Annotated in this window: 97 protein-coding genes, 1 other RNA gene, 1 pseudogene and 3 CRISPR repeat arrays (1 of these 102 running past the window's edge); of the genes and pseudogenes, 71 read left to right on the top strand and 28 right to left on the bottom strand. The window is 62.9% G+C overall.

Annotation, left to right across the window (positions count from 1 at the left end; translation table 11 throughout):
• Positions 1 to 20 precede the first annotated feature (20 nt).
• The 3 genes from LB310_RS10405 to LB310_RS10395 all read left to right on the top strand — a co-directional run bounded on the left by LB310_RS10405 (position 21) and on the right by LB310_RS10395 (position 5,497).
• A complete protein-coding gene (locus tag LB310_RS10405; protein WP_301155050.1) occupies positions 21 to 3,338 on the top strand; it encodes a GBS Bsp-like repeat-containing protein in 3,318 nt (1,105 codons plus the stop codon).
• Between the two features lie 123 nt (positions 3,339 to 3,461).
• On the top strand, positions 3,462 to 4,622 hold the full coding sequence (locus LB310_RS10400) for a glycosyltransferase (RefSeq protein WP_301155049.1): 1,161 nt from the start codon (positions 3,462 to 3,464) through the stop codon (positions 4,620 to 4,622).
• On the top strand, positions 4,622 to 5,497 hold the full coding sequence (locus tag LB310_RS10395) for an NAD(P)-dependent oxidoreductase (protein ID WP_301155048.1): 876 nt from the start codon (positions 4,622 to 4,624) through the stop codon (positions 5,495 to 5,497). Before LB310_RS10400 ends, LB310_RS10395 begins: the two co-directional genes overlap by 1 nt.
• Before the next feature lie 47 nt (positions 5,498 to 5,544).
• Here LB310_RS10395 and LB310_RS10390 read toward each other — a convergent pair whose 3' ends face one another.
• From LB310_RS10390 to LB310_RS10380, 3 genes are all read right to left on the bottom strand, one after another.
• The gene (locus tag LB310_RS10390; RefSeq protein ID WP_301155047.1) at positions 5,545 to 6,789 is read right to left on the bottom strand and encodes a lipopolysaccharide biosynthesis protein; all 1,245 of its coding nucleotides are present in this window, start codon (positions 6,787 to 6,789) and stop codon (positions 5,545 to 5,547) included.
• 7 nt (positions 6,790 to 6,796) lie between these two features.
• Positions 6,797 to 8,968 carry a hypothetical protein gene (locus LB310_RS10385; RefSeq protein ID WP_301155046.1) on the bottom strand — a complete coding sequence of 724 codons (2,172 nt, stop codon included), beginning with the start codon at positions 8,966 to 8,968 and terminating at the stop codon, positions 6,797 to 6,799.
• A gap of 69 nt (positions 8,969 to 9,037) precedes the next feature.
• Complete coding sequence (locus LB310_RS10380) at positions 9,038 to 11,458, bottom strand: glycosyltransferase (protein ID WP_096226864.1); 2,421 nt, start codon at positions 11,456 to 11,458, stop codon at positions 9,038 to 9,040.
• Between the two features lie 165 nt (positions 11,459 to 11,623).
• Here LB310_RS10380 and rfbA point away from each other — a divergent pair, with 165 nt between their 5' ends.
• A complete protein-coding gene (gene rfbA / locus LB310_RS10375; RefSeq protein WP_301155045.1) occupies positions 11,624 to 12,526 on the top strand; it encodes a glucose-1-phosphate thymidylyltransferase RfbA in 903 nt (300 codons plus the stop codon).
• Positions 12,527 to 12,528: 2 nt separating this feature from the next.
• Positions 12,529 to 13,434, top strand: coding sequence for a dTDP-4-dehydrorhamnose reductase (gene rfbD, locus LB310_RS10370; protein WP_096226862.1), 906 nt, complete (start codon positions 12,529 to 12,531; stop codon positions 13,432 to 13,434).
• On the opposite strand, the gene LB310_RS10365 is transcribed toward rfbD, so the two are convergent.
• Positions 13,431 to 15,272, bottom strand: a complete 1,842-nt coding sequence (locus tag LB310_RS10365; RefSeq protein WP_096226861.1) for an ABC transporter ATP-binding protein — start codon at positions 15,270 to 15,272, stop codon at positions 13,431 to 13,433. The genes rfbD and LB310_RS10365 overlap by 4 nt on opposite strands.
• A gap of 15 nt (positions 15,273 to 15,287) precedes the next feature.
• Positions 15,288 to 16,064: an ABC transporter permease gene (locus tag LB310_RS10360; RefSeq protein ID WP_301155044.1), complete on the bottom strand. Its 777-nt coding sequence runs from the start codon at positions 16,062 to 16,064 to the stop codon at positions 15,288 to 15,290.
• A gap of 293 nt (positions 16,065 to 16,357) precedes the next feature.
• On the opposite strand from LB310_RS10360, the gene rfbB reads away from it, so the two are divergent.
• The 11 genes from rfbB to LB310_RS10305 all read left to right on the top strand — a co-directional run bounded on the left by rfbB (position 16,358) and on the right by LB310_RS10305 (position 29,738).
• Positions 16,358 to 17,359 carry a dTDP-glucose 4,6-dehydratase gene (rfbB, locus tag LB310_RS10355; RefSeq protein ID WP_096226860.1) on the top strand — a complete coding sequence of 334 codons (1,002 nt, stop codon included), beginning with the start codon at positions 16,358 to 16,360 and terminating at the stop codon, positions 17,357 to 17,359.
• A gap of 10 nt (positions 17,360 to 17,369) precedes the next feature.
• Positions 17,370 to 17,963 (top strand): dTDP-4-dehydrorhamnose 3,5-epimerase, encoded by a 594-nt coding sequence (gene rfbC, locus LB310_RS10350; protein WP_096228554.1) that lies wholly within the window; start codon positions 17,370 to 17,372, stop codon positions 17,961 to 17,963.
• Between the two features lie 9 nt (positions 17,964 to 17,972).
• Complete coding sequence (locus LB310_RS10345; RefSeq protein ID WP_096226859.1) at positions 17,973 to 19,757, top strand: glycosyltransferase; 1,785 nt, start codon at positions 17,973 to 17,975, stop codon at positions 19,755 to 19,757.
• A gap of 59 nt (positions 19,758 to 19,816) precedes the next feature.
• A complete protein-coding gene (locus LB310_RS10340; RefSeq protein WP_301155043.1) occupies positions 19,817 to 21,652 on the top strand; it encodes a glycosyltransferase in 1,836 nt (611 codons plus the stop codon).
• Positions 21,653 to 21,828: 176 nt separating this feature from the next.
• On the top strand, positions 21,829 to 24,741 hold the full coding sequence (locus tag LB310_RS10335; RefSeq protein WP_096226857.1) for a YfhO family protein: 2,913 nt from the start codon (positions 21,829 to 21,831) through the stop codon (positions 24,739 to 24,741).
• Complete coding sequence (gene rffA, locus LB310_RS10330; RefSeq protein WP_096226856.1) at positions 24,738 to 25,892, top strand: dTDP-4-amino-4,6-dideoxygalactose transaminase; 1,155 nt, start codon at positions 24,738 to 24,740, stop codon at positions 25,890 to 25,892. The genes LB310_RS10335 and rffA overlap by 4 nt, the downstream gene beginning before the upstream one ends.
• Positions 25,893 to 25,900: 8 nt before the next feature.
• A complete protein-coding gene (locus LB310_RS10325) occupies positions 25,901 to 26,833 on the top strand; it encodes a glycosyltransferase family 2 protein (RefSeq protein WP_096226855.1) in 933 nt (310 codons plus the stop codon).
• Complete coding sequence (locus LB310_RS10320) at positions 26,830 to 27,846, top strand: NAD(P)-dependent oxidoreductase (protein WP_096226854.1); 1,017 nt, start codon at positions 26,830 to 26,832, stop codon at positions 27,844 to 27,846. Before LB310_RS10325 ends, LB310_RS10320 begins: the two co-directional genes overlap by 4 nt.
• 11 nt (positions 27,847 to 27,857) lie before the next feature.
• Entirely contained in the window at positions 27,858 to 29,003 is a 1,146-nt protein-coding gene (locus tag LB310_RS10315) for an acetyl-CoA carboxylase biotin carboxylase subunit family protein (protein ID WP_096228553.1), read from the top strand.
• 5 nt (positions 29,004 to 29,008) lie between these two features.
• Positions 29,009 to 29,392, top strand: coding sequence for an EamA family transporter (locus tag LB310_RS10310; RefSeq protein ID WP_231897330.1), 384 nt, complete (start codon positions 29,009 to 29,011; stop codon positions 29,390 to 29,392).
• Positions 29,385 to 29,738: a multidrug ABC transporter gene (locus tag LB310_RS10305; protein ID WP_096226852.1), complete on the top strand. Its 354-nt coding sequence runs from the start codon at positions 29,385 to 29,387 to the stop codon at positions 29,736 to 29,738. Before LB310_RS10310 ends, LB310_RS10305 begins: the two co-directional genes overlap by 8 nt.
• Before the next feature lie 43 nt (positions 29,739 to 29,781).
• On the opposite strand, the gene LB310_RS10300 is transcribed toward LB310_RS10305, so the two are convergent.
• The 5 genes from LB310_RS10300 to LB310_RS10280 form a co-directional block, all read right to left on the bottom strand.
• Positions 29,782 to 30,378, bottom strand: coding sequence for a sugar transferase (locus LB310_RS10300; RefSeq protein ID WP_096226851.1), 597 nt, complete (start codon positions 30,376 to 30,378; stop codon positions 29,782 to 29,784).
• Entirely contained in the window at positions 30,378 to 31,604 is a 1,227-nt protein-coding gene (locus tag LB310_RS10295; RefSeq protein WP_301155042.1) for a DegT/DnrJ/EryC1/StrS aminotransferase family protein, read from the bottom strand. Before LB310_RS10295 ends, LB310_RS10300 begins: the two co-directional genes overlap by 1 nt.
• Before the next feature lie 107 nt (positions 31,605 to 31,711).
• The gene (locus LB310_RS10290) at positions 31,712 to 33,022 is read right to left on the bottom strand and encodes a glycosyltransferase family 4 protein (protein WP_301155041.1); all 1,311 of its coding nucleotides are present in this window, start codon (positions 33,020 to 33,022) and stop codon (positions 31,712 to 31,714) included.
• A gap of 96 nt (positions 33,023 to 33,118) precedes the next feature.
• Positions 33,119 to 33,613 (bottom strand): universal stress protein, encoded by a 495-nt coding sequence (locus LB310_RS10285; protein WP_015538604.1) that lies wholly within the window; start codon positions 33,611 to 33,613, stop codon positions 33,119 to 33,121.
• A 27-nt stretch (positions 33,614 to 33,640) separates the two neighbouring features.
• Positions 33,641 to 34,006, bottom strand: coding sequence for an Hpt domain-containing protein (locus LB310_RS10280; protein WP_114568587.1), 366 nt, complete (start codon positions 34,004 to 34,006; stop codon positions 33,641 to 33,643).
• 255 nt (positions 34,007 to 34,261) lie between these two features.
• On the opposite strand from LB310_RS10280, the gene LB310_RS10275 reads away from it, so the two are divergent.
• From LB310_RS10275 to rsfS, 11 genes are all read left to right on the top strand, one after another.
• Positions 34,262 to 35,605: a glutamine synthetase family protein gene (locus tag LB310_RS10275; RefSeq protein ID WP_301155040.1), complete on the top strand. Its 1,344-nt coding sequence runs from the start codon at positions 34,262 to 34,264 to the stop codon at positions 35,603 to 35,605.
• Between the two features lie 33 nt (positions 35,606 to 35,638).
• Entirely contained in the window at positions 35,639 to 36,310 is a 672-nt protein-coding gene (locus LB310_RS10270) for a winged helix family transcriptional regulator (protein WP_154248803.1), read from the top strand.
• Between the two features lie 350 nt (positions 36,311 to 36,660).
• Positions 36,661 to 39,288 (top strand): DNA polymerase I, encoded by a 2,628-nt coding sequence (polA, locus tag LB310_RS10265; protein WP_301155039.1) that lies wholly within the window; start codon positions 36,661 to 36,663, stop codon positions 39,286 to 39,288.
• Between the two features lie 249 nt (positions 39,289 to 39,537).
• A complete protein-coding gene (gene rplU, locus LB310_RS10260) occupies positions 39,538 to 39,930 on the top strand; it encodes a 50S ribosomal protein L21 (protein WP_087190802.1) in 393 nt (130 codons plus the stop codon).
• Between the two features lie 18 nt (positions 39,931 to 39,948).
• Complete coding sequence (rpmA, locus tag LB310_RS10255) at positions 39,949 to 40,200, top strand: 50S ribosomal protein L27 (protein ID WP_015538608.1); 252 nt, start codon at positions 39,949 to 39,951, stop codon at positions 40,198 to 40,200.
• Positions 40,201 to 40,361: 161 nt separating this feature from the next.
• Positions 40,362 to 41,756 carry a GTPase ObgE gene (obgE, locus tag LB310_RS10250; RefSeq protein ID WP_087190803.1) on the top strand — a complete coding sequence of 465 codons (1,395 nt, stop codon included), beginning with the start codon at positions 40,362 to 40,364 and terminating at the stop codon, positions 41,754 to 41,756.
• Entirely contained in the window at positions 41,756 to 42,892 is a 1,137-nt protein-coding gene (proB, locus tag LB310_RS10245; RefSeq protein ID WP_301155038.1) for a glutamate 5-kinase, read from the top strand. The genes obgE and proB overlap by 1 nt, the downstream gene beginning before the upstream one ends.
• 221 nt (positions 42,893 to 43,113) lie before the next feature.
• A complete protein-coding gene (locus tag LB310_RS10240; RefSeq protein ID WP_301155037.1) occupies positions 43,114 to 44,406 on the top strand; it encodes a glutamate-5-semialdehyde dehydrogenase in 1,293 nt (430 codons plus the stop codon).
• Positions 44,406 to 45,080 (top strand): nicotinate-nucleotide adenylyltransferase, encoded by a 675-nt coding sequence (gene nadD / locus LB310_RS10235; protein WP_301155036.1) that lies wholly within the window; start codon positions 44,406 to 44,408, stop codon positions 45,078 to 45,080. Before LB310_RS10240 ends, nadD begins: the two co-directional genes overlap by 1 nt.
• Positions 45,077 to 45,736, top strand: coding sequence for a bis(5'-nucleosyl)-tetraphosphatase (symmetrical) YqeK (gene yqeK / locus LB310_RS10230; protein WP_096226842.1), 660 nt, complete (start codon positions 45,077 to 45,079; stop codon positions 45,734 to 45,736). Before nadD ends, yqeK begins: the two co-directional genes overlap by 4 nt.
• A gap of 14 nt (positions 45,737 to 45,750) precedes the next feature.
• Positions 45,751 to 46,167: a ribosome silencing factor gene (gene rsfS / locus LB310_RS10225; RefSeq protein ID WP_087190872.1), complete on the top strand. Its 417-nt coding sequence runs from the start codon at positions 45,751 to 45,753 to the stop codon at positions 46,165 to 46,167.
• Positions 46,168 to 46,251: 84 nt separating this feature from the next.
• On the opposite strand, the gene LB310_RS10220 is transcribed toward rsfS, so the two are convergent.
• The 3 genes from LB310_RS10220 to LB310_RS10210 all read right to left on the bottom strand — a co-directional run bounded on the left by LB310_RS10220 (position 46,252) and on the right by LB310_RS10210 (position 49,479).
• A complete protein-coding gene (locus tag LB310_RS10220; protein WP_087190808.1) occupies positions 46,252 to 46,506 on the bottom strand; it encodes a CopG family transcriptional regulator in 255 nt (84 codons plus the stop codon).
• Positions 46,507 to 46,585: 79 nt separating this feature from the next.
• Positions 46,586 to 46,756: a BrnT family toxin gene (locus tag LB310_RS10215; protein ID WP_301155035.1), complete on the bottom strand. Its 171-nt coding sequence runs from the start codon at positions 46,754 to 46,756 to the stop codon at positions 46,586 to 46,588.
• A 92-nt stretch (positions 46,757 to 46,848) separates the two neighbouring features.
• Positions 46,849 to 49,479 carry a BTAD domain-containing putative transcriptional regulator gene (locus LB310_RS10210; protein ID WP_278805067.1) on the bottom strand — a complete coding sequence of 877 codons (2,631 nt, stop codon included), beginning with the start codon at positions 49,477 to 49,479 and terminating at the stop codon, positions 46,849 to 46,851.
• 222 nt (positions 49,480 to 49,701) lie between these two features.
• Between LB310_RS10210 and LB310_RS10205 the strand changes: the two genes are divergently transcribed.
• The 19 genes from LB310_RS10205 (at position 49,702) to LB310_RS10115 (ending at position 72,860) form a co-directional block, all read left to right on the top strand.
• Positions 49,702 to 50,697 (top strand): P1 family peptidase, encoded by a 996-nt coding sequence (locus LB310_RS10205; protein ID WP_301155034.1) that lies wholly within the window; start codon positions 49,702 to 49,704, stop codon positions 50,695 to 50,697.
• 9 nt (positions 50,698 to 50,706) lie between these two features.
• On the top strand, positions 50,707 to 52,032 hold the full coding sequence (locus LB310_RS10200; RefSeq protein ID WP_278805065.1) for a chloride channel protein: 1,326 nt from the start codon (positions 50,707 to 50,709) through the stop codon (positions 52,030 to 52,032).
• Between the two features lie 199 nt (positions 52,033 to 52,231).
• Positions 52,232 to 55,045, top strand: a complete 2,814-nt coding sequence (gene secA / locus LB310_RS10195; RefSeq protein ID WP_278805064.1) for a preprotein translocase subunit SecA — start codon at positions 52,232 to 52,234, stop codon at positions 55,043 to 55,045.
• A gap of 7 nt (positions 55,046 to 55,052) precedes the next feature.
• The gene (gene prfB, locus LB310_RS10190) at positions 55,053 to 56,144 is read left to right on the top strand and encodes a peptide chain release factor 2 (RefSeq protein ID WP_301155033.1); all 1,092 of its coding nucleotides are present in this window, start codon (positions 55,053 to 55,055) and stop codon (positions 56,142 to 56,144) included.
• 14 nt (positions 56,145 to 56,158) lie between these two features.
• Positions 56,159 to 56,998 carry a transketolase gene (locus LB310_RS10185; RefSeq protein WP_087190815.1) on the top strand — a complete coding sequence of 280 codons (840 nt, stop codon included), beginning with the start codon at positions 56,159 to 56,161 and terminating at the stop codon, positions 56,996 to 56,998.
• Entirely contained in the window at positions 56,991 to 57,965 is a 975-nt protein-coding gene (locus LB310_RS10180; RefSeq protein WP_301155032.1) for a transketolase C-terminal domain-containing protein, read from the top strand. Before LB310_RS10185 ends, LB310_RS10180 begins: the two co-directional genes overlap by 8 nt.
• A 178-nt stretch (positions 57,966 to 58,143) precedes the next feature.
• Positions 58,144 to 58,860 carry a cell division ATP-binding protein FtsE gene (gene ftsE, locus LB310_RS10175; protein WP_367316814.1) on the top strand — a complete coding sequence of 239 codons (717 nt, stop codon included), beginning with the start codon at positions 58,144 to 58,146 and terminating at the stop codon, positions 58,858 to 58,860.
• Positions 58,853 to 59,758, top strand: coding sequence for a permease-like cell division protein FtsX (gene ftsX / locus LB310_RS10170; RefSeq protein WP_157005010.1), 906 nt, complete (start codon positions 58,853 to 58,855; stop codon positions 59,756 to 59,758). The genes ftsE and ftsX overlap by 8 nt, the downstream gene beginning before the upstream one ends.
• Positions 59,759 to 59,780: 22 nt before the next feature.
• Positions 59,781 to 61,070, top strand: coding sequence for a S41 family peptidase (locus tag LB310_RS10165; RefSeq protein ID WP_301155031.1), 1,290 nt, complete (start codon positions 59,781 to 59,783; stop codon positions 61,068 to 61,070).
• A gap of 4 nt (positions 61,071 to 61,074) precedes the next feature.
• Positions 61,075 to 63,147, top strand: a complete 2,073-nt coding sequence (locus LB310_RS10160) for a ribonuclease R family protein (protein WP_301155030.1) — start codon at positions 61,075 to 61,077, stop codon at positions 63,145 to 63,147.
• Positions 63,148 to 63,175: 28 nt separating this feature from the next.
• On the top strand, positions 63,176 to 64,063 hold the full coding sequence (locus LB310_RS10155; protein WP_301155029.1) for a hypothetical protein: 888 nt from the start codon (positions 63,176 to 63,178) through the stop codon (positions 64,061 to 64,063).
• Between the two features lie 130 nt (positions 64,064 to 64,193).
• Positions 64,194 to 64,664, top strand: coding sequence for a MarR family winged helix-turn-helix transcriptional regulator (locus tag LB310_RS10150; RefSeq protein ID WP_278807161.1), 471 nt, complete (start codon positions 64,194 to 64,196; stop codon positions 64,662 to 64,664).
• Positions 64,665 to 65,102: 438 nt separating this feature from the next.
• Positions 65,103 to 65,321 carry an acyl carrier protein gene (locus LB310_RS10145; RefSeq protein ID WP_278807162.1) on the top strand — a complete coding sequence of 73 codons (219 nt, stop codon included), beginning with the start codon at positions 65,103 to 65,105 and terminating at the stop codon, positions 65,319 to 65,321.
• A gap of 115 nt (positions 65,322 to 65,436) precedes the next feature.
• Positions 65,437 to 66,414 carry a nitronate monooxygenase gene (locus LB310_RS10140; RefSeq protein ID WP_301155028.1) on the top strand — a complete coding sequence of 326 codons (978 nt, stop codon included), beginning with the start codon at positions 65,437 to 65,439 and terminating at the stop codon, positions 66,412 to 66,414.
• 213 nt (positions 66,415 to 66,627) lie between these two features.
• Positions 66,628 to 67,548, top strand: a complete 921-nt coding sequence (gene fabD / locus LB310_RS10135; RefSeq protein WP_301155052.1) for an ACP S-malonyltransferase — start codon at positions 66,628 to 66,630, stop codon at positions 67,546 to 67,548.
• Between the two features lie 14 nt (positions 67,549 to 67,562).
• The gene (fabG, locus tag LB310_RS10130; RefSeq protein ID WP_096226829.1) at positions 67,563 to 68,327 is read left to right on the top strand and encodes a 3-oxoacyl-[acyl-carrier-protein] reductase; all 765 of its coding nucleotides are present in this window, start codon (positions 67,563 to 67,565) and stop codon (positions 68,325 to 68,327) included.
• A complete protein-coding gene (fabF, locus tag LB310_RS10125) occupies positions 68,324 to 69,613 on the top strand; it encodes a beta-ketoacyl-ACP synthase II (protein ID WP_301155027.1) in 1,290 nt (429 codons plus the stop codon). The genes fabG and fabF overlap by 4 nt, the downstream gene beginning before the upstream one ends.
• A 188-nt stretch (positions 69,614 to 69,801) precedes the next feature.
• A complete protein-coding gene (gene fabZ, locus LB310_RS10120) occupies positions 69,802 to 70,257 on the top strand; it encodes a 3-hydroxyacyl-ACP dehydratase FabZ (protein ID WP_301155026.1) in 456 nt (151 codons plus the stop codon).
• A 38-nt stretch (positions 70,258 to 70,295) separates the two neighbouring features.
• Complete coding sequence (locus LB310_RS10115; RefSeq protein ID WP_301155025.1) at positions 70,296 to 72,860, top strand: acetyl-CoA carboxylase carboxyltransferase subunit alpha; 2,565 nt, start codon at positions 70,296 to 70,298, stop codon at positions 72,858 to 72,860.
• Between the two features lie 182 nt (positions 72,861 to 73,042).
• Here LB310_RS10115 and LB310_RS10110 read toward each other — a convergent pair whose 3' ends face one another.
• Both LB310_RS10110 and LB310_RS10105 read right to left on the bottom strand, forming a co-directional pair.
• Complete coding sequence (locus LB310_RS10110) at positions 73,043 to 74,140, bottom strand: DEAD/DEAH box helicase (RefSeq protein WP_301155024.1); 1,098 nt, start codon at positions 74,138 to 74,140, stop codon at positions 73,043 to 73,045.
• Between the two features lie 100 nt (positions 74,141 to 74,240).
• Positions 74,241 to 76,343: pseudogene (locus tag LB310_RS10105) on the bottom strand (SNF2 helicase associated domain-containing protein); the annotation flags it as partial.
• A gap of 320 nt (positions 76,344 to 76,663) precedes the next feature.
• Here LB310_RS10105 and LB310_RS10100 point away from each other — a divergent pair.
• On the top strand, positions 76,664 to 77,404 hold the full coding sequence (locus LB310_RS10100) for an SH3 domain-containing protein (RefSeq protein WP_301155023.1): 741 nt from the start codon (positions 76,664 to 76,666) through the stop codon (positions 77,402 to 77,404).
• An 88-nt stretch (positions 77,405 to 77,492) separates the two neighbouring features.
• Here LB310_RS10100 and LB310_RS10095 read toward each other — a convergent pair whose 3' ends face one another.
• The gene (locus LB310_RS10095; RefSeq protein ID WP_301155022.1) at positions 77,493 to 78,065 is read right to left on the bottom strand and encodes an NUDIX hydrolase; all 573 of its coding nucleotides are present in this window, start codon (positions 78,063 to 78,065) and stop codon (positions 77,493 to 77,495) included.
• A gap of 66 nt (positions 78,066 to 78,131) precedes the next feature.
• Complete coding sequence (locus tag LB310_RS10090; protein WP_278805563.1) at positions 78,132 to 78,350, bottom strand: helix-turn-helix transcriptional regulator; 219 nt, start codon at positions 78,348 to 78,350, stop codon at positions 78,132 to 78,134.
• A 112-nt stretch (positions 78,351 to 78,462) separates the two neighbouring features.
• Here LB310_RS10090 and LB310_RS10085 point away from each other — a divergent pair, with 112 nt between their 5' ends.
• Positions 78,463 to 78,684 (top strand): helix-turn-helix domain-containing protein, encoded by a 222-nt coding sequence (locus LB310_RS10085; RefSeq protein ID WP_301155021.1) that lies wholly within the window; start codon positions 78,463 to 78,465, stop codon positions 78,682 to 78,684.
• 301 nt (positions 78,685 to 78,985) lie between these two features.
• Entirely contained in the window at positions 78,986 to 79,213 is a 228-nt protein-coding gene (locus LB310_RS10080; RefSeq protein WP_087190831.1) for a helix-turn-helix domain-containing protein, read from the top strand.
• A gap of 122 nt (positions 79,214 to 79,335) precedes the next feature.
• Here the strand turns inward: LB310_RS10080 and LB310_RS10075 are convergent, their stop codons facing one another.
• Positions 79,336 to 79,566 (bottom strand): hypothetical protein, encoded by a 231-nt coding sequence (locus LB310_RS10075; RefSeq protein WP_301155020.1) that lies wholly within the window; start codon positions 79,564 to 79,566, stop codon positions 79,336 to 79,338.
• Between the two features lie 173 nt (positions 79,567 to 79,739).
• Between LB310_RS10075 and LB310_RS10070 the strand changes: the two genes are divergently transcribed.
• Positions 79,740 to 80,900: a GNAT family N-acetyltransferase gene (locus tag LB310_RS10070; RefSeq protein WP_301155019.1), complete on the top strand. Its 1,161-nt coding sequence runs from the start codon at positions 79,740 to 79,742 to the stop codon at positions 80,898 to 80,900.
• A gap of 98 nt (positions 80,901 to 80,998) precedes the next feature.
• A CRISPR array of direct repeats spans positions 80,999 to 82,493; the repeat unit is 32 nt; unit sequence GTCGCGCCCCATAGGGGCGCGTGGGTTGAAAC.
• 198 nt (positions 82,494 to 82,691) lie between these two features.
• Here the strand turns inward: LB310_RS10070 and LB310_RS10065 are convergent.
• The 5 genes from LB310_RS10065 to LB310_RS10045 form a co-directional block, all read right to left on the bottom strand.
• Positions 82,692 to 82,922, bottom strand: coding sequence for a zinc-ribbon domain-containing protein (locus LB310_RS10065; protein WP_301155018.1), 231 nt, complete (start codon positions 82,920 to 82,922; stop codon positions 82,692 to 82,694).
• A complete protein-coding gene (locus LB310_RS10060) occupies positions 82,904 to 83,683 on the bottom strand; it encodes a TetR family transcriptional regulator (RefSeq protein ID WP_301155017.1) in 780 nt (259 codons plus the stop codon). Before LB310_RS10060 ends, LB310_RS10065 begins: the two co-directional genes overlap by 19 nt.
• Before the next feature lie 140 nt (positions 83,684 to 83,823).
• Positions 83,824 to 84,045: a hypothetical protein gene (locus tag LB310_RS10055; RefSeq protein WP_301155016.1), complete on the bottom strand. Its 222-nt coding sequence runs from the start codon at positions 84,043 to 84,045 to the stop codon at positions 83,824 to 83,826.
• A 13-nt stretch (positions 84,046 to 84,058) separates the two neighbouring features.
• Complete coding sequence (locus LB310_RS10050) at positions 84,059 to 84,286, bottom strand: DUF4332 domain-containing protein (protein ID WP_301155015.1); 228 nt, start codon at positions 84,284 to 84,286, stop codon at positions 84,059 to 84,061.
• A gap of 150 nt (positions 84,287 to 84,436) precedes the next feature.
• Positions 84,437 to 86,665, bottom strand: coding sequence for a molybdopterin-dependent oxidoreductase (locus LB310_RS10045; protein ID WP_301155014.1), 2,229 nt, complete (start codon positions 86,663 to 86,665; stop codon positions 84,437 to 84,439).
• 525 nt (positions 86,666 to 87,190) lie between these two features.
• A CRISPR array of direct repeats spans positions 87,191 to 88,234; the repeat unit is 33 nt; unit sequence GTCGCGCCCCTCGCGGGGCGCGTGGGTTGAAAC.
• A gap of 174 nt (positions 88,235 to 88,408) precedes the next feature.
• Here LB310_RS10045 and LB310_RS10040 point away from each other — a divergent pair.
• Both LB310_RS10040 and LB310_RS10035 read left to right on the top strand, forming a co-directional pair.
• A complete protein-coding gene (locus LB310_RS10040) occupies positions 88,409 to 89,659 on the top strand; it encodes a HipA domain-containing protein (RefSeq protein WP_301155013.1) in 1,251 nt (416 codons plus the stop codon).
• 387 nt (positions 89,660 to 90,046) lie between these two features.
• Positions 90,047 to 90,541 (top strand): aminoglycoside nucleotidyltransferase, encoded by a 495-nt coding sequence (locus LB310_RS10035; protein ID WP_039689008.1) that lies wholly within the window; start codon positions 90,047 to 90,049, stop codon positions 90,539 to 90,541.
• A 71-nt stretch (positions 90,542 to 90,612) separates the two neighbouring features.
• On the opposite strand, the gene LB310_RS10030 is transcribed toward LB310_RS10035, so the two are convergent.
• Positions 90,613 to 91,695 (bottom strand): IS1595 family transposase, encoded by a 1,083-nt coding sequence (locus tag LB310_RS10030; protein ID WP_052241584.1) that lies wholly within the window; start codon positions 91,693 to 91,695, stop codon positions 90,613 to 90,615.
• A 179-nt stretch (positions 91,696 to 91,874) separates the two neighbouring features.
• Between LB310_RS10030 and cas3 the strand changes: the two genes are divergently transcribed.
• From cas3 to LB310_RS09975, 11 genes are all read left to right on the top strand, one after another.
• A complete protein-coding gene (gene cas3, locus LB310_RS10025) occupies positions 91,875 to 94,172 on the top strand; it encodes a CRISPR-associated helicase Cas3' (RefSeq protein WP_301155012.1) in 2,298 nt (765 codons plus the stop codon).
• A gap of 54 nt (positions 94,173 to 94,226) precedes the next feature.
• Positions 94,227 to 94,892, top strand: a complete 666-nt coding sequence (gene cas5c / locus LB310_RS10020) for a type I-C CRISPR-associated protein Cas5c (protein ID WP_087190836.1) — start codon at positions 94,227 to 94,229, stop codon at positions 94,890 to 94,892.
• A complete protein-coding gene (gene cas8c / locus LB310_RS10015) occupies positions 94,889 to 96,715 on the top strand; it encodes a type I-C CRISPR-associated protein Cas8c/Csd1 (RefSeq protein ID WP_301155011.1) in 1,827 nt (608 codons plus the stop codon). Before cas5c ends, cas8c begins: the two co-directional genes overlap by 4 nt.
• A 9-nt stretch (positions 96,716 to 96,724) precedes the next feature.
• A complete protein-coding gene (cas7c, locus tag LB310_RS10010) occupies positions 96,725 to 97,630 on the top strand; it encodes a type I-C CRISPR-associated protein Cas7/Csd2 (protein ID WP_278806977.1) in 906 nt (301 codons plus the stop codon).
• Between the two features lie 3 nt (positions 97,631 to 97,633).
• The gene (gene cas4, locus LB310_RS10005) at positions 97,634 to 98,293 is read left to right on the top strand and encodes a CRISPR-associated protein Cas4 (RefSeq protein ID WP_278806978.1); all 660 of its coding nucleotides are present in this window, start codon (positions 97,634 to 97,636) and stop codon (positions 98,291 to 98,293) included.
• Between the two features lie 7 nt (positions 98,294 to 98,300).
• The gene (gene cas1c, locus LB310_RS10000; RefSeq protein ID WP_301155010.1) at positions 98,301 to 99,278 is read left to right on the top strand and encodes a type I-C CRISPR-associated endonuclease Cas1c; all 978 of its coding nucleotides are present in this window, start codon (positions 98,301 to 98,303) and stop codon (positions 99,276 to 99,278) included.
• A gap of 2 nt (positions 99,279 to 99,280) precedes the next feature.
• Positions 99,281 to 99,571, top strand: coding sequence for a CRISPR-associated endonuclease Cas2 (gene cas2 / locus LB310_RS09995; protein WP_301155009.1), 291 nt, complete (start codon positions 99,281 to 99,283; stop codon positions 99,569 to 99,571).
• 191 nt (positions 99,572 to 99,762) lie between these two features.
• Positions 99,763 to 100,911: direct repeats of the CRISPR family, unit length 31 nt; unit sequence GTCGAGCCCTCACGGGCTCGCGGGTTGAAAC.
• Between the two features lie 310 nt (positions 100,912 to 101,221).
• Positions 101,222 to 101,866, top strand: a complete 645-nt coding sequence (locus LB310_RS09990; RefSeq protein WP_278806983.1) for a thermonuclease family protein — start codon at positions 101,222 to 101,224, stop codon at positions 101,864 to 101,866.
• Positions 101,857 to 102,255 carry a GIY-YIG nuclease family protein gene (locus LB310_RS09985; RefSeq protein ID WP_278806984.1) on the top strand — a complete coding sequence of 133 codons (399 nt, stop codon included), beginning with the start codon at positions 101,857 to 101,859 and terminating at the stop codon, positions 102,253 to 102,255. The genes LB310_RS09990 and LB310_RS09985 overlap by 10 nt, the downstream gene beginning before the upstream one ends.
• Before the next feature lie 117 nt (positions 102,256 to 102,372).
• On the top strand, positions 102,373 to 102,828 hold the full coding sequence (locus LB310_RS09980; protein WP_278806985.1) for a YhcH/YjgK/YiaL family protein: 456 nt from the start codon (positions 102,373 to 102,375) through the stop codon (positions 102,826 to 102,828).
• A complete protein-coding gene (locus tag LB310_RS09975; protein WP_278806986.1) occupies positions 102,825 to 103,370 on the top strand; it encodes a hypothetical protein in 546 nt (181 codons plus the stop codon). The genes LB310_RS09980 and LB310_RS09975 overlap by 4 nt, the downstream gene beginning before the upstream one ends.
• A gap of 112 nt (positions 103,371 to 103,482) precedes the next feature.
• On the opposite strand, the gene LB310_RS09970 is transcribed toward LB310_RS09975, so the two are convergent.
• The gene (locus LB310_RS09970; RefSeq protein WP_278806987.1) at positions 103,483 to 105,795 is read right to left on the bottom strand and encodes a bifunctional alpha,alpha-trehalose-phosphate synthase (UDP-forming)/trehalose-phosphatase; all 2,313 of its coding nucleotides are present in this window, start codon (positions 105,793 to 105,795) and stop codon (positions 103,483 to 103,485) included.
• Positions 105,796 to 106,008: 213 nt separating this feature from the next.
• On the opposite strand from LB310_RS09970, the gene LB310_RS09965 reads away from it, so the two are divergent.
• From LB310_RS09965 to LB310_RS09950, 4 genes are all read left to right on the top strand, one after another.
• Entirely contained in the window at positions 106,009 to 106,290 is a 282-nt protein-coding gene (locus LB310_RS09965; protein WP_087190846.1) for a hypothetical protein, read from the top strand.
• A 201-nt stretch (positions 106,291 to 106,491) separates the two neighbouring features.
• Complete coding sequence (locus LB310_RS09960; RefSeq protein WP_278806989.1) at positions 106,492 to 107,691, top strand: M42 family metallopeptidase; 1,200 nt, start codon at positions 106,492 to 106,494, stop codon at positions 107,689 to 107,691.
• Between the two features lie 5 nt (positions 107,692 to 107,696).
• Positions 107,697 to 108,161 (top strand): SsrA-binding protein SmpB, encoded by a 465-nt coding sequence (gene smpB, locus LB310_RS09955; RefSeq protein WP_087190848.1) that lies wholly within the window; start codon positions 107,697 to 107,699, stop codon positions 108,159 to 108,161.
• 54 nt (positions 108,162 to 108,215) lie between these two features.
• Positions 108,216 to 108,959, top strand: coding sequence for a hypothetical protein (locus LB310_RS09950; RefSeq protein ID WP_278806991.1), 744 nt, complete (start codon positions 108,216 to 108,218; stop codon positions 108,957 to 108,959).
• Between the two features lie 133 nt (positions 108,960 to 109,092).
• Here the strand turns inward: LB310_RS09950 and ssrA are convergent.
• Positions 109,093 to 109,461: a transfer-messenger RNA gene (gene ssrA / locus LB310_RS09945) on the bottom strand.
• A 365-nt stretch (positions 109,462 to 109,826) separates the two neighbouring features.
• On the opposite strand from ssrA, the gene LB310_RS09940 reads away from it, so the two are divergent.
• The gene (locus LB310_RS09940) at positions 109,827 to 111,584 is read left to right on the top strand and encodes a L,D-transpeptidase family protein (protein ID WP_301155008.1); all 1,758 of its coding nucleotides are present in this window, start codon (positions 109,827 to 109,829) and stop codon (positions 111,582 to 111,584) included.
• 98 nt (positions 111,585 to 111,682) lie between these two features.
• Here LB310_RS09940 and ybaK read toward each other — a convergent pair whose 3' ends face one another.
• Entirely contained in the window at positions 111,683 to 112,168 is a 486-nt protein-coding gene (gene ybaK, locus LB310_RS09935; protein ID WP_087190859.1) for a Cys-tRNA(Pro) deacylase, read from the bottom strand.
• A 229-nt stretch (positions 112,169 to 112,397) separates the two neighbouring features.
• Positions 112,398 to 112,604, bottom strand: a complete 207-nt coding sequence (locus LB310_RS09930; protein WP_231897325.1) for a helix-turn-helix domain-containing protein — start codon at positions 112,602 to 112,604, stop codon at positions 112,398 to 112,400.
• Positions 112,605 to 112,941: 337 nt separating this feature from the next.
• Between LB310_RS09930 and loaP the strand changes: the two genes are divergently transcribed.
• The 3 genes in view from loaP to LB310_RS09920 are tightly spaced (at most 27 nt apart) and all read left to right on the top strand, a layout consistent with a single transcriptional unit that may run on beyond the window.
• Positions 112,942 to 113,454, top strand: a complete 513-nt coding sequence (gene loaP, locus LB310_RS09925; RefSeq protein ID WP_087190861.1) for an antiterminator LoaP — start codon at positions 112,942 to 112,944, stop codon at positions 113,452 to 113,454.
• A 27-nt stretch (positions 113,455 to 113,481) separates the two neighbouring features.
• Complete coding sequence (locus LB310_RS15345; protein ID WP_367316813.1) at positions 113,482 to 113,529, top strand: Vmc-like lipoprotein signal peptide domain-containing protein; 48 nt, start codon at positions 113,482 to 113,484, stop codon at positions 113,527 to 113,529.
• A 5-nt stretch (positions 113,530 to 113,534) separates the two neighbouring features.
• Positions 113,535 to 114,060 carry the 5' portion of a sugar transferase gene (locus LB310_RS09920; protein ID WP_238991220.1) on the top strand. 185 nt of this gene lie beyond the right edge of the window, so only the first 526 of its 711 coding nucleotides appear in the window; its start codon is at positions 113,535 to 113,537; its stop codon lies beyond the right edge, outside the window.

Here is a 114,060-nt window from a genome sequence, read left to right as displayed (position 1 = left end):
TCAGCGTCGCGGAGCCGACCGTGGCCTTCGAGGCCGCCGTGTCCGACGGCACGCTGCGGCTCAAGGCGTCCGGCTTCACCCTGACCCCCTCCAACGTCTGCTTCCCGGTCACCGCCCCCGGCGGCGGCCCCACCAAGTGGTACCAGGGCTACCGCCAGGCCGACGGCAGCTGGACGGGGTCGGTGGACCTGGGCGCCGAGTTCGGCGCCTACGGCGAGTACTCGGCCCAGGCCTACGCCACCTACGCCGGCGAGTGCCTCCCGAGGGCCTCGGCGACGTTCAGCGTCGCGGAGCCGACCGTGGCCTTCGAGGCCGCCGTGTCCGACGGCACGCTGCGGCTCAAGGCGTCCGGCTTCACCCTGACCCCCTCCAACGTCTGCTTCCCGGTCACCGCCCCCGGCGGCGGCCCCACCAAGTGGTACCAGGGCTACCGCCAGGCCGACGGCAGCTGGACGGGGTCGGTGGACCTGGGCGCCGAGTTCGGCGCCTACGGCGAGTACTCGGCCCAGGCCTACGCCACCTACGCCGGCGAGTGCCTCCCGAGGGCCTCGGCGACGTTCAGCATTTCTAAAGAACTCGGTGATGACGAGCGGCGGCTCACTTTGAAGGCAACGGTTTCTGCCGACCAGAAAACGGCGACTGTCGAGGCATCGGGAGGACGATTGGGTGCTTCTTCGGCTGTCAGATTCCCGGTGTGGAGCGATGTCGGTGGGCAGGACGACATGATATGGTACTCGGCTTCGTATAGCTTGGTTGATGGCATCTGGAGAGCTACCATCCCTATCTCGTCTCACAAATCTCCAGGATCGTACAATGTGCATATGTACGGAACAGTGTTCGGGGAACCCGTATGGTCCTCAACGACTTTTACCATAAATGAGCCGTCGGCCTCGGTTTCGATTGAGAGCCAAAATGAAGAACTCGGAACGTTTGCTGTTGCTGTGAGAAACGTGTCATCTGCATCCGGCGTATCGAAAGTTCAAGTGCCGCTTTGGTCTGCAGCCGATCAAAGCGATATAAGGTGGTATGACGCAACAAGACAATCTGACGGAAGCTGGAGGGCCCTCGTAAATATCCGGGATCACAAGTACAGTATATCAACGCAGCGAACATATTCCGCCCATGTTTATCTGACGGCGGGCAACGAAGTGACAGCTCTAGTCGGAGCAACGTCGGTGGGCATGCAGTATAAAGGATCATCTGGTTATGGCATCATGGGTGTTTCGAACGTGGACGCATCCCAGATGTCCGCCTTCTTCAGTAGCAAAAGCAAGAAGTATCCAGCTGATGCGTATTCTGGAAAGGGCGCTGGAACGATCGAGCAGTTTTGCACTATCCTCTGCGAAGAGGCTGCTGTTGAGGGCGTGAGGGCAGAGGTGGTGTTCGCACAGGCGATGAAGGAAACAGGTTACCTGCAGTTCGGGGGTGACGTTAAGGCGGAGCAGTGTAATTTTGCTGGGATTGGAGCAACCGGAAACGGAGTTCCTGGAAACTCGTTTGCAGATGTGCGCACTGGGCTCCGCGCCCAAGTGCAGCACTTGAAAGCATATGCCTCCACGGAGGAATTGGTGCAAGCTTGCGTGGATCCCCGTTTCGGGTATGTCAAACGAGGGTGTGCGTCAACTGTTGAATTACTGGGCGGTAAATGGGCTGCGTCTCAGTCTTACGGTGTTGAATTGGTTGCACTTATCGGTGAGATGATGAAGGTTTCCCCAACCGCATCGCTTAGTTTAACCTATACGGCTTTGGCTGAAAGCGGTCTTACAAATAGCGCCGTCTCGCCAAAAGTAATTGACGGAATTGATTATCTTTTCCTACCAGCAGGCGTTGACTTGAACAATCTAATACTTTGCTATGAGGTGACTTCGGGCGCTACAGTTTCCATTTCGGGTACATCCGGCGAAGATGTTGTGATAGAAAGCGGTGTTCCATTCGATTTTGCCTCACTTTTTGACTTCGAGGAAAAAACATCGTACTCCTGTGATTTGACAGTTGGCCTATCTGAGGAAATGAGCATTAAGCTGCCATTGAAGATAGTGCAATCGAGGGGAGTCGGCTCAGTTTTTATGAATAGCGACAACCCCGATGGTTTTGGAAGAGATTATATTGAAAGCAGTATTGACCATAGTGCCAAGACAACAGGATACATGAGCTATTTCAATAAGGATTTTTCGCTTGTGCACAGCGCTTCGTTAAAGCAAATAAAAGGTCGAGGCAATTCAACTTGGCTTTCGACAAACAAGAAGTCTTATCAAGTAAAATTCGATAAGAAAGTTAGCCTCATTCGTCCTGAAGATAAAAGCGAAAATAGCAAAACTTGGCTGCTCTTGGCGAATTCGTTTGACCCAACATTAAGTCATAATTTGATTGCCTACAAGTTTGCGGCCGCAGTAGGCTTAAACGAATCTCCGGAGTGCGAGTATGTTGATCTTTACTACGACGGAGACTACAGAGGTTCGTACCTACTCTGCGAGAAAGTTGAGGTTGCTTCGGGAAGAGTAGATATTGAAGACATGGAGGCGGCAATTGAGCTAGCTAATCCCTCGGTAAGCGATTATGACAAACTCCCAGCCAATCAGGGTACAACAAGGCGGGGTGGGAAAATGCAGTGGGTCGAGGGCTTGGCTGATCCAGGGATTAATGCAGGTGGATATTTATTGGAGCTGGATACTGTATGGGGAGTAAAGGAAAAAAGCTGGTTTGTTACTAGTACTTCAGATGTTATCGTGTTGAAGAACCCGGAATATGCCCCTCGTGCTCAGGTGGAATCTATAAGCAGTTTTGTTGAAGAGATTATCCAATGTATCAATGAAGGGGGAGTTAATTCTTCTACTGGGAAAAGCCTATTCGAATACATCGATCGGGATTCCTTCATAAAGTTTTACTTCATTCAAAATTGGACTGGAAATGCGGATTTCGGGCGTTCGTCGGTTTATTTTTTTAAGCCGCAGTACGAGGATAAGCTCTATGCTGGACCTGTATGGGATTTTGATACTTCGCTTGGCGTTGTAACAAACGGCAGCGAGGTTGGTTGGGCTGGTGGAGGATGGTTCTCGTCAGCCTTGTTCAACGTCCCTGTTTTCAGGGCTGAGTTCAAAAAAACCTCTCTGAGCACATTGCTGCCAATGGTGACGCAAGATAGTATCATCCCCTGGATGAACAATATTCAAACGACACTCGAGCGCAGTCAAGAAATGAATTATCTTATCTGGGATTTTGATGATCGAGATGGCTCGTGCAATCCGGATGATACTTTTCACGAAAATATTAATACTATGTATCTCTATGCCATGAATCGATATTTGTGGCTATTGGAAACAGTATCCTCTTTTGACTAGACTAGCTCTGCGAACCATGGTTTTGCTGATGGAATGAGTTGGGCTATAGGGTCATAGTATATCGAGGTGGTAATGAAGATAAGTATTGTTAACAGTGTTTATCAGATGGGAAGCACTGGAAACATGGCCAAGACCTTAACGGACTTTTTTGAAGGGCAAGGTCATGACGTATGTGCTTTTTACGGACGCAAGGGTAATTCGTCTGATCGACGCACCATTAAGGTTGACTCAGCGTTTGAGGTTGGCTTTCATATGGCGGCGTCGTTATTGACAGGGCTGCAGGGGCATTACTCGAAAAAGGCAACGGCGAAGCTGATTGGTAAACTAGGTGAATTCTCGCCCGACATAGTCATACTTCTCAATGTTCATGGCTACTATCTTAACGAAAATTCTCTTTTCGAATACTTGGGGGACGCAGATATACCTGTGTTGAATATCATGCCAGACGAATATCCCTTCCTTGGAAAGTGCTGCTTTTCGTTTGACTGTACAAAATATGAGACAAAGTGTTTCTCATGCCCTCAAACCAGGATGTATCCACTGAGTTTATTTTTAGATCGCTCAACAAAAATATTCGAAGAAAAAAGGGTTAGGTACAGTAGATGTAAACGTTTAGCATTTGCAGGACCACAGTACAGTCTTGAAAAAGCGCGTCGATCAGCTTTGCTATCGGATCAAAAGCTATATTGTCTAGACTGGGGCATTGACGTAGAAGATCAATACAAGCCCATCTCGATGAAACAGGCTCGGCAAGCATTGGGATTGCCATTGGACAAACGAATATTCCTGACAATCGGTTCTTTCTCTGACAGGAGAAAAGGGATTAAAGAATATTACTATCCGTGCGCGCAAGCGCTTAATGATATGGATGCTTTATTCGTGCATGTTGGATACACTGAAAAGAAGACGGGCTTGCCTGAAAACTACTTAGCCCTGCCATACATCTCTAATCAAGATGAACTTGTGAAATACTATTGCGCGGCTGATTGTGTCGTTTTGCCAAGCTTGCAAGATACGATGCCATACGCCGCATTGATTGCGTTGGCATGCGGTGTTCCTATATGCTGCTTTAATACATCGGGCATGGCATATCTTGCAGATCAGACATGCTGCTATTATGTTGAAGAAATATCGGTAGCTGCTTTACAAGAACAGCTTGCATTAATTCCTGCAAGAGATACCGAAAAGTCAAAAGTTTGCAGGAATTACGCAGAAAGACGCTATTCGAGTTACCGTTTTTGTTCAACCGTGGAAGATATTTGCCGTGACATCTTGGAGCGTTAATGAAAATTGCTATCGTTGGAGCGAACAGCTATCTGGGAAGAAATTTTCGTCAATATCTTCTTGACAATCACCCCGAATGCTGTATAGATTTATATGGATCCCATAACGAGCATGCTGATGGTGATTTGCGCTACCGAAAAGTGAATATTTTGGATAAGGAAAGTTTGAAGGACCTCGATTTTGCAGTCGATAGTATCTTCGTTTTTTCCGGCATGACGGGAACCATTGAAGGCTTCGATGCGTACCCCGATTTCATCAGTCTTAACGAAACGGGCTTGGTGAATGTTCTCGATATGCATAGAAAAACGGGATCTCAGGCTCGAGTAGTTTATCCTTCTTCGAGGCTCGTTTATGCCGAAAAAAAAAGAAGTTCAATTACGGAAACCGATAGAAAAGACCCTAAATCGGTTTATGCGATTACAAAGCTGGCTGCAGAGCATTATATTAAATTATATGCGAATTGCTTTGGAACGAAATACTGTATTTTAAGAATGTGCACCCCTTTTGGAACTCTTATTGACGGAGCGCAAAGCTACGGGACGTATTCTTTATTTCGAAATCAGGCTCTTGAAAGAGGAACCATTACAGTTTTCGGAAACGGGGAAGGAAAGAAAACCTATACTCATATCTCTGATATTTGCCATGTTTTGTACGAAGCAGCCGGCAATGCTGCGATGGAGAATGAAATTTTCAATATAGGGGGAGTAAATCACAGCCTGAATGAGTTTGCCAGTGCAATAGCCGATGAACTAGACTGTTCGGTTGAATACGTGAAGTGGCCGGATCTTTATCACGAAATTGATGGAGGGGAAACGGTTTTGAATTCTGATAAAATTGCTTCTATCCTCGATATCAAGTACCAAGAGATAATATAAGCGTTTATGGAGTTCATTGATTGGCTCATAGAATGAAGCTTATGAGCCTACCCTTTTCTTCTGATTTGGCAAAAGAGAAAAGCCCCCCCTACTACAATGCCGATTATATAGGAAAATATAATAACAACATTGATCCCATTCATATAATAATGGTCGATAAGATATCCCATGAGGAGTAAAGTTGAGGCGAATGCAGTCGCGTTCGCGATCAGAACACCCTTGAAGTCCCGAAAAATTACCAAGACGTCTCCTAAGAACCACATTATTGCAATAAGGGCCGTAGAAATCATGACGTATGGCAGTAAATACGTGTACTCGGAAATGCTCGCGCCATAGATGAGCACAATGAGAGGTTGCCCTGCGAAACCAAACGCCAACGTGGCTACGATTATGGCCAACAGGATACCGCAGCCAACTCTTTTGAAATAGGCAAGAAAATCATCATGATTCTGAGTGTGCCACTTCTCGGCGATAGGAGTCAAAAAGGGACTGTAAAGGTATTGGGCGAAAAGTTGTATTACAACAGAGGGTGTAGCGACTGCCGCATAAATGCCAAGTGCTTCGTTGCCGTATTGGATTCCGAAACATTGCCTCGCGATTGCTACGACGGATCCGCATAATAAGGCGGCAATTACAGCCGGGAAGCAGGTTTTGAGGAGAAGAAAGCAGCGGTTCAATTCAATTTTCGGTGCAATTTTGCCGAACAGCCTTGCATGGGGCAGATCATATAGCAGAGTGATCGGAAGACATGCAATAGTCATAGCGCCAATTGCTATGAAGAGATTGCCTGTGAGATACAATGCCAAGCAAAATGACACCAGAAGCGCAATTCCTCTGAGACTCTGAGAAATACCTATGTAGTCCATACGTGAAGCCTTTTGCTCGGCGCCGTAGCATACAGAGGCAAAGGACTCGTCGGCTTTGAAAACCAAAAAGACTAGTACAGCCAGCAGTGTATTCTCGGTCGGCGTTATAAGCGCGGAATAAGGGATGCAGAGTGCAAAGCCGACGGAGATAGTGATAAGTCGAAAGGCGATATAATTTTGCAACGAGTGAGTGTTTTCAATATCTGACACCTGGTATGTTCTTATGCTGTATATTGCTACAGGGGAAAAGATATTACCTACGGTCATTGCAAAGGCAAGGATCCCAGAATTTTCATAACTGTTGGAAAGAAGTACTACAAAAACCGTGGTTAACCATAAGCAGCCTTGGTATATCGTGCTGCCAAGGGAGTTCCATAGGATATTCTTCTTAGTCGATAAAGGTTTAATGGTTGTAATGTCGATCATCCTTTTGTTAAATGTCGTCGACTGAGTAAATGTTGTATCCATTGTTTTGAGCGAGAAGCGTGAGCTCGATGCCCTCTGAAGGAGAGGCCGGATATTCCTTTTGGGTCAATATGTAGCTGACATCTAATTTGTCCACGTCTTCCCAATTGAGGATGACTTGGAATGCATCATCTTGCTGAAGGGAAAATTCGGTGTCGGTATCGTTTTGTAAAGATATAATTATGTGGGCATATCTATTGTATATTTCGGCGTAGTCTCCCTTTTGGTCAAGCGCTTCCCATCTTTCCAAATCTGGGTAAGCGTTCGTTGAGTTTATGGTTGGCGCACCTGCTGCGACGCAAAAATTCGCCATAGCGATTGTGTCTTCGGCTATCCATAATCCCGTCGGGTTGGACTCTGCAATCTGCTTGACTTCGGAATACAAGGCGGAATCTGTGAGAGGATCGAGTCCTTTTTGAATTGGATTAACACAAAGACCGGTTGAGAGGAGGACGCAGGCGATAGAGGCGGCAAACATATTCACAGAGAATCTTGTGACAAGGGCGAGTATGCATGGTGTGCAGATGAGCATAATCGCAATCAACATCGTGATCTTCTCAGCAAACAACATATCGAACAATGCGTTTGAAAGGCATGCAATGAATATTGAAAGTGAGACAAGTCCTGTTGCGATGAGGGTCGCCGGACGAGTTTTCACTAAGGGGCGGTCACATTGCGAAAGGGCGCGAATGAGAAGAAAGATGTCGATGCAGCCCAGCGGAAATAGGAGTCGTTGAGTGGGAATGTAACTAAAAAGAGTTATTCGCGAAAGCCATTCTGGAAAGCCGAAAATACCGTAAATGAGGAAGATGATCTCTAGGGTCACGAGAAGTCGAGAAAGCATATCCTTGCGCTTGTAGGAATTGACGCATCCGGCAATGAGCCCCAAGGGAAAGAGCGTGAACATCACTGATAACTCGCTTGCGTTGATCTGCCCTGAGGATAGAGGCAAGAAAATGCTTGAGCCGTAGCCGAATAAATAGGGAATTAAGCCACCGCCAGTCGATACGCGCCCTGAAGGATAGGCTGTAGAGGTGGTAGCAAGGAGTGCATCACGTGCCCCGACAAACACAAGGACAATCATGACGACAACTGCAATACAGCAAAGAAGCAAGAGGAGGATGCTTTTTCGAGGTGCGAACGTGCGTAGTTCGGGGGAACCTCCTTTTGTATTCTTTCGGTAACTCAAAATCACCCAGATGCCGAAGACTGCAAAAATAAAGAAGAACGGAACCTGCCAAGCTGGATACATCATCATGAGGTAACACCCTGCAAGCCATGCAAGGGCGATCGAAGCAATAAGTTTGACTTTGAAGCTGTCTCGGTTGACGAGGTGGTACAATGCAATGACAAGTCCTTGCCCGAAGACAAGGGCCGCTCCTGTGTTCCACCAGAGTATCAAAGGAGAAAAGGACAGCATTATTGCGGCGGCAGCACTGAGGGCCTTATTCTTCCGGGTATAGAGCATTGCGCATTCGAAAGATACCATAATTAGTGCCAACTTCGCTGACGTCCACTCGAACGCCACCCCTTTCGCTGACCCGAAAACAAGATACCCCCATTGAAAAGGGTGGAACAGCGTTGCCAATGACCACGAAGGCGCGCTGATGGGCATTGTTGTGTCGGTGATTGTTCCGCGCAGGATCGAAGACGAAGTGCCGTAGTCGTTAAACGATTGCGAAAGGAAGGTGGGAAGGTTGACGAGCCATTCATCAGATCTTATTGCACGTGGGATTCCAAAAAGTGTAGTCGAGCTTGCGGGTTCATTCAAATAGGGGCTCCAACAGCCAACAGAAGAGCCACTAATTTCAAATATCGTACAAATTGCGAGAATGACACCCGCAATGAGGTAGCGAAATCGGTAGATGTATCCTGATAGATGCTTCCACAGCTTGAAAAAGGCAAAAGAAACGGCAATCGAAATGAGAAAAAGCAAGCAGGTTCGTGCGGCTACTCCATATGTCATGGTAGAGGTAATAAGCCCAAGATACTCTCCCGAGTAATATCCTCTGCATATTTCATAGAACGACTCACCGTAAAGCGCGACAAAAGCTGAAGCGAATACAATGAAAACGTACGGGCTGCAGCGCTGAACCATGTCTTTTCCTGCACCCTGCTTACCTGTCGCTATCGATGACAAGGTTGTCTCCTCTTATGTCGGTAGCTCGAACGTTTCTGCTGCTTTGCGCGTTCGAACCAATCAATCATATCAAAGGTTTCGGTCGTTGAGCCGATAGTACATATTGCCAGGATAAAGATTCGGGTTCAAATACGGATCTCCTTTAACATAAAATTCAGGCCAACGGAGATTGAGCAGGGATGCCTCTCGATGAAACCTGATCTGCTTGCTCTCCGTCGTCTCATACCCTCTCGATAGCGATTCGTAATGGTACAGCTCAACTTCTGCGCAAAATACCACGAGTTTGCCACTACGTCTTACTTTGAGGCAATAATCTACATCGTTGAAAGCAACGACAAGATCTTCTTCAAACCCTCCTACCTCGAAGAACACCGAACGCTTGGTCATCATGCACGCAGCGGTGACGGCGCTGAGCTCGTGAGTTGTGATGGTTGTATTGAAATATCCCGACGCGCTTTTATCCAGATTAACGTTCAAGTGACCCGCGCCTTCGCCGCCAATGCCAACCCCGGCATGCTGAATGGTTCCATCTCGGAAGTAAAGCTTTGCACCCACGATACCAACCTGCGATTGTTGGCAAATTCCGAGCATGTCATCAATCCAGCGGGGGCTAATAACCTCGGTGTCGTTGTTCAGGAGGATAAGGTACTCACCCATTGCCTTCGATGCGCCGAAGTTTATGATTTTGGAGAAATTGAATTCGTGCTCCCATGTTATTATCGATACTCGGGAGTCTTGTTCGGCAATACTGGTGTAATAGTCAAACGTTTTGGGCTGGGTACTGTTGTTCTCGACAATTATAATCTCAAAATTTTCATAAGTGCTTTTCTCGAGGATAGAGTCAATGCAGACGGCGAGAACTTCGGCGTTGTCTTTATTGGGTATCACGATTGAGACGAGGGGTTGTTGCGCTGGCTCGTATGTTACGCGATAGCGGCACGGGGCTTCCGTGTTCCCAACGCGGGCTTTGATCCTCTGCTTCTCAAGATGATGCTCGATTGCGAGTTTTCCGGCAACGTCTGCGTACGGCTTGCTCGCTGTCCCAGCCGCCGTCGAGCCTTCACATATTCTCCAGTGATAAAGAACCGTGGGAACGTGATGGATGTGCGCTTCCTGATCAACCGCCTGCAAGACCATGTGATGATCTTGGGCGCCATCGTATTTCGGATCCGGGGGCTCCATTTTCGACACGACCGTTTTGCGGATCATTAGAAAGTGGCAGATGTAGTTGATTTCTCGCAAAAGGAAGAGACTGAAGTCCGGCTTAAAGTAAGCGTCGCCGTATGATCCGTCAGGGAAAAGTTTATCCTCGTCGCAGTAGAGAAGATCGATGCTGGGATCTTTGTTTATCGCGGAAACATATAGGAAAAGCGTATCTGGCTCCAGCAGGTCATCGTGATCAAGGAAGGCAAGATAGTCCCCCTGCGCGACTTTGATACCCTCCGCAGTATTCAGAGAGATTCCCCTGTTCTCAGGGCACTCTACTTCCCGGATTCTCCGATCGCGAGAGAGGGCCTCGTTGACTTCTGCGGATAGCTCGCTATTGCTCCTGTCGGCATTGACCAAGATGAGCTCAAATTTGCTGTATGTTTGGGCTAGCACGCTTTCCACCATATCGCGAAAAAAGGCAGGGGGGGTATGAAAGAGCGGAACGATGATGCTTATTAACGGTGCATGTTCGAATCTCGTTCGCTTCTGCTGTTTAGTAAAGGCGTCCGTGGGCTTTCTCTTTGAGGCCCAGGCTTGATACTTGGGATCATGGGCTGCATCGAGGGTGAGGTCGTGAAACCGCCTGAGGAGGTAAGCATAAAGACTTGTCTCCAAGCATGCGAAGTTTTGCCGGATGGTATCCGACGTATCGGTGAACTCAATAATGTACGTCTTTATATCATGGGGGATGCGCAACGAGATATCTATGAATCTCAGCTCGGATACTTCGTCGTATTCGAGCGACACAAGCGAGTCGTTCATTATGGTTGAGTTGAGGGGAAGTTGATTAAACTTTTCGTCGAGGAGCCTGAGCTTGTATGGAATATCGTTTCGGGTGGGAAGCGTCAAGGTGATCCGCAGGATCGTGTCGGTGGCGGTCGGTATACACTCTTTGAAATCTATGGTTGCATGTTTGAAGTAGTCCACTTCTTCAATATCTCGAATGGAGTGACATTGCTGCTTCTTGAATCGATAGTTGTAGCGCGATGCCCACTTCAAGATAAAAGGTCGAATGCTCTTTTTGCAGGAAGATAGCGTGTTGCCCTCCCTGTCGATTTCTGAGAGTGTGTAGTCAATCTTGCATGGAACGAGGGGAAACGCGATCACTACGGTCTTTTCTCGCGCCGACTCGGCTGTTACGTAGAGTTGCATAGGCACCTGTTTGCCTGCCGGAGCCACACCCGAAAGATTCATTCTGCTGTTTTGGTTTAATTGCGTAACTTTGAAGCTAATGTATCCTCTGCCGTCGCCGCGGCATGCGCAAAGGGTGCTGATTTTCATGCGATTTCCTCAAATGTCGATTGTGCTCATGCTTTCCTAGTATAAAAGAAAAAGCGCCGATTGGTTTTCTTGGTGGCTTTTGATCAAGCTGTTCCACATAACTTCTGGTGTACGCTAACATTTAAATCGAAATTGTAATGGTTGTGAGTCTATCTGAGGAGCGAAATGAAGGGCATTATTTTGGCTGGAGGCTCTGGCACTCGGCTTTACCCATTGACTTCGGTCACTAGCAAGCAGTTGCTTCCAGTGTACGATAAACCCATGATTTATTACCCCTTGTCGATACTCATGATGGCTGGGATTCGCGAGATCCTTATTATTTCGACACCCCAAGATCTCTCGAATTTCGAACGGTTGCTCAGGGATGGCTCGGATTACGGCGTGAGTCTTTCCTATGCGGAGCAGCCTAGTCCAGATGGCCTTGCTCAGGCTTTCATTATTGGCGAAGATTTTATTGCCGGTGATAGTTGCGCGCTCGTACTGGGCGACAACATCTTCTACGGCAACGGTTTGGGACGTCATTTACGGAATGCGGTTGCAAGCGCTGAACGAGAGGGCGGGGCTACGGTGTTTGGCTACCATGTAGATGACCCTGAGCGTTTTGGGGTAGTGGAATTCGACGAGGACTTCAATGCGGTGTCTATCGAGGAGAAGCCGGAGCATCCAAAGTCTAATTATGCAGTCACGGGCTTGTATTTTTATGATAACCGTGTTTGCGAACTGGCGAAGCGGGTCAAGCCCTCTGCGAGAGGGGAGCTCGAGATAACTACCCTCAACCAAATGTATTTAGAGGGCGGGTCTCTCAATGTCGTTACGTTGGGCCGCGGATATGCTTGGCTTGATACGGGAACCATGGAGTCGCTCTACGAGGCTTCCGAATTTGTGAGAGCAGTTGAGCGCAGCCAAGGACTTTCGGTGTCTGTAGTGGAAGAGATAGCGTTCCAGAATGGCTGGATTGACAAGGATCGCCTTCTTGATGCGGCTGCAAAATATGGAAAGTCGGTTTACGGTCAACACTTGAGGAAGGTTGCCGAAGGCAAGATCATTTCCCATAAGGAGCGTGATTAGGCTTGAATATTCTCGTTACGGGCGGGAAAGGGCAGTTAGGTAACGAGCTTCGAAGTTGTTTGGAATCCATGGCTGCAGAAATCGGTCCCATAGATCGGTTGTATGCCGATGCGCGGGTAGATTATGCAGATTACGACAATCTGGACATCTCCGATAGAGCAGCTGTGGCAGCTTGGTTCTCCGAAAAGGGTCCTTATGACCTTGTGATCAACTGCGCGGCCGTGACGAACGTTGACGGCTGTGAACGCGACGAGGCAGCAGCATTCCGAGTCAATGCATATGGAGCTGAGAATTTGGCGATTGCGTGCGAAACGTGCGGAGGTAAGTTCGTGCACGTTTCCACTGATTATGTATTTCCGGGAACTGACCCGGAACCGCGTAGCGAAAGCGATCCTGTTCGTCCTCTTTCCGCTTACGGGCGAACGAAGTGGGCGGGAGAGATTTTGGCACGTGCTGCTTGCGAACGGGCTTTCGTTGTGCGCACCGCTTGGCTTTATGGTTACGTTGGCAAGAATTTTGTAAAGACTATGATGCGCCTCGCTCATGAGAAGGGGAGGATAAGCGTCGTTTCCGATCAGTTCGGCAACCCCACGTCTGCCAATGATCTGGCGTATGAGATCCTCAAGATTGCAGCTACCGACGATTATGGTGTTTACCACTGCACCAACAAAGGTACATGCTCGTGGTTCGATTTCGCCTGCGCGGTGGTCGACGGCGCGGCGATCCCCTGTGAAAAGATACCGCTGACCAGCGTTGAATACAAAGAGCGTTTTCCTTTAAGTGCCGAGAGGCCTGCGTACTCGTCTTTATCTAACGATCATTTGGCGAAGACGATTGGCGATGAGATGCGTACGTGGCAAGATGCCTTGCGTTCGTATCTTGAGAATTTGAAAGAAGAAGAGGGTTAGTATTCAAGTTCGTAACAGAGCATCTGGAGTTCGGTTTCTCCAAGTGCCAGCTGGTTGCCTATCGAGACTATGGCCTGCAGATCGTCTTTGCGATCCCGTACGAATTGTAGGCATTGGGCTATGCTGTCCAAATTCGTATTGTCTTCAAGTAGTAATACGCTCGGTCGTTGTGAGGTGTAGCATCCGCAAGCAAGCAGCTCTGGCCATTGGGCAAGGGACAGAGTGGCGACGCAAAGTTCATCAACCCTGCCGCGTGCCCTTTTCATGCGGTCATAGACCCAAGCAGTAATGGCGAAGCATGATGCTGCTTGATTGCCGGCAGCGATACGTTCGATAGCTATTCCCTGCGAGACTATCTTGCTGTCCAACGTATCAAATGGCTCTGCACCGAATGCCACAAGGTGCGTTATCGATCCTCGAGCGAGCGTTTCTTTAAAGTCCTTGACATCGATATCCATGTTGTTCGATGCGACAAAAAGCGGACATTTAGAATCATAGAGAAACGGTGAGGCGACAAGCGATTCGGGATTGTTGTCGAGTCGAATCAAAGAGGCCTCATTGGACCAAAGCCCTCGCTTCAGGCCATACTCATACAGCTTCATTGACATATCCCAAGTGTTGCCGTCGTTGTTTTCGATCGCAGTGATGGCTGGATGCCATGGCAAGCGATGTAACACCTCGAAGGCTTTCGAAGCGCAGCGCCCGCAGTCGATTGTGATAATCTGTTCTGGCTTGTAGTCGTACAGTAGGCGTTCAGCTGCTTCTGAGAGTTCATCGGGCTTTGTTGTGATGATTGGAGCTCCAAGAGCTCCTCCCAGAGGGTTCGCCATAACTGCGTTAACATGCGTGGTTCCGCAAGCGATGATGACCGTATGGGTATCGGTATCTTTTCTTCCGCGAAGCGCCATCTTTACATTTGTTCCGTCGGCACTTTCCCCATGTATTTTGATAAGCGTATTGTCGGGTATTTCGAAATGATCAGACTCTCTAAGAGCGTCAAATACCATCTTTTCGGCTTTTGAGCTGCCGGACCTACCTCCAAGGCCGCCGTAGACGCGACAGATTGATTCTGAATCTCCCAGCATGCGTGTATGGCCCTTTTCGATCCAGATTGCTTTGTTGCATAATCGGGCTATTTGCTCGTTGCTGTGCGAGACGATGAGAACTGTAACGCCGTGCTTTTCGATAAGCTCGCTGATGCGGTCCTCGCATTTTTTCTGGAACATGAAATCGCCTACAGAGAGCACTTCGTCTACCACAAGGATTTCGGGAACGATCACGGTGGCAATGGCGAATGCAATGCGCGCCACCATTCCCGACGAATAGTTTTTAAGTGGCATGTCAAGAAACTTTTCCACTTCTGCAAAAGAGACGATTTCTTCGAAGTGCTCATCGATGAAATCTTTTGAATAGCCGAGTAACGCACCGTTAAGATAGATATTCTCTCTCGCGGATAATTCCGTATCGAATCCGGCGCCAAGCTCGATAAGGGGCGCAATGTTGCCGTTGATCTCGCAATGCCCTTTCGTAGGCTCCAAAACACCCGCGATTATTTTTAGCATTGTGGACTTACCAGATCCATTGGTGCCAATTATGCCGAAAACATCCCCCTTTTTCACAACGAACGATATGTCATCGAGCGCTGTGAACCCCTCAAAGAACAATTCCCGTCGCGCAATTTTGATGAGGTATTCCTTCAAGCTGTTCAATTGCTCGGACGCCATGTTGAAAACCATGGAAACATGGTCTACCCTGACCATGTCTGGGCGGTTATCAACGGGTTTGGAGGTCTCAGAGCTGTCGAGCGAAAGAGCCGATGTGTTAACGTTTTCAGGCATAATGATCTCTCGTCTCTAAACGTACAATATGAATTTCTTTTGCTGCTTGCGAAATACAAGTAGCCCTAAAGCGAGCGCAACGGCTCCACATCCGAAGCAGATGAGGTTTTCTGTAAGACCCGGTGTTGTTCCCCACATGGCAATCTCGCGGAAGTAAGTGACGTAATAATACATAGGGTTGAACTGTATCACGGAGACCATCCAATCGGGAAGGATCTCGATAGAGTAGAAAAGAGGTGTCGCATAGGTCCATGCCGTGAGAATGACACCCCACAAATGCATGATGTCGCGAAAAAAAACCGACAGTGCTGCGAGTAGTAAACCGAGCCCCAAGCTAAACATAAAAAGGTATGCCAAAAGCACGGGCAATAGCAAGATATTGAAAGTTGGGACAACTTGAAAGAAAACCATGACTATGGCTACCGCAATAAGAGAGATGGCGAAGTTAAGAAGGGCAAACATCACCTTCTCCAGCGGGAAGAGCATCTTGTTGATTCGTATCTTTTTTATGAGCGGAGCGGACTCGATGATGGAACCCATGGCGCCTGACGTGGCATCTGACATGAAGGTAAACAGCGTTTGTCCGAGAATCAGATAGACGGGAAACGGTTCGATGGTTCCTCGGAAAACGACCGAGAAGACTGCGGCAAGCACAATCATCATGAGCAGTGGGTTTAAAACCGACCAGGCAACGCCCAAGACGCTGCGACGATACTTGAGCTTGAAGTCCTTTGAGACAAGGGACGTGAGAATGAACCAATTGCGCTTCAACGACGTTTTCGAAAAGCTCATGTAGCTCGAAGCCCTCCCTCTTCTCCTTTTCTTATTGCGCTTGAAAAGCCGCAATTGCAGTATGATAGCATGCAATATTCGCTTTGCAGGCGTTTACATTACTTTCGCGTATCGCAACGAGAAGGGGTCGGGTTGGGGTTGGGGCGGCGGTCGGGCTGACCCCGGTAGTCGGGCTAGCAGGAGGTCCGCTCACTCATATGCCCGTTGGAGCACTTTGCGTGGAAAGTGCCATGGGTTTTGCATATTGAGTTAAAATCAGGCAAGCGTAAAACTACTATGTGCTAAGGACAGATATGAAAACATACCTTGTCACCGGCGGAGCCGGTTTCATTGGCAGCAATTTCGTACATTGGGTGATAGACAACAAGCCCGAGGTTCATGTGGTTGTGCTAGATGCATTAACCTATGCCGGTAACTTGGCGAATCTGTCCGGAATTTCCGAAGATCGCATGGCGTTCGTCCATGGGGATATTTGCGATGAGACATTAGTGGATCGCCTTGTTGGTGAAGCCGATGCGATAGTGCATTTTGCCGCGGAATCCCATAATGATAATTCCATAGCTGATCCTGCTCCGTTCGTCCGTACCAACGTCCAAGGCACGTTTACCCTCTTGGAGGCCGCTCGCAGGCATGACGTGAGGTTTCACCATATTTCAACCGATGAGGTGTACGGGGATCTTGCGCTCGACGATCCGCTGCGCTTTACCGAGGATACGCCGTATCGCCCTTCGTCTCCTTATAGCTCGACGAAGGCGGCTTCTGATATGCTCGTGCGAGCGTGGCATCGCACCTATGGGGTACGGGCAACCATATCGAATTGCTCGAATAACTATGGGCCGCGTCAGCATGTTGAAAAGTTCATTCCTCGCCAGATAACGAATGTCCTCACGGGAGTGCGTCCTAAACTTTACGGTGACGGCTTGAATGTCCGCGATTGGATTCATACGGAGGATCATTCAAGCGCCGTATGGGCCATCTTGGAGCAAGGTCGTTTGGGCGAGACGTACCTTATCGGTGCCGATGGGGAAAAAAGCAACATTGATGTTCTTCGTGCTATTCTTGAAAACATGGGAAAAGATGCGGATGATTTCGATTGGGTTAAAGACCGGCCCGGCCATGATCGTCGCTATGCCATCGACTCGACGAAGTTGCGCGAGGAATTGGGCTGGACGCCTATACATACTGATTTTGCCGAAGGCCTGAAGGCTACGATTGGGTGGTATCGCGATAACGAGGCATGGTGGCGTGACGCGAAGGATGCTGTCGAGGCCAAGTATGCCGAGCGAGGACAATAGGGAGGATAGAATGGCAGCGGGCGATACGGTTCGATCCGGCAATTTCACGTTTACCGAGACCTCTATCGAAGGTGTCATTGTTGTTGATGTCGAGTCTTTTGGCGACTCGCGCGGTTACTTTATGGAAACCTACAAGCATGCAGATTTCGTTGCCGGCGGTATCGATGCTGTGTTTGTGCAAGACAACCAATCGTCATCAGTCAAGGGCGTGCTGCGAGGCCTTCATTTCCAGAAAGAGCATCCTCAGTCCAAGTTGGTGCGTGTCGTATCGGGCGAGGTCTTCGACGTCGCTGTCGATCTTAGGCCTAATAGTCCCACTTACGGTAGATGGGAAGGGGTCTTGATCTCGGCTGAGAACCGGCGGCAGTTCTTTATCCCGCGTGGATTCGCGCATGGTTTTCTCGTGCTGTCCGACATAGCCGAGTTCTGCTATAAATGCGACGATGTCTATCATCCTAATGACGAAGGCGGTCTAATTTGGAACGATCCGGATATTGGTATCACATGGCCCGCCTTGCAAGGAGATTCCGTTTTTGATCCCACCAAGGTTGTGCTAAGCGATAAAGATAAGGTCAACGAGGGCTTCGCATCGTTGAAGCGCTAACGAGAGTGCATGAAGCGCTATCTGGGAGACAAAATGGGGATGCTGTCAAAATTGAAAGAGCGATGTTACGCCTTTGTCCATGCGGATGTGCATCCGGAGTTCTTTCCTATTGACGCATGGACCGATGCTCGCTATGCCGACTGGTTTGAGCGCCATCGAGCAAAAGGCGTGGATCTTGCGAACCAGAGAGGCTCACGCTTTTCTTGGGAGCCTACGTTTAGCTTCATAGTTCCCTTGTACAAAACTCCTCTGCCATATCTTCGTGATATGGCAGATTCGGTGTTGGGGCAGACTTACGGCAATCTCGAGCTGGTGCTGATTAACGCCTCACCGGAGGATCCCGAATTGAAAGCGGCTTTGCAGGCATATGCTAAGCTCGATGATCGAGTGAAGCTCGTTGAGCTTGAGGGCAACCGCGGCATTACCGAAAATACCAACTGTGGGTTAGCGGCCGCAGAAGGCGACTTCGTTTGTTTTTTGGATCATGACGACTTTATCGAGTCCGACACCCTGTTCGAGTATGCTTCCGCGCTAAATCGTGATAGTAGCATAGACGTTTTGTACTGCGACGAAGACATGGTTATGGAAGACAGAGGGGGTTTTCGCCATCTGAGCCCTTTGTTCAAACCATCGTTTTCTCCGGAATTGCTGCTTTCGAAAAACTATATTATGCATCTCATGACCATTCGCAGGAGCATTGTAAACGGCATGCCCGCTCCTGATGCTCGTTATGACGGATCGCAAGACTACAATATGCTGTTATATGCAACCAGTCAGGCGCGCAAGGTTTACGGTGTGCAGAAAGTGCTCTACCATTGGCGCATCAGCGACGCCTCAACGGCAACGAACCCCGATTCGAAACCTTACAGCAGAAGGTCGGCTCGACTGGCCATACAAAACCAGCTGAAGAGAGGTTCGCTCGATGCGGACATCATTGCATCTGGGGTTGCGAGCCTTTACAATCTCTGGTTTGGCGTTTCAGGCGATCAAAAGATATCGGTCGTGGTAAGGTGCGGCTGCGAAAGACTTGCTGTCGCTCGCTTCGTCGAGTGGTTTGAGCAGACGAACAGCTTCGACCGATGCGAGCTGATTATGGTTGTTCCGAATAGAGGCGTTTTGCCAGAGGAGTTCGTTGCTCAAGGGAGCTATGTTATCGCAAGCGAAGATCAAAGATTGTTTGAGTGCTTTAACAGAGGAGCGCGTTCGGCGACAGGCGATTACCTCTTGTTCATGGACGATAGTTGCTCTTTTTTAACTCCTGAGCCACTCGAGCAGCTTATCGGCATGTGCTCGCTGCGGGGCATTGGCGCAGTTGCGCCGAAAACCCTCTATGCGGACGGTATGACTAAGTGTTTTGGTATTGCGATCACTTCAAAGCGGATTATGCCGCTCTATCGTGGCTATCCTGATGACTTCCCCGGATACCAGTGTAACATGCGCGCTTTCCAGAATTGCAGCGCAGTCGGTTACCAAGGCTTGGTCACCCCTGCCAAGGCATTCTTCGAGGCAGGAGGATTCGACGAGCGGTTCGAAGGAGATGTCGGGACGGCCGACTACTGCTTGCGCCTTCGTAATTTGGGCTACCGTATCGTCCAAACGCCCACTGTCAAGGTGGAATGCGAGGAGAAGAGCCCACGAGAGCGTTATGACAACAGCCTGAACGCTCTCGATTTTTCAGAGGCAGATATTGCTTACTTCGACGAGAAATGGCCGGGTCTTCGCAGCAAGGGCGACCCGTATTTCAACAAGAACCTCGACCAGGGGTCAGGCTACTTCCAAGTTGCGTCTTTTTAGGGCTCGGGGCAAAACAAGAGCTGGGAAAAGCGTTGAGATCGTGCGAGAGTGAGATTGCTATGCAGAAGGTTCCTTTGGCTAATGTATTGGTTCGTACCGATGATTTTGCGAGCGGATATCCCGAGTTGTATTACCGCGCCGAAAGCGCTGATTACGATAAGGATACAGGTGCTCTTTCTTTTTCGGGAACGGTGGATTTTTCCACGTACTTCAATGCGCTCTCCATGGAAAAGTGGAAACGCTATACCAATGTCGGCGTGATTAAGCTTGAGCTCGAAGTTGCGGGAGATGCATGCGATATTTTTTTTGCAGAGCTTCGCGAGGGTGTCGATATCGCTTCGGTAGATTCGATGCCGCTTTTAGCGTGCGGGCAGAGTGAGGATTTTTGCTCCTATGTGTTAGAACTGCCAGAAAGCGACGCTCCGCTTGTCTCGTTCGTCATCAAATCAGGTGGAACCTCATTCGTTCGCAGTGCGAGGTTCTTCACTGAGGTTGAAGAATCTGCCGTTCGCGCGGTGCGGCTGGCGCTCTGCACCACGACTTTTCGAAAAGAAGAATTCGTCATTCCCAACATTAAGGCTATTAAGCGGGAAGTGCTCGGGAGCGATGAGCCGATTTCGAAATCTTTTCACATGTATGTTGTCGACAACGGGCGCACTCTTGATGCGGAAGATCTGAGCGATGAGGGGGTGACGGTTATCCCCAACGCCAATACCGGCGGCGCGGGCGGTTTTGCCCGTGGCATGCTGGCCGCTCTTGGAAGCAATGCTACGCATGTGTTGCTTATGGACGATGATGTTTGTGTTTCTCCTGAAAGCTTTAAACGCGCTTTTAACTTGCTATCGCTCGCTAATGAAAAGTACAGAGACGCTTTTCTGAATGGCGCCATGCTTTCGATCGATCAGCCCGCCTTGCAATACGAAGATGTCGCTTTTGTGCGAAAAGACGGTATCTATGACAAGATCAAACCTGATCTCCATGTTGATCGAATTCATGATTTGGTTAAAAACGAAACTATCGACGTAGAGGTTGCAAATGCCTATGGAGCTTGGTGGTTTTGCTGCATTCCTGTGACAGCTATTCGCAGACACGGTTTACCGCTGCCCCTGTTTATTCGCTGCGATGATGTTGAGTATGGAATGCGTTGCCAACCGACCATGATGTGCATGAGCGGGATTAGTGTTTGGCACGATAGCTTTGAAGGGCGTTTTCGCGCTTCGGTCGATTGCTATCAGTACGTACGGAACTTCTTGATCATGATTGCCGTAGATGACAAGAGCTCAGAACATATGTTTATGCTGAGGCTTTCGCGTACTTTCAACATCTACTTGCGATCCATGAATTATGAAAGCGCCGAGCTCTTGCTTGACGGATTGGAAGACTATCTTAAAGGTCCCGACTACTTGGCAAAGATCAATGGTGAAGCGCTTATGAAGCGAAACGGTGCCAAAAACGAATGCCTTGTGTCGATTACGGAGCTTGATAAGAACATAATGAGCCAAGTCGATATCGATCATGCCTATCTGGGAACCCCTGATAGACGCAACATGTTCTTGAAGTTGCTTGAAGCGATCCCCCATGACCGGCATATGCTGCCCGATGTACTTCTGTCCAGCAAGCCGGCCTCGGTTTATTACAGCCGCGGTGCTTATCCCGGCTGGAAAACCATGCGTCGAAACACACTCGTCGCCTTTGACGCTGAAGGGAAAAAGGGGCATATTCGTACCATGGATCGTGAACGGTATCTTGGCTTGAGGAAACGCTATCGCTCTTTAAAACGCGAGTATGCAGTGCGCAAAAAAGAGGTGGCATTGGAGTATCGCAACGCCTTGCCTTATCTTACTTCCGAAGAATTCTGGCATTCTTACCTCGGCCTTGAGGATGAAAGCCGATGATGGTCTCTCCCGGTCATCCGGGCTTTCAGCGCATTCTCCTGCTTTGGGCGGGACAAGATTAGCATTATAGAATAGAATACCAGAGTTGGAGAGCTGGCAAGGAGGCATGGGGTGGTTATCCTTTCTATCGCTAAGGCGATGTGGTTCGGTGCGTACTTTAGCGGGCGCAGTTTCGTATGAGAGCGCACTTCAAGGCTTGGCTGGAGGCATTTGAAGGAACGACCAGCAAGCGATCGTACTTCGCTGCATATACCATCGTATTTTTGATTTTGTTCTTCGCTATGTCTTTCAGCTTCCTTTTTGCAGGCAAGGGTTTCATCTGGAATGTTGACGGGCTTGAGCAGCAGTATGTCTTCTTCGCCTACGAAGGTGAGTGGTTGCGTGAGCTTTTATACAATATCTTCGTGGCAAGGACCGGTGTCGTTCCTGTTTGGTCTTTGGAGATAGGCTACGGCGCAGATGTCATCATGACGCTTCTTCCAAGCCTGGGCGACCCATTGAACCTGCTGTCGGTGCTCGTTCCCATGGAATACGCAGATCTTGCCTTGAATGCCTCCGTTCCGCTGCACTTGTATCTTGCTGGTCTTGCCTTTTCGGGTTTCTGCTTTTACCGTGCCAAGGATCGCTTTTCGGTACTCGTATCTTCGATGGTGTATGTTTTTAGCGGGTATACGCTGCTGGCGTTTTCGCAGATATTCATGCTCTATCCACTTCTCTTGGGCCCTTTGGTGGTGTGGGGCATCGAGAAGGTGCTTGCTCGGGAGAGTCCTCTGCTATTTATAGGGGCAATGGCCCTCTGCTTCTTGAAATCAGTTACTACAGCCTATGCCGTTTGCCTTCTGCTTGTAGTGTACTGCCTTGTCCGCTACGCTTTCTTGCCCGAAAGGAAGCATGTGGGAGGGTTTTTGAAATGGCTCATGAAAATTTGCGGATTGATTCTCGTTGCAGCGATGATTGGTGCCGTCCTATTTGTACCCGGTGTTTTGACGATCCTGGGGGAGGGTCGCCTTGGGCTAGATCGTCCGGAGGCCCTGCTATACCCCATTGGCTACTATGTCAAGCTGGTGCTCGGGTTTGGGAGCCTGTCAGATGTCGGCGCCGATTGCTCGTACGGATTCGCCGCAGTTGCGCTTTTGGCGGTGTTTCTTTTGTTCGGAAAGGGCGCGGCAAAGACCCGTGGGAGTTCTGTCGCTGAGCGCAGGTTTTTGCGGGTGATCTTCATCGTGCTCACCGTGTTTCTCTGCTTGCCGCTGATTGGCAAGGTCTTCAACGGCTTTGCCTATCCAAACAACCGGTGGGTGTGGGCATACGTTCTGTGCGTTGCCTACATCGTTGCTGCGATGCTTCCTGATTGTTTGAACATGGAAAAGGGGAGAAGTGCGGCCGCCGTAAAGGGCTCCGTTGCTTATGCCTTCGTGGTAGCCTTCGTGCTCTTTCCCTTCACGACGAAAGAGGCTTTGTTCGGCGTTGCGATGTTGCTCGTATTGCTCGTTGCTCTTGCGGGAACTTTCTGCACCCTGACTGGCAAAAAGGCGGCAGTGCTTCTGTCGCTGCTGGCTTGCGTCTGTTTCTTCTACAACGGCTATGGGTCGCAGTTTGTCGCTTCCGGCGGCAATCGGGTTGCAGGTCAGGTTGGACTTGGTCGTTCTCACGATGTTCTTGTCGAGAATAATCCTACGACACTTGTTTCTCGTACAGGGGACGATTCTTTCTGGCGGTATGACTCTGCCGAAGTCGTGCAGTACCTCAACAGCAACATGGTTCAGCGACTGAAATCGCCCCTGTTTTACGACAGCTATTACAACGATCTTGTCGATGAATACCATACAGGTTTGGGTCTAGCAGCAAGTTCCATTAACTTTATGTACGCCGGACTTGATTCGCGTACGCCGCTTGAGGCTCTCGCCGGCGTAAAATACTTTGTGACTCCCGATGAATCTGATGATCTTATTCCTCCGTTGTTCGACACTACGGTATTTGAAGGGGAAGCCGAGGGATCGATATTTCGAGTTTCCCAGACGGACTCCTATCTGCCTCTGGTATTTACGTACGATAAAGTTATCGATCGGACGGTCTATGACGAATTGGATCCGTCCCGAAAACAGCAAGCTTTGCTCCAGGGGGCGGTGGTGGAATCTTCTTCTTCGCCGCTCGAAGATGCGAACTTGGTTTTCACTGAAGAACGGTTGGGTTTCAAACTGGAGAGCCTTGACGGAACTCCAATTGTCGCGGGTGGGGGGAAAGAAGATGAAACCGGCTTCTCTTATGATGGGGAAAGATTCACCGTTTACCGTGCGGATACGCGTATAGTGCTTGATGTGCAGGTGCCACCTGACGTTGATGCGTATGTCGCTATAGCGGGCCTTTCGTATCGCGACTTGCTTCCGTCCGAACGATTGACAGGGAGCGAGCGTGCTGAGACTCCCCTATATCGCAAGCAGCAGCTCGCCTTCCAAGATATAGTCTATGGCGTGGGTACGGTGGATGCAAAAGTGAGGTTGAGTTTGGCTGGCGTCGAAAAAACAATCTGGAATCCTACGAACGCGAGCCATTTATACGGAGGTAAAGACGAGTGGCTCGTCAACATGGGCTATTCCAATGAGCCGCGCCAGCGGATCGAGCTTATTTTCCAAGATCCCGGTGTTTACTCATTCGACGATCTTCAAGTACTTGCCCAGCCAGTTGATTGCTACGAATCCCAGATCCAGCAGCTTAAAGACGCTGGCGCAGACAAGGTGGCCGATGTGCGGTTCGACGGCTCGACGCTCTCGTGCAGGGTATCGATTGAGAACGATCCACGGCTGGTATATTTTATGGTCCCCTTCTCAAAAGGGTGGACCGCACAGGTTGATGGACGGCCCGCTGAATTGTTACAAGCTAACGTAGCTTTCATGGGTATCGAACTTGGCGAAGGAGTCCATGAGGTTGTTTTGCACTATGAAACGCCTGGTTTGAAGGCAGGTGTCGTACTCACTGCATTGGGTATAGTGGTTTGTGCTGTCGCTATGCTTGCTCGGAGAAGGCTGTTTTCAAGTCATACCAAAAGGCATATGGACTTATCCGCGACCGATAAGGGAGCGCAACAGTGATCAACTTCAACGAGCCCCCGTTCGTGGGGACTGAGTTTGTCTATCTCGAGCAGGCGATCAGGAACAAGAAGATATGCGGTGACGGAGTTTTTACGAAGCGATGCAACGCGTGGCTGGAAGACTGCACCGGAGCCCAAAAGGCCCTTTTGACCACCAGCGGGACGGCTGCGCTTGAAATGGCTGCTCTATTGTGCGATATCGAGCCGGGAGACGAGGTTATTCTTCCCAGCTACACGTTCTCGTCTACGGCGACAGCGTTCGTTTTGGCTGGCGCACGCCTCGTATTCGTTGACATACGTCCCGACACGATGAATATTGATGAACGCATGATCGAGGCGGCTGTCTCCGACAAGACAAAGGCAATCGTCGTGGTGCATTACGCCGGCGTTTCTTGCGAAATGGATGCGATCATGGATTTGGCATCTGAGTATAACCTTCGGATTGTCGAAGATGCTGCGCAGGGTATCATGAGTTTATACAAAGGAAGACCTCTCGGCAGCATTGGTGATTTCGGATGTTACTCTTTCCACGAGACGAAAAACTACTCGATGGGCGAAGGCGGAGCTCTGCTGATTGCTGACGAGAAGCACAATGAGCCCGCAGAGGTGCTGCGCGAAAAAGGCACCAACCGTTCCCGTTTTTTCCGTGGGCAGGTAGACAAGTATACTTGGGTTGGCTACGGCAGCAGTTATCTGCCGAGCGATTTAAATGCGGCATACCTATGGGCTCAGCTGGAACGCGCCGATGATATCAATGAGAATAGGCTCGCAATATGGAATCGTTATTATCATGCGTTTGTCGACTTGGCCGACCAAGAAATAATTTCTCTACCCGTCGTACCTAAGGAATGTGTTCACAATGCCCATATGTTTTACATGAAATGTAGGGGATTGAGCGAACGTACTGCGCTTATCGCCTATCTGAGAGATAGGGATGTCCAGTCTACGTTCCACTACATCCCGCTGCATTCGGCACCGGCTGGGCGAAAGTTCGGACGTTTTGCGGGAGACGATGTCTATACGACGGCCGAGAGCGAACGAATTGTCAGATTGCCGATGTATTACGGGCTGGCGGAAGAAGATCAGGACCGGGTGATAGAGGCGGTTCGAGCATTCTTCGCTTCTTCTTTGACTAGCAAAAGAAAGGAATAGGGGAGATCGTGCTCATTTCTGTTGTAGTGCCGGTATACGGATGTCGAGCCGCTTTGCCTGAGCTCTGCCGGCGTCTTGCCGTCACATTCGTAGGCATGGGCGCTCGTTACGAGATCATCTTGGTCGACGATCGTTGCCCGCAGAACTCATGGGAGGAGATCGAGGGGCTGTGCGCCGAAGATGAGCATGTGGTAGGCGTAAGGCTTTCTCGCAACTTCGGTCAAATCAGAGCTATCACGGCTGGACTCGATCTGTGCAAGGGCGACTGGGTCGTTGTGATGGACTGCGATTTGCAGGACAGACCGGAGGCGATACCTCAGCTTTTTGAAAAAGCTCAAGAAGGATACGATGTGGTCTTTGCGCGCCGCGTGGAACGTAAAGACACAGGACTGACGAAGTTGTTATCCAAGGCGTTCTACAAGGCGTACGAGTATTTCACCGACGGCGCATACGATAGCTCATTGTGCAATTTCAGCGTATCGCGCCGTATCGTCATCGACAACTATCTTCGTATGCGGGAGCACAACCGCGGATACACCATGTTCATCAAGTGGCTAGGTTTCAGGCAGGCCGCTATTGAGATTGAAGGGGATGAGCGCTTCGAAGGTAAGTCTTCCTATAATTTCTCAAAGAAAATGCGTATGGCTTTCGAGTTGATTACCGCTCAATCGAACAAGCCCCTTCGGTTTGCGGTTAACGTTGGCTTCGCCATAGCCCTGCTTTCATTCGCCTATCTGCTCTACAATGTAATCAGGTATTTTATAGATGGATCGGCTCCTGTCGGCTGGACGAGCACTATCGCCTCCATATACCTTATGGGCGGACTCACGCTCTCCGCTATTGGCGTAGTCGGCATTTACATAGGCAATATCTTCACCGAAGTGAAGAATCGGCCCCTGTACGTCGTAGCGGAAATATTGAATGGAAAGGAGCGACCATGATCGTGGTAATCGGAGCAACGGGCTTCATCGGCATGTACACCGTCGACGAGTTGATTAAGGCAGGAAAAGATGTCGTTGCGACGGGACGGAACGAGCGACTGGGCGCGAAGCTGGAAGATATGGGAGCTCGGTTCGTTCGCTTGGATATGACCAAGCCTGAAGATTTCGACCTGCTTCCGACCGAAGGTGTCGAGGGAGTTCTGCTGCCGGCGGGATTGCTGCCAGCCAATGCGACGGCTGACTTGGAGGACGAGGAGAACGCTGCCGATTATTTTGAGGTCAATGTTATCGGCACGATCAATGTTCTTGAATACTGTCGTAAAAATGGCATCAAGAAGATCATATCGACGTGCAGTTATTCTGACGTATCCGGCGCTTGGGGCAAGGGCTATGCTATCACCGAAGACGAGCCACGTGATTTCAAGTTCACTGGCGACCATTCTGTGTACGTCATCAGCAAGAATGCTGCCAACGACGTGATCGAATACTACAACCAGCAGCACGGTCTGCAGGGGTCGGTGTTCCGTTTGCCGCCCGTGTACGGCGTCGGGCCCCATGGGACTATCCTTGTCAACGGTAAGCCGTACAAATCGGGCATCGCCACGTTCATCGACAATGCGGAGGCGGGGCTCGACATCGAGCTCTGGGGCGATCCCCACATAACGCGCGATATCGTTTACGTGAAAGACGTGGCCCGGGCTTTTCGGTTGGCACTCGAAAGCGATGCTGCCCGAGGGTTGTACAACATGACGAGTGGAACCAGTCTCGATCTTGAGGATCAAGCTAAAGCCGTGATAGAGGTGTTCGGCAAAGGCAAGGGGTCGCGAATAGTATACCGGCCCGACAAACCCAACAACACACCCTCGTTTCTCTACGACATGTCGAAGGCGAAGCGCGATTTCGGCTTCGAGCCCCGCTTCACGAACTATGTCGAGATGATGAGGGATTACAAAGCTGAATTGGAGAGCGGGCGCTGGGAGCTGCTCGAGGAATCCGGCAAAGCGAAGGGTTAGGTGTGGATACCATGGGCAAGCAGCTTGCCATCATAGGAGCGTCCCATTTTCAGAATCCTTTGATCGAGAAGGCGAAGGAAATGGGCTGCGAGACTCACGTATTCGCATGGCGGGCAGGCGATGTCGGTGAACGTACGGCGGACCACTTCTATCCAGTGAGCATTACGGAAAGAGATGCCATTTTGGAACAGTGTCGACAGATTGGCATCGATGGCATTTGCAGTATTGGCTCAGATTTGGCGAATATCACGGTGGGTTATGTCGCTGAGGCTCTAGGTCTTACGGGCAACCCGACCGCTGTCGTCGCGCGATCGACCGACAAGCACCTCATGCGGAAAACGTTCGCTTCCTGCGGAGACCCTTCGCCGAAGAGCGTGTTGGTTGAGGGTGACTCGCGCGACGGACTGTCCGAGCTTGCGTATCCCCTTATTGTCAAGCCTGTTGATCGCTCGGGAAGCCGGGGCATTACCAAGCTTGAGTCTGCGGAAGGTCTCGAAGCCGCTTTAGAGGCGGCGTTTTCCGAGGGATTCTCGAAACGCGCTGTTGTCGAGGAGTTCGTTGCAGGGGAGGAGTTCAGTGTCGAGTTCGTGTCATGGGAGGGCGAGCATAGCTTCTTGGCGTTGACCAAGAAATTTACAACGGGCGCCCCCCATTTTATCGAGACTGGCCATTTGGAGCCCGCTTCCATCGACGAGGCGCTTCTCGTTCGTGTCGTTCAAGTTGTGAAGCGTGCGCTCGATCATCTCGGTGTGCGTTGTGGGGCCTCGCACGCCGAGGTCATGGTGGACGCCGATGGCGACGTGTGGCTCATCGAGATCGGTAGCCGCATGGGTGGCGACTGCATCGGAAGCGATCTTGTCCGCTTGTCGACGGGTATCGATTACACCGGCGCCGTCGTCGATATCGCTTTGGGCAACAAGCCCGACCTGGAGCCAAAAGATCCTTCCGGATGCGCCTTGGTTCGTTTCGTTGTCGGTCAGGAGGATATCGATGTGCTCCATCGTCTTCAGGTTAAAGCCCCTGAGCTGATCGAGTATGTCAGCCCAATCGAGGAGCCGTCATGTAAAGTGCGTGACAGTTCGACCCGGTTCGGCTACTACATCATGAGAGCTGCGACGATCGAGCGATTGCGGCCTTACCTGCCTCGCGCGATGTGATGCTTGTGAAACATTCGAAACTCAAGACGCTCCTCGTGCTGCACGTCCTGCTCATGGTGTACTCGGTGAGCGGCATCTTCAGCAAGCTCGCTTCGCAGCAAAATGTTTTCAGCTGGCAGTTCGTGGCATGCTATGCGGCCATCTTGGGTTTGCTCGGCTTGTATGCCATTGGGTGGCAACAAATCATCAAGAGGCTCCCTTTGACCACAGCGTTCGCCAATCGGGCGGTTGCGGTTGTCTGGGGCATCATCTGGGGCGTGGTGTTTTTTGGAGAGACCGTTACGGTTAGCAAGATAGCGGGAGCCGCCCTTGTCATTTGCGGAGTGGCCTTGTTCGCTAAAGCCGACGGCGAGGACGCTGGAGGGAAAGGCGAGCTTGTCGATGGATAGCACGGTCCTGCTGTATTCTTGCGTTCTGCTTCTAGGTGTTTTCATCAGCTCGATATCGCAAGTTATGCTGAAAAAGGCTGCTTTAAAAGAATACGACAGCCCAATTAAAGAGTACCTGAACCCTTTGGTCGTATTCGCCTACGTGCTCTTCATAGGCACGACGTTCCTCTCGATACTGGCGTACCGAGGTATTCCTTTGTCTATGGGACCCATACTCGAGGCAACAAGCTACGTTTACGTTACCGTTTTCGGAGTCACCATATTCAAGGAGAAGATGACTAGAAAAAAGCTCGTGGCGCTCGGACTTATTCTTGCTGGCATTTGCGTGTATTCTTTCGGGCGATGAACCTCGCTCCGCTGCTAGTTTATGGCGGAAGGCGAGAAGCCTATCATTCTCCATCCTCCACGAACACGCCCTCCTGCTTGAACACCGTGGAGAATGTCTTGAAGAAAATCTTCACGTCGAGCGGGAAGCTCATGGTGCGCACGTATTCCACGTCCATCTTCAGCCGGTCGTGCCAGGGGAGCGAGTTGCGGCCGTAGACGGCGGCGTAGCCGGTGATGCCGGGCTTTACGGTGAGCTTCAGCCCTTCGTCGCCCTCGTAGAGCTCGGTCTCGCGGCGCAGGTCGGGGCGGGGGCCCACCACGCTCATGTCGCCCTTCAGCACGTTCAGGAACTGGGGCATCTCATCCAGGCTCGTCTTGCGCATGAAGGCGCCCACGCGGGTCATGCGGGGGTCGTCGGCGCCGTTGTAGGTGGAGCCGTCCTCCATGACCAGGTCGGGGGCGTTCACGCGCATGGAGCGCAGCTTGTACATCTTGAAGTCGCGGCCGCCAAGCCCCACGCGTGGGGCGTTGTAGAAGACCGGGCCCTTGTCCTCGAAGTGGATGAACGGTGCCAGCACCGCTATGATCAGCAGCACGAACGGCAGCGCCACCACGCCGATCACCAGGTCGCACACGCGCTTTCCGAACTTCGCGTACATCAGCGGACACCCTCCGCCTCAAGCGCGTCCCAGGCGCGGTGGAAGGCCCCCACGACGTAGTCCACGTCGTCATCCGAGAGCAGCGTGTGAAGGGGCAGCGTGACCTCGTTCTCGAACTGTGCGCGGGCGTTCGGGAAGTCGTCGATGTCGAAGCCGAGATCGCGGTAGGCGGTGAGCATGGGCAGCGGCTTGTAGTGAACGTTCGCCGATACGCCGGCGTCGGCAAGCCGCTCGATGAGCGCGTTGCGGAACTCCGCGCTTTTGCCAGGTAGGCGCACGAGCATCAGGTGCCCGCTCGAGGCGAAGTCCTCGCCGTAATGCTGCAGCATGTCGACGCCCAGGTCGGCCAAACCGTTCTCGTAGCGCCCCACGAGCTCGCGCCGGCGCGCGAGCAGGGTGGGGTAGCGGCGCATTTGCGCCAGCCCCAAGGCCGCTTGGATGTCGGTCATGTTGCATTTCCAGCCGGGATAGGCGACGTCGTACTCCCAGGCGCCGGCGCGCGTCTTCGACAGCGCGTCCTTCGTCTGGCCGTGAAGCGACATGAGCATGAACTGGTTGTAGAGCTCGTCGGAGTCGAAGGCGCCCGCGCGCCATGCCAGCGCGCCGCCCTCGGCGGTGGTGAGGTTCTTCACGGCATGGAACGAGAACGCGGTGAAGTCGGCGACGGAGCCCGAGGGGCGCCCGTCCTGCACGGCGCCGAGCGAGTGCGCCCCGTCGGCCAGCACCGCCACGCGCCCGATCGCCCGCTGCAGGTCGGTGGCGGGCGTCCAGCGGCTGCCCACGCTCTCGAGGGCGGCGAAGAGCCGGCCGTAGTCGACCATGCAGCCGGCAATGTCCACGGGGATGACCGCTCGCGTGCGCTCGGTCACGAGCGACGCCAGCGTGTCGTAGTCCATCTCGTAGGAGTCCGGGGCCACGTCGCACAAAACCGGCGTCGCACCCACGTGGCAGATGACCGAGCACGAGGCCGTGTAGGTGTAGGCGCTCGTGATGACCTCGTCGCCCGGCCCTACGCCCAGGGCACGCAGCGCGCACTCGAGGGCGGCCGTGGCCGAGGAGAACGAGGCCACGCGATCGGCGCCCGTGAAGGCCGCCAGCTCGCGCTCGAACTCCTTCGTCTTGGGTCCGGTGGTTATCCAGCCGCTTGTCAGCGTGTCTACAACCTCGTCGATCTCGGCCTGCGTGATGTCAGGCGGGGAGAACGAAACGCGTCTCTGCTCGGTCAAGATATCGCTCCTTGCTTCATGGCACGGCAAGCGCGCCCTTGCCTGCGGCGCGCCGAAACTCATATTCTCGCGCGCCGCCACCGTTTTGGCGAGGCGCTCAACCAAAATCACAGCAGTGTGCGCAGCAAATCCACGATCGCGCGGTACGAGCGCGGCTGGTCGAACTCGCGCTCGGCCACGGCGCGTCCTTTCGCCCCCATGATCTTGCGCAGCGACGCGTGCCCGGCGAGCTTCGCTATCTCGTCGGCGAGCGCGCGCGGATCCTCCGCCTCTACGTTCATGCCGAAGCCGTCGGCGGAGACCTTCGAGCGGAACTCGGGGCTCGAGCCCGTGTTGACCATGGGCTTGCCGCTGGCCAGGTAGTCGCCGATCTTCGTGACGATGCTCTGCGCGGCGGACTTCACCAGCGAGTTCACCACGATATCGGACGCGCACAGGTAGGCTGCCATGTGCTCGTAGTCCTGGTAGCCGAGGAAGTCGGCGGGGGCGTCCAGCTCGGCGGCCAGCGCCTGGAGCTTCTCGCGGTCGGGCCCGTCGCCGAGCACCTTCACGCGCACGGGCGGGATCGCCTGCCCTGCCGGGCCGGCCGGCGCGCCCGTGCGCACGAGCCGTTCCTGCTCGAGCAGTGCGGCGGCCCTCACGAGCGTGGCCACGTCGTAGCTCGCGCCGAGCGTCCCCGCGTACGTGACCCAGATCTCGTCGGCGGGCTTCTCTATCGCGTCGGCGAAGCGGCTCGCGCCTGCGTCGAAAGCGGCCAGGTCGTTGCCCACGTAGACGGTCACGTGGGGGTAGGGGCGCTGCCGGTCCTTCCCGGGGCGGGCAGCGTACTCGTCGGAGGTGCCCACGGCGCCGGAGAGCAGCTGGTAGACGCGCTTCGCGTCGCGCGCGAACGGGTAGAACGCCACATCGCTCACCACGGGGATGTCCACCACCATGCGCATGGCCTCGGGCCACAGGTCGTTGATGTCGGCCACGAAGGGGATGCCCTGCGCCTCGGCCGCCTCGGCGCAGACGCGCGCGACGTCGTTGGGCGGGATCTCCGCGTACACAAGATCGTAGGCGCCGGCGTTCTTTGCGAAGTGCTCGCGCAGGTTCTTGGCGGCAACGCGGTGGCTGCGGATGCGCCCGAGGTCGAGGTTCTTCGTGTAGCCCGGCTCCTCGATGAACACGATGCGGTAGGGAAGGCCCTGGTAGCAGGGCTTCGAGCAATCGCGCTGCGCCTTCTCCCAATGCTGGAACGTGGACGTGACGAGGTCGACGGCGAAGCCCTCGCGCGCGAGCAGCTCCGAGAGGAAGCGGAAGCGCGTGTAGCCGCGCATCTCGTCGCCCAGCTTCACGCCCATCGTCACGACGGCGATGCGCTTGGGTGCGCGCGCGGCGCTCTCCGCCGGTTTCTTCTGCTGGGTCAAGGTATCCATAACCGGGCCATTATACCAAGGGAGGGCGAAAGGCCGGCCGAGAACCCGCAAGGCAGCCGGCTGCTCCACAAGAACAGAAGGCCCGGGCAGCCCGCGCTACTCCTTCTCCGCTTCCTTCGCTATCAGCACCGGCACGTCCGCCGAGCGCAGGACGCCGTAGCTCACGCTGCCCAGCATGCCGCGCAGCACGCCCAGGCCGCGGGAGCCCATGACGATGAGGTCGCAGCCGTGGTCGTGGGCGTAGTCGTTGATGCCGTCCACGACGGACGGGGCGTTCACGGCAAGCACCTGCACGGGGTTCGGCAGCCCGTCGAGCAGGGTGCCGATCGCCGCGCCCATGTCCTCCTTCTCGCGGGCGAGCGCCGCCTCGACGAGCTGCTTGTACAGGTCGGGGTCGACCGTGAGCGGCGGGACGCTCTGGTAGGGGTTCGCCTCCAGGCCGAGGGAAGGCGGCATCTCCGAGAGGAAGATGATGCCGACGACGTGCAGCTGGATGGCCGGGTCCTCCTCGGCGAGGCCCTTGGCGATCTCGAGCGCGTGGACGGCGTGCGCGGACTTGTCGAACGGTACGAGGATGTTGGAGAACTTCATCGGTGCCACCTTTCGTGGAATCGCAGGTCAGCGCGCGTCGCGCAGCGAGCTCAAAGCGGAGACGACGGCCGCGTGCGCGCTGCGGACGGGATCCATGAGCGCCGTCGCCCCTGCGAGGTCGCCCTCGCGCAAGGCTGCGTTCACCTTGCTCGCCGCCTCGTACAACGCGGCGAACGAAAGATTTCCTGCAACGCCCTTGAGCGTATGGGCCTCGCGGACCGCCGTGTCCACGTCGCCGCCAGCCAATGCCTGCTCGAGCGCGGCGAAGTGCGTGTCGTCGAGGAACTTCAGGGCAAGGCGCTCGTAAAGCTCCGCGTTGCCGCCGAAGCGCTCCATCGCCCCGTCGTAGTCGATGCCGTTTCTTTTCAACGCTTCCGCGTATTCTGCCATCATGGTTGCCTTGCCTCTCGTTTCGCGTGCCTCGTCCGTCCAGGGCGCTCGGCCGCAGGCGGATTCTAAAGTATAACCTTCCGGCGTGGCGAATGGGGCGCGCCTCCCATCCGTCACGCGCGCGTTACCGACCGGTTCGCGAAAGGCAGGCAAGGGGGCGAAGGGCCTTCCCGCCACCTCGCCGCATGGCCGGGGCGTTGCGTAACGAGACCGAAACATCGCGGGTTATAATGGTAGCTTGAGAGAAAGGATGCGCCCATGACCGCGAACCCCGACCAGGACTTCGTCCTTAAGACCATCAAGAGCCGCGACGTTCACTTCGTGCGCTTCTGGTTCACCGACGTGCTGGGCGCCATGAAGTCGTTCGCCGTCGTGCCGGGCGAGCTCGAGGACGCGCTCGCCGACGGCATGGGCTTCGACGGCAGCTGCATCGAGGGATTCTGCCGCACGCAGGAGTCCGACATGCTCGCGTACCCCGACGCCTCCACGTTCCAGGTGCTGCCCTGGCGCCCCGAGTCCAACGCGGTCGCCCGCATGTTCTGCGACGTGCGCACGCCCGACGGCCTGCCGTTCGAGGGCGACCCGCGCCACGTGCTCGCGCGTACGGTGGGGAAGGCCCGGGAGATGGGCTATGTGTTCAACGTGGGCCCGGAGCTGGAGTTCTACTACTTCAAGGGGCCCGAGGGCACCGAGGTGCTCGACCGCGGCGGCTACTTCGACCTCACGAGCCTCGACTACGCCTCCGACCTGCGCCGCGACACGGTGCTCACACTGGAGAAGATGGGCATCCCCGTGGAGTACAGCCACCACGAGAACGGGCCCTCGCAGCACGAGATAGACCTGCGCTTCGCCGATGCGCTGTCCATGGCCGACGCGGTGATGACGTACAAGCTGGTGGTGAAGGAGATAGCGCTTAAGCACGGCGTGTACGCCTCGTTCATGCCCAAGCCCATAGCGGGCGAGCCGGGCAGCGGCATGCACGTGCACCAGAGCCTGTTCGACCTCGACGGCAACAACGCGTTCTTCGACGCGTGCGACCCCCAGGGCTACCGCCTGTCGGACGTGGCGAAGCGCTATATCGCGGGCATCTTGAAGTACGCGCCCGAGTTCTGCCTGGTCACGAACCAATTCGTGAACTCTTACAAGCGCCTCGTCTGCGGGGGCGAGGCCCCCACGTACCTGTCGTGGGCGAGCCGCAACCGCTCCACGCTCGTGCGCATACCCGGCTACCGGCCCGACCGCGAGGACGCCTGCCGCATCGAGCTGCGCAGCCCCGACCCCGCCGCGAACCCCTACCTGGCCTTCGCCGCCATGCTGGCGGCGGGGCTCGCGGGCATCGAGGAGGGGCTGGAGCTGCAGCCCCCCACCGAGGACCAGGACCTGTTCGCGCTCTCGCGCCAGGATCTGCGCCGCCAGGGCATCCAGACGCTTCCCGAGAGCTTGGGCGAGGCCGTGGAGCTGTTCGCTGGGTCCGCGCTCATGCGCGAGACGCTGGGCGACCACATCCACTCCTACCTCGTGGCCGCCAAGCGCGCCGAGTGGAACGAGTACCAGGGCAACGTGAGCGCGTGGGAGCGCGACCGCTACCTGGCGGTGCTGTAGCCGTGGCCATGACGGACGGTCGGAGGCCTTGATATGAGGAAATCAGTCATATTCGTAGCGGACAGCCTGGACAACGCCCACAAGTTTCAGCAGGTGCTCTCGGGCCTCGACGTGGAGGTGGCCGCCGGATCGTCGGCGCAGCTGAAGAACCTGCTGGTGCAGCATCCCGGCTACGACCTGGTAGTCTACGAGGCGCGCGGCGAGGCGCTGGGGAGGGTAGCCCAGGCCGAGTCGCTGCTCCTGGAGGACGGCTCCGCGGCGCTCCTCGTGATCGTGGGCGAGGACCAGCTGGGCGAGTTCCGCCTGCCCGTGCAGGTGAAGAGCGACTTCGTGGTGCACGGCGCGTCCCCGGACGAGTGCGCGGCGCGCATCCGCCAGCTGCTGTGGCCCGGCAACGAGAGCTCCGCGTCGGACTTCGTCGCCGTGGACTCCCTGACCATCAACCTGGCCACCTACCAGGTGAACGTGGCCGGCGAGCCCCTGGACCTCACGTACCTGGAATACGCCCTGCTCGCCTTCCTCGTGACCCACCCCGGTCGCACGTACTCCCGCGACGCCCTGCTGCGCCGCGTGTGGGGCTTCGACTACTACGGCGGCAGCCGCACCGTGGACGTCCACGTCCGCCGCGTCCGCGCCAAGCTCGGCCCCGACCTCGCCCAACATCTGGAAACCGTCCGCGGCGTGGGCTATCTATGGAGCGCGTAGGGGCCGCTGGTTGAAGCAGCGGCGGTATCGTAGGGCAAAGCACCCTCGCAGCTACCCGACCCTCGCAGGTTGAACCTCTCACCAAGGTACCGAGCGAGTTGCCCCTCCCTGGTTGATTTCTGCCAGAAGCCAGGCCCTCGCTTCTCGTGTGAATCTTTCGAGGAGATCAAAGTAGCTTCGGGGTCGGGCCGTGCCCACCAAGCGAGTTCCGCACGAGCCGAACAGCCCGGTGGGCTGTTCGTGCGAGCAGGACTGCCCGAGCGACTGGGCACGGCCCGACCCCGAAGCGGACAACGCCCCTCTGTTATACTTGTCAACCTAACATCCAAGCCGACGGAGGACCTCGCCCCATGCCGAAGAAGATCGCCGTCATCGACGGCAACTCGCTCATGCACCGCGCCTACCATGCCGTGCCGCAGACGATGAACGCTCCCGACGGCACGCCCACGAACGCCGTGTTCGGCTTTCTTGCCATGCTGCTCAAGTTCATCGACATGGCCAGCCCCGACGCCATCATCTGCGCGTTCGACGCGGGCCGCCCCGCCTTCCGCATGAAGGCGCTCGAGCAGTACAAGGCGCAGCGCCCGCCCATGGACGACGACCTGAAGGTGCAGTTCCCCATCATCGAGGAGCTGCTCGAGGCCATGGACGTGCCCGTCGTGCGCATCAAGGGCTGGGAGGGCGACGACATCCTGGGCACGGTGGCCGCGCGCGACGAGGAGCTGGGCTTCGAGACGCTGCTCGTGACGGGCGACAAGGACGCCTACCAGCTGGCCAGCGACAAGACGCGCATCGTCACCACGAAGAAGGGCATCACCGACGTGGCTATCTACGGGCCCGCCGAGGTGGAGGAGCGCTACGGCGTGCGCCCCGACCAGTTCATCGACTTCCTGGGCCTCAAGGGCGACTCGTCCGACAACATCCCCGGCGTGCCCGGCATCGGCGACAAGACGGCAGCGAAGCTCTTGCAGGCCTACGGGAACCTGGAGGGCATCTACGAGCACGTGGACGACCTCAAGGGCAAGCAGAAGGAGAGGATGGTCGACAACAAGGATATGGCGTTCCTCTCCCGCGAGGTGGCCACCATCGTGTGCGACCTGGACTTCCCTCTCGATCTCGAGGAGTGCTGCTTCCCGTCGTTCGACCCGGAGCGCGTGACGGAGGCGTTCAAGAAGGTGCAGTTCAACGCCCACCTGAGCCGCGTGCTCAAGCTGGTGGGGCGCGAGCTGGAGAAGAAGGCGGCCCCGCTTGCCTGGGAGCCCGTCGCCACCGGGCCCGAGGCCGACGCGCTCGTGGACGCGGCCATCGCGCGCGGCGAGACGGTGGGCGTGGCGTTCGTGGAGCCCGAGCAGGCGTCGCTCTTCAACGTGGACCTGACGTGCGCCGTTTCCACCACGCAGGGCACGGCGCTCTACGAGGACGAGGGAGGCCCGGCAGCGTTCGCGCGCATCGTGGCCGCGGGTTCGTTCGCGGCGCTCGACGTGAAGCACGCCGTGCACCGCGTCTACCCGCCCGACACGTCCGAGCCTGCGCTCGCATCCGACGACGACCTCATGGGCATGCGCGCGTTCGACCTGGGGCTGGCCGGCTACGTGCTGAACTCGTCGGTGACGGAGTACTCCTACGATGCGCTGCTCGACGCCTACTGCGGCGGCGTGCTGCCCGAGACGAAGGCCGAGGCCGACCTGGCTTGCGCGCAGGCCGCCGCGGCGCGCGCGCTCGTGGGCCCGCTCACCGAGGCGCTCGAGCGCGATGGCAGCACCCGCGCCTATTTCGACATCGACCTGCCGCTCGTGGGCGTGCTCGCCATCATGGAGCGCACGGGCGCGGTGGTCGACTGCGAACGCCTGGCGGAGCTCGGCGCCAGCACGCAGGCCGAGCTCGACGAGCTCTCGGCGCGCATCTTCGACATGGCGGGGGAGACGTTCAACCTCGACAGCCCCAAGCAGCTCTCGCGCATCCTGTTCGAGGTGCTGGGGCTCACGCCCCTCAAGAAGAACCAGCGCGGCTACTCCACCGACGCCGCGGTGCTCAAGGAGCTGTGCGCCGTGCACGAGCTGCCCGCCCTCGTGCTGCGCTACCGGGAGCTTGCGAAGATCAAGTCCACCTACATCGACGCGCTGCCCCGCATGCGCGCCGGCGACGGGCGCGTGCACACCTGCTTCAACGAGACGGTCACCACCACGGGCCGTCTGTCCTCGTCCGACCCTAACCTGCAGAACATCCCCGTGCGCACCGAGTTCGGCCGCCAGATACGTGAGAGCTTCGTGCCGCTCGCGCCCGGCGAGCGGTTCCTGTCGGCCGACTACTCGCAGATCGAGCTGCGCCTGCTCGCGCACCTCTCGGGCGACGAGCATCTCGTGGCCGCATTCTGCTCGGGCGCGGACTTCCACGCCGCCACGGCTGCGCGCGTGTTCGACGTGCCGGTGGAGGAGGTGACGCCGGAGCTGCGCAGCCGCGCGAAGGCCGTGAACTTCGGCATCGTGTACGGCCAGCAGGCGTTCGGCCTGTCGCAGAGCCTGAGCATCCCGTTCGGCGAGGCGAAGGAGATGATCGAGCGCTACTTCGCGGCGTATCCCGGCGTGCGCTCCTACCTGGACGCCACGATCGAGGAGGCGAAGGCGAAGGGCTATGCGGAGACGATGTTCGGCCGCAAGCGCCATATCCCCGAGCTCAAGGCGTCGAACGCCGCCACGCGCGGCTTCGGCGAGCGCACGGCCATGAACCACCCCATGCAGGGCAGCGCCGCCGACATCATCAAGCTGGCCATGGCCGAGGTGCAGCGCCGCCTCATGGCCGAGGGCTTCAAGGCCCGGCTGCTCTTGCAGGTGCACGACGAGCTGGACTTCAGCGTGCCCGAAGGCGAGATCGAGGCGCTGTCCGCGATGGTGAGGGAAGTGATGGAGGGCGTCGCGGAGCTCCGCGTCCCTCTCGTGGCCGACGTGTCCTGGGGGGCAAGCTGGGCGGAGTCGCACTGAGGTTCCGACCCCCTGTCACACCGGCGCTTCTCGCTGACTTTGTCGGACCTGTGAGATTCTGAAAAAACATGCCACGCCACCGCGTGTGGCTATGATTTTCTGCTATCATATGAACGTTGTGCTTTGTGGAGGCACAGCATCGGAAAGAGTGCGATGATACGCGGAGATTGTGCATAAGATCACCTTGACTTGCTACGATCCCGCTGGTAAGCTATCGCCTTGCGTTTTATTTCATACAAGGAGACACTCATGTACGCAATCGTAAAGACGGGCGGCAAGCAGTATAAGGTTGCCCCCGGAGACAAGCTGAACATCGAGAAGCTCGATGCCGAGGTCGGCGCGAAGGTCGAACTCGAGGCCATCTGCATCGTCGACGGCGAGAAGGTCGAGGCCGATCCCGCCAAGGCCGCTGCCACGAAGGTCACGGCCATCGTGCTCGAGCAGTTCAAGGGCGAGAAGCAGCTCGTGTTCAAGTTCAAGAAGCGCAAGAACTACAAGAAGCTGCGCGGTCATCGCCAGCAGCTGACGCGCGTCGAGATCGAGTCCGTCGGCTCGGCCAAGGCCGAGAAGAAGGCTGCCAAGAAGGCCGCTCCGAAGAAGGCCGAGAAGGCCGAAGAGCCCGCGTCCGTCGACGCCGAATAAAGCAAGGGAGGGAATACCATGGCACACAAGAAGGGTCTCGGTTCCAGCCGTAACGGCCGCGATTCCCACGCGCAGCGTCTCGGCGTGAAGTTGTTCGGCGGCCAGGAGGTGCACACGGGCAACGTCATCGTTCGCCAGCGCGGCACGCACATCCATCCGGGCGAGAACGTCGGCCGCGGCAAGGACGACACGCTGTTCGCCCTGTGCGACGGCAAGATCGAGTTCACGAAGGGCGCGAAGCACAAGGTGCACGTCCGTCCCGAAGCTTAGGGGCAAAGCCACCTGCTCCACGACTGCGTAACGTTATCTGTTTTCGCGTGCCCCCTGCTCGTCAGGGGGCATTTTTCATATACAATCCGAGTTGCGAGATCAGGGAATCCGTCCCCCGGTTCCCCTCGATGCGGAGCTGGAACGGAGATAGAGGTACCCAGGTGTTCATAGACAAAGTGCGCATACACGTGAAGGGCGGCGACGGCGGCGCGGGCTGCATGTCGTTCCGACGCGAGGCCCACGTGCCGAAGGGCGGGCCCGACGGCGGCGACGGCGGCCACGGCGGCAACGTGGTGGTGGAGGCCGACGCCAGCCTGTCCTCGCTCATCGAGTACCGCTTCAAGCACCACTTCAAGGCCGACCGCGGCACGCACGGCAAGGGCAGCCGCATGCATGGCGCCACGGGCGAGGACCTCGTGCTCAAGGTTCCCGTGGGCACGGTGGTGCGCGAGTACTTCGAGGAGTCCAAGGAGACGGGCGAGCTCATTGCCGACCTCACGCACGACGGCGAGCGCGTCACCGTGGCCGAGGGCGGCATGGGCGGCCGCGGCAACATCCACTTCGTGACGCCGACCCGGCGCGCGCCCGCGTTCGCCGAGCTGGGCGAGCCTTCGCAGGAGGGCTGGATCGAGCTGGAGATGAAGCTCATGGCCGACGCGGCCCTCGTGGGCATGCCGTCGGCGGGCAAGTCGTCGCTCATCGCGAAGATGAGCGCGGCGCGCCCGAAGATCGCCGACTACCCGTTCACCACGCTCGTGCCGAACCTGGGCGTGGCTCGCTCGGGCGACTACAGCTTCGTCGTGGCCGACATCCCCGGCCTCATCGAGGGCGCGCACGAGGGGCGCGGCCTGGGACATGAGTTCCTGCGCCACATCGAGCGCACGGCGCTCATCGTGCACGTGGTGGACCTGACGGGCGACTACGAGGGACGCGACCCGCTGGAAGACTACGACATCATCAACCGCGAGCTCGCGCTCTACGCCGACGAGCTGGCAGCGCGCCCGCGCATCGTGGTGGCGAACAAGATAGACGTGCCCGGCACCGAGGAGGCGGCCGAGAGGCTGGCGGCGCGCGTGCGCGAGGACTCCATCGCGGCCGCGGGCGGCGACGAGTTCGCCCCGAGCCCCGTCGACCCGAAGCTCTACCGCATCAGCGCGCTCACCGGCGAGGGGGTCGACGGCCTCAAGGCCGCCATCGCCACGAAGGTGCACGAGCTGCGCGAGGCCGCGCGGGCCGACCTGGGCGCCGACGTGCAGTACGACCACGTGTGGGAGCACAAGCGCGAGATGCGCGACAAGCGCTTCGAGGTGTTGAACCTGGGCGGCGGCGTGTTCCGCGTCACAGGCCCGCAGGTTGAGCGCATGGTGGTGCAGACCGACTGGGAGAACGAGGAGGCCATCGCCTTCCTGCAGCACCGCTTGAAGCGCCTCGGCGTGGAGACGGCGCTCGAGCGCGCCGGCGCGGTGGACGGCGACGAGATTCGCATCGTCGGGCGCGCGTTCGGCTTCGAGTCGGCGCGCACGGCGGAGGATATGTTCAAGGAGCTCGACCTGTGATGAGGGCTGAAGAGGGCGGGCGCGGAAAGCGCCTGGTCATCAAGATAGGCTCGTCGACGCTCACCACGTCGGAGAGCAAGATCGACTACGGCTACCTGGCCGCGGTGGCCGCGCAGATAGGCGAGGCCAAGGAGGCGGGATGGCATCCGGTCGTGGTCACGTCGGCGGCCATCGCCTGCGGCCTCGAGCGCCTCGGCATAGAGAAGCGGCCGCATGACATGCCGAGCCTGCAGGCGGCCGCGTCGGTGGGGCAGAGCGCGCTCTCGACCGCCTACGCCGAGGCGTTCGCAGCCCACGGCATCGTGACCTCCACGGTGCTGCTCACGCGCCGCGACACGGCCGATCGCCAGGCGTACCTGCATGCGCGCGACACGTTCGACCGGCTGCTCGATTTGGGCGTCGTGCCCATTGTGAACGAGAACGACACCGTGTCGGTGGAGCAGATCCGCTTCGGCGACAACGACACGCTCGCGGCGCTCGTCGCGTGCCTGGTGGAGGCCGACCTCATGGTCATCCTCTCGGACATCGAAGGGCTTTTCGACGCGAACCCGCACTTCGATCCCGAGGCGAAGCTGATCGGTCGCGTGGAGGCCATCGGCCCGGAGATCATGGCCGTGGCGGGCGGGGCGGGCACCACCGTGGGCTCGGGCGGCATGATAACGAAGATCAAGGCCGCGCGCGTGCTCATGGTGGCGGGCATCCCCATGGTCGTGTGCAACGGGCGCCGTGCAGGTGCTATCGTGGCCGCCGCGCGCGGCGAGGACGTGGGCACCCGCTTCGTCGCCGCGAAGAAGCCCCACGAGATCACGCCGAAGAAGCTCTGGATCGCCCTCGGCGACGCGGCACGCGGCGCGCTCGTGGTCGACGACGGCGCGAAGGCGGCGCTCGTCGGCCGGGGGAGCTCGCTTCTGTCGGTGGGCGTGAGCGCGGTGGAAGGACGTTTCGAGGCGGGCGATGTCGTGGACATCAAGGACGCCTCGGGGCACCTGTTCGCCCGCGGCAAGGCGGCGTTCTCGTGCGACGAGGCCGCGCTCGCCATCGGCCGCACGCGCGCCGAGCTGCAGGGCAACCGGCTGCTCGCAAGCCTGGCCGACAAGCCGCTCGTCCACCGCGACGAGCTGATCGTGTTCGAGTGATGGTTCCGCCAGCCTGACGGCCGGTGGAACGTGCCGACGCTGCGGAACGTCCCGGCACCCGATCTTCGCGCGAATGCGAAGGCTCGCGTACTGAAGTACGCTTCGCCTCCGCCTTCCCGTGAATCTCGGGCACCGGAACGTCCCTCGCTGACGTTGGCGGACCGGCAAGGTGTTTTTCGCGCTGCGCGTGAAGCGCGGGAGCGCAAGGGAAAGGAGATCGCATGGGCGACGAAACCATGCGCGAGGAGGTGCGGCGCATCGCCGAGTCGGCGAGGGCCGCGAGCGGGGCGCTGGCGCAGACGAGCGCCGGGGAGCGCAACGCGGCGCTGGCGGCCATGGCGGCGGCCTTGCGCGCGCATGCGGCGGAGATCGTCGCGGCGAACGCGGAGGATGTGGCGGCCGCGCGCGCGGCGGGCACGAAGGAGAGCCTGGTGGACCGCCTTATGCTCGACGAGGGACGCATCGAGGGCATGGCGGCCGCGCTCGAGGACCTGGCCGTGCTGCCCGACCCGCTCGGCCGGGTGCAGGACGCGCGCACGCTCGAGAGCGGCATCGGGCTCGAGCGCGTGAGCGTGCCGCTCGGCGTGGTGGCCGTGGTGTACGAGGCGCGCCCCAACGTGACGGCCGACGCGGCGGGCATCTGCCTGAAGTCCGGCAATGCGGCGGTGCTGCGCGGCGGGAGCATGGCGGCCCGCTCGAACGAGGCGGTGGCCCGCGTGCTCGCCGACGCCGCCGAGGGAGCCGGCATGCCGCAGGGGTGCATCGGCCTCGTTGCCTCCACCGACCGCGCGGCGGCCGACGAGCTCATGGGGCTGCATGGGACGGTGGACGTGCTCATCCCGCGCGGCGGCGCGGGGCTCATCCGCCACTGCGTGGAGACGTCGAAGGTGCCGGTCATCGAAACGGGCACGGGCAACTGCCACGTGTACCTGCACGGGAGCGCCGACCTCGAGCGGGCCCGCGCCATCGTGGTGAACGCGAAGTGCCGCCGCTACGGGGTGTGCAACGCGGCCGAGACGCTGCTCGTGGACGAGGCGGCGGCCGGGGCGCTCCTTCCTGCGGTGCTGGTTGACCTGCGCGAGCAGGGCGTGGTCCTGCACGCCGACGAGCGCGCCCGCGCCGTGGCGGCGGCGCACGGCATCGAGGCCGTGCCGGCGACCGAGGACGACTGGGCGACCGAGTACCTGGCACCCGAGCTGGCCGTGAGGTGCGTTTCCGGCGTGGACGAGGCCGTGGACCATGTGAACCGCTACGGCACGAAGCATTCCGAGGCCATCGTTGCCGACCCGGCCGATCCGGCGGGCGCCGCGGCCATCGAGGCGTTCCTCGCGCGCGTCGATGCGGCCGCCGTGTACGCGAACGCCTCCACGGCGTTCACCGACGGCGGCCAGTTCGGCCTGGGCGCCGAGATCGGCATCTCCACGCAGAAGCTCCACGCCCGCGGGCCGTTTGCGCTCGAGGCGCTCACGTCGTACAAGTACGTGCTGCGCGGCGACGGGCAGGTGCGCGCGTAGTGGCAGTTGTCTGCGAGCGGTTCGACGACCTGGGGGAGGACGGCGCCCCGGCCCGCCTCGGCATCATGGGCGGCACGTTCGACCCCATCCATATCGGGCATTTGGCCACGGCCGAGCAGGCGCGCGAGGCCTTCGGGCTGGACGCCGTCGTGTTCGTGCCGGCCGGCAACCCCGTGTTCAAGAAGGACCGCGCCGTCACGCCGGCGGCCGACCGCCTGGCCATGTGCCGCCTCGCCGTGGCGAGCAACCCGGCTTTCTGCGTGAGCGCGATGGAGATCGAGCGCGGCGGCGACACGTACACGGTGGACACGCTGCGCGAGCTGCGCGGCCACTACCCGGGAAACGTGGAGCTGTTCTTCATCACGGGGGCCGATGCCGTGGCGCACATCGTGCAGTGGCGGGAGAGCGCCGCCATCGCCGACTTGGCGCGCCTCATCGCCGTCACGCGGCCGGGCTACGCGCTCACGGCCGAGCGGAAGCGCGAGATCGAGGAGCACGGCCGCTTCGACGTGACGTACCTCGAGGTAACGGCGCTGGCCGTGTCGTCGAGCGATCTGCGCGCGCGGGTGCGCGCCGGGCGCTCCATCCGCTACCTCGTGATGCAGCGCGTATTGGACTACATCGCCGCGCACGGCCTGTACGCCCTGGAGGCCGAGGAGGGGGTGTGCCGATGAGCGGGGAGGACGAGGCAGCCTGCTGCGCCGATGCGCTGTCGGACGCGTTCCTCGAGGCGCGCGAGCGCGACCTGCGCGAGCGCTTGGGGCGCCGCCGGTTCGAGCACACGCTCGGCGTGGCGGGCACGGCCGCGCGCCTGGCACGCACCTACGGCGTGGACGAGCGCAAGGCGCGGCTGGCGGGGCTTTTGCACGACTGGGACAAGGCTTACGACGATGCTGGCATCCGCGTCCGCGTGGAGGAGCTGGGCCTGGCGGTGGATCCCTACGTGTTCGAGGAGATGCCCTGGCTGCTGCACGGCCCCACGGCCGCGGCGGCGCTCGCCCGCGCATTCCCATGCCTTCCGCGCGATGTGGTGCAGGCCATCGCGCGGCACACGGCCGGCGCGGTGGGGATGACCGGCCTCGACATGGTGGTCTACGTGGCCGATGCCCTCGAGCCGGGGCGCGACTACGCGGGGCTCGACGATATCCGCGCGCTTGTAGGTCGGGTGCCGCTCGAGGAGTTGTACCTGGCAACGTTCAGGCACGTGTTCCTGAGCCTGGTGGAGCGGCGCAAGCGGATCCATCCGCAGAGCATCGAGATATGGAACTACTACCTCGCCCGCTCGCACGACGCGGCGGACGAACGAAAAGGGAGGAAAGGAACAGCGTGAGCGAACCGAAGAAGATGGAAGAGAAGACCTCGCGGGAGCGCGCCCTCATCGCGGCGCGCGCGGCCGACGAGAAGAAGGCCACCGACATCATGGTGCAGGAGGTGCGCGACCTCATCGGCGTGACGGACTACTTCGTCATCGCCACGGCGGCGAACAACCGCCAGGTGGAGGCCATCGTCGACGAGATCGAGGAGGCCGAGCGCGTGCAGGGCGGCTGCAAGCCGCTGCACCGCGAGGGCACGCAGGACGGCACGTGGTCGCTTCTGGACTACGGCGACATCGTCGTGCACGTGTTCCAGCCGGAGACCCGCGAGTACTACCGCCTGGAGGCCCTGTGGAACGACGCCCCGGTCGTCGACCTGGCCGAGGAGGCGGGGCTCACCGAGCTCGAATACTCCGACCGCATCGCCAAGCTCCTGGGCAGGGAGTAGCGGGGCTGGTACCTTAAGCCCCGGACCGCGCCTCGCCGAGGCTGCGGGGCCTTCCCCCTCCTGGAAGGAAGGCCCCGCAGCCTCTTAGGCGCTGCGGCGGGATGCTTCCTCGTCGAGGCGCTCGGCGATCCATGTCTTTATGACGGCCTGGCGGCCGATGCCGATGCGCCGCGCCTCGCGGTCGAGCGCCTCCACCACCCAGGCGGGGAAGTCCACGTTCACGCGCCGGGTCTCGGTTCCAGCTATCCGGGGATGCTCGGTATCGAAATACTGGAGGATGTCCTCTTTCCCCTCGTCGAACAGACGGTCGAGCTCTTCAGCGTCGATTCGCTTCGTCATAGCACGCAGCCTCCTTCTTCCTTGAGCGGCGGACCGAGATGATGCGCACCGCAGCCGACCGGTACGTCACGATCGCGGTTCAATGTTTGTCGCCGATCATTCCGATCACCAAGTAGCGGTCTTCCGAGCTGAACGGTGAGGCCAGCTCGATGCAGCGTTCGTCATCCCACAACCTCTGCGCCTCGCCGAAGCCTATTCCGTGCTTCGCGAGATTCCGTGCGCTTTTCTGCGGGTCGTATTCGAATTCCATTATAACCCCTTAACGATATAATTTCTATACCATGAAAGCACCTTTCAATCCTTGTAACCATCCTGTTGTACAAGGGCGGTGCCGCGCGCGCATCAGTCCAGCGGCTCCTCCGTCTCGATGATGCTGCGGTAGAGCTCCATGGTGGCCAGCGACGGGTCGATACCCAACTCGGTGGTCAGGAAGCGGCGGCACTCGAAGTACGTCTCGAGGGCGGCCGTGCGCTGCCCGGCCGCGATCTGGGCGCGCATGAGGGCCGTGTACGCGTCCTCGCGAGTACGGTCGCGGCGCAGCGCGGCGCGGGCGAACCACAGCCCCTCCTGAGCGTCGTCCGCCGCGACGAGGCGCTCGGCGGCTGCCACCAGCGCGTCCACGAGCTGCATGCGGCGGTCCTTGCGCGCCTGCATGACGAACTCGTTGTCCTGCTCGCTCGGCATGAGGTCGTCGGCGAACGCCTCGTCGATCTCCGCATAGAGCTGGGCCCATCCGTCGGCTCCGGGCTGGCCGAACAGCAGCATGCGGCATACGGCGTCGAACCGCGCGACATCCGTGACGATCAGGCGCTCGTCCAACCGGCAGCCGTTCTGCTGGCGCACGAGGTAGGGGCAAGCGCCCGACGGTCCCGAGAGCGCGCGGCGCAGATGCGACCATACCGAGTAGAAGTTCTTGCGAGCCGAGTCCACCTCGCTCTCGGGCCACATGATGCCCACGAGGCGGTCGCGCGGGAACTCGCGGCCCCGGTTCAGCACGAGCAGCGCCAGCAGCGTCTTCACCTTCTGGCGGCGAAAGCGGCCCGGATCGACCGGGGTGTCGCCGATGCGCACGTCCAACCCGCCGAACAGGTTGACGGTGAGCAGGGGCACCAAGGTGGGCGCGCGGCCCTCCTCGGGCAGGTAGCGCCCGTCGAGGTACGCATCGGGATGCGTGGCCGCACGCTCCGCCCGGCGCTCGGCGCTCTCGCGGGCAGAGCGCTCGAAGGCGCGGCGCTGGGAGAACAGCTCCATCTCGGCGCGGTGCAGCGCGAGGGCCTCGGCGGCGCGCAGCGGTGGGGAGGAGGGGAGAAGGCCCCTCTCGCGGACGCGTTCGAGAGCGAGGCCGGCCGCAGCGGCGAAGAGGTCGCCCCCGGGCTCTTCCAGTTCGGCGAGGCGCATGCGGACGTACCGGTCGATGCGGCCCAAGGCCGCGGCACCCTGCTCGGCCCCCTCGGCGCCCGCGCCCTCGCGGCCCTCGGCCACCTCCGCAAGCGCCCAGGCCGCCGCGATGGCGAGGGCGTCCCCATCCGCCTCGAGAGCCCCGCCCCCGTCGACCGCGGCGGCACCGTGCACGAGCCAGGCGGGGTCGTCGAGCAGGGCAAGTTGCGCCTGCGCGAGCGGGCGCCAGAAAGCGGGGTCGGGTCGCGCCGCGCCGCCTCCGCCCGCCGCCGCCACGACGTCGGGCGCATCGCCGGGGCCGGCGAGCCGCGCGAGCTCCTCGCGGGCCCGCTTGCGCACGGGCCCCTTTCCCTCCCGCACGACCACGAGCGCCGCAAGGGCGCGGACGCCGGCGGGCGCCCCCAGGTCGAAGGCGATGCGCCGCGCAGGGGCAAGGGCTGCAGCACGGTCTCCGAGCACGACGAGCCGCAGGACCTCCCCCAGCTCGAGCAGGGAGTTCCCGGAGGGGGCCGACGGGCCGAGCGAAGCGTACAGCCGATGGGCCGGCAGCATGCACGCCTGCCGCGCGAGCGCGCGCGATCGTTCCGCGAGCCACGCCGCCCGCGCACCGCGCGAGCACAGCGCCCCCACAAGGCCGCAGGCACGCTCTCCCTGGGCGCGGGACAGCAGCACGTCGGCCCAGCGCCCGGCGAGCGCATCGCGGTTGGCAAGGTGCGAGCGCGCGGCCAGGACGTCCAACCTGCTCCCGACCGCCCCCGCCACGGCCTCCACGGGGAAGCAAGGCGTCTCGAAACGATCGCATCGCCGATCGATGCCCAGGTAGGGGTAGCCCGTCGCCATAAGCGCCGCCAGGTCCTCGCCGCACGGGCCGAACGCCTCGACGTCGGGCAGGGAGCCCCGCCCCAGCACGAGCATGGTGGCCATGGCCAGCAGCATGTCGGCCGGCAGCTCCTCGCGCAAGGCGCCCTCCAGGAAGGAGCCCTCCCCGCCGAGAGGCCCCCACACCAAACCGGGCACGCGCTCGGCCGGCGGGACGGCTGCTGCCGGGCGGGAAGCCCGATCGTCGGCGGGGCGGGCGGCGTCCAGCTCGGCGTCGGAGAGCAGCAGGTCGGCGGCGGAGAGCTTCAAGCGGTCGTGCTGCAACGGCCCGTAGGCGTCGCACGAGGGCGCGCACGTGGCCAGCACCTCGCATCCGCGCCCCAACAGCTCGTCGAACACGCCGGAGAGCGCGGCGGCCCGGGTCGCATCGAGGGGCGGCACGTCCTCCACCACCGCGAGGAACGATGAGACGTCCGCCGCCGTCAGCGAGGACGAGATAATGCCCCGGTCGAGGTCGCGTAGGAAGCAGGGGCTCTTCCCGTTGATCCAGAACACGTGGTCGAACGAGAACACCACGTCGGCGTACTCCATGGCGAGCCCCGTCTTGCCGAAGCCCTCGGGCGCCACCAGGAAGCGTGCCACATGGCGCTCGCGCAGCAGGCGAGCGATGAGGTCGGGGCGCGGGTAATGGCGGCGCGATGCCAGATGGTTGGGCCGATGGCCCTTGCAGGACGATTGCTTCAGGAATCCGGTCATAGGGAAACGCTCCTCTCGCGGAGGCAGCGCATCGGCCCGGTTGGATTCGATCATCATAGCGGCGAGGTCAGCATTTAGCAAGACCGGACATTCGTTCGCCGCGTTACGCAAACGGCCTTTCGGGATGCGAACAACGCCCGACCGACCGTCCGCCGGGCGCGGCGGGCGGTGTACAATGGCTACAGCCTGCCCCTGCCGCCCGATCCGAGCAAGGAGAGAACCATGTTCCGAACCGCCTCCCTCGCCGACCTGCCCGCCTTCCTCTGCGGGCACGCCCAAAACCCCGAAGCCGCCACCGGATGCACGGTGGTCGTGGCGCCCGAGGGGGCGGTATGCGGCGTGGACGTGCGCGGCGGCGGCCCTGCCACCCGCGAGACCGACCTGTTGCGCCCCGAGAACATGATCGAGGCCGTGCACGCCGTGGTGCTCGCCGGCGGCAGCGCCTTCGGGCTGGCCGCCTCCACCGGCGTCATGGACGAGCTCGCGGCGCGCGGCATCGGCTTTCCCGTCGAGGGCGCGCGCGTGCCCATCGTGGTGGGGGCCTGCCTGTTCGACCTGCTAGTGGGGGAGAGCGCCCACCCGGATGCCGCCATGGGCGCCGAGGCCTGCGCCGCGGCGTTCGCGCGCACGGCGGAAGAGCCGCTGGCCGAGGGAAACGTGGGCGCCGGCTGCGGCGCCACGGTGGGGAAGCTCCTGGGCGGCGAGCGCGCCATGAAGTCGGGCCTGGGGACCTGCGGGCTCGCCCTCGGCGAGCTGGCGGTGGTGGCCATCGTGGCCGTGAACGCGCTCGGCAACGTGCGCGACGGGGACGGCACGTGGATCGCCGGCTGCCGCGACGACGAGGGACGCGTCATGGACCCGCTCGCCGCGTTCGGGGCGATGGCGGCGAGCGGCGACGGGACGGCTCCCGCCGCCGGCGGGCCCTGCGCCAACACCACCATCGGCGTCGTGCTCACGAACGCGCGGCTCACGAAGGCCCAGGCGAGCAAGACCGCCTCGACCGTGCACGACGCCTACGCCCGCGCCATCAAGCCCGTGCACACCCTGAACGACGGCGATACCGTGTTCGCGTTCGCGTCCGGCGAGGTGAAGGCGCTGCCCGACGCGGTATCGGTGCTGGCCTGCGAGGCCATGCAGGGCGCCATCGTGAACGCCGTGCGCCAAGCCGAGGGCGCATGCGGCCTGCCGGCGGCCCGCGACCTGATCGCCGGCCGGTAGGGGGCGCGCATGAGGCTCGCCAAGCTCGCGAACCGCACGTTGTTCGTCCTCTCGGTCGTGGTGACCGGATCCGTGGCCGGCGCGTTCGTCTGGGCGCTCCTGTTCGCCATGAACCTGGGCATCTCGTTTGTCTGGGACAGCGTGGGGGCCCGCTTCGGCATCTACTTCCCCTTGGCCGCCTGCCTCGTAGGCGGCCTCGTCGTCGGCCTCTTCGCCAAGCGCTTCGGGCCCTACCCCGAGGACCTGGACACTGTCATGGCGAAGGTGAAGCGCGACGGACGCTACGACTACGACAAGCTGGGGGTCATGTCCATCGCCGCGCTGCTGCCGTTGTTCTTCGGCGGCTCCATCGGCCCCGAGGCGGGCCTCACCGGCGCCGTCGCGGGCATCTGCACCTGGGTGGGCGACCGCATGAAACGCTTCGGCGCCGACTTCCAGCAGCTCACGTCCGTGGGCACCATGGCGGCGCTCTCGGCCATCTTCACCGCCCCCCTGTTCGGGTTCGCGGCGCCGCTCTACGGCGACGGGAAGGACGGCGGCGAGAACGGGGACGGTCCCAAGGGGGCGGCCACCATCACGCTGCCGAAGAACTCGAAGATCGTCGTGTACTTCTGCGCCATCGCGGGCGCGCTCGCCGCGTTCATGGGGCTGGGAGCGCTGTTCGGCGGCGGCATGTCGCTGCCGCGCTTCACCGACATCCACGTCGGCACGGCGGAGCTCGCCTGGCTTTTGCCGCTCGCGTTCGTGGGCGCGGCGGCGGGATGGCTCTTCTGCGTGTTCGACGGCCTGTTCGAGCGCGCGGCGGGAAAGGTGGGCGACCGTCCCGTGGCGAAGGCGCTCATCGCCGGGCTCGTGCTGGCCGTGCTCGGCATCCTGCTGCCGTTCACCATGTTCGCCGGCGAGGTGCAGGCCGAGCAGCTGGGCGAGGTATGGGCCTCCATGGGCGCGCTCGCGCTTCTGGCCACCGGCTTCGCGAAGGTCATGGTCACGCCGCTGTGCATCCGCTTCGGTTGGCGCGGCGGGCATTTCTTCCCCGTCATCTTCGCGGGCGTGTCGATAGGCTACGGCATGGCCGCCCTCACCGGCGCCGACCCGGTGTTCTGCCTCTGCGCCTGCACGGCCGCCCTCGTGGGCGCCGTCATGCGCCAGCCCCTCATGGCCGTGCTGCTGCTGTTCCTGTGCTTCCCCGTCAAGGGCGTCGTGGTCATGTTCCTGGCCGCCGCCCTGGGCGCCGCCATCCCGCTCCCGAGGTCCCTGCGGAAGGACAAGGGCGGAAACGGCGTCGGCCAGGCGGAAGACGCTGCGCCCGATTCAAGGCAGGGGGCCGAGGGCTAGGGAGTGCCGATGCTTGCGGGGTCCGTGCCGCTTCTCTTCGAGGCGGCAGGCCGCACGGGAGGCGTCGCCCGTGCGGCCGCCGCTTAGGCGGTCGACCGCCGGCAGCGCCTTGCGGCCACTGTGGATTTCCTTTGAGGCCAGGCGCGTTATGCTAGAGTAGCAGGTACTGTTCAAAGCCAAGAAAAGGACGGCGCATCACATGGCAGGATTCCTATCCAGGCTGCTGACGCTCGGCGAGGGCAAGCAGTTGAAGAACTACGAGGCGCTCGCGCAGAAGGTCAACGCCCTCGAAGGCGGGATGCAGGCGAAGTCCGACGCCGAGCTTGCCGCCCTCACCGCCGCCTTCCGCGAGCGCGCCGACAACGGCGAGGACCTGAAGAGCCTGCTGCCCGAGGCGTTCGCCGCCGTGCGCGAGGCGTCCGTGCGCACGCTCGGCCTGCGCCACTTCGACGTGCAGCTCATCGGCGGCATGGCGCTCAACGACGGGCAGATCGCCGAGATGAAGACCGGCGAGGGCAAGACGCTCGTGTCCACGCTGGCCGGCTACCTGAACGCGCTCAACGGCACCAACGTGCACATCGTCACCGTGAACGACTACCTGGCCCGCCGCGACAGCGAGTGGATGGGCCAGATCTACCGCTTCCTGGGCATGGACGTGGGCCTCATCCAGAACGGCATGCGCCCCGACAAGAAGATCCCCGCCTACCGGGCCGAGGTCACCTACGGCACGAACTCCGAGTTCGGCTTCGACTACCTGCGCGACAACATGGTCACGCGTGCGGAGGCCCGCGTGCAGCGCGGCCACCACTTCGCCATCGTCGACGAGGTGGACTCCATCCTCATCGATGAGGCCCGCACCCCGCTCATCATCTCGGGCGCCGGCACGCAGGCGGCCGAGACGTACAACAAGTTCGCGCGCGTCATGCCCGGCCTCGTCCCCGAGGTGGACTTCGACATGGACGAGGCGAAGAAGACCATCAACGCCACCGAGGGCGGCCTGGAGAAGATCGAGGCCATGCTCGGCATCGACGACATCTACGCCGACCCGTCGGGCCAGCTGGCGAACCATCTGCAGCAGGCGCTCAAGGCGCAGTTCCTGTTCCACCGCGACGTGGACTACGTGGTGGTGGACGGCGAGGTGAAGATCGTCGACGAGTTCACCGGCCGCATCATGGAGGGCCGCCGCTGGTCGGAGGGCCTGCACCAGGCCGTGGAGGCCAAGGAGCGCGTGCTCGTGCGCGAGGAGAACCAGACGCTGGCCACCATCACGCTGCAGAACTACTTCCGCCTCTACGAGAAGCTCTCCGGCATGACCGGCACGGCCATGACCGAGGACGCCGAGTTCCGCGAGATCTACAAGCTGCCGGTCGTGGCCATCCCGCCGAACCGCCCCGTCGCGCGAAAGGACGAGGACGACCTCATCTACCGCACGGTGGAGGCCAAGTTCAACGCCGTGGCCGACGACGTGGCCGCGCGCAACGCCAAGGGCCAGCCCTGCCTCATCGGCACGGTGTCCATCGAGAGCTCCGAGAAGCTCTCGCGTCTCTTGGACAAGCGCGGCATCAAGCACGAGACGCTCAACGCGAAGAACCACGAGCGCGAGGCGCACATCATCGCGCAGGCCGGCCGCGTGGGCGCCGTGACCATCGCCACGAACATGGCCGGCCGCGGCACCGACATCCTGCTCGGCGGCAACCCCGACGTCATGGCCGAGGACGCCCTGCGCGCGCAGGGGCTCGACCCCGACCGCAGCCCGGAGGACGTGGCGGCCGAGGGCGACGAGGCTGCGGCCCCCGCGCCCACCGAGGAGCAGCGCGCCGCGGCGCTCGCCGAGGCGAAGCGCGTGTGCGCCGCCGAGCACGACCAGGTCATAGCCGCCGGCGGCCTCACCGTCATCGGCACCGAGCGCCACGAGTCGCGCCGTATCGACAACCAGCTGCGCGGCCGCGCCGGCCGCCAGGGAGACCCGGGCACCACGCAGTTCTACCTGTCGCTCGAGGACGACCTCATGCGCCTGTTCGGCGGCAACCGCATGGACTCCATCGGGCGCATGATGGAGAAGACCGACATGCCCGACGACATGCCCATCCAGGCCGGCATGGTGTCGAAGGCCATCGAGAGCGCGCAGCGCCAGGTGGAGAGCATGCACTTCTCCGCCCGCAAGAACGTGCTCGAGTACGACGACGTCATGAACCTGCAGCGCGCCGCCATCTACGGCGAGCGCAACGCCATCTTGGACGGCAAGGACCTCTCCGAGCGCATCCCCGAGATCGTGCGCGACGCGGCCGAGGCCGTGGTCGCGGAGAACTGCCCCGACAAGGCGCCTTCCGACGACTGGGATGTGAGGCCCGTGGAGACGTGGGCCGCCAACATGACGGGCCGCGACGACTTCAAGGTGGCCGACGTCGACCACGAGGACGATCCCGGCCTTCTGGCCGACGCGCTCGTGGGGTACCTGGACGGCGTGTACGCCGAGAAGGCCGAGCAGCTGGGCGAGCCGGTCATGAAGATGCTGGAGAGCCAGGTCATGCTCCGCATCATCGACACGCGCTGGATGGCCCACCTCCAGGAGATGGACTACCTCAAGTCCGGCATCGGGCTGCGCGCGTTCGGCCAGCGCGATCCGCTCGTCGAGTACAAGAACGAGGCCTACAACGCCTTCCAGAACCTCACGTCGTCCATGTACGAGGACTACCTGCGCACGCTGCTGCGCCTGCAGGTTGCCGTGCAGCAGGCCCCGCAGCTCGCCGAGGAGAAGAGCCCGCTCGACGGCAAGGTGAGCTACTCGTCGCCCGAGCAGGCGCTCGAGCAGACGGGCGTGGCCGCCGCACGCCGCCAGGCGCCCGCCGCCGCGCCTGGCGGCCAGTCCGCGCCGCCACCGAAGCCGGCGGCCGCGAAGCCGCAGACGTTCGAGAAGGACAAGGACGACCCCTTCGCGAACGTGGGCCGCAACGACCCGTGCCCCTGCGGCTCGGGCAAGAAGTTCAAGAAGTGCCACGGCGCGAACCAGTAGGACGAACATGGCAGACAGCGAACACGATATCGAGCAGATGGCGGCGCGCGTGGCCGACGCGCGCGGCTTCCTGCACATCGACGACAAGACGGCCGAGCTGGCAAGGCTCGACGAGGAGATAGCCGCGCCCGGGTTCTGGGACGATGCGGCGCATGCGCAGGGCGTCTCGAAGCAGGCCTCGAACCTGCGCGAGACCATCCGCGAGTACGACGAGGCCGCGGCGCTGCTGGACGACGCCCGCGCGGCGCTCGAGCTGGCGGGGGAGGACGAGGCCTTCGCCGCGGAGGCCGGCGACGCCCTCGCGCGCCTGTCCGGCCTGCTCGACGCGCTTGAGATCACCTCGTGGTTCTCGGAGCGCTTCGACGGCGGCGACGCCATCCTCACGGTGAACCCCGGATCCGGCGGCCTCGAGGCGCAGGACTGGACCGACATGCTCTACCGCATGTACGTGCGCTATGCCGAGAAGAAGGACTGGAAGGTCACGATCCTCGACGTGGTGCCCGGCGAGGGCATAGGCCTCGACAAGGCCACCATCCAGATCGAGGGCCGCAACGCGTTCGGTATGCTGAAGAGCGAGAACGGCGTGCACCGCCTCGTGCGCATCAGCCCCACCGACGACAAGAAGCGCCGCCACACCACGTTCGCGGGAGTGGAGGTGCTGCCGGTGCTGCCCGACGACATCGAGGTGGACCTCAACCCCGCCGACGTGCGCGTGGACGTGTACCGCTCGAGCGGCCCCGGCGGCCAGTGCGTGAACACCACCGACTCGGCCGTGCGCCTCACGCACCTCCCCACGAACATCGTGGTGACGTGCCAGAACGAGAAGTCCCAGCTCCAGAACAAGGAGGCGGCGTTCCGCGTGCTCAAGGCGAAGCTCTACGAGCGCGAGGAGCAGAAGCGCCAGGAAGAGCTGGCCGAGCTGCGCGGCGACCGCATGGACAACACGTTCGGCAGCCAGATCCGCAACTACGTGCTCTATCCCTACCAGATGGTGAAGGACGTGCGCAGCGGCGTGGAGACCGGCAACGTGGATGCCGTCCTCGACGGCGACCTGGAGGAGTTCGTGATAGGCTACCATAAATGGAGGGTGTCCCAATAATGGAAGGAACCGGTATGACCGAGCTTGAACGGCGTGCTAACGACATGCGCGCCGACATCGTGCGCATGATCGCGGAGGCGGGGAGCGGGCATCCCGGCGGGTCGTTATCATGCGCCGACATACTTGCGGCGCTGTACTTCGGCGGCGTGCTGGAGCACGACCCGCGCAACCCGCAGTGGGAGGGGCGCGACCGCTTCATCCTGGCCAAGGGGCACGCGGCGCCGGCGCTTTACGCCGTGCTCGCCCAGGCGGGCTACTTCCCGCGCGAGGAGCTGGCCACGCTGCGCAAGCTGGGCAGCCGGCTGCAAGGGCATCCGGACTCGAACCAGGTGCCCGGCGTGGAGGTGTCCACGGGCTCGCTCGGACAGGGGCTGTCCGTCGCGGCGGGGGCCGCGGCCGGCCTGAAGCTGGACGGCGCCCCCCAGACGGTGTTCGCGCTGCTGGGCGACGGCGAGTGCCAGGAGGGCCAGGTGTGGGAGGCCGCCATGTTCGCGGCGCACCGGCAGCTGGACAACCTCGTGGCCGTCGTCGACCGCAACGGCCTGCAGATCGACGGGCGCACCTGCGACGTGTGCGACCCCGGCGACCTGGGCGCGAAGTTCGCGGCGTTCGGCTGGGACGTGGCGGAGGTCGACGGCCACGACCTGGACGCCCTCGTAGCGGTGCTCGGGGCTGCGAAGGCCGGTCGTGACGGCAGGCCGCATGCGGTCATCGCCCGCACCGTCAAGGGCAAGGGCGTGCCGTTCATGGAAAACGAGGCGGGTTGGCACGGGAAGGCCCCGAATGCCGAACAGGCCGCCGAGGCGCTCGCCGCGCTCGAGGGCGGCGCGGGGAAGGAGTCGATCCGTGGTTAAGCTTGCAGACGGGGCCCAGGCCCAGCAGAAGAAGGCCACGCGCGCGGCCTACGGGGCGACGCTCGCCGAGCTCGCGTCCGAGGGCGTGCCCGTCGTGGCGGTGGACGCCGACCTCACGGGGTCCACGACCACGAAGAAGCTGGCCGACGCCGGTTTCGCCGACCGCCTGTTCAACTGCGGCATCGCCGAGCAGAACATGGTGGACGTGGCGGCGGGCCTGGCCATCACGGGGCACGTGGCCTTCACCGGCTCCTTCGCCGTGTTCGGCACGGGGCGCGCCTACGACCAGATCCGCAACACGGTGTGCTACAGCAACCTGGACGTGAAGATTGCCCCCACGCACGCCGGCATCTCGGTGGGCCCCGACGGCGGCAGCCACCAGATGCTCGAGGACGTGTCGCTCATGCGGGGCCTGCCGAACATGCGCGTGCTCGTGCCGGCCGACTACGCCGCCGCCCGCGCCGCGCTGCGCCTGGCCGCCGCCACGCCCGGCCCGGTGTACGTGCGCATGGGCCGCGCGAGCGTGCCGTGCGTCTACGCCGACGACGTGGAGCTGGAGCTCGGCCGCGCCTACGTGCTGCGCGAGGGCGCCGACGCGACGATCGTCGCCTGCGGCGTGGAGGTGGAGCAGGCGCTCAAGGCGGCGGAGCTGCTGGCCGCGGAGGGCGTCGAGGCCGAGGTCATCGACGCGTTCTCCGTGAAGCCGCTCGACGAGGAGACGATCCTCGCCTCCGTGGGCAAGACGGGCTGCGCCGTGGTTGCCGAGGAGCACAGCGTGATGGGGGGCCTCGGCTCGGCCGTGGCCGAGACGCTGGCGCGCACCCGCCCGGCACCGGCGGAGTTCGTGGGCATGCGCGACGCCTTCGGCAAATCGGGCGAGTTCGACGAGCTGATGGCGTACTTCAACCTGGACGCGAGGGCGATTGTCGAAGCTGTGAAGAAGGTTATGGCCCGAAAGCAAGTCTGATAGAATCGAGCCGTCTCAGTACATCACTATTCGAACGGAGCATTCTGTGACGAACGATACCAGCCAAGGGGTTCCTGCGCGCCAAGCCCGGCGCGGCGGCGCCCATGCGGCGCCGGCGCCTGCGCGCCAGACGGCATCGCAGCTCTCGGCGTCGCTGCCCGTCTTGGAGGTCGACGACATTCCCCAGCAGACGGGCACGCCGGTCATCACCTTCGACCACGTGACGAAAGTCTACCCCGCGCAGCCCAACAAGCCGGCGCTCAACGACATATCCCTGCAGATCTACGCGGGCGAGTTCATCTTCCTCGTGGGCCATTCCGGCTCCGGCAAGTCCACGTTCATCCGCATGCTCATCCGCGAGGTGAAGCCGACGCAGGGCCATATCTACGTGGCCGACGAGGACCTGACCACCATGCGCAACTGGCGCGTGCCGTATTTGCGCCGCAACATCGGGTGCGTGTTCCAGGACTTCAAGCTCCTGCCGAACAAGACCGTGTTCGAGAACGTGGCGTTCGCGCTCGAGGTCATCGGCAAGAGCCGCCACGTCATCAAGACGCAGGTGCCCGAGGTGCTGCGCCTGGTGGGTTTGCAGGACAAGCTCAACAAGCGCCCCGACCAGCTCTCCGGCGGCGAGCAGCAGCGCGTGTCCATCGCGCGTGCCATCGTGAACCGCCCGCCGCTGCTCGTGTGCGACGAGCCCACCGGCAACCTCGACCCGCAGACGTCGCGCGGCATCATGGACCTGCTCGAGCGCATCAACCGCACGGGCACCACGGTGCTCGTGGCCACGCACGACCGCGAGATGGTGGACAACATGCGCCGGCGCGTCATCGCGCTCGACCGCGGGCACCTCACCCGCGACCAGGACCGGGGGGTGTACGGCTTCGATGTCTAGTTTCGCTTACTTCATACGCGAGTCGCTCAAGGGCTTCACGCGCAACCTCTCGACGACGCTCGGCTCCATCGTCACCATCTTCCTGTCGCTTATGATCATCGGCGTGTTCCTCGTGGGCGGCCTCGTCATAGAGAACGTCGTGTCGGGCGTGGAGAACGAGGTGTCCATCGCGGCGTACGTTGCCGACGACGCCTCGCAGGCCGACATCGACAAGGTGGAGGACTACGTCCGCGGCCTCGAGGGCGTGGCGTCGGTGACCTTCACGGACAAGGAGCAGGCGCTCGAGAACTTCCGCTCCTCGAACACCACCGACATCATCGATGCGCTCGACGGCCAGAACCCGCTGCCCGCGTCCATCGACGTGGAGCTGTCCGACCCGCAGCTGGTCGAGCAGGTGGCCGGCGCGATTTGGGACAACCCCACCTACCAGCAGATCCGGGACGGCGAGACGAAGTCCGAGTCGCTCAAGTACGGCCAGCAGACGGTGGAGAAGCTGTTCACGCTCACCAACTACGTGCGCTACATCGGCATCGCGCTCATTGCCCTGCTCATCTTCATCGCCATGGTGTTCATCAACAACACCATCCGCCTGGCTATCCTGGCGCGCCGCAAGGAGATCGCCATCATGCGGCTCGTGGGCGCGTCGAACGGGTTCATCCGCGGGCCCTTCCTCATGGAGGGCGCGCTGCATGCGCTCATCGGCTCGCTTCTGGCAGTGGGCGTGCTGGAGCTCTTGCGCAACACGGCGCTGCCGAAGCTGCAAGGCGCGCTGCCGTTCCTGTCGTTCGACGTGAGCCTTAACATGTTCCTGCTCATCTATGCCGCGCTCGTCGTCGCGGGCCTGCTCATAGGCCTGCTGGGCTCGGCTCTGGCCATGCGCCGCTACCTGAAGGTGTAGCGGGCGCTCGGGGCGGCCCCTTATGGCCAAGCATGGCGACAACAAGCAGGTTGCGGCGTCCGCGCGCAAGGCGCGGCTCCGCAACCTGCGCCTCATGCGGGCGTTCGCGTTCGTCGTGATACTGTGCACGGCCTTCGTGGCCGGCTTCGCCGTGCGCAGCAACGACGCGCTGCTCGAGTCGCTCGGCTTCACGGCGCTGCTCGAGAGCGGCGATTCCACGACTGGCACGGCGGCCTCGAAGGACAAGAACACCTACAATGCGCTGTCGGCGCGCGTTGCCGAGGTGGAGGACGCGCTCGCCAACGACTCGTTGGACTCCTACGACTTGGACGCGGCCACCATGAGCGTGCTCGATGCGTTCGCCGACACGACCGAGGACGCCTACCTGCGCTACTACGATCCGGCGCGCTACTCCTCGCTCATGCACGACAGCTCGGGCAGCTATGCGGGCGTGGGCGTGCTGTTCTCGGAGTACAACGGGCTGGCGTACGTCGTGGACGTGTTCGACGGCTCCGTGGCCCAGGCGGCAGGCGTGCGCCAGGGCGACTTCGTGGTGGCCATCGACGGCGACCGCGGCCAGGAGTGGTCGATGAACGAGGTCACGGCCTCGCTCGACCGTGCCGAGGGCGACACCGTCGTGGTCACGTGGCGGCGTCCGGCCACGCTCGAGGCCGAGGGCGGAGAGGAGTTCACCACGACGCTGGCCTGTTCGAAGTACGACGTGAAGAACGTCACGACGAGCCTCGAGGGCACCGTGGGCTACCTCAAGGTGCGGCAGCTGACGCAGACGTCGGCCGACCTCGTGAAGCAGGCGCTCGCGGACCTGGGCTCCCAAGGGGCGCTCTCGTTCGTGCTCGACATCCGCGACAACCCGGGCGGCTACCTCACGCAGGCCGTGGACCTGGCCAGTCTGTTCGTGAAGAGCGGCTCCATCGTGCAAATCGAGACGAAGGACGGCAAGAGCGTGAAGTCCGCCACGGGCAACGTGGCGACGGACAAGCCGCTCGTGGTGCTGGTGAACGAGAACACGGCTGCCGCGGCCGAGGTGCTGGCGGCGGCGCTGCAGGAGAACCAGCGCGCCACGCTCGTGGGCGCTTCCACGCTGGGCAAAGGTTCCGTGCAGGTGGTGCGCGACCTGAGCTTCGGCGGCGCGCTGCGCTACACGGCGGCCTACTACCTCACCCCCCAGGGGCGGACCATCAACGACGTGGGCGTGACGCCCGACGTGTCGGTGGGCCTCGGCGGCGAGGCCGGCAGCGACAACCAGAGAAGCCTGGCCCTGGAAACCGCCCAGTCGCTCGCGCGGGAGTAGCGCCATGGCGCGCAAACGGTCGCATACGCGACGCAGCCCCCGCAGCAACCCGCGCGGCGTGCTGACCGTCCACGGCGGCGGCTTCGGCTTCGTGCAGACGGCCGAGGGCGCCTACTTCATTCCCGCGTCGAAGATGGCCGGCGCCTTCGACGGCGACCTGGTGGAGGTGGCGCCGCTGCCGCCCACGGGCGGCAAGGGCGTCGCGCGCCAGCCGCATCAGGGTGCTGCCCGCCCTGGCGACCAGCCGGCCGCGCGGGTGCTGCGCGTCGTCGACCGCGCGCACGACACGCTTGTGGGCCGCTACGAGGTGGCCGAGCCCTTCGGCGTGGTGGTGCCCGAGGATGCGCGCATACCCTACGACATCTTCACCATGCGCTCCGACCATCCGGACGTGCCGGACGGCTCGCTCGTGCGCGTTCGCATCACCGCGTTCCCTACGCGCCACACCGCTGCCACCGGCGTGGTGGAGGAGGTCATCGGGCGGGCGGGCGACGAGGGGGTGGGCGTGGACCTCATCGTGGCGCGCCACAAGCTGGAGACGGCGTTCTCGGACGGTGCGCTCGCCGAGGCGCGTGCCGCCGTGCTGGACGAGGCGGGCGCGCTCGCCGAGGGCTACCGCGACCTGCGGGAGCGCTTCACGCTCACCATCGACCCCGCCGACGCCCGCGACTTCGACGACGCCTTGTCGTTGGATCCCGTCGTTCTGGCGAACGACGGGATGCCCCGCAGCGTGCGGGTTGCGGATGGGCGCGGGCTTGCGGCGGCGCGCTGGCGGCTGGGGGTTCATATCGCGGACGTGTCGCATTACGTGCCGTGGAACTCGTCGATCGACTTGGATGCGCGACGGCGGGCGACGAGCGTGTACTTGGCCGACCGCGTGATACCCATGCTGCCCGAAGAGCTGTCGGGCGACCTGTGCTCGCTCAAGCCCGGCGAGGTGCGCCGCACGATGACGGCCGACCTGTACCTGGACGACGACGCGCGCCTCGTGGGCTACGAGCTGTATCCGGCGCTCATCCGCTCGGATGCACGGTTGACCTACGACGAGGCGCAGGCCTTGCTGGAGGAGGCGGCGGGCCGCGACGTCGACGCGCCGGGGGACGATGCCCTCACAGGCCGGCTCGCGAGGCTCTCGTGCTTGGCGAGGAGGCGCGCGACGGCGCGCGAGGCGGCCGGCGGGTTGGACTTCGCCACGGTGGAGGCGAAGGTGCGCTTGGATGCGGAAGGGCAGCCTGTGGGCATCGACCTGCGCCGCAAGACGGATGCGACGTCGCTTGTGGAGGAGGCCATGATCCTGGCGAACGAGACGGTGGCGCGCCACCTGCGCGATGCCCGGTTCCCCGGCATCTTCCGCGTGCACGACAAGCCCTCTCCCGACAGCCTGGCCGCGCTCGTGCCGGTGTTCCAGGAGTTCGCCTGGTTCGGCGGCATCGACCAGAACCGGCTCGTGGCCGGCGACCCGCATGTGCTCGGCCAGGTGCTCGAGGCGAGCGCGGGACGCCCCGAGGGCGAGCTCGTGTCAACGCTCGTGCTGCGCTCCATGAAGCGCGCCGTGTACCGCCCCGCCTGCGAGCCGCACTACGGGCTGGCCAGCGGGGCGTACACACACTTCACGAGCCCCATCAGGCGCTATCCCGATCTCGTGGTGCATCGCATGCTCAAGGCGCAGCTGACGCGCCGCCCCGAGCGCTTCGACCAGGAGGTGGCGGCGCTGCCGTGGATAGCCGAGCACTCCTCGAACATGGAGCGCGTGGCCGAGAAGGCGGCGAGCGAGTCGCAGGAGCTCAAGATCGTGGAGTATATGGAACGTTCGGTGGGTCAGGCGTTCCCGGCCGTCGTGTCGGGCGTGACGAGCTACGGCGTGTACGTGCGGCTGGAGAACACGGCGGAGGGCCTTGTGCCGATGAAGAGCCTGGGCCGCGAGTACTTCGCGTTCGACCCGGTGCTGCACCGCCTGACGGGGGAGGATACGGGCACGGTCTACCGGCTGGGGCAGCGCCTGCCCGTCATCCTCGCGGCGGCCGACCCGCGCGCCGGCCGGCTCGACTTCCGTCCGGCGCGCGAAGGCGGGCGCTGAGCGCGGCGCCAGGGGGCGAAGGGGGGACATGGGGCGAATACGCGAGAAGGCGCAGGCCATGGGGCGCATCATGCGCCGCAGCAAGAAGGCGCTCGCGCTCTTCGTCGTGCTGCGCCTCGTCGTGCTGGCCTGCGCGGTGGGCGCGCTCGTGTTCGGCAACTACGAGGCGTTCTTCCTGTGCCTGCTCACGCTCGTGCTGTTCTTGGTGCCCCCGTTCATCGAGGCGAGCTTCAGCATCACCATCCCCGAGACGCTCGAGGTGGTCATCGCGTTGTTCATCTTCGCAGCCGAGATACTGGGCGAGCTGTTCCACTTCTACACCCTCTTCCCCTTTTGGGACACGCTGTTGCACACGTTCAACGGATTTCTGGCGGCGGCCATCGGGCTGGCGCTCGTGTCCATCTTGAACCGCTCCGACCGCATCGCGTTCTCGTTGTCGCCGTTCTTCTGCGCCGTGGTGGCGTTCTGCTTCTCCATGACCATCGGCGTGCTGTGGGAGTTCTTCGAGTTCGGCATGGACTGGGTGTTCGGGCTGGACATGCAGAAGGACACCGTGCTGGACGGGATCGCGAGCGTGCTGCTGGACCCCGAGGGGCTGCAAAGGCCGTTTAGCATCGACGGTATCCAGACCGTGGTGGTGAACGGGCAGGACCTGGGCTTGGGCGGGTACCTGGACGTGGGGCTGGTCGACACGATGGAGGACCTGCTGGTGAACTTCGTCGGCGCGTTGTCGTTCTCCGTCATCGGGTACCGCTACCTGAAGAGCAAGGGCGCCGGAACGTTCGCACGTCGCTTCGTGCCGGTGCTGGACGCGCCGGGGAAGGGCGGCTGGACCGACGACGCCGGCGGTCCGGCCGACGTGGCAGGATGCGGTGATGCTTTGGGCGGCGAAGCGGATGACGCAGGGGCGGCATGAGGCAGACGCGTGGGCGGCGAGGCCTGGAGGCGCCTCGGCTTCCGGTGGCGGGCACGAATACTTTGATCATCTAACCAATTGCGGTATGATGCTGGGAACGGAAACGACAATTGGGAAGGAAGGAGGGGAAATGGACGGTTCCTCCGGGCATGCCGATGCCGTGTCCAAGCGGCGCGAGGAGATCGACGATCTGCTGTCCGGCACGTTCAACTCCATCCTGCGGATCGAGGAGCAGTCGCTCGACAACCGCCTGACGCACGGGCTCACCATCACCGAGGTGCACACCATCGTGGCTATCGGCCTGCACGAGCGCAATCCGATGAACGTGGTCGCTGCTCGCCTGAACGTGACGCTGGCCACGCTGACCACGGCGGTGGGCAAGCTGGCGAGCAAGGGCTTCGTGGAGCGCACGCGTGCCGAGGACGACCGGCGCAAGGTGCTCGTGTCGCTCACCAAGAAGGGCCGGCAGGTGCTGCGCGCCCACAACCTGTTCCACCACCAGATGATCGACGAGGCGCTGGCCGATCTTTCCGAGGAGGAGGAACGCGTGTTCGCCGAGGCGCTTTGCAAGGTGAAGGCGTTTTTCGACTCCCAGGCGTAGGGCAGGGGCGGTGAGGCGTGCGGGCATCGGGCGAGGGCGGGCCGGTGCGGACGCATGCGGTGCGCGAGCAATGAAGGGTCCATCGCGGAAAAGAGCCCCGAGGTCACCGTCTTGGCCGCTGTGAAGCGTTTTCGCGGCCGCGGGAGGTGCGTTCGCGGTTCGGGGGGTCTCGGTAGCTGCGTTTGCGCAGGTCGGTGATCGCGCCGCGTTCCGACAATCTGTCGTAGGGCTTCACCGGGGCCAAAACGGTGACCTCGAGCCCGTCGTTTCGCGAACCTCCCGTTTTCCGAGCGGGGACGTCGGCCGGACGACGCCTGCGACGCGCAGAAATCGTGGAGGGCTTGCCGAAGGGCTTGCCGCGGGGCGAGCGGGTCCGTATCATTACCTTTGCGGAAATACTTTGATTATCAAACTAATTTGAACGCGAAAGGACACCCCATGGCTACCATCGACACCGTCAAGGAAGTGCTCGTGGAGAACCTCGATCTCGAGGCCGACAAGATCACCGAGGAGGCCACGCTCGAGTCGCTCGGCATCGACTCCCTCGACATGGTCGAGCTCATCTGCGACCTCGAGGAGAAGTGCGACATCGAGTTCGGAGAGCCCGAGGGCATCGAGACGGTGGGCCAGCTGGTAGCGCACATCGACTCGCTGTAAAGGCGTGTTGACCGGGCCCCGTCACGGGGCCCGCTTGCTTGACGGGCCCTGCGCAATGCGGCTCGTTCGCAATGTTCGCCCGGCGGGCTCGGGCGCGGTTCGAGGAAAAGGGAGCATGGGCATGAAAACGAGGATTACGGAACTGCTGGGCATCGAGGTGCCCGTCGTGCAGGGCGCGATGGCGCGCATCGCCGACGCGAGCCTGGCCGGCGCGGTGAGCGAGGCCGGCGGCCTCGGCATCATCGCGTGCGGCGGCGCGCCGCTTGAGTGGGTGGAAGAGCAGGTGCGCATCGCCCGCTCGATGACCGACAAGCCCATCGGCGCGAACGTCATGCTCATGGATCCGAACGCGGGCGAGACGGCCGAGCTTCTGGCGAAGCTGCGCGTCGACGTCATCACGACGGGCGCGGGCAGCCCGGCGAACTACCTGCCGATGTGGAAGGACGCCGGCATCAAGGTGGTGCCCGTGGTTGCCTCGAGCGCGCTGGCCGCGCGCATGGAGCGCCTCGGCGCCGACGCCGTGGTGGCTGAGGGAACCGAGGCCGGCGGCCACATTGGCGAGCTCACCACGATGGCGCTCATCCCTGCAGTGTGCGACGCCGTGTCCATCCCCGTGATCGCCGCCGGCGGCATCGCCGACGGGCGCGGCATGGCCGCCGCCTTCGCGCTGGGCGCCGAGGGCGTGCAGGTGGGCACCCGCTTCCTTACGGTGGACGAGTGCACCATCGCCGACGCGTACAAGGAGCGCGTGATCGCGGCGAAGGACGCAGACACCATCGTCACGGGTCGCGGCAGCGGGCACCCCGTGCGCTGCCTCAAGAACAAGTTCGCCCGCACCGTCCGCAAGCTCGAGGGCGACGTGGCGGCCAACGGCGACGAGCTGGAGGCGATGTACGCGGGCTCGCTCAAGCGCGCGGTTGAGGGCGACGTGGACAACGGCACGATGATGGCAGGGCAGTCGGCGGCGCTCGTGCGCGAGCGCGCGACGGCGGCCGAAGCGATCGCTCGGATGATCGATGAGGCCGAGGCCCTCGGCAGACTCGACCTGGAGGCCCTGGCGGAATCGAATGCTCGCCGTGGGCGCGTTCGCTAAGGGGGCAACGTGACCGGACTTCAACCTGCGGGAGGGCCGATCGGCGGCGCCCAGTCGCTCGGACAGTCCTCGCTTCGCACGGGTGCGGCGACGCGAAGCGAAGCGAAGCTAGTCCCCGAAGGGGGAACTCGCTTGGTGGACGCCGCCGATCGGCCCGGCTCCACGTCGAATGCGCAACCGATTTCCGCTATCGCTTCCGGGGCTCCTGTGTTCATGTTCTCGGGTCAGGGCTCGCAGAAACCGGGTATGGGAGCCGATCTCTTCGCTGTGGAAGAGGTGCGTGCGACGTTCGAGTGCGCCTCCGACGTGCTGGGCTTCGACGTGGCCGACCTCGTGCTCAACGCAGAACCCGAAAAGCTCAACGACACGCGCAACGCCCAGCCGGCGCTGTGCGCGCTGTCGGTGGCCGTCGCCCGCGCGCTCATGGCGCGCGGCGTGGAGCCGGCGGCGGTGCTGGGCTTCTCGCTCGGCCAGGTGAGCGCGCTCGCCGTGTCGGGCATGCTCGCCGACGAGGCCACGTTCGTGCTCGTGAAGGCGCGCTCGGAGCTCATGGCCGAGGCCGCTGCGGCGCATCCCGGCGCGATGAGCGCGCTGCTGAAGGCCGACGAGGATGCCGTGCAGGCGCTCTGCGACGAGTGCGCCGAAGGCGACGTGCTCGTGCCGGCGAACTTCAACTGCCCGGGGCAGATCGTCGTGGCGGGCACGCCGGAGGCCGTCGAGCGCGCCGAGGCGGCGTGGGCCGCGGCGGGGAAGCGCTCGTCGCGCCTGGCCACGTCGGGCGCGTTCCACAGCCCGCTCATGGCCTCGGCTGCCGAGGGGATGGCCGCCTATCTGGAGAACGTCGAGTTCTCGGAGCCGCGCGTGCCCCTCATCTGCAACGTCACCGCCGCGCCGCTGTCCGCCGCCGACGCGCGCGAGAGCCTCGTGCGCCATCTCACGAGCCCCGTGCGCTTCGACGCGAGCGTGGCCGCGCTCGCAGCAGCCGGCGCCGACACGTTCGTCGAAGTGGGCTTCGGCGGCGTGCTGGCCAACCTCGTGAAGCGCATCGACAAAACCGCGACGCGCGCCTGCGTCCAGGACCGCGCGAGCTTCGACGCGCTCCTCGCCGCCCAGGCCGCGCCCGATTCCGAATAGGAGCCCCTTCTCCCATGACCAACGAAACCGAAACCCCGCGCCGAAGCGCGGTCGTCACCGGCTCGAACCGCGGCATCGGCCGCGCCGTGGCCGAGGAGCTCGCGCGCGCGGGCTTCGACGTGTGCGTGAACTGCTCGAGCGAGCGCGGCCTCGACGAGGCCCGCGCCTTCGCCGCCGCCCTCGAGGCCGACTGCGGCGTGCGCGCCATCGCGGTGGCCGCCAATGTGGCCGATGCCGCGGAAGCCGCCGCGCTCGTCGACGCCGCCCACGAAGCGTTCGGCCGCGTCGACGTGCTCGTGAACAACGCGGGCATCACGCGTGACGGCCTTCTGGCCCGCATGAAGGAAGAGGATTTCGACGCGGTGATCGACGTGAACCTCAAGGGCACGTTCAACTGCTGCAAGGCCGCGGCGCAACGCATGATGAAGCAGCGCTACGGGCGCATCGTCAACCTGTCGAGCGTCGTGGGCGTGGCGGGCAACGCGGGCCAGGCGAACTACGCCGCCTCGAAGGCCGGCGTGATCGGCCTCACGAAGTCCATCGCCCGCGAATTGGCCGCGCGCAACGTCACGGCGAACGCGGTGGCCCCCGGCTTCATCGCCACGGACATGACCGACGCGCTGTCGGAGAAGCAGCGCGAGGCCATCCTCGGCCGCATCGCCTCGAAGCGCCTCGGGGAGCCGGAGGACGTGGCGAAGCTCGTGCGCTTTTTGGCGAGCGAGGAGGCCGGCTACATCACCGGACAGGTTATCTGCATCGACGGAGGTATGTCGCTATGAGCGAGAACAGCATGAGCACGGGCGCCACGCGCCGTGCGGACGGCACGCATCGCGTGGTCATCACCGGCATGGGCGCGGTATCGCCGGCCGGCGTGGGCGTGGGGGCGCTGTGGGATGCGGTCATGGGCCGCGCGTGCTGCATCGGCCCGGTGACGCGCTTCGACACGGCCGACTTCGACGTGCACATCGCCGCCGAGGTGCGCGATTTCGACCCGTGCGAGCACGGTATCTCGAAGAAGGAGGCGCGCCGGTTCGAGCGCTTCGTGCAGTACGCCATCGTCGCGTCCGACGAGGCGCTGGCGCAGTCGGGCCTCGACCTCGAGGCCGAGGACACCACGCGCATCGCGTGCGTGTTCGGTACGGGCATCGGCGGCATCGACGAGCTGCAGAGCGGCTTCTTCACGCTGGCCGAGAAGGGGCCGAAGCGCGTGAGCCCGCTGTTCATCCCCACGATGATCGGCAACATCGCCGCCGGCAACCTCTCCATCCGCTACGGCTTGCGCGGCGAGTGCTTGAACGTCGTGACCGCGTGCGCCACCGGAGCGCACTCCATCGGCGCGGCCGTGCGCGATATCCGCCACGGCTACATCGACGCGGCGCTGGCCGGCGGCTCGGAGGAGTCCGTGTCGCCCATCTGCCTGGCCGGGTTCTCGAACCTCGGCGCGCTGTCGAAGGCCGACGACCCCTCCCAGGCCTCGCTGCCGTTCGACGCGCGCCGTGCCGGCTTCGTGGCGGGCGAGGGCGCGGGCGCCGTGGTCGTCGAGTCGCTCGAGCATGCGCTCGGCCGCGGTGCTGAGGTGCTTGCCGAGATCACGGGCTTCGGCTCAACCGGCGACGCCTACCACATGACGGCCCCCGAGCCCAGCGGCGAGGGCGTGGTGCGCGCCATGCGCCAGGCGCTCGAGGAGGGAGGCTTCTCGCCGGAGGATCTGGGACACCTGAACGCCCACGGCACCGGCACGCCCGCCAACGACGCCACCGAGTCCAAGGCGCTGCTGGCCCTCGTCGGCGAGGAGGCCGGGCGCGCCGTGCCGGTGACGTCCGTGAAGGGCACGACGGGCCACACGCTGGGCGCCGCCGGCGCCATCGAGGCCATCGTCTGCGCCCTGTCCGTGATGAACGACTGCGTGCCGCCCACGGCCGGCTTCGCCGAGGCCGACCCGGAGTGCCCGGTCAACGTCGTCACGGAGGCGAAGACGAACTACCCGCAGAAGGTGGCGCTGTCGAACAGCCTCGGCTTCGGCGGCCACAACGCGTCTCTGGCGCTATCGCCGTATCGCGGCTAGCGACCTGCGGGACGCGCGAGGAGGACGGTGCCGCCCAGTCGCTCGAACAGTCCTCGCTTCGCTGCGGAACTCGCTTGGTGGGCGGCACCGTCCTCCTCGCGCTCGTCGGGATTGCCGACATTACGGGAAAGCGCATCCGTTCGGTTGCAGGAGAAGCCGAGCGTGCGTCGATTGAAGAAGGAGTCAACATGGATATCGAATATCCTTGTGGGAGGGACGTCGTCGAGGCGGTGCTGCCTCATCGCGACCCGTTCTGCTGGGTGAGCCGCGTCGTCGCGTGCGAGCCGGGCGTCGAGGTGACCGCCGAGCTCGACGTCGATCCGGAGCTCGCGCTGTTCGCGGGCCACTTTCCGGGCCACCCCGTGCTGCCGGGCGTCATCATCATGGAGGCGCTCGCGCAGGCTGCCTCGTTCTGCATCCTCGTTGAGCGCGGCGCCGAGGGGTCCATCGGCTTTCTCACCGGCATCGATGGCGCGAAGTTCCGCCGCCAGGTGAGCCCGGGCGAGACGCTCACGCTCAAGGGGCGCATCGTGAAGTCCTCGTCGCGTTTGTGCGTGGCCGAGGTGGAGGCGAGCGTCGACGGCCAGCTGTGCGCGTCGGCCACGCAGAAGTACGTGCTGGCGAAAGCGGAAGCACAGGCATGAGGCGCAGGCGCCCCGAGGCAAGAGGCAAGGAGCATCCGATGAGGCAACGCAAGCAGAACTACATTACGCTCTCCTGCGATGGCGAGGTCGTCCCGCAGCGCGGTGCGGCAGCCCCCGCGCCGGAGTCGGCCGACGTCGCCTACCGCCTGTCGCGCATGGTGGAGGAGGCTGCGGCTGCGCTGCCGCTCGCCCCGAACGCGCTCGAGGTGGCCGATGCGTCCGAGTACACGGCGGTCGCCCCGGGCGAGGCCCAGGCCAGCTCGCGGTCGCGTGCGGCGGTCGACGCGCAGGTTGGTACGAGCGCCCCGGCCGCCAAGCCCGTGGCGCTCGTGATGGCGCGCTCCAAAGCGGCCAAGCGCCTGCTGCAGGCCGTGGCCGATGCGGGCTTCTGCGCTTGCGCCGTGTACACGCAGGACCGTCGCGGGGAAGGGTACCTCAAGGCGGCTCAGCGCACGGTGTGCTTGGGCGAGCGCTACTCCGACGCGCTCTTCGGCAACGGCCATGCCGTGCTGCAGGCGGCGGACGAATGCGGCGCCGCGGTGGTGCTGCTCTCCGACGAGGCGCTTCCCCTGGCCGAGGTGGACAGCTTCCTTGCCCGCGCCGCCGCGCGGGGCGTGCGCGTGTTCCGCGCGATGAGCCCGGACGCGCCGGCCCTCGGCTGGATACTCTGCTCCACCGACAAGCCGCCGCTCGACGACGGCACGTGGCGCACCTGCCCGCGCTGCGGCCTCTCGTTCGACGAGGCGAGCCTGGCGTCGGGACACTGCACGTGCCCGTCGTGCGGCGGCTACTTCCGCATGTCGTCTGCCGAGCGCATCGACGACACGCTCGACGCGGGCAGCTTCGCGGAGTGGAACCGCTCCGTGCCCGAGACCGACCCGCTGGGCTTCCCGGGCTACGGCGGCAAGTTGGCGGCGCAGCGCGCCAAGACGGGGCTCGAGGAAGCCGTGCGCACGGGCGAGGGCCGCATCGCGGGTTTGCGCGTGGCCGTGGGCATCATGGAGTCGCAGTTCTTCATGGGCTCCATGGGCTCGGTGGTGGGCGAGAAGCTGTGCCGGCTGGTGGAGCGCGCCACCGACGAGCGCCTGCCCGTCGTTATCTTCACGGCCTCGGGCGGCGCGCGCATGCAAGAGGGCCTTGTGTCGCTCATGCAGATGGCGAAGGTTTCGTGCGCGCTCGCACGCCATGCCGAGGCGGGGCTGCCGTACCTCTCGGTGCTCACCGACCCAACCACGGGCGGCGTGACCGCGTCGTTCGCCATGCAGGGCGACGTGATCCTGGCCGAGCCGGGCGCTCTCATCGGCTTCGCGGGCCAGCGCGTCATCAGGGATACCATCAAACAGGAGCTGCCCGAGGGCTTCCAGACGGCCGAGTTCGCGCTCGAGCACGGCCTGATCGACGCCATCGTGGAGCGCTCCGAGATGCGCGCGACCCTCGCGCACCTGCTGGCCATCCACCTGGCCACCGCGAGGTCGAACCGCGGCGCGCACGAGCCGGGCGACCGCGCCATCCTCGTGGACTTCCAGACGGTGCGCGACAACCTGGAGCATGGCACCGACACGTACAACACGGTGACGTACGGCCTGCTCGAACCCGAGGGCGGCCTGCCGTTCGGCGAGTCGTCTCCCTGGCGCCCGCGGCGCGCCCAGCAGCTGCTGGGCGGCCTGGCGGGGCGCCTGGAGCGGAAGGCCCCCGGCGCCGTGTCGCCGAAGCGCCTGGGGAAGGTCCTCGCCCGCGGCGGCTTCGACGCCGAGGGCGGCGCGTCGCTCGAGGTGAACGGGGTATCTGCCGACATCTCCGCCGCCGCGGCCGCCGACTCCGGCAACCGCGCCTGGCAGAGCGTGCAGCTGGCGCGCAACGTGCACCGGCCCACGGCGCGCACGTACATCGACGCGCTGGTGGACGGCTTCATCGAGCTGCACGGCGACCGCTCCTTCGGCGACGATGCGGCCGTGGTGGCGGGCGTCGGCTGGATCGGCGGGCGGGCCGTGACGGTGATAGCGCAGGAGAAGGGGGCCGACCTGAAGGAGCGCATCCGCCGCAACTTCGGCTGCCCGCAGCCGGAAGGGTACCGCAAGTCCCTGCGTCTCATGCGCCAGGCCGAGAAGTTCGGCCGCCCCGTCGTGTGCCTCGTTGACACGCAGGGCGCGTTCTGCGGCATGGAGGCCGAGGAGCGCGGGCAGGGTAACGCCATCGCCGACAACCTGCTGGCGCTCGCGGGCCTGCGCGTGCCCGTGGTGAGCGTGCTGGTGGGCGAGGGCGGAAGCGGAGGTGCGCTCGCGCTCGCCCTGGCCGATCGCGTGGCCATGCAGGAGCACGCCGTGTACTCGGTGCTGTCGCCGGAGGGCTTCGCGTCCATCCTCTGGAAGGACCGCACCCGCGCCCCCGAGGCGGCCGCGGTCATGAAGATGAGCGCGGCGGAGGCGTGCCAGATGGGCATTGTGGACGCCGTGCTCTCGGAGGGTCCCGCCCCCGCCCACGAGAATCCCGAGGCCGCCGCCGAGCAGGTGCGCGCCTACGTGAGCACCGCCCTGGCCGAGCTTGCCGAGCAGCCGACGGACGCCTTGCTGCAAGCCCGCTACGAGCGCTTCGCGAAGTTCTAGCGGCCGCCTGGCCGGGGGACGTGACAGGGGGACGGGGATGATGTCTCACGCTCTCGAACGTATCGCGTAGCCCTGTCGCACCGGAGAGCGTGAGACATCATCCCCGTCCCCCTGTCACGTCCCGGAGAGCGTGAGACATTATCCCCGTCCCCCTGTCACGTCCGGACGCGGCGAGATCCTCGCTATCCCTGCAGGAGGTCGATCAGGTCCTCGCGGGTGAGGCTGGCCAGCGAGACGCCGCCTGCGCCGACTATCTGCTCGGCCAGATCGCTCTTCGCCTCTTGGAGGCGCATGATGCGCTCCTCGATGGTGCCTTTGGCGATGACCTTCTGCACGCTCACCACCTTATCCTGCCCGATGCGATGCGCGCGGTCGGTGGCCTGGTTCTGCGCGGCGGCGTTCCACCAGGGGTCGGCATGCACGACCACGGAGGCGCCCGTGAGGTTGAGGCCGGTGCCGCCCGCCTTGAGCGATACGAGGAACACGGGCGTGTCGTCGGCGTTGAAGGCGTTCACCAGCGCGAGGCGGCGCTTCTTCGGCGTGGCCCCCGTGATGGTGAAGTAGCCCACCCCCGCGGCGTCGAGCCGTTCCGCAATGCGGTCGAGGAAGCTGGTGAACTGGGAGAACACGAGCGTTTTCTCGCCGGCGTCCCGTGCGGAGGACACGAGCTCCATGATGGCGTCGAGCTTGGCCGCGCCTCTCTCGTAGTTCTCGTAGAGCAGGCGAGGGTCGCAGCACAGCTGCCGCAGCTTCGTGAGCTCGGCGAGCACCTCAACCTTGCGTTGGTCGAAGCTGCGGTCGTTCCTGTTCTTGCGCTGTGCGGTCAGCTCCTCGCGCAGCCGCTGCTCGTGCGCGGCGTACAGGCGCAGCTGCTCGCCTTCGAGCGGCGCGTACACGATGGATTCAAGCTTGTCGGGCAGCTCGCGCAGCACGTCGGTCTTCAGGCGGCGCAGCATGAACGGCCCTGCGACGGCCTGCAGGCGCCGTGCCGCCTCCTCGTCGCCGCCCACGATGGGCAGCTCGAAGCGCTCGCGGAAGCGGTTGTACGGTCCCAGAAGGCCCGGCATGAGGAAGTCGAAGATGCTCCAGAGCTCGCTAAGGCGGTTCTCCACGGGCGTGCCGGTGAGCGCGAAGCGGTGTCGCGCCTGCACCCGCTTGACGGCGCGCGTGGTGAGGGTCGCCGGGTTCTTGATGTACTGCGCCTCGTCGAGCACGCAGCAGAACAGCCCGCGTTCCGCCCATGCGGCCGCATCGATGCGCAGGAGGTCGTACGAGGTCACGAGCGTCGCACCCGTCGCCCTCGAAGGCCTCGCGCCGCAACTGCACGCGTTCGCGTTTCGTGCCCGCCACGGCGCGCACGTCGAGCTCGGGCGCGAACCGCTCGAATTCCGCGAGCCAGTTGTACACGAGCGAGGCGGGGCATACGACAAGGGAGGGGCCGACCGTGCGCGCTTGCTCTCGCCGGGCGAGCAGCAGGGTTATGATCTGCACCGATTTGCCGAGGCCCATCTCGTCGGCCAGCACGCCGCCGAAACCCGCGTCGCAGCGCGCCGAGAGCCAGCGGAAACCCTCGGCCTGATAGGGACGCAGGACGTCCGCAAGCGCCGGTGGCACGTCGTAGGTGCGCTCGTCGGTTGCGCGGAAGCCTTCCACGTAACGCGTGAACGAGCGGTCGCGCGCAAGGTCGGCCTCCTCGTCGAGGTAGAACGCGCGGTAGGCGGGCAGCTCCGCCGAGCCCGCGGCCAGCTCCTTGGCCGTGAGCCCCAAGTCGGCTGCCAGGCGGTCGAGCTGCGAGAGGTCGAAGTCCTGCAAATCGAGGAACATGCCGTCTCGCAGCCGGTGGAACCGCTTGCGCTTGCGGTAGCTTGCCAGAAGCGACGCGAGCTCGCGGGCGGGCAGGTCGCCCGAATCCACCGTGAGGTTGATGAGGTTGCCGGCGAGCGACACGCCCAGCGACACGCGCGGCTTCTTGTCGCGGATGAGGCGGTCGAACGCAGGCGTAGTGAACACCGTGCCCAGCGCGCGGAACTCCGTGAGGCCGCCGAACAAAAGCGCGCCCACGGCCTCGTCGTCGGCGAGGGAGAGCGAGGCGTCCGCCGCATCGAGGTACCTTGCCGCCAGCTCGCCCGCACGCGCCTCCAGGCGCTCGTCGCGCAGCGGGCCGGAGGGCTTCGGCGGTGTTTCCGCCTTCTTCGCCGCCGCTTCCGTTTCCGAGGCTGCGTCCGGCGCGCCTTCCTCTTCCTGTACCTCGCCGCCGAACAACAGATGGCGTGCCTCGCCATAGGCCGCCCAGGCTTCGCAGGTCACGCGTGCGTTGTCGCGGTCGAAGAAGAATTCCAGCTGGCAGGGCACCGGCTTGTAGGCAGCGATCTGGGCGGGCATTTCCACGTGCAGGTGCTGCTCGATGGCCGGCAGCACCGTCGCGCAGAAGAGCGGCATGTCGGCCTCCGCCACGTAAAGGTCGCTCTCGCTGCTGTCGTAGACGTTGCGCAGGAAGTCGGCGCATTGGGCGAACTCGGGCGAGCAGTTGTGGAAGAGGCCGTCCTTCCACACGTAGAGGCGCTCTCCCTGCGCGGCCAGGGCCAGGAGGTCGGTGCGCTCGATACGGTAGCCGCCCCGATCGGCGGGGCGCAGGGCAACGGCTATGCGCGGGTCTTCTTCCACGACATGCGTGCGCACGGTCCGCCGTGCGCCGGCCTCGTCTTCCTCCATGGCGAACTCCCGTCCGGCCAGGAGGTCGAGCAGCTCGACGGCCTCGGCATCCGAGAGCTCCAGGTCGCGTCCCACCACGCTCGAGGAGCGGTAGCGCCAGTACGCCGCCGCGCTCGTCTGCTCGCGCAGGGCCACGGCGCGGTCGAGGAAGAGCGCGACGCGCCGGGCGTGCTCGGTGAGCTGGGCCGGCACATGGAGGAACGCGAGCTTCTTGCCGTAGGAGAAGAACTCGCCCGCGCGCATGCGCTCGACGAAGTCGGAGACGCCCTTCATCGCATAGGAGCCCTGCGGCCCCGAAAGGCGGAAGTGCGCCGACCACGAGCGGTAGCCGAAAACGAGCGTGGTCTCGATATCGACGTTTCCGGTCGCTTTCTGCGTGCCAGACGCCCGCGCCGCGCGCTTCATGTAGTCCTCGATGCAGGCCGAGGTCGTGCGCGTGCGCTGCGCCTGGTAGCCGAGGAACCGCTGGGGTGCGCGACGGTAGGAGAGCATCAGCGCCGCGCAGTGCTTGCACATGCCGTCATGCTCGCGGTAGGCCGGGCAGGTGCAGGAATAGTCCAGCACGATGCCGCTGTCATCCTCGAAACACACCGACGTGCGGTAGCGGTCGTCCCAGCCGCTGCTCGATGCTACGAATGCCGAGAGCGTGACCTCGTCGCCATCGTAGCGCACCTGCTTTGTGAGGATGTTGCGGTCGGAGGCGGCTATCTGCTCCGCGCGTGCCAGGGTGCGCGCGGAGCAGATAGCCGCGAGGGCGTTCTCCGGGATCATCGGTGCTTTCCCCACCTTCCTCTCCGAACGGGTGTACTAGTTCATCATACTACAGCACCGCCTGCGCGGGGCCTGCGGCCGGAGCCCGACGCGAAAACGGCATCGGGCCCGTCGCGTCCGGGTTGGATCGCGCGGCTGCACCGCCGCACCGCTGCGCCACGCAGTTGTGCTGCCTTGGCTGCGTTTCGGGCGCGCTTCCCTCAAACCTTCATTGAATGCCCTGGGTCTGGGCCGGCCCGATGTGCGAAAGCGTCATACTTTTCTCCAGGAGGGAAGCGCGGGCAGTTTGCTTGCGCAAAGAACGAAGGAGAAGCGAGACGATGAAGATGATGAGAACCGCGAAGCTCATGCTCGGCGGCCTGGCCGCGGCGGTGATGCTGACGACGGCCGTGGCCGTGCCGTGCGCGTTCGCCGAGGAGGGCGTCACCACCATGGCCACTACGGCTCCGCTCAACCTGCGCGAGGGCGCCAACATCAACTCGAACATCATGGACACCATGCCCCAGGGCACGTCGGTGCAGGTGTTCGGCATGACGCAGGACGGCTGGTACGACGTTGGGTACAACGGTGTGCGCGGGCACTGCTGGTACCAGTACCTCGACTTCGAGGGTACGGCCGAGGGCACCGTACACGACGGGCACGTCACCGACATGTACGCCACTGCGCCGCTCAACGTGCGCGCGCAGCCTGACACGGGCACCTCGATCATCGGCTCGCTGGCCGAGGGCCAGTACGTGCCCGTGATCAGCAAGCACGACGGCTGGTTCAAGGTGAGCTTCAACGGCCAGGAGGCGTACTGCTACGGCGAGTACCTGGGCTTCGGCCAGACGGGCGCCGACAAGTGCCAGGCCGCCGCGCCCGAGGACATCTCGAACAGCCAGATGAACAAGCTCACCACGACGGCACCCCTGAACGTGCGCGCCGAGCCGGGCACCGACGCCCGCATCCTGGGCTCGTTCGCGGCTGGCGAGTCGGTGAGCACTATCTCGGTGGAGGGCGACTGGTACAAGGTGAAGTACGGCGACCAGACAGGCTACTGCTACGGCGACTACCTGAAGTGAGGGCTGGCTGAAACCCGAATCCCTGCATGGGGGAGGTGCTGCGCATGCGGCGCCTCCCTCCGTTTATCTGGAGGAACCCTCCATCCCCTTAAAGCGCGACGCCTGCCAGCTTCTCGATGAGCTTGCGGTAGATGCGGTCCGCGATCCACGGTTCGGTGGACACGGTGCAGACGTCGTCCAGATCGACCCACCGCACACCGCTGTTCTCGTCGGGCTTGACGCGCAGCGGCTCCTCCGGCGAGGCCACGGCCAGGTACGTGACGTTCAAATGGAGGTGCGAACCCACGTAGCGCCCGCGCTTCTCGTGGCCGTCCACGGTGAGCACCTCGAGCGAGAAGATGCCGCCCGGTCCGCACGGCACGAGCCGAGCGCCGGCCACGCCTGTCTCCTCCTCGAGCTCACGGAGGGCCACGCGTGCCAGGTCGCGCTCGCCGTCCGCATGCCCGCCGATCCAGCTCCACGAGTCGTAGAGGTTGTGGTACACCATGAGCGTGCGCTGCTTGTCGGGGTCGACCGTCCAAATCGAGCAGGCCATATGCGCCGGCGCCGAGCGGTCGAACACGTGCGGGTCGTCCGCTAGCGCGCGCAGGATGGCCAGCCGGTCGACGGCTTCCTGCTCGTTGAAGGGCTCGTAGGCGCGTATGTCGTCGATGAGGGCCATAGGGACATTGTACGCGTGCGATGCGGGCGGTGCAACGGAGCTGGGCATATATAGTTCCCAACGTGATCAACCCGGTTTCTCGTCGGGAGAGTATCCCAAGATGTCCCCTGGCTCGCATTCGAGTTCTCGGCAGAGCGCGTTCAGCGTCGAGAACCGGATCGACCTCACCCTGCCCGTCTTGATGCGGGAGAGGTTGACCGGGGTGATCCCGACCCTCGCCGCGAGCTCGACGGTGCCTGTGCCGCGCTCTTCCATCATGCGGCCGAGTTTGGAGATGACGGCCATGAGTCCCTCCTTTCCGATTCGGGACAACGGGTGCTCGACGATACCGCTCCGAGTGTCAAATAGACCTCCAAAGTGGACTATTGGAGCAGTAGCGATGCGCAAACATGGGCGAATGCGCACATCATCCGAAACGCAGAGGAGGCTCGGCCTCAGGATCAAGGACCTACGCGAGGAGCGGGGCCTGTCGCAGTACGCCTGCGCCCCCTTGCTCGGGGTGTCGCGGACCTATCTGGCCGACGTCGAATGCGGCAGGTGCAACGTGAGCCTGGCCACGCTCGATTCGATCGCCCGCGGGTTGGACGTCTCCCTGGAAGAGCTTCTGAGGGGCGTCTAGCGAGCAGGTCCGCCGCCTCTCCAAGGCGCGAGGCGGCCGATCCCGGAACCTCCTTTTCCACCGTGTTGACGCCGATAGCGTCGAACGTGTCGAGCCCCTCGTTCTCCAGCCCCTCGCCGTACAGCTTCAAGTGCACGGCGAGTTCCTCCAGCGCAGCCTTCGCCTCGTCGACGGCCCTTTCGGCATCTGCCGCCCCCTCCAGCTCGATCATGCCCCCCCTCCGCCGGACAGGGCGGAAACGATTTCGTCAAGGTCACTCACATGTGACTATGACGAATAGTCTAGCGCATACCCTTGGCGCATGGGAGTGACACAGGACAACAAATACGAGCGGCTTGGGAAGTCGATCCGCGAGCAGCGCTTGGCGCAGGGCCTCTCGCAGCGCAAGCTCGCGGGCATGATCGGCCAGCCCAACTCCCACACCTACATCACCCGCGTCGAGCAGGGAAAGATCAAGATCGGGCTCGAGCAGCTGGGAAGGATAGCGGACGCGCTCGGCGTGGAGGTGCGCGACCTCATCGATTTCTGACTGCGTTTCGGCTCGGTACCAGAAACTGCTCAGAAGCGTTGGGATGGAGAGCATCTCGCCTGCCTCCGGCGCTTCGGGCATGCATCGGGGCTATCCCGCCGCCTCGTAGGCAGGCTCATAGGCTAGGTTGCCGCGCTGATCTTCCAAGAGTCCGCGTCGATTCGACGTGATTCCTCCTCCATCTCGTGCGCGTACCGGTCAATCTTCGGCTTGAGCGATTCGAATCCCGCCGGGCTCGCCTTCACGCCGGCGAAGTCGTGTCTGACCTTCAGGCTCGGAAACCCCGCCATGCAGGTCATCTTAACGGCCGTCATCGCTGCCGCGACTTCGCCGGAAGGGGCGCTTTTCGGCATCAGATGCTCTTTCTGTCGGGTTTCGGTCTGAGGCTATGCAGTCCGTCGTGCGCTTTCGATGGGTCGTCGTAGCAAGGCGCTCGCCCTCATCGGCTCCGGGAGCCCCGTTCGCCGCACTGCCACGTGTTAGAATGGCGTTCGCAACCGTATCCCGCCGACGAAAGGCGCAGACGTTGAAGATAGCCATCAGTTCCTGCCTGCTGGGAGAGCCCTGCCGCTACGACGGGAGGTCGTGCCCGTCCGAGGCCGCCCGGCTCCTGCAGGGCTTGGACAGCGTCGAGCTCGTGCCCGTGTGCCCGGAGGTCCTCGGCGGCCTGCCGGTGCCGCGGCCGCCGAGCGAGATCGACGCCGCCGAGCGCGTCCTGCGCGTGACGAGCGCGGAGGGCGCGGACGTCACGGCCGCTTTCATGGCCGGCGCGCAGGCGGCGCTCGAGGCCGTGGGGGAGGGCGGCTGCAAGCTGGCCGTGCTGAAGGCGAAGAGCCCGTCGTGCGGATGCGGCCTGGTGTACGACGGCACGTTCTCCGGCACGCTCGTTCCCGGCTACGGCGCCACGGCGCGCCTGTTGCGGACGGAGGGCGTGCGCGTGGTCGATGAGGAGCAGCTGGCGGCCGTGCTCGCCTCCTCTGCCGCGCGGCATCCCGATGCCCTTCCGGCCCTGTTCGCCGAGACGTCTGCCGCCTGCCCCGTGCTCCAAACCGAGCGGCTCGTGCTGCGCGCCATCGGGCTGGAGGATGCCGAGGACGTGTTCGCCTACTGCTCCGATCCCGATGTGGGCGCCGACGCCGGCTGGCCCGTGCACCGCACGCTCGATGACTCGCGCGCGTTCATCGAGGCCGTGGCCTGCGAGCCGCACGTGTTCGGCGTGTTCGAGAAGCTTTTCGCTGCCGACGGGGCTGACGGTTCCGACGGCGCCGTATCGGAACCGCGCATGGGTCCCTGCATCGGCTCGGTCGGGCTCATCCCCGACCCGCAGCGGCGCAACGTCGATGCCCTCATGCTGGGGTACTCCCTGGCGAAGCCCGCCTGGGGCCGGGGCTACATGACGGAGGCGTCGCGCGAGGTTATCCGTTACGGTTTCGAGGAGCTGGCCCTCGGCCTGATCTCCTGCACGCATTACCTGTTCAACGATCGCTCTCGACGCGTCATCGAGAAGTGCGGCTTCGAACGCGAGGGCATCATCCACGCCGCCGAGCCCGCCCCCGACGGCACCATGCAGGACCTGGCGACGTACTATCTGACGCGCGTGTCATGGGAGGCGGCCTCGCGCGAGAGCGCGCCGCTCTGCGCGAACCCGAAGCTCTGGCAGTCCACTCAAGAGGTTCGCGCAGAATGACACGTCCAGAGGGGTAGCTTGCTGGTTGCGCAAGGTGCTACGCATCTTGAAAAATGAATACTATAAGTGAAAAATGCACTATCCTGCATAAACTGCCAGTCGCGCCCCATAGGGGCGCGTGGGTTGAAACCACATTTCGCACACCGGGCGGTGCTGACAATCGGTCGCGCCCCATAGGGGCGCGTGGGTTGAAACTGGTTGGGTGGATGGAGGAGGGAGGAAGTATTAGTCGCGCCCCATAGGGGCGCGTGGGTTGAAACCATGCCGTGTCGAACCTGACGATCCTCCATCGGCCGTCGCGCCCCATAGGGGCGCGTGGGTTGAAACCAGCCGTCTACGTGCGTCGGGCGGCCCATGGCGTCGTCGCGCCCCATAGGGGCGCGTGGGTTGAAACCGAGCAGCGCGACGAGCTGGCGGGTTTCCTCAATGTCGCGCCCCATAGGGGCGCGTGGGTTGAAACGCCGATGCGCTTGCGGGCGAGATACTCAAGCCGTTGTCGCGCCCCATAGGGGCGCGTGGGTTGAAACTACGTGGATACGATGCTCTACATCGTCAAGCATTAGTCGCGCCCCATAGGGGCGCGTGGGTTGAAACGTGTTTCCGAGGGAGGTGTCTAGCCATGATCGATGTCGCGCCCCATAGGGGCGCGTGGGTTGAAACACGGCGTACCGCCCCTCTTGCCCGGATCGCGCGCGTCGCGCCCCATAGGGGCGCGTGGGTTGAAACTTGATCTCCACGCTCACGACGCTGATGCCGTAGGGGGGTCGCGCCCCATAGGGGCGCGTGGGTTGAAACCGCTTCGTCGATACCGTCCACGAGGATAAGCGCAGTCGCGCCCCATAGGGGCGCGTGGGTTGAAACCAGCGCGTCGTGCTGATGGCCCCCGACGATGACGAGTCGCGCCCCATAGGGGCGCGTGGGTTGAAACCCATCGATGACGTGATCGAGGACGAGCAGGAAGAGTCGCGCCCCATAGGGGCGCGTGGGTTGAAACCGAAACACTCTCGTGCACGCACACGCGGTGCCCGGTCGCGCCCCATAGGGGCGCGTGGGTTGAAACTCCAGCTTTTTCTTCGTGGCGCGAATATCGTCGGGTCGCGCCCCATAGGGGCGCGTGGGTTGAAACCCTGGACGGACTCTTCCGGGGGCTACCCGAAGCAGAGTCGCGCCCCATAGGGGCGCGTGGGCTGAAACTCGAAGCTCGATATCGCGAACGACCTTTTGAGCGGGGTCGCGCCCCATAGGGGCGCGTGGGTTGAAACGAGCGGGTTTGCTTGAGCCGCCTCCTGGGCATGGTCGCGCCCCATAGGGGCGCGTGGGTTGAAACTGCGCCATCGTCGCTGTATACGGCTCTATCATCGTCGCGCCCCATAGGGGCGCGTGGGTTGAAACAAGTGTTTGCGGCAGGTCATCCGCTGGTGGGTCAAGTCGCGCCCCATAGGGGCGCGTGGGTTGAAACACAGCCTGCGAAGGCGAAAACGCCGTGGCGGTTGCCGTCGCGCCCCATAGGGGCGCGTGGGTTGAAACCCGGGTGGTGATCCCCGCGTCCTCACACGCCTTCGTCGCGTTCCGCAGGGGCGCGTGGGTTGAAACTTGGACGTCGCCGGTGGCGTGTGGGACGACCTCGCCGGTCGCGCCCTATAGATGCTCATGGGTTGAGACATCCGCTTCGTGCTCGCTAAGGCGGCTATTCATGCCGGGTGGTATCTCCGAGAGGGGTGACTGCTGTGGGCAGCTAAGCAGCCTAAGAGACGGCTCGTGCGAACGGGGTTGACGTCCCAGCTTGCCGCACTACTTAGCAGGCTCGCCCGATCCTGTCGTTCCGTGCGCCTTGTTCGTCCCATCCTTCTTCGTCGTGCTCGCCATCATGTCAGAAGGGCGATGCAGGAACGTGAAGCACTTCGGGCAGCTCACGGCGTTGTCGGGCACCGGCTCGCCGCATTCGGGGCAGCGGCCGTCGTCGATGCGCTCGCCGCTTCCGTCGGCCATGCATGCGCCGCACATTACGCAGGGGATGCACATGGGAAGCCTCCTTCCGCTTGCGGTTTCACTATCTCATCCGGCATGCCACCGATCTCCCTCGCGGCTTTCTCGACCTCCTGCCGTATGAGCGCGGCTAGGGAGTCGTGCACCACGTTCTCGAAGGGGAGGATGTCGCGCGCCGTGCGTCGCGCCGACGTGTAGTTCAGACGCTCCACGAAGCGCGACAGGAACGCGCCGGTGTAGAACTCGGCCAGGAAGTCGACGCCCGCGTTGCCGGTCAAGCGCTCGCGCACGGCCTGCCGAACGAGCGGGGCCTGCTCGTCCACCCCGCGGTCGATCAGGAACAGGATGTCCTCCCTGATGACGGGAATAAACAGCTGGTGCAGGTAGAAGTCGAGCGTACCCGGGCCGCGCGTGGAGAACATGCGGCGGTAGTACGTCCGCCGACGCTCCAGCGAGTAGGAGAGCGCGGCGAAGAAGGGGGCGTTGTAGATGCGTCCCGAGTCCTCGATCTTGCGCGCGTAGAACGGGAACGCAGCGAGCGTGCTTTCCGGGCTGCCTGTCTCCCACACCAGCAGGTCCTCGGGGAACTTGTCCAGCAGGCCGCACGCCAGGTCATAGCGGAAGAGCCACACGACAAGCTGCTCCTTGTCGCCGAAATGGTAGTAGAACGTCTTGCGGTGCTTGCCTGCCTGCTCGGCGATCATGTTGACGGTTATGCGCTCGGCGGGCATGGTTTCCACGAGGCGCACGAACGCCTCGGCCAGGCGGAGCTTCGCATCAGGACGCTTCGGGCTCATGGCTACCTCGTTGGGACGTGGCTGCGGCGTTGCCAGGCTGCAGCCACGTGGGTGGCTGCGGACTCCATGATAGCGCGGAAGTTCCCGCAGCGGTGCGGCATGCTGCGGGAACTTCCGCTCTTGCGGGGAAGGGCGCCCGGCTAGGCGCCCGGGCCCGGGGTTCCCGGCGCCTTCGGCGGCGCGGGGGATGTCGGCGCCCCGGGCGCGGCGTCGACAGGGGCGCCCGGCGGTGCCGCAGGTTTCGGCTTCCTCATCACCGCCCCGCACTCGGGGCAGGTTCCGTCGGGGTTCGGCTCGGCGACGATGTAGCAGCTGGGGCATACCACCTCGCCCGCCTCCGCCGTGGGTGGTCTGAAGCACACGGCTGGGCCTCCTTTACCATTCGCAGTTCGACATGAGTATGAAGTTGCCGGCGGTCGAGGACCATTCCTCCAGCTTGAAGGGGTCGACGCCGGTCTTCTCCGAGAGCTCCGCACGCGAGTTCGCGTACTTGGCCACGTCGTAGAACTCTTCGATGGTGGCTATGCCCAGCTCCTTGAGCTTTGCCACGGCGTCGGGGTCGATTCCGAAAAGCTTGTCGAGATCGGCAGCCATTGCGATCATCCGCCTTCCTGTTGGTTCGCGCGCCCCCTCGGCAGTGCTGCCGAGGGGGCGTCTCGTGTGCCGGGTCGCGCGCGTCGCAGCCCGGCGCCATCCGGTTTCCGCGGCGCTCGTGTGCCGGGCGCCGCGGGGCTTGGCGTGCGGGAAGCGGGCCTACCGGTCCTGCTCCTCGCACTTGTACACCTTTGCGGCCACGCCGGTTTGCTGCCAGGCTCCGATGAGCTGGTCGAGCGAGTCGGGGTCGTCGTCCAAGAGCACGTTCGCGTTCGATTCGAACGCACCGAACAGGCTCGGCAGGGCTTGGTCCTTCTCCGGGAACCACCAGTCGTGCTGCACGCTGATGACGCGCGGGTCCACGATGGACGTCTTGCGGGCGCGCTGCTTGATGCGGCCCATGTGCGTCTCGATCCAGCACCAGTCGCCGTCGCGGATGTCCAGGTCGATGGCCGTGTCGGGGTGGATGTCGAAAATCGGGTCGGGATGCAGGTCGCGGTAGGGTCCCGGCTGCCGGTGCTCGGAGTGGTAGAACGGCAGGAAGCGAGCGCCCGTGATCATGACGAGCGGGTAGACGCCCTCCCATTCGGGATGCTTCTCCACGCTCGACGCCGGGTACTCGAACGCCGGCAGCGGGTCGAAGGGCAGCCCGGTCTCGCGCGCCAGGTCCTCGATGACCGAGGAGTACAGCTCCACCTTGCCCGACGGCGTGAGGAACTTGTAGCCGGGCTCCTTGTACTTCTCGAACTTCTTCTGGCCGGCCATGTACTTCACGTCATGGTAGAACTTCTCGTGCGTGAGCCCCATGGGCGCCAGCTGGAAGTCCAGCATGTCCTCGGCCTTCGGGCCCCACCACTTGTCCTCCTGGCCCAGGCGGATGGCCAGGCCGTAGAAAAACTCGTAGTCGTCGCGGAAGTCCACGTCGGCTCCACCCTCGAAGCGTTCCAGCACGCGCGCCTGCGCACCGAAGTACATGGGGCGGTGGTTCATGACGGCGTAGCAGTTGTCCGGGCGCTCGAGCCACGTGGCGGCTGGAAGCGCGTAGTCGGCAAGCGCCGCGGTGGGCGTCATGAAGTAGTCGTGCACCACCAAGAGGTCCAGGTTCATGAGGGCCTCTACCACGAGCTTCGTGTTCGAGAACGCCATGACCGGGTTGTCGGCCTGCACGATGAGGGCCTTCACCGGATAGGGGTCGCCGTCGCGCATGGCGCGGAACAGCAGCGGCGCGTTGCTGTACGGGTAGAACGACGGGTAGGCCTGCGAGATGACGTCCCAGCCCTTGAACGTGAGGCCGGGGAAGCGGTCGTTGCCGATCATCTTGTCGCGCTGCTCCTGCGGGAGCGCGTAGTGCTCGTAGAACGCAGGGGGGAAGCGCGACGGGGGCGCCAGCTGGTCGCCGCCCTTCTTGTCGATGTTGCCCGTGATGGCGCGCAGGATGGCCTTGCCGCGGATGGCGCTGGAGGCGTTGATGCCGCTCGCGTCGCCGCCCTTCTGGCCCCACGGCAGGCAGGCCGGCTTCGTGGTGGCGTACATCCGGGCCGACTCGCGAATCTTGTCGGCGGGTATCCAGGTGATCTCGGCCACCTTCTCGGGCGGGTAGTCCTTGGCGCGCTCGCGCAGCTCGTCGAAGCCCACGCACCACTCGTCCACGAACTCGTGGTCGTAGAGATCCTCCTCGATGATGACGTTGATCCAGCCGAGCGCGAGCGCCGCGTCGGTGCCGGGGCGGATCTGCAGGAACAGGTCGGCCTGCTGGGCTACCTCGCTGAAGCGCGGGTCGATGACCATGAGCTTGGCGCCGTGCTCCTTGCGGTTCGTGTTCACCCAGTCCCACAGAAGCGGCTCCGACGCGATGGTGTTGCGGCCCCACAGCACCACGAGGTCGGCGTTCACCCAGTCCGACTTGTCGGAGCAGAATCCGCCGTAGGTGCAGGGCTCGAGCCACATGTCGCTGGAATAGCAGATGGTGCCGTTGCCGCCCGTGTTCGGGCTGCCGAACAGGTTCGTGAACTTGTAGTGCAGCCAGCTCCACGTGCGTGCCGTGCCCTCGGTGAAGGCGAGTGTCTCGGCCCCGTACTCATCGCGCAGCTCGGCCAGCTTCTCGGCTATCTCGTCGAAGGCCTGATCCCAGGAGATCTCCTCCCACTGGCCGCCGCCGCGCTCGCCCACGCGCTTGAGCGGCTTCTTCAGGCGGTTCGGGTTGTACACGAACCCCTCCAGGTAGCGCTGCTTGTCCAGGCGCGAGCACGTGTAGCCCTTGTTGTGTGGGCAGTCCGGGTCGCCCTCGATGTTCGTGATCCTGCCGTTCACCTTCGTCACCAGCACGCCGCAGCGCACGTGGCAGAAAAAGCAACCGGCGCGCAGTACCTCAACCTTGTCCTCAGCCATGAGCCCTCTTCCTCTCGTCTCTTCGATTGGCGGCCGTGCCCGGCCGTCGCAGCCCGATCCCGCTCCTTTCCGCAAACGAGGCCCGCCTTCATGTTGACCGCCCGCCTGCTGGCGCCTGCGAGCGCAAACCTTCGGAAACGCCGTGGAAGTGCAACTAGGAAGTGATGTTGAGTGCAGTATGGCCGGCGCGGTGCGGTGGCGCCATGTCCAAAAGGGCGCAGGAGGATAGGATTGGGAATACCGTGTTGATAGGGTAAGCGATGGGCAGGAGTGGCTTCCTTTTGGGTGATGCGAGCTCGTACGTTCTTGCTTGTTCTATAATGAACTTGAGTGAATTCGAGGGTAGCTATGAGTTCGGGCGCCCTCGATCCACTAGTGCGCGAACCCCAAGCTATGGGGATCCACACGTGAGGTTCGCGCATGAATCGAGTCATTTTGGGTCGATGGTTGCTGGGAGGGTTCTGAGGCAGCTTGAAAAATTGCATATATCATGCAATTTGATTCAGAATTATGCATGAAGTGACAGTCGCGCCCCTCGCGGGGCGCGTGGGTTGAAACTTAATCCTGCTGCTGGTGCATCGATTATCGGCGCGTCGCGCCCCTCGCGGGGCGCGTGGGTTGAAACGGTGGCAAAGCCACGAACATGTGGCGTACAGCAACGTCGCGCCCCTCGCGGGGCGCGTGGGTTGAAACTTTGTACGAAACGCCCCGTGTCGATTGCCGCGCGCGTCGCGCCCCTCGCGGGGCGCGTGGGTTGAAACCTCCAGAAGCGCGAGCGGCCAATCGTCTGCGAGCCGTCGCGCCCCTCGCGGGGCGCGTGGGTTGAAACGACATGATGGACGAGCCGCGCGTTCGCAAGGAGGTCGCGCCCCTCGCGGGGCGCGTGGGTTGAAACACGGGATGCACCAACTACGCCTACCAGTACGCGCCCGTCGCGCCCCTCGCGGGGCGCGTGGGTTGAAACTCCCTAATGGCGCTGATAATGTCTATACCGCTCGTCGCGCCCCTCGCGGGGCGCGTGGGTTGAAACGCAAGATGCCCCGCCTGCCGTTCGCATCGGGGAACCGTCGCGCCCCTCGCGGGGCGCGTGGGTTGAAACAGGAACACCGAGACGGCACGGCAACGCTTCGCATGTCGCGCCCTTCGCGGGGCGCGTGGGTTGAAACACGATGCCGTCCATGTGGTTGCCGAGGAACTTCGGTCGCGCCCCTCGCGGGGCGCGTGGGTTGAAACTCCGTCGCCGTCGATGTCCTGCCGTAGCCTTCGGTGTCGCGCCCCTCGCGGGGCGCGTGGGTTGAAACATGGCGGGCGCGCCCGCGCGGCTCGGCTCGGTCGGTCGCGCCCCTCGCGGGGCGCGTGGGTTGAAACGACCTGATAGCAGACCCGGACATACCGTAAGGAGAGTCGCGCCCCTCACGGGGCGCGTGGGTTGAAACATTGGACCTCCTACTTGTCGATCAGGTACTGCTCGTCGCGCCCCACACGGGGCGCGTGGGTTGAAGCACCGCATGCTGCACAACGAGAAGTACACCGGCGTGTTGCACCCTTCGGGGGCGCGTGGGTTGAAATGCCGCTGCGCTAGCTTCCGATAAAACGAGTGATAGGCCTCGGCCTCTGCGAAGCTACCTGATTTGTCACTGCTGCAGTTGCGAAAGGGCTGTGAATTGGGTGCGCATCGTAGCGGTATCGCGCTCTTAGCACCGGTTTCGACAGACATTTGCGTCCCCATGCTACAATGCGCTCATGATGCGCGAGAGCGACATATACGAGCTGCGGCTGTTCGATCGGATCCTGATCGTCTTTCGCATGTCGCGCGGCGAATACGGTGATCTTTCAGTTGAGGTTCTCTCGGCAGACTCGTCGGCAAGTAGCCTTCTTCCGTTGTCGTTCGATGGAGAGCCAACCGACGAGCGTCTCTTCGAATGGATTCGTCGACGGCGCATCCCGAAGAATCGCGCCTATGTTGACGAGATACTCAAGTCGTGCGGCATCGAGTCCGACGATGCGAAATCGATCATCGATGTGAGCAAGGGCCTTTCGCTCAACGATTCCTATTGGGTTGTTCCTCGAGGCTTCGAGGGTTCTTTTGCCGAATGGAACCTCTATGAGAATGAGATGAGCGCCGCTTTGCAGCTTGTCGCGTACACGGGTGTCGCTTCAAACGCGCTTGCCGACGGCGGCATCCCAAGCGAGCTCACCAACAGCGGCATGTTCCCCAAGGCATGGCGGGCGGAAGGACCTAAGCGCATCCTGTACAAGGCTGGTCATCTGTTCGAGGGTGCCAACGTTGGCAAGGAGCCCTACTCGGAATACCTTTCCTTCCAGATCGCGCACCGCGTGGGGATCGACGCGGTTCCGTATGACCTGGCCCTATGGAAGGGGAAGCTCTGCTCCACCTGCGAGCTGTTCTGCTCGAAGGGCGTCGCGTTCGTACCTTTCGGCTTTGCGGTGCCCACCGAGCGTTTCAAGAACATGAACTTGCGCGAGGCTCTCGCGTATTTTGCAAGCCTCGGCGAAGAGGCGCTCGAGAGGTTCAAGTCGATGCTCGTATTCGATGCTCTCATCTGCAACGAGGATCGCCATATGGGGAACTACGGCGTGCTGCGCGATAGCGCCACAGGCGCCGTAAAGGGGATGGCTCCGCTGTTCGACCATAACGTGGGACTGTTCGCGGGTGCGATGCCCGACGAGCTGAATGTGGATGCCATGATGCGGAAGGCATCGATCGGCCGCGGCGCGTTCGCCCCCTCGCTCGACGAGCAGGCGGCTCTTGTTATCGGTCCGGTGCAGAAAGCGCAATTGGAGCGGCTTGCCGGATTCGTTTTTGAGCGTCATCCAGTCATGGATGAGTTCGACGAAAGCGATGCTCGCAACTATTTCAGCGACGAGCGGTTGAGATGTTTGGATAACTATATTGCACGTCGCGCTGCAATGCTGCTTGTATTGCCGACTGTCGATCCTGGTAAGATTTTGAAGGACGTGGCAGAGAGGTAATTGCCGTGCAAGGTGGTATAAACTGGTTTTGTCGCACAAATGCGTGGATTGAAATATAGAATGGGTTAAGTGTTTTACGGTGGGAAGCGCGTCTTGTAGACGCGCTTCCCATTTTTGTATATACTACGAGTGCCATAGTGAATAATCACTTTACACATTCTATAAAGGAAATAAAATGAAGGGTAAGCTAAAAGTGCGATTCAGGTCATGGTTCTGCAAGATCGGGATATGTGTTTCCTTTCGTGCTACGCGCCAGAAAAAATAATGATTACGGTCAGGTTCTTGCCTGCGAGTCCCAGTATAGCGTTGTGTTAGACCACTTTGGATACTGGGACTTTTCCTATAATCTTTCTTGCTTAAATAGCAGGCGAAAGCGAAGGAGCTCCTATGGTCACCAAGGATGATGCGTGTTGGATAATCGGCCTTTCCGCAGGTGCGGGCATTGGCGTATATCTTGATGGCGGCTGGGGCGTCGATGCGCTTGTCGGGCGTGAGACCAGGGCTCATAACGACATCGACCTGTTCGTTCAGCGCGGGGATTACCAAAGGTTCGTGGATCTAATTGCTGATGAGGGGTTTTCCGAGGTGGCTGCATCTTTCACCACCGAAGATCACACGGTGTGGCAAGACGAGGCGGGGCGCATCGTCGACCTGCATTGCTTCGATTTCGCCGAGAATGGCGATATTCTGTATCAGGGAGATCGTTTTCCCGGGGAGGTCTTTTCGGGGAGGGGGCGCATCGGCGAGGTGGAGGTGTCGTGCATCGACCCCGAAAGCCAGCTGTTGTTTCACTTGGGCTATCAGCATGACGAGCACGACGTCCACGATGTCATGCTCCTATGCCGTGAGTACGGTTTCGACGTTCCCGAAGAATATCGCTAGCTGTTGCTTTTTGCATCGGGTCACGACTTCAGCGCTTGCCGCAGATGCGCTGCGCCAGACCGCCCTGGACATCACGCCACGCCGTATATGGCCCTCCGCGCACGCGAGTCCCATTTCGCCTGCTTGATCCAGTACTCGTAGAACGGATAGGGGGTCACCTTGTACTGGCGCCAGGTCTTCTCGTACGTGCCGCGGGCCGCCTGCCTCACTATGAGCTCGGCGAGCTCGTCCGCGCTCCTGCGGACCTTGAAGCACCACGTCCACTTGAACCAGGCGAGGTAGTTCTCGAGGCGTCTCGTGGAGACGCCCCGGAACCTGCCGATGAAGTGCCTCATCTGGGAGTGGAGGCTGTTCACCCTGTTGATGGCGTGCTCCTCCCTCTTGCTGGCGATGTGCTCGCCGACGCCGAGGGCGGGCAGGACGCGGCGGTACACGTGCGCACGGTCCGTCGAGATTATCGCGCCGACCGCGAGCTTGTCGGCGAGCAGCTCCCTGGCTGCCGCCTCGTCGAGGCCGCCCCTCCCCGCGATCTCGTAGAAGATGTCGCCGGCGTCGTTGATGCCGGTGAGCACGCATATCTTCTCGTGCCCGTCGGTTCCCTGCGACCTTGCGCGGGGCTTCCTGGGCACGCCGGACTCCGACCTGGAGCGGTTTCCCTTGAAGCTCTCCCTGAAGAAGCACTCGTCGAGCTCGGCCCCGCCGCCGGCCTCCACGCGGAAGGCGGGCATGCGCTTGGCCATGGCCTCGAGCAGCCTGTGGCGCATGAAGAACGCCGTCTTGAGGCACACGCCGCACTTTTCCGCCGACTCGCGCAGCGGGAGCATGTCCACGTGGCACTCCGCGAACCTCATCCAGGCCGACCTGTCGAGCTTGGTGGTGGAGAAGATGCGCATGGTGGCGTCGGTGAAGGTCCTGGCGCACCCTCGGCAGAGGAACCGCTGACGGCCGCGCCCGTCTCGCCCCCTCTTCACGTAATGCGGGGAGCCGCACCAGGGGCAGGCTCTGTCGGGATCGTCTTCCGCCCCCTCGCTTGCCGCGAGGTCGAACAACTCCGCGTCTATCAGCGCCTTGAGCGATCTCAGGGCCCTGCTCTTCTCGGCAGCCGTCATCTGCGGGAGGAACTGCCTCGTCAGCTGGGTGAGCACGTCTTCCATTGCAACCTCCATCTTTCCTGATGATGGAATTGTCGCAATTGGGGGTCCTGCTGCGTGTACTGTGCATAGGACACTTATCCAAAGCGGTCTAACACAACGCAGTATAGGGATAGCCGCCAAATAAAAGTAGGATACAATGCTGGTAACTATTACAATAACCGTCGGAAAAAGGACGGCATATGCCTGAATACTACGCTCATACTGGTTCCGACCTCGACGATGTTTCAACGTGGCAGACCCTTTCGGAGCATGCGAACGAGGTGGCGCGGCGGGCCGAGGCGTTTGCGGAGAAGTTCGGCATGGGGGTATGGGGGCGTACGCTCGGATTGCTGCACGATGCGGGCAAGGCGAGTGCTGGCTTCAGGAGGCGCTTGGAAGGCGGCAAGCCGGTCGATCATTCGACGGCGGGAGCGAAGGTCGCTGTCGATCGGTATGGAGTCTGCGGGCAATTCATGGCATACGCCCTTTGCGGACATCACGGCGGAATGCCCAACGGTAAAATTTGGTCAAATCCCCCCAGTTCAAATAGCAAATTGCTGCGAACGCCGCTCAAAGATCGCCTTGGTGGCGAAATAGAATCCTACGGTGCTTTCTTCGAGCTGGTCAAAGCGGAGCTAATCGTCCTCCCCGATGCTGCTCAGCTCGGAGCCCCGATGCGCCCCGGCCGAACGTTCGAAAGCACAGCGAGAAAAGCGTTCTCGATGTTCGTGCTCGAGCACTTCCTGTATTCCAGCTTAGTCGATGGCGATTACCTCGATACCGAACGCTTCATGACGCCTGAAGCCTCGGAAGCGCGCGAGGCGCGTGAGCTCGCCAACATGGAAGAGCTGCTCGCGAAGCTCGAGAGCCACATGGCCGATCTTATGGAAAAGGCGGGCGACACGTCAGTCAACCGTGCGCGGCGCTCGGTGTACGAAGATTGCCTCGCGACCGCCGTGCAACCTTCCGGTCTCTACACCATGACGGTGCCGACCGGCGGCGGCAAGACGCTCAGTTCGATGGCTTTTGGGTTGCGGCATGCGGTTGAACAGGGGATGGAGCGTGTCATCGTGGCTATCCCCTATACCAGCATCGTCGAACAGACGGCCGCCACGCTCAAGGCCATATTCGGTGCCGAGAACGTGGTGGAGCACCACTCCAATTACGACTTCCGTGATCTCGACGACGAGGAGAAGGCCAAGCAGCGCCTCGCCATCCAGAACTGGGACGCGCCCATCGTGGTGACGACGAACGTGCAGCTGTTCGAGTCACTTTTTTCGAACAAGCCGGGTAAAAGCCGCAAGGTGCACAACATGGCGCGAAGCGTCGTCATTCTCGACGAGGCGCAGACGCTCCCCGACAAGCTGCTCAGGCCCTCGCTCGCCATGCTCGAAGAGCTTGCGGCGGGCTACGGCTCGAGCATAGTGCTGTGCACGGCCACGCAGCCGGCGTTGGAGGGGCTGTGGCCCTTCGGCGCCGAGCCACGCGAGATCGTGCAGCGCCGCGACTCGTTCGACGAGGCGTTTGGCGAGCGGGTGGCCTACGAGTCGCTCGGCACGATCGAGCATGCAGATCTCGTCGAGTGCATCGCGGCTCATCATGAGGTGCTCTGCGTGGTGGGCACGCGCGGCCTCGCTCGCGCGGTCTACGACGACGTGGTGGCGCGAGCGGCGGAACGCGGCGACCCATCGGACGCCAAGCGCGCGTTCGACGAGGGGTACTTCCATCTGAGCGCCTTCATGATCCCGGCTCGCCGCAGCGCCATGCTGGAGCGCATTCGCAAACGCCTTGACCGCAAAGAGCGCTGCGTCGTGGTGTCGACGCAGCTCGTAGAGGCGGGCGTGGACGTCGATTTCCCCGAGGTGTACCGCGAGCTCGCGGGGCTCGACTCCGTCGTGCAGGCCGCCGGCCGTTGCAACCGCGAGGGGCGCTTGCCGGGAGCGGGCACGGTGCGCGTGTTCGAACTATCCATCGACGGCGAGCGGCAGAAAACGGAAACGTGGCTCGAGAAGATGAAGGGCATTGCTCGCGACGTGATCCGTGAAAACGGTGGGAAGGTCGAGGAGGGGCTGATACCGGCGTTCTTCAAAACGCGCTACGACTCCGAATGTCTCGACACCAAAGGCATCTTCCAGAAAACGGCCACGAGAGACCTGATCTTTGACAGGTTCGAAACCATGCCGTTCGAGCAGTGCGCTTTGGACTACCGAATCATCGAGGATGACTCCGTCCCTGTGTTCGTCCCCTGGGGCGCCGAAGGCCGCGCGCTTCTCAAGGAGCTGCTCGCAAGCAAGAACCCGGCGGGCATGGCCATGCGCTTGCAGCGGTTCAGCGTGGGGGTGCCTGTCTGGAGCGTCGAGGGCTACAAGCAGGCGGACGCCGTTGAAGAGCTTGAGCCGTTCCTCATATTGAAAGAGGACGGTTGCCGGTCCTTCTACCGGGAGGATGTGGGGTTGGTTGCGGTGGGAGAGGAGGTTCTCGAGCTGCTGAGCTGCTGATACGGAGGCTGCGCTTGCGAGCGCGGTTACGACGAGAGGGAAAGGAGGTTCGACATGGGGTACGGCATCAAAGTGCTTGCGAGAGGCCCTCGGGCGTGTTTCACGAGACCCGAGATGAAGGCCGAGCGCGTCAGCTACGACGTCATCACGCCGTCGGCGGCGCGCGGGCTCATCGAGGCCGTGTACTGGAAGCCGGCCATCCGATGGCACATCGACCGCATCGAGGTGCTCAACGAGATCCGCTTCGACACGTTCAGGCGCAACGAGCTGGGCGGCAAGTTGAGCTACCGCAACGCCAAGGCCGCCATGGAGCGCGGCGAGGAGGTATGGACGGCGGCCAACGACGACCGCCAGCAGCGCGCGACGATGTATTTGAAGGACGTCGCGTACCTGATCGACGCCCATTTCACGTTGACGGAGCAGGCGGGGGAGGACGACACGGTGGAGAAGCACTACAACATCGCCCTGCGCCGCCTGCGCAAGGGGCAGTGCTTCAACCAGCCCTACTTCGGCTGCCGCGAGTTCCCCGCCGACGTATCGATCGTGGAGGAGCCTGGCGATAGGCCCAAGTCGTTCTACGCCGGTTCCGGCGAGCAGGATCTGGGGTTCATGCTCTTCGATATCGACTTCGACCATGACATGGAGCCGCAGTTCTTCCGCGCCTCGATGCGCGACGGCGTGATCGACGTCGCCCGCGCGCGCGAGGCGGTGGTCAGATGATCCTGCAAGAGCTCAACAGGTATTACGAGCGCCTTTTGGCCGATCCCGAGCGCGACGTTCCCGCCCGTCATTGGAGCGTGGAGAAGGCAGCGTGGGAGCTCAAGCTCTCCCGCGACGGCAGGCTGTTGGGCGCGTATCAACTCACAACGGGCACGGGCAAGGAGCTGCGGAGGTTCGTCTCGCTGCGCGTGCCCGAGCATACGACGCGCAGCGGAACCGGCATGCTGCCGTTCTTCCTGTGCGACAATGCTGCCTACCTGCTCGGTTACGACGAGAAGCGCGGGCCCGAGAAGCTGGCGAGCGCGCATGCGCTGCACGAGGCCGTGCTGGGCGAATGCGACGACGAGGGCGCGCAAGCCGTCCTGCGCTTCTTCGAGCGCGAGGATCGCGACGCCGACCTCGATGAGGGTGTGCGCTCCGATCTGGCCGAAGGCGGCGGCTTCGCGGTGTTCCGGTTGGACGGAGACCGGGGGCGATTGCATGAGCGGCCCGCGGTGGCTGCCGCATGGGCTTCCTACTGCGATGGCCAGGCGGCAGGCGAGGTGGTTGGCCAATGCGCCGTCACGGGCGAAGAGGGTCCGCTCGCTCGCTTGTTTCCTCAGGTGACCGGCGTTCCCGGAGCGCAGTCGGCCGGAGCGTCGCTCGTATCGTTCAACCTGCAGTCGTTCGAGTCGTATGGCAAGTCGCAGGCTTACAACGCGTCGGTTTCGGAGGCAGCGGCTTTCAACGCGGGCTCCGCGCTGCGGCAGCTCTGCGCCGATCGCGAGCATCGGGTGCGCATCGGAGAGACGACGGTGGTGTTCTGGGCCGATCGTCCGGCTCCGGCGGAGGACCTGGTCATGCTGGGGATGCTCGACCCCGACGAGCTCGACAGGGCCGAGGACCAGAACGTCGTGCAGGAAGTGCGCGCGGCGCTCGAGAGCATGGAGCGCGGCCTTCCCCTGACCGGCGTCGACACCGAGACGCGCTACTTCGTGCTCGGCCTCGCGCCGAACGCGGCGCGCTTGGCCGTGAGGTTCTTCGAGACGAGCACGCTCGGCCGCATGGCCGAGAACTACGGGGCGTACCTTCGCGACGTGCGCATGGCCGACGTGCGTGCCCGCTCGCTTCGCACGCTGCTGCTGCAGACCGCGCCCATGGGGTCGGCCGACCAGCTGCCTTCGACGCTGGTGAACGGCTGCATGGAGGCCATGCTCACCGGCCGTGCGTTTCCGCAGGCCCTCTACTACGCGGTGCTTTCACGGATGCGCTCCGACCATGCGCGGCGCAACTCGTGGGACATGGGCCAGCGCGCGGCGCTGCTCAAGGCGTGCCTTGTGCGCAGAGCGCGGCTCGGCGCTGAAAACTCGAATGGAGAGGACGGCGCCGCACGCGCCGATGAGGAAAGGAGTCTGGACGTGGATCTGGACAAGAAAAGGGCGAATCGCGGCTACGTGCTGGGAAGGCTGTTTGCCGTGATGGAGCACGCGCAGCGAAGCGCGCTCGGCGAGGTGAATGCGACCATCCGCGACCGCTACATCGGGGCCGCCTCCACGACGCCGGCACGCGTGTTCCCGCACCTGCTGCACAACACGCAGAACCATCTGTCGAAGCTTCGCAAGTTCAACCCGGGGCTTTGCGTGAAGTTCGAGAAGGCGAACGACGAGATCATGGCGATGCTCGACGGGCCAGCCCTGTTCCCCAAGACGCTCGACGCGGAAGACCAGGGCGAGTTCTTCGTGGGGTACTACCAGCAGCGCGTCGACCTGTGGAAGAAGCACGACGACGAGGCCGACGCAGCAGCCGACGCCGATGACGCCGACGACGAGACCGAAACCAACTAGGAGGACATCATGGCAGAGCCCATCAAGAACCGCTACGACTTCGTCTTCTTCTTCGATGTGAAGAACGGCAATCCCAACGGCGATCCGGATGCCGGCAACATGCCCCGCATCGACCCCGATACGAGCCGCGGCATCGTGTCCGACGTGTGCCTGAAGCGCAAGATCCGCAACTATGTGGACCTGGTGAAGGGCGAGGAGATCGACGACCCCGATGTGGCCGAGGGCGAGCTCGGGTACAAGATCTACGTGCAGGAGGCGGCCGTGCTCAACGACCGCAACCGCAAGGCGTATGTGCACTACGATATGAAACCTGCGTCGAAGAAGCTGCCGAAGGCCAAGGAGGACCAGATCAAAGTCACGAAGTTCATGTGCGACAACTTCTTCGACATCCGCGCGTTCGGCGCGGTCATGACCACCGACGTGAACTGCGGGCAGGTGCGCGGGCCCATCCAGCTGTGCTTCGCCGAGTCTGTCGACCCGGTGCTGCCGTTGGAGATGAGCATCACGCGCATGGCGGTGACCAACGAGAAGGACGCCGAGAAGGAGAAGACCATGGGCCGCAAGCAGTACGTGCCCTACGGGCTGTACCGGGCCGAGGGGTTCATCTCCGCGGCGCTGGCCGAGAAGACGGGTTTCTCCCAGGAGGACCTCGACCTGTTCTTCGAGGCGCTCATGAACATGTTCGAGAACGACCGCAGCGCCGCGCGCGGGCTCATGGCCTCGCGCAAGCTGTTCGCGTTCAAGCATGAGAGCAAGCTGGGGAACGCGCCGGCCCATAAGCTGTTCGATGCGGTGTCGGTGAAGCGGCTTATCGAGGACGGCGCCGAGGTCCGTGCGTTCTCGGACTACGAGATCGTCGTCGACCGCGCGGCGATTCCCGAGGGGGTCGAGCTGCTGGAGCTTCCGGTCGAGTAGGCCATGTACGCCGATGACGAGCTGTTGCCGCTTTCCGGGCTGCAGCACATCGCGTACTGCGAGCGGCAATGGGCGCTCATCCACCTCGAGCAGATATGGGACGAGAGTTACGACACGGTGCGGGGCTCGCTGTTCCACGAGCGGGTGCACTTGGAGGGATACTCCGCCGCAAAGGGCGTCAGATCCGAACGAGGGTATCGGCTCGTGAGCCGCAGCCTCGGTATAGCGGGCATCGCCGATGTCGTTGAGTTCGCCGCAAACGGCGAAGTGAATGCTGTCTCGGTGCTGCCCGTCGAGTACAAGGTGGGAAAACCGAAAATTGAAGAGTGGGATCGCATCCAGGTGTGCGCGCAGGCGCTGTGCCTGGAGGAGATGCTCGGATGCGCCGTAGGGCAGGGCGACCTGTTCTACGGCGCCACCCGCCGTAGGGAGCGCGTCGTGCTCGACGATGCCTTGCGCGAGCGCGTCGCGGGGTTGGCGCTTCGCATGCATGAGCTGTTCGAGCGCGGCGAGACGCCTCGGGCCGTGCGCGGTCCGAAGTGCAGACGGTGCTCGTTGGCCGACTCCTGCCTCCCCGAGGCGTTCGACCACGACGCCGTGGCGTATTGGAAGGAGGCGGGGTTTGAAAAAGCTTCTCAACACGCTCTATGTGACGAACCCTGAGGCGTACGTGTGCAAGGGCGACGACGCTCTCGTGGTGCGGGTGGACGGCGAGAAGGCGCTGCAGGTGCCGTTCCACTTGCTCGAGGGCATTGTGATATTCGGATACCTCGGCTGCTCCCCTGCGGTTTTAGGGGCTTGTGCGGAGCGGGGTATCACGATCTCGTTTTTGGACGACGCCGGCCGGTTTCTCGCGCGGGTCGAGGGGCCGGTTTCCGGGAACGTGCTGCTCCGACGCGCCCAGTACCGGGTGTCGGACGATCCTGACGCCGCCCTCCGTCTCGCGCAGCGATTCGTCGCGGCTAAGGTGCGCAATGCTCGGACCGTTCTGCAGCGTTGCAGGCGCGATTATCCCGACGATGCGGACAAGGCTTTGTACGAGGCCATCGGAGGGCTCAAGCTCCATGAGGCCGGTGCATTCTCGACGACCGGCGCCGACGAGCTGAGGGGCGTCGAGGGCGATGCCGCGCACCGGTACTTCGCCGTGTTCGACCGTTTATTGCGGGCGGGGGACGGGTTCGCCTTCTCCGGGCGCACGAGGCGGCCGCCGAGGGATCCGGTGAACGCCTTGCTGTCGTTCTTCTACTCGCTGTTGGCGCGCGAGGTGGCGAGCGCGTGTGAGACGGTCGGGCTTGACCCCCAGGTCGGGTTCTTCCATCGAGATCGGCCGGGGCGGGCGAGTCTCGCGTTGGATGTCATGGAGGAGTTGCGAGCGTGGTACGTCGATCGTTTCGTGGTGTCCCTTATCAATCGTCGGCAGGTGGGCGCGGCCGATTTCTCGTCGAGCGAGGCATCGGGTGTCGTGCTGACCGACGCCGCGCGCAAGAATGCGCTTGGGCTATGGCAGCAGCGCAAACAGGAACAGGTGATGCATCCGTTCTTGAAGGAGAAGGTGCCGGTGGGTCTCGTGCCGTTCTTGCAGGTACAGCTGCTGGCGCGGCACCTGCGCGGAGATTTGGACGATTATCCGGCGTTCATTTGGAGGTAGCGATGTACGTGCTCGTTACGTACGATGTGGAAACGGCAAGCCCGCATGGATCTCGCCGGTTGCGCCGGGTTGCGAAGATTTGCGTGCAGTATGGCCAACGCGTGCAGAACTCGGTGTTCGAATGTTCGCTCGATCCGGCGCAGTTTGAGACAATGAAGAGCGAGCTGATGAAGGCGGCCGACCTGACGCGTGACAGCTTACGGTTCTACAATCTCGGGAAGAACTGGAAGCGAAAAGTCGAGCACGTGGGAGCAAAGGAGGCTTATGACCCGGAAGGGCTCCTATGCGTGTGAGAGGAAATGCGCACCTTGACAATGTAGAAGCTCTATTGCGTGCTGCGCGAACCCCAAGCGATGGCGCGCCATTCGGGAGGTTCGCGCAGGTTTTAAGCTTCACAAGCCCGCTGATAGCTGTTCATGGGGCGGACTGATTGTCTAATATGAATATAATAATCAGAATATACGTATATATGCATATTCTGACAGTCGAGCCCTCACGGGCTCGTGGGTTGAAACTTGGCCTCGGTCGCGTCGCGGACCCGGTACCTCCGTCGAGCCCTCACGGGCTCGTGGGTTGAAACGCCCATCGCGCGGCCGACATGGGATTACTATCGTGGTCGAGCCCTCACGGGCTCGTGGGTTGAAACCCCCCACGTGGAAGAGGCAGCCCGAGAAGAAGCCGCTCACGTCGAGCCCTCACGGGCTCGTGGGTTGAAACCCCCTACGTTGAAGACGGTTGCGTTTGCCATGTTCGTCGAGCCCTCACGGGCTCGTGGGTTGAAACTTGTTCGCCTCTGCGGCGGCCTTCGCCGCGTCGGTGTCGAGCCCTCACGGGCTCGTGGGTTGAAACGATAATTGTTCACGCGGCTTTCCGCTGGATCAAAGGTCGAGCCCTCACGGGCTCGTGGGTTGAAACTGAAGATGTATTATCCCCGGATACAGAGTGGCATGTCGAGCCCTCACGGGCTCGTGGGTTGAAACGACGAACTCGTGGACTCCATAAGGGCGGCGGCGGAAGTCGAGCCCTCACGGGCTCGCGGGTTGAAACTTCGACCGCAAGGCTCCGTATATGCCCAACTCCGTCGAGCCCTCACGGGCTCGCGGGTTGAAACTAATCGAGTTCGATGAATACTCCGATTATACCGAGGTCGAGCCCTCACGGGCTCGCGGGTTGAAACGCTTTCACCTCCCTTCGGCAGGTCGCGCGTGTAGTCGAGCCCTCACGGGCTCGCGGGTTGAAACTTCGTGGCGGCGGTGTAGAGCTGGCCGTACTGAGTCGAGCCCTCACGGGCTCGCGGGTTGAAACGCTCTGAACGCCAGCCAGCAAAGGGCGCCCAATGTCGAGCCCTCACGGGCTCGCGGGTTGAAACCCTGCCATGGATGAGAACAAGCCCGCTGCTTCCGTCGAGCCCTCACGGGCTCGCGGGTTGAAACTGCGTCGGGCTGGCCCTCGTGACACGCAACCTGATGTCGAGCCCTCACGGGCTCGCGGGTTGAAACCCTTGAGGTCGTCAACCATCATGTTGTTGTCGAGGGTCGAGCCCTCACGGGCTCGCGGGTTGAAACACGTGGGATGCGGACAACATGACGGAGTTCGACGTGTCGCACCCCCACACAGGCTCGCGGGTTGAAACGAGCACTCCAACAGTGGTTTCTTGCAGAACAGGTTGATCATGGCGGGCTCCTTCGCGAAAAAAGGCGCTGCATACATCCATGACTTAATGGGGCATTTCCTCCTAAAACGATGTGACTGCCGAGGTACGCTCGCCCGACTCCGCGCACATGCTATGTCGCACCCCTCGACGGGCGGTAGCGGCGAGCGGCGAGCCGGCTGGTGCGGTCTCGGCTACCTGCAAGGAGGCTCAACGAAGGTTGGAGCTTGCGGCGACCTCCAAGCAGTTGGTCTATAATTCTCGTTCGTAGAAAAACGGGGGAAGGGAATCCATGGCGTCGGAGAAGCAGCAGGCAGGGCGCGCCTTAAGGCGGTTGGCGCGGAAGAACCCGCTTGCCGCCCTCGCCATTGCGGCCGTGCTCGTGATCGGGGCCGCGCTTGGATGGTTCGGCGCTGCGGGCGGCGGGGCCGCGGAGGATGCCGCGCCGGGCCGAGACGGCCAAGCGACTATCGCCCCCGTAGGGGACGGCCTCCAGCAAGCCCAGGTCGTGCGCGTGGTCGACGGCGACACGCTCAAGGTGAGCGTGCCTGGCGAAGCGGACGCCACGGTGCGTCTCATCGGGATGGATACCCCGGAGAGCGTGGCGGCCGACGAGGCGCGCAACTGCGAGGAGGGCCGCATCGCCTCGGACTATGCGAAGTCGCTCGTGGCGCCGGGCCAGACGGTGTGGCTCTCGCGCGACGTTTCGGACGTCGACCGTTACGGCCGCCTGCTGCGCTACGTGTGGCTCGAGCGGCCGAACGACCCGGCGGACGAGGGCGAGATTGCAGGCAAGATGCTGAACGCCATCCTCGTGCGCGACGGGTACGCGCAGGTCAAGCGCTACAAGCCCGATACCACGCTGCACGACCTCTTCCAGCGCTGGGGCGACGAGGCCGCCGCCGACGGCAGGGGCGTGACCCACAAGTGGGCGTAGGCGGGACGCACCCCGAGCCGGACGCGGCGCCGCAGGAGCGGCCGGCCTTCTACGTGTACGTGCTGGCCTGCGCCGACGGCACGCTCTACACGGGCTACACGAACGACGTGGAGCAGCGCGCCCGCACGCACAACGCCGGAAAGGGGGCGAAGTACACGCGCAGCCGCACGCCCGTGGAGGTGGTGGCGCAGGCGCGCTTCGCCACGAAGCACGAGGCCATGAGCGCCGAGTTCCGCTTCAAGCACCTGTCGCGCCGCGCGAAGGACCGCCTGCTGGCCCGCGCCCGCACGGAGGGCTTTGCTGCCGTCCTCGCCGAGCTGCAGGCGGGCACGAACGCCGATGCGGATGCTGCCGTCGAAGACGGCGGGCACCCGGGCGGTAAAGCGTAGGGAGACGGTTGGCGCATCCAGCGCCCGATGCTGCTAGAATGGCAGGCGAAACGCATCCAGCATCCCCCCTGCAGCGCCGCACGCTGCAGGGGAGCCCGCCGTCGAAAGGACCTTCCCGTGCTCGTGACCCCGCTTCCCACTGCCGACAAGAACGACTACCTCTCCGCGCGCATGCGCGCCGCCTTCTCCTTCCTGCGCGAGGCCGATCTGGCTCACCTGCCGTTGGGGCGCGCGGACATCGACGGCGACGAGGTGTTCGCGAACGTGCAGGAGTACGACACGGTGCCCGCCGACCAGAAGCAGATGGAGGCCCACCGGCGCTACTACGACGTGCAGTACGTGGTAGAAGGCAAGGAGGTGCTGCAGTACGCGCCGCTCGCAGGCCTCGCGCCCAACGGGGAGTTCGACGAGAAGGCCGACTTCGGGCTGTTCGCCACGCCCGAGGCGCCGAGCTCCATCGTGCTGCGGGCGGGGGAGATGGCCGTGCTCGCGCCCGAGGACGCCCACAAGCCGGGATGCGCGGCCGACGAGCCGGGGCGCGTGCGCAAGATCGTGGTGAAGGTGCGGGCTTGACGGCCGGCGAGGACGCGCTCGTCGGGCAGCTCGCGCGCCTGCTGGAAGCGGAGCGCGAACACTTGAGCACGCGCCGCATGCTGGAGCTGCTGTCGCTGCTGCTGGGGGAGCGCGCCCTGGTGGGCGACGCCTCGCGCTACGTCTACGAGTACGGCCGCCGCGCGGGCTACAGCCTGCCGGCGTACCCGCTGGACGGCAGCGGGGAGTTCCGTAAGTTCTTCGCCGAGGAGGGCGTGCGCAACGTGCCCGAGTGGTACGAGCGCAAGCTCGGCGTGCCCCCGCAGCTCTACGCCCAGCTGCCCGCACGCACCATCGTGGCGGTGCGCGATGCGGCGAACCGCCGTCGCGCGTTCGTGCTCGACGGCGTGCGGCACGCCCAGGACGCCGGGTTCGCGGGCCTGGCGGAGAGCGGCCTTTCGCGCACGCTGCCGCCGGAGGGGCTGGCCGAGCTGCTGGACGCCGTCATGGCGTTCCTGCTGGGAGACCCCGTGCGCGAGGGCGCCCGTCCGGGCGCCGTGCGGTTCGTGTCGCGAGTATTCTGAGCGATGCGGGCAGGCGCCCATCCGGGGCGCGGGCCGAGAGGGGTCGCGCGATGGGGCAGCGGAGGCCGAAGAAAGCCGTTTCGCCCTGCAGCCTTCCACCGCGACCTCGGGCCTACGCCCGCGCGAGCGCCCGCGTGCGCGGCATGACCGTCGCCGGCGCGCGCAGCGCGTCCCGGCGCCCGGCACTGGGCGGCACGTCGTCCCCGGCGCCCTCTTCGGCGCATGCGGCCGCCAGCTGCTCCAGCAGCGCGCGCATCTCGCCCGTGTTCTTCAGCGCGTAGCGCGCCCGCGTGGGGCCGTCGCCTATCTTCACGGTCCAGGTGCTCTCGGGCGCGGCCTCGAACACGTCCTCGTCGGTGCGGTCGTCGCCGGCCGCCATCACGAAGCCGTAGGCGGGGTCGCGGAACCACCGGTGGGCCGCATGGCCCTTGTCCACGCCGCGCGGCTTCACCTCCACCACCTTGTTGCCGTCCATAAGCGCGATGCCGCGGTCGGCCAGCCCGTCGCCCAGGGCGTTCTTTATCTCGATGACGCGCCGCTCGGCCAGCTCCTGGCTGCACATGCGGTAATGCCAGACGAGCGAGAAGTCCTTCTCCTCCAGCATCGATCCCGGCGTGCGGTCCACGAAGTCGGCCAGCACGGGGCGCACGGCGTCCTTCCAGTCGTCGCTCAACGGCTCCTCGAGCACCCACGTGCGCTCGTCGCGTCCGCGGAACCAGATGCCGTGCTCGGCCACCAGGTCCACCGGCAAATCTCCCAGCCACGATTCCAATGTGGCGCGGTCGCGGCCCGACACCACGGCCACGTCGGTGCGCGCGCCTGCGCCCAGCTGCTGCAGCAGCGCGCGCAGCCGCGCATCGGGGGCCACGCGGGCCGGGTCGTCGGAGAACGGCATGAGCGTGCCGTCGTAATCGAGCAGAAGCGCCCGCCGCCGCGCCCCGCGGAACGCCACCAGCAGCCGACCTGCAGACGTGGGCCCCAGCAGATGCGCGCTCAGCCCCGCCTGGCGGCGCTTCACATCGGCCGCCGCGTCCAGGAACTCCCGCGCCCACTTCTCGGACGTGTAGCGGGCCAGGCGCTCCTGCATGGGGGCGTTGCGCCGCCGCTGCTCGGCCTCCGGCATCTCCAGCGCCCGCCGCATGGCGTCCACGACGCCTTCCTGGTCGAACGGGTTCACCGTCAGGGCCTCGTGCAGCTCGTAGGATGCGCCGGCCATCTCGGAGAGCACGAGCGTCCCGCCGGCCCCGTCGTGGCAGGCAAGGTATTCCTTGCACACGAGGTTCATGCCGTCGCGCAAAGGCGTGACCAGCATGACGTCGCTCGCGGCGTACAGGCTGACCAGCCGCTCGAAGGGCAGCGAGCGGTAGTAGTAGTCCACGGGCGTCCAGTCCATGGTGGAGTGCTTGCCGTTGATGAGCCCCACCAGCTCGTCCACCTGCTTTTTCAGGGCGGCGTACGACGCCACGTTCTCGCGCGACGGCACCGTTACCAGCACCAGCACCACGCGGCCGCGCCACTCCGGGAAGCGGTCCAGGAACGCGTCGAAGGCCAGCAGGCGCTCGGGGATGCCCTTGGAATAGTCCAGCCGCTCCACCGACAGCATGAGCTTGCAGCCCTCGTGCCCCTTCTCCTCTCCCAGTTCCGTCACCAGGCGGCGCACCGCGGGGAGGCGCGCGGCGTCGCGGTAGCGACCGTAGTCGATGCCCAGCGGGAACGCGTCCACCTGTGCGAGACGGCCGTCGGCGAACAGCGTGCCGCTCTCGTTCTCCACGCCCACGATGCGCCGGCAGCTGGAAAGGAAGTGGCGCACGTAGTCGTAGGCGTGGAAGCCCACGAGGTCGGCGCCCAGCACGCCGCGCATGAGCTCGCGGCGCCACGGCAGCATGCGGAACGTCTCGTAGTCGGGGAAGGGGATGTGCAGGAAGAAGCCGATGGAGGCGTCCGGCAGCGCCTCGCGCAGAAGCGACGGCAGCAGCATGAGGTGGTAGTCGTGCACCCATACGGTGTCGCCGGGACGCGCCAGCGCGAGCACCGCGTCGCGGAACCGCTCGTTCACGCGCACGTAGGCCTCCCATGCTTCCTCGTCGAAGCGGGTATGCTGGGGGAACCCGTGGAAGAGCGGCCACAGCGTGGAGTTCGAGAAGCCCTCGTAGTACAGCTCCGCGTCGCGCCCGTCCAGGCGCACCGGGGCGCAGGAACGCTCGGCCAGCGCCCGCTCGAACCGCGTCCGCCCCGCATCGTCGAGTCCGGCGGGCTCGTCGGCCCAGCCCAGCCACACGTTGCCCGGCTGGGCGTGCAGCGGCTCCAGCCCGGCCACGAGGCCGCCTACGGTGCGCGTGAAGGCAAAGCCCTCGCGTTCGTCGGGCTCGATGCGATAGGGCAGGCGGTTCGATACGATGATGAGGCGGTTGTGCGGGTTGTCCATGCGGTTCACCTTACCTGTTGCCGGTTTCCGTTCCATTGTACGGGTGCGCCCTGCGGCCCCGCGAAGCGGTTGCGGGGCCGTTGCGGGGCCGTGGTTCTCTTGTGACCGCCGCCGCGCAGCCCCTTGCGCTGTCGGACGGCAGGCCATTCGGCGGCGCGTCGTGGTATCATCTTCGCTGCCGTTTGGAAAACCGCTCGACCGTGAAGGAAGGACATGCAGACCTATATCGCCCACTACCGCTCGCCCGCCGCCTCCGATGCGCGTGCCACGGGGCTCTTCGAGTTCCAAAGCGACGCCCGCGCCGGCACCAAGGCGAACTCCCGCGATGCGCGCCTGCGCATGCTGGAGCTGTATGGGAAGGCCGCCGTGTCGTGGACCATCGACCGCGTCGAGCGCAAGAAGGCTTCCGAGGCCAGCCAGGACGGCCAGCTCGAGCTGGACTTCCGCCCGCCGAAGAAGCAGCGCGTGCGCGCGAAGAAGAAGGAGTACTGGTAGGCCCCCGCCGCGCCCCGCCCGGGCGCATTCGTGATGGGCTGGTGACGGCCTTGCGTCATCGTGCGAAAGACGCCCGCGCCTCGTGCGCGAGGCGCTATAATGAGGCCCGACATCAGTGGAAGCGCGCCGCATCGGCGCAGGCGGCAGGCTCACGGCTTGCTGCGCTGCCGGCCCGGCGCGCGCGAACCAGCAGGGAGCGCCATGAAGAAGAAACAGGTGAGGTTCCTCAAGGAACTGCTCGAGACGCCTTCCGCCACCGGCACGGAGATCGCCGTCGCACGCCTCGTGCGCGAGCGCCTAGCCGACACGGCCGACGAGGTAAGGACCGACGTCATGGGGTCGGTGCACGCCATGCTCAAGGGCGCCGGCGCGGGCGCGTCCCTCATGCTGTCCGCCCACATGGACGAGATCGGCCTCATGGTCACGTACATCTCCGACGAGGGCTACCTGTCGGTGGCCTCGGTAGGCGGCGTGGACGCGGCCGTGCTGCCGGGCATGCGCGTGGACGTGCACGCCTCGGAGTCGGCGGAGCCGCTGCGCGGCGTGGTGGGCCGCAAGCCCATCCACCTCATTGAGCCCGACGAGCGCAAGAAGGTCACGCCGCTGGACAAGCTGGTCATCGACTTGGGGCTTCCGGGGAAGAAGGTGCGCAAGCTCGTGCGCGTGGGCGACGTCATCACGTTCGGCGTGGGCTTCGAGCGCTTCGGCGCGGGCATGGCCGTGTCGCGCGCGTTCGACGACAAGGCGGGCGTCTGGGTGGGCGTGCGCGTGCTGGAGCAGCTGGCGCGCGCCGGCCGTGCGCCCGGCGACTTCACGTTCGCCGCCACCGTGCAGGAGGAGATCGGCACGCGCGGCGCCGAGACGAGCGCGTACTCCGTGCGCCCCGACGTGGGGCTCGCCTTCGACGTGACGCACGCCACCGACTATCCGGGCATCGACCCGACGAAGCACGGCAAGATCGTCTGCGGCCAAGGTCCCGTCATCGCGCGCGGCCCCAACATCAACCCCGAGGTGTTCGAGCGCCTGGTGGCCGCCGCCAAGGCCGAGGGCCTGCCGTACCAGATAGAGGCCGAGCCGGGCGTGACGGGTACCGATGCGCGCGCCATCCAGATGGCCCGCGGCGGCATACCCACGGGCCTCGTTTCCGTGCCGCTGCGCTACATGCACACGCCCACCGAGGTGGTGTGCCTGGCCGACCTGGACGCCACGGTGAAGCTGGTCGTGAGGTTCGCGCGCGACCTGGGCGAGGACGCGTGCTTCGTGCCCGGCATGGCCGGCGCGAGCCCGCTTGCGCGCGAGGAGGCCGCTGACGACGCCGAGCTCGCGGCCCAGGCTGCCGCCGGCGCGCCTGCGCACGAGACGGCTGCGCAGCGCCGGTTCGACGAGACGGGCGTGGAGTAGCCGCCATGAAACGCGAAGCCTCCACCATCGCCAAGAACAAGAAGGCCTTGCACGAGTACGACATATTGGAGACCTACGAGGCCGGCATCGAGCTCACGGGCACCGAGGTGCGCTCGCTGCGCGAGAACCACTGCCAGCTCACGGACTGCTTCGCGCTCGTGCGCGACGGCGAGGTGTGGCTGCACAACGTGCACATCCCGCCGTACGCCAACGGCAACCTGGCCAACCCCGACCCCGACCGCAAGCGCAAGCTCCTGCTGCACAAGCGGCAGATCCGCCTTCTGCGCGAGCAGGTGAAGGAGAAGGGCATGGCCCTCGTGCCGCTGAAGATGTACTTCAAGGAGAACTCGCTCGTGAAGGTGGAGCTGGGCGTGGCGCGCGGCAAGAAGCTGCACGACAAGCGCGCGACCATGGCCGAGCGCGACTCCCGCCGCGAGATCGAGCGCGCGCTCAAGGAGCGCAGCCGCTAGATACGGAAACCCCGCGCCGCCCGAGCGACGGCGCTTATGCGAAGGAGGCCTTCCATGGGCTTGGACGATGAGCTTGAGAACATAGAAAACGGCGCCGAGACGGAGGCCGAGCAGATCGACGAGGAAACCGAGCTGGAAGACCTCGAGGAGTTCCAGGACGACGAGGAGTTCGACCCCAACGCCGGGGAGACCGACCTCGAGGAGGCCTACGAGGGCTTCTTCGCCGAGGAGGGCCCGGACGGCGAGGGCGAGACGTCGCCCTCCGGAGACGACGGCGGCCTGGCCGCGGTCGTCGAGCGCTCCACGGGCATCGACCTTTCCGAGGAGGGCTTCCACTTGGTGGACGGCGACGGGGAGGACCTCGAGGCGGAGCTGGGCGAGGAAGGCACCGTGGACGGCTACGACGGCGAGGAGCTGGCCGACGACACGGAGGACGTCACCGTGGTGGAGCCGGCCGACAACGAGGACGGCTACGAGCTGGTTGAGCTGGAGCTGGATGAGGACGACATCGTGCGCTACCTGGAGGACGAGGACGGCAACCGCATAGGCTTCGTGCTCATGGAGGACGGCGAGGAGTGCGAGTACCTCTACGTCGAGGACGACGAGGAGGATGCCGACGGTGCGGGGGAGGACGAGGACAACCCCTACGACCTGGGCATCACCAAGGAGGGCGTGGCCGAGGCAACCAGCGACATGAACGCCATCTACAAGGACGGCATAGCCGTGGCGGCCGAGCTGAAGGACGCTTTCGACGACATCAAGAGTGCCTTCGACTTCTCGTTCCTGAAGCAGAAATAGGGCCGGCCGGGGCGTGCGGGGTGTGGCCGCCCTATCGAGGGTCGGCGAGCGCTCCGTGCGCAGCTCCCGGCGGCGTGGCCGCAACGCAAAGGAGCCCTGCCGGCATGCTGCCGGCAGGGCTCCTGCCTTTGGTTGGTGGAGGCGCGGAGAATCGAACTCCGGTCCATACTACCTCGTCCATGAGGCTCTACAAGCTTAGTCGGCGATCATCGTTCGGTTGCGCGCGGCCCGCCGACGGGCGTTGCGCTTCCTAGCCGGTTCAGTCTTTGCCCGGGCCATACCGGCTACGTGCCCGAGCGCATTCCCCTAAGTTGATGCCGGACCGAGGGGCGGGGAAGTCCCAAGGCCGACAGCCAGGCGCTATTAAGCAGCCATGGCGAGCGCCGGAGCGCTCTGAGTCTTAGCTTTGCCAATTAAATTGACGTTACCCCTGTTTAACGTGGCGAGGAGACCACGACCTGCTCCTCATTTCAGACGTACCATGTCGAAACCAGTCGCCCCCGGATGCTTGCCGCGGTGCCCGTGCCGGGCTGGCGCAGCCGTCGGGAGGGGATGGCCCCACCTTTTCAAGGATCGCGCCCGATGCCGGGCGCCCGCCGCGCCGAGGCGCTGCGGAACTTTCATTCTATCCTGCCATGCGCGTTTGTCAAGCGCGGCGTCACGGCCGTTCGCAACCTGCGACCTTCATCCGAGCGTTGACGCACCCGGGAAAATGAGACTTTTCCCGTGGCGAATTTGTGACGAGTGTAACCTTCGGGCAGCGTTAGTCGTTTTGTTTACGAGGGATCGACGCTTCTCTTGGTACAATGCAACGGATACCCGAGAAGCCTGTTTCAGACGAGACAACCGAGTGTATGAGAGTCGCACATGAACGATAACAAGAACAGCAAAGCCCGGCATGCGCGCCACGCCGCCCCGCCCCCGCAGCCGGACGGCGGCGATGCGCAGGGAGGCCCGATGCCTGCCGGTCAAGCCGTGCCGCCGAAGCCGGAGACTCCCGGCTCGGCGGCTCCCGACAAGGACCCGGGGAAGGCAACCTCGGGCGCGCCGGCTCCCGGCAAGCCTGCCCCGGACCAGACCGCCGTCATGCCCCAGCCCGTGCGCCCCGTCATGCCGAACGCCAAGGCGAAGCCCGGCGGCCAGCCGGGCCAGCCTGCGTTCGCGGGCGGCCCTATGCTGCCGGTGGACGTGAGCGAGGCGGAAGCCAAGGGCGGCCGCAAGCCGCTCAAGGTGCTCGGCATCGTCCTCGGCGTGATCGTTGCTCTCCTGGCCGTGGTGTATTTGGCCGGGGCGCTCGTGTTCATGGACCGCTTTCTGCCGCGCACGACCGTGGGCGACCTCGACGTGTCGCTCAAGTCGTCCGCGGAGGTTCAGGGCCTGCTTGCCGACGTTATCGACGATTACGTGCTGAAGGTGGAGGGCCAGGGCTTCTCGCTCAAGCTGTCCGCGGCGGAGGCCGGCATGAGGCTGGACGGTCGGGCCGCCACCGATGCCATGCACGCCTCCGCGAACGCGTGGGCGTGGCCCATAGAGATACTGAAGGCCCATGACGAGAGCGACAAGCTCGCAGCCACGTACAACGAGAGCGGCCTGGGCGACACGGTGCGCGCCGCGGTGGACGAGTTCAACAAGACCGCCACCCCGCCCACGGATGCCGTGATCGCGTATAGCGAGGCCAAGGGCGCATTCGTGGTGGAGCCGGAGGCCGTGGGCACGGCGCTTAGCTACGACACCGTCATCAAGGCCGTGGACGACGCCGTGCTGGCCCTGCAGCCCGCGGTGAAGCTGGGAGCGGATGCCCTGCAGCAGCCCAAGGTGCTCTCATCCGATCCGAAGCTCACGGCTGCGGCCGAGCAGGCGAACACCATGATCAAGGCCGACCTCGTGCTCACGATGGCCGGCGACACGGCCGGCGAGGTGAACGCCGACCTCATCTCTCGGTGGGTCCGCTTGGGCGACGACCTCTCGGCCACGCTCGACGAGGCTGCGCTCACGGCCTGGGTCGACGAGCTGGCGGCCGCCTGCAACACGGTGGGCACGCAGCGCACCTACACGCGCCCCGACGGCAAGGTGGTCACGGTGGCGGGAGGCGTCTACGGCTGGAGCGTCGACCACGACGCGCTGCTCAGCCTGGTGAAGGAGTCCGTGGCGGCCGGCACCGTGCAGACCGCGGAGGTTCCCTGCACCACGGTCGGCACGGGCTACAACGGCGCGGGCGCGCAGGACTGGGGCCTGAGGTACTGCGACATCGACCTGGCCGAGCAGTACGCACGGTTCTACGACGAGACGGGTGCGCTCGTGTGGGAGTCGCCCATCGTGTCGGGCACGCCGAACGGGTCGCACGACACGCCGACCGGCGTGTACTGGCTCAACCAGAAGGCCAGCCCTTCGAAGCTCAAAGGAACGAACCTCGACGGCAGCAAGTACGAGTCCACCGTGCAGTACTGGATGCCGTTCGTGGGCAACGTCATCGGCCTGCACGATGCCGATTGGCAGTCCTCTTTCGGCGGTTCCCGCTACCGCGACGGCGCCGGCAGCCACGGCTGCGTGAACCTGCCGCCGTACAAGGCTGCCGAGCTGTACGGCATCATCCAGGCGGGCGACGTCGTGGTGAGTCACTGGTAGGATGCCTCGCCTGCCGGCCTTTCGGTCGGCAGGGCCGCCCGCTGTCGGGATTCTTTCGCACGGGGACCGTGATCGGGGCGGCCATGGCGCGCCCGCCCTCACGCCACCGTCAGGTCGGCGCGCACGAGCGGCACGACGCGCGCCAGGTCGTCGGGCGCCATCTCCACCTGGCAGCCCAGGCGCCCGCCCGAGAACGCGATGCGGTCGAAGAGGTCCGCCGTCTCGTCGATGACGGTGGGGAAGGGGCGCCTCATGCCGATGGGCGAGCAGCCGCCGTGCACGTAGCCGGTGAGCGGCAGCAGCTCGCGCGCAGGGAGCATGGCCACGGCCTTCTCGCCAACGGCTGCGGCGGCCTTCTTCAGGTCCAGCTCGCATGCCACGGGAATCATGAACACGTAGTGCCCGCCCGATTTGGCCTGCGTGACGAGCGTCTTGAACACGCGGTCCGGGTCAAGCCCCAGAAGGTTCGCCACCTCCACGCCCGAGAGCGCCTCGGGACAGGTGAAGAACCGCGCCTCGTACGGCACGCGCGCCGCGTCCAGCTCGCGCAGCGCGTTCGTCTTGCGGTCGTGGTCCTTCGGCATAGGTCCTTCCTTTCCAATCGGGCTGCTCCGATCCGGGTGGCCGCCGCGGTTCTCTCTCCGACGGCATAGCATGGGATCGGCTGGCCTGGGGATGCCCGCGGGTTAGCGCCTCGCCCCGGCGGAGCCGCGCGTTTCGCGCCGTTCCCCCGGCATCCTGTTACTCAATTGTTGTTTTTATACAACTATAGGTTATAATCGACATGCCGGGTGCGGAAAGCATCGCGGGCCTCTACTCGCGGGGATCGATGCGGGGGATGCCCTCGAAGAACTCCGACAAGGTCATGTCGAAGCCGTTGGCGATTTTGGCGAGGTTCTGCAGCGTGACGTTGCGCCCGCCGACTTCGATGGAGGCAAGATAGGTGCGGTCCATGCCGATCTTCAGGGCGAACCGCTCCTGGCTTAGCCCGGCGGCGGCGCGCAGGTCCTTGATCCGCAACCCGACTTTTGTTTGCAGTAAGTTTCGCATGAACGAAGACTACGGGCGTGTTGTATGTATAACAACGGACTATATACAACATTGCCCAACCGTTGACCATTCGAAGGGCGCGAGGCGCCTTTCTTTGGCTCCTCGTTGTTGTATAAAAGCAACAGCAAGGTAACTTACATATCTTGAGATGGCGTAATCGTCGCTAAGCGCGTTCCGCCGATCGACAAGAGGATGAATAGGTGCAGGCGATCTCTCTCGCGGCCATGGGTCGGGAAAGCAGAAGCGTGCAGCTGTTCATCCTCTTTTCTTTTGGCGGAGCATCGACGCGGCGGGAAAGGGGCTGGCGATGTGGTACGTGGCGCAGGTGCAGGCGGGACGCGAGTCCGCGACGCGCGACCTCTGCCTTCGCCTGGTGTCCCCGGACGTGCTCGAGGAGTGCTTCATGCCCGAGTACGAGACCATGTGGCGCGTCCGCGGCGAGTGGAAGCTAGTGAGGCGCCTGTTGTTCCCCGGCTACCTGTTCTTCGTCACAGGCGATGCCGAGGAGCTCAACAAGGAGCTTCTGCGCGTGCCCCTGCCCATCCGCCTGTTGGGCAACGAGGAGAACTCGTTCTTCCCGCTGACGAAGAAGGAGCAGGACTGGTTCCTGTCGTTCATGGACGGCGAGCACATCGTCCGCATGAGCGAGGGCTACATCACGGGCGACAAGGTCACGGTGACGCGCGGTCCCCTCATGGGCCTCGAGGGCGACATCCGCAAGATCGACCGCCACAAGCGCCGCGCCTACCTCGACGTCACCCTCTTCGGCCGCACCGTCCCGGCAAGCGTTGGCCTGGAAGTTGTGAGGAAGACCGCGTGAGGCACCTGGACCTTCCGACGGGGGGGGGTGCTGACCGCTACGGTCGCAGCTTCGTGCAAGAACCGAACCAGATAGGCGAGTTGGCTCTCGACGCAGACGCTCCGTTGTGCGAGACGGCGGCCGGGGCGAAAGATGCTGAAGCACGTGTTGGGCATGTGTGCGACGATGCACGGCTCGCATACCGCTTTGCGAAGAGGGCGTTCGACATAGTGCTCTCTCTCTGCGTGATAGCCGTGCTGCTGGCGCCCTCGCTCCTGCTGTGCCTGGCGATCCGCCTGGAGAGCCCGGGGTGTCCCATCTACTCCCAGAAGCGCGTGGGCCGGGTCGGCCGAAACGGCGAGGTGGAGACTTTCGACATGTACAAGTTCCGCTCTATGCACGCCGATGCCGACGAATGCTTGGCCGACCTGCAAGAGCTCAACGAGGCCGACGGCCCCCTCTTCAAGATCAAGGACGACCCCCGTGTGACCCGCATCGGCCGCTTCATCCGCAAGCACTCCATCGACGAGCTCCCCCAGTTCCTGAACTGCCTGCTCGGGCAGCTCTCCTGCGTCGGCCCGCGCCCGCCTTTGCCCTCCGAGGTCGCCCAGTACGACGAGCGCGCCA

It is taken from the genome of Gordonibacter sp. RACS_AR49, assembly GCF_030418435.1.
Classification (GTDB): domain Bacteria; phylum Actinomycetota; class Coriobacteriia; order Coriobacteriales; family Eggerthellaceae; genus Gordonibacter; species Gordonibacter urolithinfaciens.
This window is presented reverse-complemented; position numbering and strand designations above follow the sequence as displayed.

Excerpts from the sequence above, each read along its gene's own strand:
- LB310_RS10275 (WP_301155040.1), top strand. The coding sequence starts at position 34,262 with ATGACCGCGAACCCCGACCAGGACTTCGTCCTTAAGACCATCAAGAGC.
- LB310_RS10335 (WP_096226857.1), top strand. The coding sequence starts at position 21,829 with ATGAGAGCGCACTTCAAGGCTTGGCTGGAGGCATTTGAAGGAACGACC.
- cas8c (WP_301155011.1), top strand. The coding sequence starts at position 94,889 with ATGATCCTGCAAGAGCTCAACAGGTATTACGAGCGCCTTTTGGCCGAT.
- rfbC (WP_096228554.1), top strand. The coding sequence starts at position 17,370 with ATGGCAGCGGGCGATACGGTTCGATCCGGCAATTTCACGTTTACCGAG.
- rsfS (WP_087190872.1), top strand. The coding sequence starts at position 45,751 with ATGGAAGAGAAGACCTCGCGGGAGCGCGCCCTCATCGCGGCGCGCGCG.
- secA (WP_278805064.1), top strand. The coding sequence starts at position 52,232 with ATGGCAGGATTCCTATCCAGGCTGCTGACGCTCGGCGAGGGCAAGCAG.
- fabZ (WP_301155026.1), top strand. The coding sequence starts at position 69,802 with ATGGATATCGAATATCCTTGTGGGAGGGACGTCGTCGAGGCGGTGCTG.
- LB310_RS10095 (WP_301155022.1), bottom strand. The coding sequence starts at position 78,065 with ATGGCCCTCATCGACGACATACGCGCCTACGAGCCCTTCAACGAGCAG.
- LB310_RS10075 (WP_301155020.1), bottom strand. The coding sequence starts at position 79,566 with ATGCCGAAAAGCGCCCCTTCCGGCGAAGTCGCGGCAGCGATGACGGCC.
- LB310_RS10300 (WP_096226851.1), bottom strand. The coding sequence starts at position 30,378 with ATGTACGCGAAGTTCGGAAAGCGCGTGTGCGACCTGGTGATCGGCGTG.
- LB310_RS10115 (WP_301155025.1), top strand. The coding sequence starts at position 70,296 with ATGAGGCAACGCAAGCAGAACTACATTACGCTCTCCTGCGATGGCGAG.
- rplU (WP_087190802.1), top strand. The coding sequence starts at position 39,538 with ATGTACGCAATCGTAAAGACGGGCGGCAAGCAGTATAAGGTTGCCCCC.
- LB310_RS10360 (WP_301155044.1), bottom strand. The coding sequence starts at position 16,064 with ATGAGCTTTTCGAAAACGTCGTTGAAGCGCAATTGGTTCATTCTCACG.
- fabF (WP_301155027.1), top strand. The coding sequence starts at position 68,324 with ATGAGCGAGAACAGCATGAGCACGGGCGCCACGCGCCGTGCGGACGGC.
- smpB (WP_087190848.1), top strand. The coding sequence starts at position 107,697 with ATGAAACGCGAAGCCTCCACCATCGCCAAGAACAAGAAGGCCTTGCAC.
- LB310_RS10320 (WP_096226854.1), top strand. The coding sequence starts at position 26,830 with ATGATCGTGGTAATCGGAGCAACGGGCTTCATCGGCATGTACACCGTC.
- cas3 (WP_301155012.1), top strand. The coding sequence starts at position 91,875 with ATGCCTGAATACTACGCTCATACTGGTTCCGACCTCGACGATGTTTCA.
- LB310_RS09960 (WP_278806989.1), top strand. The coding sequence starts at position 106,492 with ATGAAGAAGAAACAGGTGAGGTTCCTCAAGGAACTGCTCGAGACGCCT.
- LB310_RS10270 (WP_154248803.1), top strand. The coding sequence starts at position 35,639 with ATGAGGAAATCAGTCATATTCGTAGCGGACAGCCTGGACAACGCCCAC.
- LB310_RS09990 (WP_278806983.1), top strand. The coding sequence starts at position 101,222 with ATGGCGTCGGAGAAGCAGCAGGCAGGGCGCGCCTTAAGGCGGTTGGCG.
- LB310_RS09970 (WP_278806987.1), bottom strand. The coding sequence starts at position 105,795 with ATGGACAACCCGCACAACCGCCTCATCATCGTATCGAACCGCCTGCCC.
- LB310_RS10050 (WP_301155015.1), bottom strand. The coding sequence starts at position 84,286 with ATGATCGCAATGGCTGCCGATCTCGACAAGCTTTTCGGAATCGACCCC.
- LB310_RS10210 (WP_278805067.1), bottom strand. The coding sequence starts at position 49,479 with ATGACCGGATTCCTGAAGCAATCGTCCTGCAAGGGCCATCGGCCCAAC.
- LB310_RS10185 (WP_087190815.1), top strand. The coding sequence starts at position 56,159 with ATGACCGAGCTTGAACGGCGTGCTAACGACATGCGCGCCGACATCGTG.
- LB310_RS10215 (WP_301155035.1), bottom strand. The coding sequence starts at position 46,756 with ATGGAATTCGAATACGACCCGCAGAAAAGCGCACGGAATCTCGCGAAG.
- LB310_RS10380 (WP_096226864.1), bottom strand. The coding sequence starts at position 11,458 with ATGAAAATCAGCACCCTTTGCGCATGCCGCGGCGACGGCAGAGGATAC.
- LB310_RS10100 (WP_301155023.1), top strand. The coding sequence starts at position 76,664 with ATGAAGATGATGAGAACCGCGAAGCTCATGCTCGGCGGCCTGGCCGCG.
- LB310_RS10165 (WP_301155031.1), top strand. The coding sequence starts at position 59,781 with ATGGCCAAGCATGGCGACAACAAGCAGGTTGCGGCGTCCGCGCGCAAG.
- LB310_RS10045 (WP_301155014.1), bottom strand. The coding sequence starts at position 86,665 with ATGGCTGAGGACAAGGTTGAGGTACTGCGCGCCGGTTGCTTTTTCTGC.
- yqeK (WP_096226842.1), top strand. The coding sequence starts at position 45,077 with ATGAGCGGGGAGGACGAGGCAGCCTGCTGCGCCGATGCGCTGTCGGAC.
- LB310_RS09950 (WP_278806991.1), top strand. The coding sequence starts at position 108,216 with ATGGGCTTGGACGATGAGCTTGAGAACATAGAAAACGGCGCCGAGACG.
- LB310_RS10365 (WP_096226861.1), bottom strand. The coding sequence starts at position 15,272 with ATGCCTGAAAACGTTAACACATCGGCTCTTTCGCTCGACAGCTCTGAG.
- rpmA (WP_015538608.1), top strand. The coding sequence starts at position 39,949 with ATGGCACACAAGAAGGGTCTCGGTTCCAGCCGTAACGGCCGCGATTCC.
- rfbB (WP_096226860.1), top strand. The coding sequence starts at position 16,358 with ATGAAAACATACCTTGTCACCGGCGGAGCCGGTTTCATTGGCAGCAAT.
- LB310_RS10390 (WP_301155047.1), bottom strand. The coding sequence starts at position 6,789 with ATGATCGACATTACAACCATTAAACCTTTATCGACTAAGAAGAATATC.
- LB310_RS10315 (WP_096228553.1), top strand. The coding sequence starts at position 27,858 with ATGGGCAAGCAGCTTGCCATCATAGGAGCGTCCCATTTTCAGAATCCT.
- LB310_RS09965 (WP_087190846.1), top strand. The coding sequence starts at position 106,009 with ATGCAGACCTATATCGCCCACTACCGCTCGCCCGCCGCCTCCGATGCG.
- fabG (WP_096226829.1), top strand. The coding sequence starts at position 67,563 with ATGACCAACGAAACCGAAACCCCGCGCCGAAGCGCGGTCGTCACCGGC.
- LB310_RS10280 (WP_114568587.1), bottom strand. The coding sequence starts at position 34,006 with ATGATGGCAGAATACGCGGAAGCGTTGAAAAGAAACGGCATCGACTAC.
- LB310_RS10205 (WP_301155034.1), top strand. The coding sequence starts at position 49,702 with ATGTTCCGAACCGCCTCCCTCGCCGACCTGCCCGCCTTCCTCTGCGGG.
- LB310_RS10060 (WP_301155017.1), bottom strand. The coding sequence starts at position 83,683 with ATGAGCCCGAAGCGTCCTGATGCGAAGCTCCGCCTGGCCGAGGCGTTC.
- ybaK (WP_087190859.1), bottom strand. The coding sequence starts at position 112,168 with ATGCCGAAGGACCACGACCGCAAGACGAACGCGCTGCGCGAGCTGGAC.
- cas5c (WP_087190836.1), top strand. The coding sequence starts at position 94,227 with ATGGGGTACGGCATCAAAGTGCTTGCGAGAGGCCCTCGGGCGTGTTTC.
- cas7c (WP_278806977.1), top strand. The coding sequence starts at position 96,725 with ATGGCAGAGCCCATCAAGAACCGCTACGACTTCGTCTTCTTCTTCGAT.
- LB310_RS10160 (WP_301155030.1), top strand. The coding sequence starts at position 61,075 with ATGGCGCGCAAACGGTCGCATACGCGACGCAGCCCCCGCAGCAACCCG.
- LB310_RS09940 (WP_301155008.1), top strand. The coding sequence starts at position 109,827 with ATGAACGATAACAAGAACAGCAAAGCCCGGCATGCGCGCCACGCCGCC.
- LB310_RS10140 (WP_301155028.1), top strand. The coding sequence starts at position 65,437 with ATGGGCATGAAAACGAGGATTACGGAACTGCTGGGCATCGAGGTGCCC.
- prfB (WP_301155033.1), top strand. The coding sequence starts at position 55,053 with ATGGCAGACAGCGAACACGATATCGAGCAGATGGCGGCGCGCGTGGCC.
- rfbA (WP_301155045.1), top strand. The coding sequence starts at position 11,624 with ATGAAGGGCATTATTTTGGCTGGAGGCTCTGGCACTCGGCTTTACCCA.
- LB310_RS10305 (WP_096226852.1), top strand. The coding sequence starts at position 29,385 with ATGGATAGCACGGTCCTGCTGTATTCTTGCGTTCTGCTTCTAGGTGTT.
- LB310_RS10080 (WP_087190831.1), top strand. The coding sequence starts at position 78,986 with ATGGGAGTGACACAGGACAACAAATACGAGCGGCTTGGGAAGTCGATC.
- fabD (WP_301155052.1), top strand. The coding sequence starts at position 66,628 with ATGTTCTCGGGTCAGGGCTCGCAGAAACCGGGTATGGGAGCCGATCTC.
- loaP (WP_087190861.1), top strand. The coding sequence starts at position 112,942 with ATGTGGTACGTGGCGCAGGTGCAGGCGGGACGCGAGTCCGCGACGCGC.
- LB310_RS10220 (WP_087190808.1), bottom strand. The coding sequence starts at position 46,506 with ATGACGAAGCGAATCGACGCTGAAGAGCTCGACCGTCTGTTCGACGAG.
- LB310_RS10395 (WP_301155048.1), top strand. The coding sequence starts at position 4,622 with ATGAAAATTGCTATCGTTGGAGCGAACAGCTATCTGGGAAGAAATTTT.
- LB310_RS10240 (WP_301155037.1), top strand. The coding sequence starts at position 43,114 with ATGGGCGACGAAACCATGCGCGAGGAGGTGCGGCGCATCGCCGAGTCG.
- LB310_RS10155 (WP_301155029.1), top strand. The coding sequence starts at position 63,176 with ATGGGGCGAATACGCGAGAAGGCGCAGGCCATGGGGCGCATCATGCGC.
- LB310_RS10340 (WP_301155043.1), top strand. The coding sequence starts at position 19,817 with ATGCAGAAGGTTCCTTTGGCTAATGTATTGGTTCGTACCGATGATTTT.
- LB310_RS10400 (WP_301155049.1), top strand. The coding sequence starts at position 3,462 with ATGGCCAAGACCTTAACGGACTTTTTTGAAGGGCAAGGTCATGACGTA.
- polA (WP_301155039.1), top strand. The coding sequence starts at position 36,661 with ATGCCGAAGAAGATCGCCGTCATCGACGGCAACTCGCTCATGCACCGC.
- LB310_RS10150 (WP_278807161.1), top strand. The coding sequence starts at position 64,194 with ATGGACGGTTCCTCCGGGCATGCCGATGCCGTGTCCAAGCGGCGCGAG.
- proB (WP_301155038.1), top strand. The coding sequence starts at position 41,756 with ATGAGGGCTGAAGAGGGCGGGCGCGGAAAGCGCCTGGTCATCAAGATA.
- LB310_RS10345 (WP_096226859.1), top strand. The coding sequence starts at position 17,973 with ATGAAGCGCTATCTGGGAGACAAAATGGGGATGCTGTCAAAATTGAAA.
- cas2 (WP_301155009.1), top strand. The coding sequence starts at position 99,281 with ATGTACGTGCTCGTTACGTACGATGTGGAAACGGCAAGCCCGCATGGA.
- LB310_RS10040 (WP_301155013.1), top strand. The coding sequence starts at position 88,409 with ATGATGCGCGAGAGCGACATATACGAGCTGCGGCTGTTCGATCGGATC.
- LB310_RS10030 (WP_052241584.1), bottom strand. The coding sequence starts at position 91,695 with ATGGAAGACGTGCTCACCCAGCTGACGAGGCAGTTCCTCCCGCAGATG.
- LB310_RS10085 (WP_301155021.1), top strand. The coding sequence starts at position 78,463 with ATGCGCACATCATCCGAAACGCAGAGGAGGCTCGGCCTCAGGATCAAG.
- LB310_RS10090 (WP_278805563.1), bottom strand. The coding sequence starts at position 78,350 with ATGGCCGTCATCTCCAAACTCGGCCGCATGATGGAAGAGCGCGGCACA.
- cas4 (WP_278806978.1), top strand. The coding sequence starts at position 97,634 with ATGTACGCCGATGACGAGCTGTTGCCGCTTTCCGGGCTGCAGCACATC.
- LB310_RS10145 (WP_278807162.1), top strand. The coding sequence starts at position 65,103 with ATGGCTACCATCGACACCGTCAAGGAAGTGCTCGTGGAGAACCTCGAT.
- ftsX (WP_157005010.1), top strand. The coding sequence starts at position 58,853 with ATGTCTAGTTTCGCTTACTTCATACGCGAGTCGCTCAAGGGCTTCACG.
- LB310_RS10035 (WP_039689008.1), top strand. The coding sequence starts at position 90,047 with ATGGTCACCAAGGATGATGCGTGTTGGATAATCGGCCTTTCCGCAGGT.
- LB310_RS10285 (WP_015538604.1), bottom strand. The coding sequence starts at position 33,613 with ATGAAGTTCTCCAACATCCTCGTACCGTTCGACAAGTCCGCGCACGCC.
- LB310_RS10065 (WP_301155018.1), bottom strand. The coding sequence starts at position 82,922 with ATGTGCATCCCCTGCGTAATGTGCGGCGCATGCATGGCCGACGGAAGC.
- LB310_RS10290 (WP_301155041.1), bottom strand. The coding sequence starts at position 33,022 with ATGGATACCTTGACCCAGCAGAAGAAACCGGCGGAGAGCGCCGCGCGC.
- LB310_RS10200 (WP_278805065.1), top strand. The coding sequence starts at position 50,707 with ATGAGGCTCGCCAAGCTCGCGAACCGCACGTTGTTCGTCCTCTCGGTC.